This window comes from Roseateles sp. AC306, from assembly GCF_979253795.1.
The window spans coordinates 1-115,343 of record NZ_CEEDEB010000003.1 but is presented as its reverse complement, the minus strand read 5'-3'; the positions used below and the strand labels follow the sequence as shown (position 1 = coordinate 115,343).

The 115,343-nt window shown below is 65.1% G+C and carries 98 protein-coding genes, 1 tRNA gene and 1 pseudogene (1 of these 100 running past the window's edge); 27 read left to right on the top strand and 73 right to left on the bottom strand.

Annotation, left to right across the window (positions count from 1 at the left end; genetic code table 11):
• On the top strand, positions 1-742 hold the end of the coding sequence (locus AC0IZJ_RS08625) for a sigma 54-interacting transcriptional regulator (protein WP_471848632.1). 983 nt of this gene lie to the left of the window's left edge; 742 of the gene's 1,725 nt are visible here — the last part of the coding sequence; its start codon lies beyond the left edge, outside the window; its stop codon occupies positions 740-742.
• A gap of 39 nt (positions 743-781) precedes the next feature.
• Here AC0IZJ_RS08625 and AC0IZJ_RS08620 read toward each other — a convergent pair whose 3' ends face one another.
• The 14 genes from AC0IZJ_RS08620 to AC0IZJ_RS08555 form a co-directional block, all read right to left on the bottom strand.
• Positions 782-4,018: a helicase-related protein gene (locus AC0IZJ_RS08620; RefSeq protein WP_471848630.1), complete on the bottom strand. Its 3,237-nt coding sequence runs from the start codon at positions 4,016-4,018 to the stop codon at positions 782-784.
• Entirely contained in the window at positions 4,015-5,796 is a 1,782-nt protein-coding gene (locus tag AC0IZJ_RS08615) for a phospholipase D family protein (protein WP_471848628.1), read from the bottom strand. The genes AC0IZJ_RS08620 and AC0IZJ_RS08615 overlap by 4 nt, the downstream gene beginning before the upstream one ends.
• Positions 5,793-7,019, bottom strand: coding sequence for a DUF6361 family protein (locus tag AC0IZJ_RS08610; RefSeq protein WP_471848626.1), 1,227 nt, complete (start codon positions 7,017-7,019; stop codon positions 5,793-5,795). Before AC0IZJ_RS08610 ends, AC0IZJ_RS08615 begins: the two co-directional genes overlap by 4 nt.
• Positions 7,020-7,432: 413 nt before the next feature.
• Positions 7,433-10,672 carry a UvrD-helicase domain-containing protein gene (locus AC0IZJ_RS08605; protein WP_471848624.1) on the bottom strand — a complete coding sequence of 1,080 codons (3,240 nt, stop codon included), beginning with the start codon at positions 10,670-10,672 and terminating at the stop codon, positions 7,433-7,435.
• Positions 10,669-13,320, bottom strand: a complete 2,652-nt coding sequence (locus AC0IZJ_RS08600) for a PD-(D/E)XK nuclease family protein (protein ID WP_471848622.1) — start codon at positions 13,318-13,320, stop codon at positions 10,669-10,671. The genes AC0IZJ_RS08605 and AC0IZJ_RS08600 overlap by 4 nt, the downstream gene beginning before the upstream one ends.
• 113 nt (positions 13,321-13,433) lie before the next feature.
• Complete coding sequence (locus tag AC0IZJ_RS08595; protein ID WP_471848620.1) at positions 13,434-13,907, bottom strand: GIY-YIG nuclease family protein; 474 nt, start codon at positions 13,905-13,907, stop codon at positions 13,434-13,436.
• 397 nt (positions 13,908-14,304) lie between these two features.
• Positions 14,305-15,201 carry a plasmid partitioning protein RepB C-terminal domain-containing protein gene (locus AC0IZJ_RS08590; RefSeq protein ID WP_471848619.1) on the bottom strand — a complete coding sequence of 299 codons (897 nt, stop codon included), beginning with the start codon at positions 15,199-15,201 and terminating at the stop codon, positions 14,305-14,307.
• Positions 15,201-16,100: a ParB/RepB/Spo0J family partition protein gene (locus tag AC0IZJ_RS08585; protein WP_471848617.1), complete on the bottom strand. Its 900-nt coding sequence runs from the start codon at positions 16,098-16,100 to the stop codon at positions 15,201-15,203. The genes AC0IZJ_RS08590 and AC0IZJ_RS08585 overlap by 1 nt, the downstream gene beginning before the upstream one ends.
• Positions 16,097-17,638, bottom strand: coding sequence for a recombinase family protein (locus AC0IZJ_RS08580; RefSeq protein WP_471849307.1), 1,542 nt, complete (start codon positions 17,636-17,638; stop codon positions 16,097-16,099). The genes AC0IZJ_RS08585 and AC0IZJ_RS08580 overlap by 4 nt, the downstream gene beginning before the upstream one ends.
• Positions 17,639-17,822: 184 nt before the next feature.
• Complete coding sequence (locus AC0IZJ_RS08575; RefSeq protein ID WP_471848615.1) at positions 17,823-18,197, bottom strand: antitoxin Xre-like helix-turn-helix domain-containing protein; 375 nt, start codon at positions 18,195-18,197, stop codon at positions 17,823-17,825.
• Between the two features lie 111 nt (positions 18,198-18,308).
• Entirely contained in the window at positions 18,309-18,485 is a 177-nt protein-coding gene (locus AC0IZJ_RS08570; RefSeq protein WP_471848613.1) for a hypothetical protein, read from the bottom strand.
• Positions 18,486-18,898: 413 nt separating this feature from the next.
• Positions 18,899-19,276 (bottom strand): BPSL0761 family protein, encoded by a 378-nt coding sequence (locus tag AC0IZJ_RS08565; protein ID WP_471848611.1) that lies wholly within the window; start codon positions 19,274-19,276, stop codon positions 18,899-18,901.
• 109 nt (positions 19,277-19,385) lie between these two features.
• On the bottom strand, positions 19,386-20,084 hold the full coding sequence (locus AC0IZJ_RS08560; protein WP_471848609.1) for a hypothetical protein: 699 nt from the start codon (positions 20,082-20,084) through the stop codon (positions 19,386-19,388).
• A 32-nt stretch (positions 20,085-20,116) separates the two neighbouring features.
• Positions 20,117-21,451, bottom strand: coding sequence for a hypothetical protein (locus AC0IZJ_RS08555; RefSeq protein WP_471848607.1), 1,335 nt, complete (start codon positions 21,449-21,451; stop codon positions 20,117-20,119).
• A gap of 128 nt (positions 21,452-21,579) precedes the next feature.
• On the opposite strand from AC0IZJ_RS08555, the gene AC0IZJ_RS08550 reads away from it, so the two are divergent.
• Positions 21,580-21,801, top strand: a complete 222-nt coding sequence (locus AC0IZJ_RS08550; protein ID WP_471848605.1) for a helix-turn-helix domain-containing protein — start codon at positions 21,580-21,582, stop codon at positions 21,799-21,801.
• 64 nt (positions 21,802-21,865) lie between these two features.
• On the opposite strand, the gene AC0IZJ_RS08545 is transcribed toward AC0IZJ_RS08550, so the two are convergent.
• The 4 genes from AC0IZJ_RS08545 to AC0IZJ_RS08530 all read right to left on the bottom strand — a co-directional run bounded on the left by AC0IZJ_RS08545 (position 21,866) and on the right by AC0IZJ_RS08530 (position 24,580).
• Complete coding sequence (locus AC0IZJ_RS08545) at positions 21,866-22,345, bottom strand: hypothetical protein (RefSeq protein ID WP_471848603.1); 480 nt, start codon at positions 22,343-22,345, stop codon at positions 21,866-21,868.
• Positions 22,335-22,811 (bottom strand): hypothetical protein, encoded by a 477-nt coding sequence (locus AC0IZJ_RS08540; RefSeq protein ID WP_471848601.1) that lies wholly within the window; start codon positions 22,809-22,811, stop codon positions 22,335-22,337. The genes AC0IZJ_RS08545 and AC0IZJ_RS08540 overlap by 11 nt, the downstream gene beginning before the upstream one ends.
• Before the next feature lie 181 nt (positions 22,812-22,992).
• Positions 22,993-24,300 carry an Arm DNA-binding domain-containing protein gene (locus AC0IZJ_RS08535; RefSeq protein ID WP_471848599.1) on the bottom strand — a complete coding sequence of 436 codons (1,308 nt, stop codon included), beginning with the start codon at positions 24,298-24,300 and terminating at the stop codon, positions 22,993-22,995.
• Positions 24,293-24,580 carry a hypothetical protein gene (locus tag AC0IZJ_RS08530; protein ID WP_471848598.1) on the bottom strand — a complete coding sequence of 96 codons (288 nt, stop codon included), beginning with the start codon at positions 24,578-24,580 and terminating at the stop codon, positions 24,293-24,295. Before AC0IZJ_RS08530 ends, AC0IZJ_RS08535 begins: the two co-directional genes overlap by 8 nt.
• Before the next feature lie 102 nt (positions 24,581-24,682).
• Between AC0IZJ_RS08530 and AC0IZJ_RS08525 the strand changes: the two genes are divergently transcribed.
• The 8 genes from AC0IZJ_RS08525 to AC0IZJ_RS08490 all read left to right on the top strand — a co-directional run bounded on the left by AC0IZJ_RS08525 (position 24,683) and on the right by AC0IZJ_RS08490 (position 37,356).
• Complete coding sequence (locus AC0IZJ_RS08525; protein ID WP_471848596.1) at positions 24,683-24,919, top strand: helix-turn-helix domain-containing protein; 237 nt, start codon at positions 24,683-24,685, stop codon at positions 24,917-24,919.
• Positions 24,920-24,955: 36 nt separating this feature from the next.
• On the top strand, positions 24,956-28,231 hold the full coding sequence (locus AC0IZJ_RS08520; RefSeq protein WP_471848594.1) for a helicase-related protein: 3,276 nt from the start codon (positions 24,956-24,958) through the stop codon (positions 28,229-28,231).
• Positions 28,228-28,902, top strand: a complete 675-nt coding sequence (locus tag AC0IZJ_RS08515; RefSeq protein WP_471848592.1) for a DUF4391 domain-containing protein — start codon at positions 28,228-28,230, stop codon at positions 28,900-28,902. Before AC0IZJ_RS08520 ends, AC0IZJ_RS08515 begins: the two co-directional genes overlap by 4 nt.
• 33 nt (positions 28,903-28,935) lie before the next feature.
• Positions 28,936-30,936, top strand: a complete 2,001-nt coding sequence (locus tag AC0IZJ_RS08510) for a site-specific DNA-methyltransferase (protein WP_471848590.1) — start codon at positions 28,936-28,938, stop codon at positions 30,934-30,936.
• 10 nt (positions 30,937-30,946) lie between these two features.
• The gene (locus tag AC0IZJ_RS08505; RefSeq protein WP_471848588.1) at positions 30,947-34,078 is read left to right on the top strand and encodes a type III restriction-modification system endonuclease; all 3,132 of its coding nucleotides are present in this window, start codon (positions 30,947-30,949) and stop codon (positions 34,076-34,078) included.
• An 82-nt stretch (positions 34,079-34,160) separates the two neighbouring features.
• Positions 34,161-35,261: a DUF262 domain-containing protein gene (locus AC0IZJ_RS08500; protein WP_471848586.1), complete on the top strand. Its 1,101-nt coding sequence runs from the start codon at positions 34,161-34,163 to the stop codon at positions 35,259-35,261.
• The gene (locus tag AC0IZJ_RS08495; protein WP_471848584.1) at positions 35,254-36,384 is read left to right on the top strand and encodes an AAA family ATPase; all 1,131 of its coding nucleotides are present in this window, start codon (positions 35,254-35,256) and stop codon (positions 36,382-36,384) included. Before AC0IZJ_RS08500 ends, AC0IZJ_RS08495 begins: the two co-directional genes overlap by 8 nt.
• A 234-nt stretch (positions 36,385-36,618) precedes the next feature.
• Positions 36,619-37,356 carry a hypothetical protein gene (locus AC0IZJ_RS08490; RefSeq protein ID WP_471848582.1) on the top strand — a complete coding sequence of 246 codons (738 nt, stop codon included), beginning with the start codon at positions 36,619-36,621 and terminating at the stop codon, positions 37,354-37,356.
• A gap of 190 nt (positions 37,357-37,546) precedes the next feature.
• Here AC0IZJ_RS08490 and AC0IZJ_RS08485 read toward each other — a convergent pair.
• Positions 37,547-37,623: transfer RNA gene (locus AC0IZJ_RS08485), tRNA-Met, on the bottom strand.
• Between the two features lie 151 nt (positions 37,624-37,774).
• Between AC0IZJ_RS08485 and AC0IZJ_RS08480 the strand changes: the two genes are divergently transcribed.
• From AC0IZJ_RS08480 to pdeM, 4 genes are read left to right on the top strand one after another with little or no spacing between them, the layout of a single operon-like run.
• The gene (locus AC0IZJ_RS08480) at positions 37,775-38,809 is read left to right on the top strand and encodes a ligase-associated DNA damage response exonuclease (protein ID WP_471848580.1); all 1,035 of its coding nucleotides are present in this window, start codon (positions 37,775-37,777) and stop codon (positions 38,807-38,809) included.
• A complete protein-coding gene (locus AC0IZJ_RS08475; RefSeq protein WP_471848578.1) occupies positions 38,806-40,476 on the top strand; it encodes an ATP-dependent DNA ligase in 1,671 nt (556 codons plus the stop codon). The genes AC0IZJ_RS08480 and AC0IZJ_RS08475 overlap by 4 nt, the downstream gene beginning before the upstream one ends.
• On the top strand, positions 40,451-42,958 hold the full coding sequence (locus AC0IZJ_RS08470; protein WP_471848576.1) for a ligase-associated DNA damage response DEXH box helicase: 2,508 nt from the start codon (positions 40,451-40,453) through the stop codon (positions 42,956-42,958). The genes AC0IZJ_RS08475 and AC0IZJ_RS08470 overlap by 26 nt, the downstream gene beginning before the upstream one ends.
• Positions 42,955-43,614: a ligase-associated DNA damage response endonuclease PdeM gene (pdeM, locus tag AC0IZJ_RS08465; protein WP_471848574.1), complete on the top strand. Its 660-nt coding sequence runs from the start codon at positions 42,955-42,957 to the stop codon at positions 43,612-43,614. Before AC0IZJ_RS08470 ends, pdeM begins: the two co-directional genes overlap by 4 nt.
• Before the next feature lie 34 nt (positions 43,615-43,648).
• Here the strand turns inward: pdeM and AC0IZJ_RS08460 are convergent, their stop codons facing one another.
• The 22 genes and pseudogenes from AC0IZJ_RS08460 to tssA form a co-directional block, all read right to left on the bottom strand.
• Positions 43,649-44,344 carry a DUF6861 domain-containing protein gene (locus AC0IZJ_RS08460; protein ID WP_471848572.1) on the bottom strand — a complete coding sequence of 232 codons (696 nt, stop codon included), beginning with the start codon at positions 44,342-44,344 and terminating at the stop codon, positions 43,649-43,651.
• 192 nt (positions 44,345-44,536) lie between these two features.
• Positions 44,537-44,815, bottom strand: a complete 279-nt coding sequence (locus AC0IZJ_RS08455; RefSeq protein ID WP_471849305.1) for a T6SS immunity protein Tdi1 domain-containing protein — start codon at positions 44,813-44,815, stop codon at positions 44,537-44,539.
• A 12-nt stretch (positions 44,816-44,827) separates the two neighbouring features.
• A pseudogene (locus tag AC0IZJ_RS08450) lies at positions 44,828-45,118 on the bottom strand (GAD-like domain-containing protein); the annotation flags it as partial.
• Positions 45,119-45,160: 42 nt separating this feature from the next.
• Positions 45,161-45,817 (bottom strand): GAD-like domain-containing protein, encoded by a 657-nt coding sequence (locus AC0IZJ_RS08445; protein WP_471848570.1) that lies wholly within the window; start codon positions 45,815-45,817, stop codon positions 45,161-45,163.
• A gap of 8 nt (positions 45,818-45,825) precedes the next feature.
• Complete coding sequence (locus AC0IZJ_RS08440; protein ID WP_471848568.1) at positions 45,826-47,202, bottom strand: polymorphic toxin type 15 domain-containing protein; 1,377 nt, start codon at positions 47,200-47,202, stop codon at positions 45,826-45,828.
• A gap of 43 nt (positions 47,203-47,245) precedes the next feature.
• Positions 47,246-47,647, bottom strand: a complete 402-nt coding sequence (locus AC0IZJ_RS08435; protein WP_471848566.1) for a hypothetical protein — start codon at positions 47,645-47,647, stop codon at positions 47,246-47,248.
• A gap of 48 nt (positions 47,648-47,695) precedes the next feature.
• On the bottom strand, positions 47,696-49,048 hold the full coding sequence (locus tag AC0IZJ_RS08430; RefSeq protein ID WP_471848564.1) for a TNT domain-containing protein: 1,353 nt from the start codon (positions 49,046-49,048) through the stop codon (positions 47,696-47,698).
• A gap of 22 nt (positions 49,049-49,070) precedes the next feature.
• Positions 49,071-51,107: a type VI secretion system Vgr family protein gene (locus AC0IZJ_RS08425; RefSeq protein WP_471848562.1), complete on the bottom strand. Its 2,037-nt coding sequence runs from the start codon at positions 51,105-51,107 to the stop codon at positions 49,071-49,073.
• Between the two features lie 115 nt (positions 51,108-51,222).
• Positions 51,223-52,596 carry a tetratricopeptide repeat protein gene (locus AC0IZJ_RS08420; RefSeq protein ID WP_471848560.1) on the bottom strand — a complete coding sequence of 458 codons (1,374 nt, stop codon included), beginning with the start codon at positions 52,594-52,596 and terminating at the stop codon, positions 51,223-51,225.
• Between the two features lie 55 nt (positions 52,597-52,651).
• Complete coding sequence (locus tag AC0IZJ_RS08415) at positions 52,652-53,809, bottom strand: lipase family protein (protein WP_471848558.1); 1,158 nt, start codon at positions 53,807-53,809, stop codon at positions 52,652-52,654.
• Between the two features lie 13 nt (positions 53,810-53,822).
• Complete coding sequence (locus AC0IZJ_RS08410) at positions 53,823-54,212, bottom strand: DUF6795 domain-containing protein (RefSeq protein ID WP_471848556.1); 390 nt, start codon at positions 54,210-54,212, stop codon at positions 53,823-53,825.
• A gap of 172 nt (positions 54,213-54,384) precedes the next feature.
• A complete protein-coding gene (locus AC0IZJ_RS08405; protein WP_471848554.1) occupies positions 54,385-55,506 on the bottom strand; it encodes a PI-PLC domain-containing protein in 1,122 nt (373 codons plus the stop codon).
• A gap of 80 nt (positions 55,507-55,586) precedes the next feature.
• Positions 55,587-58,304 carry a type VI secretion system ATPase TssH gene (gene tssH, locus AC0IZJ_RS08400; protein ID WP_471848552.1) on the bottom strand — a complete coding sequence of 906 codons (2,718 nt, stop codon included), beginning with the start codon at positions 58,302-58,304 and terminating at the stop codon, positions 55,587-55,589.
• Between the two features lie 32 nt (positions 58,305-58,336).
• The gene (gene tssG, locus AC0IZJ_RS08395) at positions 58,337-59,419 is read right to left on the bottom strand and encodes a type VI secretion system baseplate subunit TssG (protein WP_471848550.1); all 1,083 of its coding nucleotides are present in this window, start codon (positions 59,417-59,419) and stop codon (positions 58,337-58,339) included.
• A 163-nt stretch (positions 59,420-59,582) separates the two neighbouring features.
• Positions 59,583-61,466 carry a type VI secretion system baseplate subunit TssF gene (gene tssF, locus AC0IZJ_RS08390; protein WP_471848548.1) on the bottom strand — a complete coding sequence of 628 codons (1,884 nt, stop codon included), beginning with the start codon at positions 61,464-61,466 and terminating at the stop codon, positions 59,583-59,585.
• Between the two features lie 6 nt (positions 61,467-61,472).
• Positions 61,473-61,979, bottom strand: coding sequence for a type VI secretion system baseplate subunit TssE (gene tssE, locus AC0IZJ_RS08385; RefSeq protein ID WP_471848546.1), 507 nt, complete (start codon positions 61,977-61,979; stop codon positions 61,473-61,475).
• 34 nt (positions 61,980-62,013) lie between these two features.
• Positions 62,014-62,808, bottom strand: coding sequence for a type VI secretion system accessory protein TagJ (locus AC0IZJ_RS08380; protein WP_471848544.1), 795 nt, complete (start codon positions 62,806-62,808; stop codon positions 62,014-62,016).
• On the bottom strand, positions 62,805-63,290 hold the full coding sequence (locus AC0IZJ_RS08375) for an Hcp family type VI secretion system effector (RefSeq protein ID WP_471848542.1): 486 nt from the start codon (positions 63,288-63,290) through the stop codon (positions 62,805-62,807). The genes AC0IZJ_RS08380 and AC0IZJ_RS08375 overlap by 4 nt, the downstream gene beginning before the upstream one ends.
• Positions 63,291-63,535: 245 nt before the next feature.
• The gene (locus AC0IZJ_RS08370; protein ID WP_471848540.1) at positions 63,536-64,021 is read right to left on the bottom strand and encodes an Hcp family type VI secretion system effector; all 486 of its coding nucleotides are present in this window, start codon (positions 64,019-64,021) and stop codon (positions 63,536-63,538) included.
• 92 nt (positions 64,022-64,113) lie between these two features.
• The gene (gene tssC, locus AC0IZJ_RS08365) at positions 64,114-65,604 is read right to left on the bottom strand and encodes a type VI secretion system contractile sheath large subunit (RefSeq protein ID WP_471848538.1); all 1,491 of its coding nucleotides are present in this window, start codon (positions 65,602-65,604) and stop codon (positions 64,114-64,116) included.
• A 39-nt stretch (positions 65,605-65,643) separates the two neighbouring features.
• Positions 65,644-66,153: a type VI secretion system contractile sheath small subunit gene (gene tssB, locus AC0IZJ_RS08360; protein ID WP_457419461.1), complete on the bottom strand. Its 510-nt coding sequence runs from the start codon at positions 66,151-66,153 to the stop codon at positions 65,644-65,646.
• A 49-nt stretch (positions 66,154-66,202) separates the two neighbouring features.
• Positions 66,203-67,249, bottom strand: a complete 1,047-nt coding sequence (gene tssA / locus AC0IZJ_RS08355) for a type VI secretion system protein TssA (protein WP_471848536.1) — start codon at positions 67,247-67,249, stop codon at positions 66,203-66,205.
• 197 nt (positions 67,250-67,446) lie between these two features.
• Here tssA and AC0IZJ_RS08350 point away from each other — a divergent pair, with 197 nt between their 5' ends.
• The 8 genes from AC0IZJ_RS08350 (at position 67,447) to AC0IZJ_RS08315 (ending at position 89,885) form a co-directional block, all read left to right on the top strand.
• Positions 67,447-69,156, top strand: coding sequence for a ShlB/FhaC/HecB family hemolysin secretion/activation protein (locus AC0IZJ_RS08350; RefSeq protein ID WP_471848534.1), 1,710 nt, complete (start codon positions 67,447-67,449; stop codon positions 69,154-69,156).
• 66 nt (positions 69,157-69,222) lie between these two features.
• Entirely contained in the window at positions 69,223-83,091 is a 13,869-nt protein-coding gene (locus AC0IZJ_RS08345) for an autotransporter-associated beta strand repeat-containing protein (RefSeq protein WP_471848532.1), read from the top strand.
• Positions 83,092-83,114: 23 nt separating this feature from the next.
• Positions 83,115-84,506, top strand: a complete 1,392-nt coding sequence (locus AC0IZJ_RS08340; RefSeq protein ID WP_471848530.1) for a caspase family protein — start codon at positions 83,115-83,117, stop codon at positions 84,504-84,506.
• A gap of 77 nt (positions 84,507-84,583) precedes the next feature.
• The gene (locus tag AC0IZJ_RS08335; protein WP_471848528.1) at positions 84,584-86,272 is read left to right on the top strand and encodes a hypothetical protein; all 1,689 of its coding nucleotides are present in this window, start codon (positions 84,584-84,586) and stop codon (positions 86,270-86,272) included.
• Positions 86,272-87,051 carry a hypothetical protein gene (locus AC0IZJ_RS08330; RefSeq protein ID WP_471848526.1) on the top strand — a complete coding sequence of 260 codons (780 nt, stop codon included), beginning with the start codon at positions 86,272-86,274 and terminating at the stop codon, positions 87,049-87,051. The genes AC0IZJ_RS08335 and AC0IZJ_RS08330 overlap by 1 nt, the downstream gene beginning before the upstream one ends.
• Before the next feature lie 74 nt (positions 87,052-87,125).
• Complete coding sequence (gene tagH / locus AC0IZJ_RS08325; protein WP_471848524.1) at positions 87,126-88,718, top strand: type VI secretion system-associated FHA domain protein TagH; 1,593 nt, start codon at positions 87,126-87,128, stop codon at positions 88,716-88,718.
• A gap of 9 nt (positions 88,719-88,727) precedes the next feature.
• A complete protein-coding gene (locus tag AC0IZJ_RS08320; RefSeq protein ID WP_471848522.1) occupies positions 88,728-89,486 on the top strand; it encodes a PP2C family protein-serine/threonine phosphatase in 759 nt (252 codons plus the stop codon).
• A 78-nt stretch (positions 89,487-89,564) separates the two neighbouring features.
• Complete coding sequence (locus AC0IZJ_RS08315) at positions 89,565-89,885, top strand: DUF4280 domain-containing protein (protein WP_471849303.1); 321 nt, start codon at positions 89,565-89,567, stop codon at positions 89,883-89,885.
• A gap of 94 nt (positions 89,886-89,979) precedes the next feature.
• Here AC0IZJ_RS08315 and AC0IZJ_RS08310 read toward each other — a convergent pair whose 3' ends face one another.
• A complete protein-coding gene (locus tag AC0IZJ_RS08310) occupies positions 89,980-90,522 on the bottom strand; it encodes an OmpA family protein (protein ID WP_471848520.1) in 543 nt (180 codons plus the stop codon).
• Between the two features lie 267 nt (positions 90,523-90,789).
• Here AC0IZJ_RS08310 and tssK point away from each other — a divergent pair, with 267 nt between their 5' ends.
• Genes tssK through AC0IZJ_RS08285 form a run of 5 tightly spaced genes read left to right on the top strand, consistent with a single transcriptional unit; the run spans position 90,790 to position 99,672 of the window.
• On the top strand, positions 90,790-92,124 hold the full coding sequence (gene tssK / locus AC0IZJ_RS08305; protein WP_471848518.1) for a type VI secretion system baseplate subunit TssK: 1,335 nt from the start codon (positions 90,790-90,792) through the stop codon (positions 92,122-92,124).
• Positions 92,125-92,170: 46 nt separating this feature from the next.
• Complete coding sequence (gene tssL, locus AC0IZJ_RS08300) at positions 92,171-93,478, top strand: type VI secretion system protein TssL, long form (protein WP_471848516.1); 1,308 nt, start codon at positions 92,171-92,173, stop codon at positions 93,476-93,478.
• Positions 93,479-93,482: 4 nt separating this feature from the next.
• Positions 93,483-97,019: a type VI secretion system membrane subunit TssM gene (gene tssM, locus AC0IZJ_RS08295; RefSeq protein ID WP_471848514.1), complete on the top strand. Its 3,537-nt coding sequence runs from the start codon at positions 93,483-93,485 to the stop codon at positions 97,017-97,019.
• Positions 97,016-97,717 carry a type VI secretion system-associated protein TagF gene (tagF, locus tag AC0IZJ_RS08290; protein WP_471848512.1) on the top strand — a complete coding sequence of 234 codons (702 nt, stop codon included), beginning with the start codon at positions 97,016-97,018 and terminating at the stop codon, positions 97,715-97,717. Before tssM ends, tagF begins: the two co-directional genes overlap by 4 nt.
• Complete coding sequence (locus AC0IZJ_RS08285) at positions 97,714-99,672, top strand: protein kinase domain-containing protein (protein ID WP_471848510.1); 1,959 nt, start codon at positions 97,714-97,716, stop codon at positions 99,670-99,672. The genes tagF and AC0IZJ_RS08285 overlap by 4 nt, the downstream gene beginning before the upstream one ends.
• Positions 99,673-99,745: 73 nt before the next feature.
• Here the strand turns inward: AC0IZJ_RS08285 and rplQ are convergent, their stop codons facing one another.
• From rplQ to AC0IZJ_RS08130, 31 genes are all read right to left on the bottom strand, one after another.
• Positions 99,746-100,135 (bottom strand): 50S ribosomal protein L17, encoded by a 390-nt coding sequence (gene rplQ, locus AC0IZJ_RS08280; RefSeq protein ID WP_457419493.1) that lies wholly within the window; start codon positions 100,133-100,135, stop codon positions 99,746-99,748.
• 95 nt (positions 100,136-100,230) lie between these two features.
• On the bottom strand, positions 100,231-101,220 hold the full coding sequence (locus tag AC0IZJ_RS08275; RefSeq protein WP_457419495.1) for a DNA-directed RNA polymerase subunit alpha: 990 nt from the start codon (positions 101,218-101,220) through the stop codon (positions 100,231-100,233).
• 137 nt (positions 101,221-101,357) lie between these two features.
• On the bottom strand, positions 101,358-101,981 hold the full coding sequence (rpsD, locus tag AC0IZJ_RS08270) for a 30S ribosomal protein S4 (RefSeq protein ID WP_348010325.1): 624 nt from the start codon (positions 101,979-101,981) through the stop codon (positions 101,358-101,360).
• Positions 101,982-102,214: 233 nt separating this feature from the next.
• A complete protein-coding gene (gene rpsK / locus AC0IZJ_RS08265; RefSeq protein ID WP_348010324.1) occupies positions 102,215-102,619 on the bottom strand; it encodes a 30S ribosomal protein S11 in 405 nt (134 codons plus the stop codon).
• 26 nt (positions 102,620-102,645) lie between these two features.
• Entirely contained in the window at positions 102,646-103,011 is a 366-nt protein-coding gene (gene rpsM, locus AC0IZJ_RS08260) for a 30S ribosomal protein S13 (protein WP_348010323.1), read from the bottom strand.
• 34 nt (positions 103,012-103,045) lie between these two features.
• Positions 103,046-103,159 (bottom strand): 50S ribosomal protein L36, encoded by a 114-nt coding sequence (gene rpmJ, locus AC0IZJ_RS08255; protein WP_056194202.1) that lies wholly within the window; start codon positions 103,157-103,159, stop codon positions 103,046-103,048.
• 60 nt (positions 103,160-103,219) lie between these two features.
• Complete coding sequence (gene infA / locus AC0IZJ_RS08250) at positions 103,220-103,438, bottom strand: translation initiation factor IF-1 (protein WP_007869286.1); 219 nt, start codon at positions 103,436-103,438, stop codon at positions 103,220-103,222.
• Between the two features lie 62 nt (positions 103,439-103,500).
• Positions 103,501-104,808 (bottom strand): preprotein translocase subunit SecY, encoded by a 1,308-nt coding sequence (gene secY, locus AC0IZJ_RS08245; protein ID WP_471848507.1) that lies wholly within the window; start codon positions 104,806-104,808, stop codon positions 103,501-103,503.
• A gap of 19 nt (positions 104,809-104,827) precedes the next feature.
• The gene (gene rplO / locus AC0IZJ_RS08240; protein WP_471848505.1) at positions 104,828-105,259 is read right to left on the bottom strand and encodes a 50S ribosomal protein L15; all 432 of its coding nucleotides are present in this window, start codon (positions 105,257-105,259) and stop codon (positions 104,828-104,830) included.
• Between the two features lie 26 nt (positions 105,260-105,285).
• A complete protein-coding gene (rpmD, locus tag AC0IZJ_RS08235; protein ID WP_056194210.1) occupies positions 105,286-105,468 on the bottom strand; it encodes a 50S ribosomal protein L30 in 183 nt (60 codons plus the stop codon).
• A 14-nt stretch (positions 105,469-105,482) separates the two neighbouring features.
• Positions 105,483-106,004, bottom strand: coding sequence for a 30S ribosomal protein S5 (gene rpsE, locus AC0IZJ_RS08230; protein ID WP_348010320.1), 522 nt, complete (start codon positions 106,002-106,004; stop codon positions 105,483-105,485).
• 18 nt (positions 106,005-106,022) lie between these two features.
• Positions 106,023-106,382, bottom strand: a complete 360-nt coding sequence (gene rplR / locus AC0IZJ_RS08225) for a 50S ribosomal protein L18 (RefSeq protein ID WP_471848502.1) — start codon at positions 106,380-106,382, stop codon at positions 106,023-106,025.
• 11 nt (positions 106,383-106,393) lie between these two features.
• Positions 106,394-106,927 (bottom strand): 50S ribosomal protein L6, encoded by a 534-nt coding sequence (rplF, locus tag AC0IZJ_RS08220; RefSeq protein WP_471848500.1) that lies wholly within the window; start codon positions 106,925-106,927, stop codon positions 106,394-106,396.
• A gap of 17 nt (positions 106,928-106,944) precedes the next feature.
• On the bottom strand, positions 106,945-107,340 hold the full coding sequence (gene rpsH / locus AC0IZJ_RS08215) for a 30S ribosomal protein S8 (RefSeq protein WP_394484851.1): 396 nt from the start codon (positions 107,338-107,340) through the stop codon (positions 106,945-106,947).
• Between the two features lie 24 nt (positions 107,341-107,364).
• Positions 107,365-107,670 (bottom strand): 30S ribosomal protein S14, encoded by a 306-nt coding sequence (rpsN, locus tag AC0IZJ_RS08210; protein ID WP_348010316.1) that lies wholly within the window; start codon positions 107,668-107,670, stop codon positions 107,365-107,367.
• An 8-nt stretch (positions 107,671-107,678) separates the two neighbouring features.
• Positions 107,679-108,218: a 50S ribosomal protein L5 gene (gene rplE, locus AC0IZJ_RS08205; RefSeq protein WP_457419509.1), complete on the bottom strand. Its 540-nt coding sequence runs from the start codon at positions 108,216-108,218 to the stop codon at positions 107,679-107,681.
• A gap of 10 nt (positions 108,219-108,228) precedes the next feature.
• Complete coding sequence (rplX, locus tag AC0IZJ_RS08200; RefSeq protein WP_056264780.1) at positions 108,229-108,543, bottom strand: 50S ribosomal protein L24; 315 nt, start codon at positions 108,541-108,543, stop codon at positions 108,229-108,231.
• A 23-nt stretch (positions 108,544-108,566) separates the two neighbouring features.
• A complete protein-coding gene (rplN, locus tag AC0IZJ_RS08195) occupies positions 108,567-108,935 on the bottom strand; it encodes a 50S ribosomal protein L14 (RefSeq protein ID WP_056194233.1) in 369 nt (122 codons plus the stop codon).
• 240 nt (positions 108,936-109,175) lie between these two features.
• Positions 109,176-109,685 carry a redoxin family protein gene (locus AC0IZJ_RS08190; protein ID WP_471848497.1) on the bottom strand — a complete coding sequence of 170 codons (510 nt, stop codon included), beginning with the start codon at positions 109,683-109,685 and terminating at the stop codon, positions 109,176-109,178.
• A gap of 90 nt (positions 109,686-109,775) precedes the next feature.
• On the bottom strand, positions 109,776-110,054 hold the full coding sequence (gene rpsQ / locus AC0IZJ_RS08185) for a 30S ribosomal protein S17 (protein ID WP_457419515.1): 279 nt from the start codon (positions 110,052-110,054) through the stop codon (positions 109,776-109,778).
• Positions 110,051-110,254: a 50S ribosomal protein L29 gene (rpmC, locus tag AC0IZJ_RS08180; protein WP_457419517.1), complete on the bottom strand. Its 204-nt coding sequence runs from the start codon at positions 110,252-110,254 to the stop codon at positions 110,051-110,053. Before rpmC ends, rpsQ begins: the two co-directional genes overlap by 4 nt.
• Before the next feature lie 10 nt (positions 110,255-110,264).
• Positions 110,265-110,681, bottom strand: coding sequence for a 50S ribosomal protein L16 (gene rplP / locus AC0IZJ_RS08175; protein ID WP_394484839.1), 417 nt, complete (start codon positions 110,679-110,681; stop codon positions 110,265-110,267).
• A gap of 2 nt (positions 110,682-110,683) precedes the next feature.
• Positions 110,684-111,547: a 30S ribosomal protein S3 gene (rpsC, locus tag AC0IZJ_RS08170; RefSeq protein ID WP_348010309.1), complete on the bottom strand. Its 864-nt coding sequence runs from the start codon at positions 111,545-111,547 to the stop codon at positions 110,684-110,686.
• Positions 111,548-111,558: 11 nt separating this feature from the next.
• Complete coding sequence (gene rplV / locus AC0IZJ_RS08165) at positions 111,559-111,888, bottom strand: 50S ribosomal protein L22 (RefSeq protein ID WP_457419519.1); 330 nt, start codon at positions 111,886-111,888, stop codon at positions 111,559-111,561.
• Positions 111,889-111,899: 11 nt separating this feature from the next.
• Complete coding sequence (gene rpsS / locus AC0IZJ_RS08160) at positions 111,900-112,178, bottom strand: 30S ribosomal protein S19 (protein ID WP_056877737.1); 279 nt, start codon at positions 112,176-112,178, stop codon at positions 111,900-111,902.
• Between the two features lie 10 nt (positions 112,179-112,188).
• On the bottom strand, positions 112,189-113,013 hold the full coding sequence (gene rplB, locus AC0IZJ_RS08155) for a 50S ribosomal protein L2 (RefSeq protein ID WP_457419522.1): 825 nt from the start codon (positions 113,011-113,013) through the stop codon (positions 112,189-112,191).
• Positions 113,014-113,328: a 50S ribosomal protein L23 gene (rplW, locus tag AC0IZJ_RS08150; protein ID WP_457419524.1), complete on the bottom strand. Its 315-nt coding sequence runs from the start codon at positions 113,326-113,328 to the stop codon at positions 113,014-113,016. It lies immediately after the preceding gene.
• Complete coding sequence (rplD, locus tag AC0IZJ_RS08145) at positions 113,325-113,945, bottom strand: 50S ribosomal protein L4 (protein WP_471848493.1); 621 nt, start codon at positions 113,943-113,945, stop codon at positions 113,325-113,327. The genes rplW and rplD overlap by 4 nt, the downstream gene beginning before the upstream one ends.
• Entirely contained in the window at positions 113,945-114,616 is a 672-nt protein-coding gene (rplC, locus tag AC0IZJ_RS08140) for a 50S ribosomal protein L3 (RefSeq protein WP_394484919.1), read from the bottom strand. The genes rplD and rplC overlap by 1 nt, the downstream gene beginning before the upstream one ends.
• Before the next feature lie 274 nt (positions 114,617-114,890).
• Positions 114,891-115,202, bottom strand: coding sequence for a 30S ribosomal protein S10 (gene rpsJ / locus AC0IZJ_RS08135; protein WP_056194266.1), 312 nt, complete (start codon positions 115,200-115,202; stop codon positions 114,891-114,893).
• Positions 115,203-115,266: 64 nt separating this feature from the next.
• Positions 115,267-115,343 (bottom strand): EF-Tu C-terminal domain-related protein (locus AC0IZJ_RS08130; protein ID WP_445944904.1); only part of this gene is annotated, 77 nt, incomplete at its 5' end.

The following is a 115,343-nucleotide window of genomic DNA, read 5'->3' as shown; positions in this document are numbered from 1 at the left end:
GCGCAAAGGGAGCTTCCGCCAGATCGGCGGCAAGGACAGCATCAAGGCCAACTTCCGGCTGCTTGCCGCCACCAACAAGTCGCGTGGCGAGCTGAGGGAGACCTTGGCGCCCGACTTCCTGGACCGTATCTCGGAACTGATCATCGAGTTGCCGGACTTGCGAGACTGCCCCGCCGACCTGGAGGACATCTGGAAATGCGTCGTGCACCGTGCTTGCGATGAACTGGCGGAGATTTTTCCCGAGCGGGCGATCGGGCAGGACAGGGCGAAGATGTCGCTCGCCAGGGACTACGTCGAACAGTTCCGTCCGCACCAGCACCATATCGCGCGCGCACTCCGGTCCATGCGGCTCAACGGCAATTACCGGGATCTAGAACGGCTCGCGCGCCGGCTGTTGGTTGGCGGGTTGCAGACCGGGCGCTTGCTGTCCATAGGCCCAGAGCTGGTCAATGTGGAATTAGAAAACCTGAGAAGCGAAGAGCAGCTCTCGGAGGAACGTGGCCCCGCGTCACCGGCGTCGCTGGAGGACGAGCTGCCCACCATGTCCCGCTGCGTCAGCTACCTGCGCGAAGCGCGTGACAAGGATAAGAGCCTGTCAGGCCCGGACCTCGTAGAGATATGGGAGCGGCGGCTGCTCGCGGCTGCCCAGAAAGTCGCCGGCAGCGGTACCAAGGCAGCCGAGCTGCTGGGTATGAATGCCCGGACCTTTAATAACAAGGTGAAGGACATCCCGCAAGCCTGAGTGCGCGTAGGTAGGTCACCCGCCGCGAGCCTCGACGGATCAACAGTCATAGCGCGACTGCATCTGCAGGATCGGCGCCAGCTCAATAATCAGCGCGCGCTTGATTTCCCGTATATCGTCGACCGAATACTCGTGTTTCAGAAGCGAAGCCAGCAGTTCCTCTTGTCGTGGCTGACCGAAGCACAGCCGGTATAGCGACAGCACTCTAAGCAACTGGGGCAGCCTGGACTGCTCCGCGCCGAACCCGACTGATGGCACCACGCGCTCAAGCGTTGGGGAGTTGCAGTTCACGTGCCACAGCGGCTCCAAGTCTGTGCCTGACATTCGCCTAGCCGCTGCTTGAGAGAACAGTGTTCCCCAGAGGTCCACAGGATGAATCACTTGGGAAGGTGGTTCAACGAACTTGACCAGCCGCTGCCGGACCAGAAGGGATTTGTATCGGTTAACCCTTCCCTCTCGTTGCTCAATGTCAATGGGGTTTGCGGGGAGGCTCCAATGAACCACGCGCCTGCAGTACCAGTGGAAGTCCAGACCTTCCTGTCCGACGGACGTCGAGTTCAAAAGGAAGGGCCAGAACGGCGAGTTAAATGCCGCCCGAACGTTCACCACCCGGCTGACGCCCTTCTGGTCAGTGATGTTCTGGTTGCCCAGAGGCACCGCCACATGGCAGTGGAACGAACAATCAAACTTCTTGGTGTCGCCAGAGCGAGGAGGCAAATGGGTTTGAGCGACGACGGATGAGGCGCCCACGCTCAACGCCTGCGTGAAGGCTTCAACCAGCTCATCCTTGGAGTTTCCTTGTCCGCGAAGCAGGTGGAAGTACTCGTCGAAGGTTGCTTGCAAGTTGCCTTGCGCCGAGTACCTGGGCAACGCGATCCATGGCTTGAGCTTGCTACAGGAAACTTCGATGGCCCGCTGAGATTCCCAACGGTTCATCCGCGTTAGAAACGAGAACGCGCAGGCCGTCGCCATCTCGCCTTCCCTCTCCGACTGAGAGGGCGCAGGCGTCCGCAGCGCGCGAAGCGCACAGACTGCGGGGCCGGCAATAGCCAAGTCAACCAGATAGTCGACCAGGTCGTCCGGCGGAGGTCCTAGATCCAATTCTGAGTCGTCAAGCCACGAAGCAATCTGCCGCACGTCATACTGCCGCGCTGCGGCAATCTGCTTGCTCCCCTCAACTTGGTCAAACCAAGCCTGACGAGCCTCTGGAGCATCAAGCAAAAGCGGCGCCAACACGTACCAGCGGACGCCACGCTTCTTCTTCACGCTGCCATACGTGGTCACCAATTCCTTGAGCTCGCTATCGAGGCTCCGTCGTACTCGCGCCCTAAGCTCTGCCAAGCTCTCACCAAGCTTGAACTCAACCACTTCTGCGAGGCGCAAGCTCGGGTACACAAGCCCAAATGCCGCCGATATCGAGTTTGTGCCAAACGCGAGAGGTCCATGCCCCTGCGCCCGGTCCTCAAAATAGCGGCGGCGGGACTTGCGGGTTCTGGTGAGCAATCGACGCTCGCACTCGTACGAAACAAGGCTGCTTAGAGCGCGCGGGGCAATAACTAGGCCGGAGAACAGCAGCGTTTTGCTGAACTGCGAAGTTCGTGCAAAGGCTCCCTCAGGCTTGTAGTAGCTGACACTGGGTGGCACCCACAGCAGCTCCTCCACACCGGCAGGTAACGCCGCCTCAAGCAACTCACCGAACCTAGCGCTTGCGGGCTCATGAGTCAGGTCGAGAGCGTAGCCATTTAGCTTCTCGACCGGTATCCAGGCCCTTTCCGATGCCGCCAAAGCGGAAGCTACGGGCTCAACGCGGCGGTAGGTTTGCAGTAGCTCGCGAACCGCATATGGGCCGGAGAAAGACAGGGCGTACGGCGCGTTCTTGAAGAGTTGAAGCATGTCGATGCCAACCGGGTGCTCCGAGACTGCCTTTAGGGCCTCACCGATCCGATCAAGTACCGCGTGCTCGCGGATCTCACTGAGCGTTGGCAACAGCCTGGCATGGCTGGTGTCCTGCAGAGTGACCCGCTCTTCGGCAAGTAGCTGGTCGCGCTCAGTCCTGAAGACTACGCGTCGTAGAAGCGTCTGGAGCCGCCGCTTCGAGCTGCTATCCAAGCTGTTCGATTCGATGGGGCTCTGAGGAAGTTCAAGCAGCTGAGCAAGGAGCTTTTCTCGAAGAGCTTCGTATGCGCTGGCGAACTTGGCATCAGACCGCGTGAGGTATCCGAATAGCTTCTGCAGCTCCACAGCGTGGGCCGCGCCGGTCTCGTCCTCGCCCACATGCGTCAGCGCCTTGAAGGGTGTGGCAGACAGCAGCAGCGTGTGATGGTCACCATCACGGTGAAGGACTTCGCGGGCGATCGCCTGATCCTCACGCTGTCCAGCCTCTTCACTAGGGTCCGGATCGAGCAGCTCCTTGAATCGCTGAAACTCGTCCAAGATGAAAAGGTCCGCCTGTAGGTTGTCGACACACGCCTCAACGAACAGGGCACGCACCTTTGCCCGCATGAATGAAATCAGGTCGACGTGCGCCCGAGATGAAACGCCCCGCGCGTGCAGTTCGATAGCTGATGCAAGCAGCGTACGCCACGAGCGTAGATTCACCTCGGTCCCGAGCAAGGCTGCGCCGAGCCTCTTTGGCAGCATCGGAGTGCCTGAGATGCTCTGCCGAAATCGATCCAACGAGCCCTTTACGAGGTGGAGCGCCTTTCTCTCAACGTCATTTCCGACATCCGCCCAGCGTTTGACATCCTTGCTGAAGAACGCCTCCAGTGCATCGTCGTCCTTGACGTAGCCATCACGCTTCAAAGCCTGCCAGACGATGTAGCGCTCTAGAGCATCGCCATGGCCTTGATTCAGCGCGAGCGAGGTTCCCGGAGTGATCGCGCAGATTTCCAGCAGATGACCCGTGTCCCGGTGATCACCAGAGCGAGCTAGGCCTAGCTCGGCGAGCCTGTTGAACGACGGCAGTCGCATCCAGCGCTTTGCGTCCTCCGAATTGAAGACCGCCAGCTTTCGGACGTTCTCCAGCGCCAACGCCCGGTTGGAGCACACATACACCACCCGCAGCGGGCCCCCAGGGTTTGCCTTGAGCCGGTCGATCAGCAACCGAGCGATGACGCCTCGGGCCACGACAGTTTTACCTAGGCCGACTTCATCAGCAACGAGCAGCCTAGCCGCGGTCTGCTTGCGAAACTGGGCCACCACTGACTCGACTGTCGCTTCCTGGAAGTCTGTGAGGCCGGCCAACATCTGCGTGAGCTTCTCAACTGCTCCACTCACGCTTGCTGCTCCTGAATTGCCCGTTCAAAAGACCAAAGAAGTTCTCGAAGGCCCTCTGGCAGCTTCATGCCCTGGGCTTCGACGCGATCGGCTACTTGCACGGCACGGCTGATACGCGCAGGCGTTCGGGCAGACGCGCGCAACAGCTGCTCGTAGAGCCCGCCACTGCCGTCAAAACCAAACACACCGCCACCGTCATCATCTTCCCTCTTCTCGGCCCGACGCCACTTGCCCTTGGTAGCCCCAGGATCCACCAGCAGGGCCAAATAGCTGAGTAGCCGCTGCGGCGTGGAGATCACCTCGCGGAAAACCGCCTCCCGTCGCGCCTCCTGTATCGACGAGGTCAGATCCGTCTTGACCGCGAAAGCCTGCAGCAACGCCGATGGTTGAATGCGGCTGGATCGGATGTGAACCGAAATGAACGCGCTGAGCTCGCAGAGCCGAACGCCAGCCCACTCAATCTGAGCGCTGAGTGCTTGCTCGGACGCCCGGCAAAGTAGCGAAATGGTGACTTCCAGCCCCGCCGGAACGGGCGGCGCCGAAGGCGCCTCGATGCGAACGGTGTAAGCACCATCTGAACCTACCTCAGCAGTCATCCGCCAGGCGATCGCAGCCAGATCGTGGGCCAGCCTTCGAACCGCCGCTTCCTGCTCCGGGTCTAACGCCGATGGCTCGCAGAACTCGTGCACACGGATCAGACCCGCGTCAAACCATTGCCGCTCCAAAGCCTTAGCCCCAGCCGAGCGAGATGACACGTTCACCTTCAACATGAACTCGAAATTTCGCGGAGGCGCATTTCCTTTACCGAAGGCCGCGTTTGTCATGTTGGCGGAGCCGAGATGCCAACTGGCTGAGTGCCCCTGCGTGGCGACGATCATCTTCGCGTGAAGGTCGTGAAGCATGCTCTCGCCGTCTTCCAAACTGTCATCGCCGTCGATGATCGAGTCGGGGATGCTGTAGCAGTTCCAGCCCTCCAGTCGCTCTTTGCCGATTCGGTCGAGCGTATCGCCGCGGCTGACAAGCATTCTGTCCCGACGAGCGCGTGCTCCTAGCGCAAGCAGGAGGCCATCCGCGTCGGCGTCCACGAACGGGGAAACAACTAGAACATCGTCGAAGTCGGTATCCAGCTTCAACGGCACAGAAGCCGGCAAACCAGGCAGAAACGTCGGTGAATGAAAGCCCTCTGGTTCACTCCAGCGAACGCGTCCAAGAGCATCGCACCACTCCTCTAGGCACTCAGCAGCATCACCCGGCGCGGGAAGTTGACGTAGGAACCCGACCAGCGGCTCATTGAGAACTCGTGACCTGTTCTCCTGCACGCCGTCCAGTGACATTGCGACGTCCCAGCTGCGATCGAAGGTAAGGTTGCGCGAAAGCACCAAGATCCTGAACGAATCCTCACCACCTTTCAACGGCGTGAAGCGCAGCAGCCACAACTTTGGGTGAAAGGCGGAGAAGGCACTGCTGCCAGCAACCGGGATAAGGAGCGGCTCAAGCAATGCATAAAGCGTGCTGTACTTTGGTGGTACATGGACGCTCGACGCGTTATGAAACACCAGCAGCTTTGACCGCAAGCGATCAATGGACTCCAGCAAGGCTAGTTTCTCGGACCCGACGTCATCTTCGAACGTCTGCCCGAGGCTGAGCGCCAACGTTGCACACGCCAAAGTCTCAAGATCGAGCGAGTAGGTTGTTGCGAGCGCTGAATGCAGCTCATACCCAGCTGGCGGGTTGAGCTGCTCCCCGTAGTCGACCCGATTCTTCTCGGGATCCATCATTTCGAAGCACCTTGGATGTCTCGCATCATCGCTCGCGCCGTACCCCAGCGATAGTCCAGTGCCTCCATACCGAACCAATCGGCCTTTGATAGACCATGCCAACGCCGCAGCAGCGACCTTGGCCCCTTTGTATCCAGCGCGCGCTGCTCGATGATTCCGTCAACGTCCTTCTTAGCCGCTTTCCCACACATTGCCTGATTCCAAGTAGCGAGGAAGTTTTCGCACTTCAAGTGCACAGGACGGTCGATGAGCGTCAGCACGTCGGTCCATTCAGCAACCGCGGTGGCATGAAAGACGCGTTCGCTCTCGCATCTCTCGCGCCAATCCTTCCACTTGAGCGCCGTGGAGGTCTGCAAGGGGGCATGCTTAAGACGTGAAGCCATCAAACGGTTGAAGACAATGTGTGCACCTTCAACGGCCAGACTGAAGCGCCAAGCCTTCTCAATCAACCCCGCACACCGCGGATCCAGCCGGGAGTTCTTGCGTGCCCATGCAGCGAGGGCTTCGAAGGTCTCGCAAGGCAAAGCGCCCGCGACCTGTTTGGTTTGCAGCAGTTGGCCGACCACTGCCACTCCTCGCTGGCCTCCAGATTTGAAGCATCCAGCCAAGAAAGACGCTTCGTCGCTCGTCAAATCAAGGGTCAGCCCAACGGCCCAATCTCCAATTGAGTCCGGTGGCCGCATCACGGCGGTGTGCAGGTGGTCTTTGTCGTCTATCCCATCGTCGCTTGAGGCCCGGCGCGCCAGGTTGCTTTCAGGATTCCACTCCCGGCAGAACTCCGCGAGCGACTGCGTGCCCCGCACGAGGCCAAAAGTCCGCAAGCCATTCCAGTATGTAGACGAAGGTCGACGCTGCACGCCACCTTTGTCCACGACGGTATGCCCGATAACGTTCTCAGGCTTGCGGCCGAGCGACCTGTAGCTTTCGACCAAATGCCGGGTCAGCCTATCCTCTTGTTCATGGAGGTAGCTCACCAACGGCTTACGCCTACGCACCGCTGGCGTCTGATCGGCCCAATCCCTGAGTATTTTCGGTATCGCAAGAAAGTAGCGCGATCGCGTCTGGATGGTCGAGAACCCTGGGAAGAGCAGCTCTGAGTAGAGGTCACGAAGCTGGCCGATTCCGAGTTCGTCCAGCGTTCCCTTGTCCTGCACGGCGGCAAGGACGTTTCGCATCCGCGCTCTATCCTCCGACGAAAAGTCAACCCATCCCCAGCTACTCATCGGAGTGCATCCCGCCCGCTCGTCTCGAGGTGGTCAATGCAGGAAACCACAAGCACTTTGCCGGCAGTCCTCCGGTCCTCGGCGCTGCTTGCCGAAAGACTGCATTCAGCGAGTCCAATGCCCCGGTTTCGACGAGCCGTGCGCGTCGCAATCTCCTCGGCTAGTGTGGCGGCCGCGTCGTCCATCAAGGACATCTCCGCTTCCGCGACGACAGACGCGCATGGGCCGAGTTTGCCGTCAATCACTATCACGATGGCGCCCTTAGCTTCGGCTTGGTCATACGCCCCGGCCGCAAGATCTCCGTGCTTGCCACCGATTCTTTTCATTCGCTGCCCCCGATCGTTCATCCCGAATTGAAATGCGTGCGTATCACGCCCGTTCTGCTGAGACTTGGCTGACCGACGCATCAGTCTTCACGCATCGACGATTTGCACTGCCTTGGCCGAAACCGGCAGGAAGAGCCATCGCTCCAGCACCGGCCGTCCTGAGGTGGTCTGAACGGCTTGCGCGTACTCGGCGAGCTGGCCACCATGGGCTTTGGCCAAGCGGTCGAGCTCACCAACGCCACGAGGATCCGCCTTGTGGTCAAACAGGATGAAACCCTCCGGCGTATCCAGCAGCAGGTCAATCTGCCCTCGCGCAATCGACCCATCTGCCCTTCCAGCCTCAAACGGGACCTCAGCGGTCAAGGTGGCGCCAGGCCACCTGGCGTGGTGCCAAGCCGAGAACGCCTTCACCTGGCTCAGTGCCTCCTGGGCATCGAGCGCTGCAGCAACGCCCCATCGCTCCAAGATGTCGCGAACGTCATCCAGCCCGATGCCCTTGTCGGGATCTGCAACGGCGAAAGCGATGCAGCTGTGAAGTGCTGAGCCGACATACGCGAAGTTGGCACCAGCGACGACGTTGATGCGCGCGCCAATGTCGGCAACAGGCCCGTCCTTGAACTTGTCGGCATACACAGCACTTGGTGTCACCCAGAGCGGCGGGTGGTCCTGAGGAGCGCGCACCGGGTAGAACTGCAGTTCGCTCTTGCCCTTCACAGGAGGATCCGCCGACGCGTCGTCGACCGAGATGAACGACGCTTCGAATCCCACTGCGACACCGCCGACGTCCCGCTTACCCGTGGGCGCCCAGAGCTTGCCGGTCGCCCCGGCCTCCTGCAGCCAATCAAGCGGCGGCTCATCCGCCGCCTTTGAGGCCAAGATGAGCTGGTCGCGCGCTCGGGTCAAGGTCACGTACAGCAGGCGGATGTTCTCTTTGAGCGCGGCACCGTCCATGGCAGCGCCAATCTCCGTTTCCTGGGCAACCTGGGCCTGGGGCACCTTGTTCGCCTTAGAGGCGCCGTACGGATACGGCCAGTAGTGGATGAAGCGGTTGGCAAGCGGTGCGGCGGCGTCGAAGTCACCAACAGTACGAGCGCGCACGTTCCAGAGGTCTGTTCGGTGCTCGTGATCCAAGCCCATCACGACCACGACCGGCCACTCCAGGCCTTTCGCGCCGTGAATGGTCATCACCTCAACCGCGCCATGGCTTGCGGCGGCACGCCCATCGTCGCCATCAGCCTCCAGCTTGCGAAGCCACAGCAGCAACCCGTTCAGCGTAGCCGGCAGACCGGAACTGAGGCACTCCTCCTCGTACTGCCTTCCGAGTAGCAACAGCGCCTCGACGTTGGCCACCCGCACTTGCGCTGCCCGATCGTCGGTAGACCAGCTGTGGCAGCGGTGGACAACACCCGACTCTGCCTTGGCCATGCGCAGCACTTCGAAGGGCGTGAGCGAGATCAGCTTGGAACGCAAGCTGTCCAGGCGCTGCAGAAGCGGCAGAGCGCCGGCGCCCTTCACCTTCCAATAGCTCAGTGGAGGCTCCCACTTGCCATTGTCGTTGAGCTTCGCATCCGCCAAGAACTGAAGGCGGTCGTGCAGCCACTGCTCCGGCTCCAATGCCTCGGTCAAGCCGGTGATGACCGCAGTGGCCACGGTGTCACCCGGGTCGTGCAGGCGCCTCAGGCACGCAACAACCAGCTGCGCTTCGGCGGTCGACAGCAACCCCGGGCGCTCCGCTGCCACAGGAATTCCCCAGCGATTCAGTGCGCCCACGACCTCACCGATCGTGTTCCTGAACCTACAAAGTACCGCGACATCGCCAGGCTGCACGGCTCTGAGTTCTCTCGACTCCTTGTCGAACACCTTCATGCCGCTCGCGAGCAGCTTGGACAGGGCCGGACCGAGCGCCGGCACATGGAGGTGCTTCCTAGGAGGCGCCTCAAACGACCAGTTCAGGACATCGACATGGTCCGGGATCGGCTCGCGCTTGGTGGCAAGCTCGACATCAGCGGCCGGTGACGGCGCGAAGGCGGGAACGAAGACTTCGTTGGTGAGCTTCACCAACGCCGGGGTCGAGCGCCACGAGTCGGACAGCGGAGCGCCGAGCTTGCCGCCCCACTTCTCGACAGAGTCCAGAACCTGCTGGATGAGCGAAGAGTCGGTGCCTCGGAAGCCATAGATGGCCTGCTTCTGGTCGCCGACCCAGACCGACGCCTTGGCCAGCCTCGCGAGCTCGATGAAGATGGCAAGCTGCAGCGGGTTGGTGTCTTGGAACTCGTCGACGAGCACCAGGTCGAGCTCCTCGCGCAAGGCCTGTTGCACGACCTCGCTCTCGCGAAGACCCTGCAGAAGGCGAACTTCCTGGTCGGTGAAGTCCACTACGCCCATCTCTCGCTTGGCGGCCTCGAACGCCGCAAGGCCTCGGCTGGCGATGCCGAAGACCAGCTCGAGGTAGACGCGAACGTCCTCATGGAACAGGTCATGCGCCCCGTGTTGGTTCGCGACCTTCTGCAGGTCTTCGACGAGAGGACGTTGCTTGGCACCCGGCTTGATATCAGCGAGCGAATGCCAAGCGCCCCACGGAAGGCTGTCGTCTGCCAAAGGCTGGAGCGCGTCCTGGCATCGATTGATTGCCGTAGCCAGGACGTCCGTCTTGTTTCCTGCGGCTTGGACTTTCTGTAGCTGCACCAGCGCCGTGTTCAGCTCCTTCACCAAACCTGCGCTCAGCCCCGCCTGAGGCGCCGGCCACGCCTTGAGCATGTTCTCGGCATTGATAGTACCCATGGCCGCAAGCTCAGCCGGCGAGAGGTTGTTTTCCCGAGCTGCATTCATCAGCGAGCGGATGTTGTCGGAGATGGCCTTCTCACTACGCTGCTCCGGCCCCACCTTGCCTCCCCGTCCGGCCTGGCCGATACCCAAGCGCTGAGCAACAACCAGGAGGCGGCTCAGTTCATCTGAGCTCTGCACGCCCTCGACGGCAATCTTGGCGATCCTCGACGTCTCCTTCTCGTCGAGGACCTGCTGGTCAGGGGACACGCCAAGCTCGAAGCAAAACCGCTGGATAAGCTGCCCGCAAACGCTGTTGATGGTTCCGATACGGGCTTGCCCCACCGCTGCGGCCAGATCCAGTCGCCCCTTCTTCAGAAGCGTTGCCCGGGCTCGCTCTCGCAGCTCGGTTGCCGCCTTAACGGTGAAGGTCGTGGCAATGACGCCAGGAGCCCGCGCGTTGCCGTCCTCAAGGCGGCTGGCAAGCAGGCCCGTCAGATAGGTGGTCTTGCCGCTGCCGGCACCGGCACGAACAAACTCAACGTTCAAACCTGCGCCGCTCATTGCTCGCCCTCCCGCTGCCCGAACAGGCGCTCAAAGTCAGTGTTCCAGTCACCCAGCGAATGCAACGGCAAGCACCCCGCTGCAGGCTCAGTTGGCCCTGGGTCCAGATCGTCGGCAATAACCTCCACCACGCCTTCCTGCCATTGCTTGACGCGCCAGTCCCAAGAAGCCTTGGCCATCGTGACCAGCTGCGCAGGTGTTTCCCCGTTCTTAGGAACCACCACACGCGCATTCGCTCCGAAGACACCAGGCGTAAGAGTCGAAAGGTGCCCGTCCAGGAAGGTGAAATAACCCACGGCCTTAGGCGCGGCGCCGGTCTCTTCCTGAATCATGTGGGCGTAGAGCGCCAGCTGCAGGAACTCACCGCTTTCAAGCATGTCGCGGAAGCGCCCTGCACGAGACCACTTGAGGTCAAGGGCAGCCGTCCCGCCTGCCTTCAGATGCAGCAGCAGGTCCGTGTCGCCCAGCAGGCTCAGGTCTCCCTTGGTCCCCTTCAACTTGCGCTCAGGCTCCGCTTTGACCACGTCCGCTGCCCGTAGGAAGCACAGCAGAGACCAGATGCCATTTCGCGCAGCAGACTTGAACTGGGCGTGCTGGACGGCACTGCCAGGCGCCAACAGCGGCATGCCCTCGCCGACAAGCAACGCCTCCAGCATGGGTTCAAACCAATCGTCCAGCTGCTTCTGATCCCAACCAAGCGCGTCAGGGTTCTGCAGAAGGATCTGCACCAGTCGATGCGCAAGGGTTCCGAGCAGGCGCCCTTCATCGCCCGGAGACACCGTCTTGGCGCCACGCAAGGCAGCCGCATCTTTCAGGACACCCAGCGCCGGGTTGTTGAAGGCAGTGTCCAAAGACGAGTAAGACTGTGCTTCCCGCCGCGTCGGTGCCGGGAAGCTGGAGCGCCACGCCGCCGTTTCGTCGAACTTCCAGACGCCCCTCGCAGGCACCAGCTCCTTCGCGTTGACCGCCACCTTGCCTGCGGCGTTGAGCTCAAGGACGCCAACTTCGAGCTGTGGCGCCAAGACCTTGAGAAGCTGCCAGGCCGGATGGAGCTCCTCTCCTTCGGGCGGCAGGACCAGAACCAGGCGCTTGCGCGCAGCAAGTACCGGTCGGATCCAGAGGGACGTCATGGCCGCCATCTCAGCGGCCGAGTCAGCCAGTCGCACTCCGGCCGATGCCAAGGCGTCAAGCTCCGCCTGCAACCAAGGCAGCGGATTTGGCAGCACCGGCTTGCCCGGCATCCACCACACAACCTCGTCGGCCCGCTCGACGGCGCAAGCCGCAACAGAGGAGGCGCTCGCCACGCACCCCACCTGGGCCATGGCCAGGCTGTTGCCGGCGTCGGCCGTCGCCAGCGCAATCAGTTGCTCCAACAGCCTCGGCTTCACCTTGTCGGACGCTGAGGTCTTCAGCTCGGAAAGGCCATCCAGCACAGCAGAGCACTGGGCCACAGCCATCAGCAAGTCGGCCTTGCCACTCTGGTCCTCGCTCGCGGCTGAAGCCGCAAGGCGGCCTTGCAGGGCATCTCGAAGGCCGACGACGCGCGACATCACGCGCTCAAGCGGCGCACCGGCGGCCCGGTCGTACCGCGTCTCCTCAAGCCACTGCGTCACTTGATGGTCGACATCCGGCCCATCAGCATCTCGAATCTCCTGCCGCGCCTGTGTCCAGGCTGGGCCTCCGATGCCCGGCTGCTCGGAGAACGCGGTCCCAAGAAGACGCCGCACCCTCGTCGGCAGCGGCCCAACGGGATGCATCAGGAAGTCCAGCAGACGCACAGGCTCAATCGGATCCCAAAGTGTCTCGAGCGCCAGGGGCAGGGCCTGCACAGTGGGCCGCAAGGTGCTGGCCTCGCTAAAACCACAAGTTGGGAACCCGGAGCCTTGCAGCGTCTCGTCCAGAGCTGCTCCAGCCACCTCTTGATCGCAAACGACCATCCGTGAGATCGTCGGCTCGGCATGGCAGGTTTCGGCGAGCCAATGCGCGGCAATTTCACTGCTGAGCGGTCGCATCACCACCACCGACGCGTCGGCGACCAGCTCGTCGATAGGAACCAGGGCGCCGGCGGCTGCCGCCTCGATGCAGCGCGTCTGCAGCAGCCCCAGATTTCCTTCCGCCGCCGCTTCCAGGGGCGTAGCCACCTCGAAGGTCAGCAACTCGAGTACGTCACGCCAGCGGGCCGGGAAGGCCTCAATAGGCTCAAGGATGACTACCTTTCCGATTGGGACCCGACGCACGGCGAGCCGCTCGGCAATCGAAGCCAACCTCTCGCCCTCCCCCGGCGCCACGCGAGCGGCCACAGCCTCCACGGCCGCCATGTCCGCAAGCCGCTGAGGCCACTCATCGCCTGCTTTGCCGTCCCAGCCGGCGAGCCGCCACCCGTCGCGCCACTTGAGCAAGGCTGCCGCCGTGCCCATCTCGTCCGCGTCCAGGCTGCGGTGATAGAACCGCCTTTCGCCGTCGACGGCTCGCAGGGCAACCAGGTAAGCAGCAACACGGCGGGCGCCTACGACAGGCGGCCCGCTCAGCCCCAGGTGAACCTCGAGCAGGCTCAGGAACCCTGCTCGGCCAAGGACGGGCTCTCCAAGATGGGAACGAGAACCTGGCCCATTCCACGCCGCAGCGTGCAGACTGAAAGTTATTCTCATATCGACCTCTCCCTGGAATCAGTCTGACTGCGCGCCCGACCTGGGTCAATGCAGCGCGGGAAAACACTATCGAAGCGAACAACCAGCTGCTCTGGAATCAGGCTGCCGCGCAGCTACTTGCGCCCTTTGCGCCCAAACATTGGTTGCAGCTGCGTCCAAAGCGAATCCTCGAGCGCGCCGATGACGTCCGCATGGATATCACGCCGGTACTTGGCCACCAGAAGCTCAACCTCGACATCCGCAGGCGACGCCCAGTAGGCCAGCTGCATGGCGTAGACGCTTTTGCTCCCATAGCCAAGGTGCTGGACAACCCTGGTCCGCAGGCTCACCGAGCCGCCGACGTACAAGACGGGGCTCGGCTTGGAGAGGCGCGCATAGGCCCTCTCGCCGTTCTTGGCTTTCTTGGCAGCCTCGAAGGCACCGTGCATCGAGCTGACCACCTTCGGCGACGCCTCTGTGCGAAACACGTAGATGTGCTGACCATCGGCGGACCATTTCTCGAGTGCATCAACGACATCGGGCAGCTCCGCTCCGGGCGCAAGTGCTCCGGTCCTGAAGCGAAAGGCCTTGACGTCGTCTGGATCCACATCAGTCACCGAATCGGCCAGGTCCCCGACCCGCTTGCCCTGTACGGGATATCCAACGCGGCAGTCGCTCCAGGGTACGTGCATCCCTCGCAGTCGACATCGAAGTCCAACTAGGCTGCCAGCGCGGCCTATCAGCTTTCGATCTTCAACACCTTCAACTCTCGGGCAGGTTTGTCACGCACCGCGAGCGTTGACGCGTCCAGACGTCGAAGACCCCTATCGCCTTGGTCAGTGGCTACACCGCTGGGGCCGGTCCAAAAGGCGCGCTGCCGATGGGCGAAGCGCAAGCAGTCGCAGACAGATTGCGTTGCCAACGCTTGATGAGAGGTTCAGCGGATGGAGTGCGTCGTCCGCGTGAATCCTTCCTGCAAGGTATCCGATGGTGTCGGGTCGGGAGCTACTCGGAGGGCAGGCGTTTGAGTTCTGCAACCAGCTGAAGCTGCTGCAGGTAGTCGTTGTTAAACCGTGCCAACCAGCGGACGACGTGGACGTTGTCCAGCAATGACTTGATGTGGGATTTGATGATGGCCAACTGCAGCGCAAGGTCGCCGTAGCTGTCCTCGATCAACTTGGTGTCAGCCTGCATGGCGGCCAGCTCGCGCTGGAGGCGCTGCACTGTTTCGGTGGCACCCGAGCGTGGCACCACAACCTTCGTGTCAGGCGCCAACTGGTCGGGCGGCGTGTGCTGGAGCATGGCCTGGGCGAACTTCACGGAGTAGTTGCCAAGCCCCACCATCGTTCTGGCGACGTCGATTTGCCGGAAGTGGCTCATCTTGCGAAGCACACCAAACATCGTGCGGCCGGCAGGCTTGTCCGCCAGCAGGCGCACGACTTCGTCGCAGATGCCCTCCAGCATCCGGAAGCTGTCGGTGATGGATTGCTCTGAGACGTTGAGCGCAGCGGCAAGACGTGGCACCGACGCACCGCGTTCTGCCGCCCGGACGATCATCTTGTGTTCCTGAACCACCGACAGGCGACTCACGCGCTTGTTGTAGGTATAGCCCTCGTCGTCCGTTGAAACCAAACACAGCGCGCGGTCGACACCGAGTTCGCCCAAGGCAATGTGCCGGAGATGGCCATCGAGGATCTGGAACGCGCCCTGTTCTCCGGGATGGTGGATGACGACCAGCGGTTCAACCAGACCGATCTCTGCCAGCGATGACTTGACCTGCTTGTACTTGGTGCTGACCTTGAGCGTTGCGGGCATCACCCGACCGGGATGGATCAGGTGGAGCGGGACTTCCAGGCAGTCAAGCTCGAAGCCCAGGCGAATGGGTTTAACGGGCTTGTCCATCAAACGAGTCCCGACTTCTTTGCCACCTCTGCCAGCGGCTTCGGCATGCTGGTCAGACCTTCGGCCTTGAGCAGCTTGCGAAAGTCCACGTTAGCCAGCAGCTCCTTGAAGATTTGCTGAACGATGGTCAAGGTGGACTGGGCATGTTCGGCACGCTTCTGGATTCGCCGGTGCTCATCCGCATTGCGCTGGTAGAGCTTGGTCAGCTCCTCCGGCGTCATGCGTTTGTGCCCTGAGCCGCCCCGGCCGTAGATCTCGGGACTGTGCCGCTTGCCGCTGCGCGCACGGTTCTCGAGGATGCGCCGCATCACTGCCACCTTGCGGCCCTTCAGATCCCCCCGGTTGTAAGCCTCAAGCAGGAGTTCTTGAGCCTCACTGTCGGTGGCGCGTGCGATCTGGACGGCCACGTGTAGCGGAACATGGCCCGCCTCTGCCGCAGTAAGCAGCCGGCGCTCGCCGCGCTCGAGCAGCGTTCCGACGTTGTTCACCCATGACGCGGTACAGCCGATCTTCTTGCCGATCTCAGCATCGGAGTAGCCCTTGCCGCGGAGAGCGCCAACCTGCTCGAGCATCTCGCTCGCGCGCGGCGTGCGGCGGGCGATGTTCTCGACGAGGCTCATGACGTGCCCGGTTTCCTCGTCGGTATCGACAATGAGCGCAGCGATGTGGGACTGGCCGAGAGCCTTGCAGGATTCCAGCCGTCCCTGGCCGCAGATCAGCGCGAACTGGCCCGCTCCTTCGCCCTCGGTGATCCGCCTGACTGAGATGGGGCGCTTCAGCCCGATTTGGCCGATGTTGTCGGTGATCTCCTTGTGCAGTGTTGCGTTGCGGACCCGCGGATTGGCGACGATGATGGCCGCGATGGCGATCATCTCGACCCGGGATGATGTGTTCGTCATGCCGCCTCCGCGTAGGGTGTTCTGGCGCACAGCGCATAGAAGTCATCGAGCATGTCGACGCGATAGAAGTCGAGTGAGAAGCCGTTCGCTTCCCTGTCGGGGAGGTTGGACGCGGCGAAGTCCAGCGATGGCAGGACGTAGTAGTCAAACGGCGAGCGATTGGCCGGGTCCATCCGGGTGACGATGGTGACGTCAGGCTCGAGGCTGGCGTCCAATCGGATGAGCCAACGGCACTTGCCGCCCGGTGTGGGTTTGCATCGGGCAACGACCACCGATACGGTGAACTCTTCGTTGACCGTCAGCAGATCAGTAACCGCGTCTGAACGAACGTACCCACCGGCTTCGCCTATTCCCTGAGCGACGCGCTGGACGACGGAGGGGTGATACCTGCGCAACGCGCGGTTGATTTCCAGGTATGCGCAGTCGCGCCGGGGCTGGAAGCCGACAAGGCTGTAGGCCCGGTACAGGCTACCGAAGCGGCTCCGATAGCTGGAGCTGGACGGCAGGCCGTCCTCCTCGTCAATCAGCATGCCGGACAGCCCGCCGTGGCGCTCAAGGACCTGGCGGAGCAGTGCCAACATCTCGTGGTCCTCCAGGTGGCGCGATCGCTGAGCAATGATGGCTTGAACCTGCCAGAACTGTCCTTGGGGAACGATGGCCTCGAAGGCGCCGTCCTTGCGAATCCACTCGTCCGGTGGATTCTGTTTGTGCTCGACCTTCAGCTTGAACGAGGTGCGGTTGTAGACGTTGTTGCCGATGTACTTCTCGTTTGTCAGCACCTGATGCACCGTACCTCGAGTCCAGGGCCGGCCAGCGTCGGTGACGAGGCCCTCCCGGTTGAGCTGCGAGGCGATCACGCGCTCGGGCTTCGCGTCCTCCAGGAACAGGCGATAGATGCGGTGCACCGTCGCGATTTCTGCCTGTGGGCCTGGAACGAGAAAGACCCGGTCAGTCTGGATGCTCTTTTTCTCTCCGCGCGAGAGCAGCCCCTTGATGTTGTGTTGCTCGTCGACCAGCTGTCGGCGCAGGCCGAATCCGGGCGCGCCGCCTTGTCGGTAGCCGCGCTGCACCAGATTGCGATGGCCGGCAAACACCTTGACGGACAGTTCCCGGCTGTACTCCGCCGCCATGCTCCGCTTGAGGCCCACCATGACAGTGGATGACAGCGATCCGTCGTTCTTGAACTGCTCGGCGCAGTAGATGATGCGAATGCCGCGGCGCTTGCAGGTCTGCTCGTAGACCGCCGCTTCGTCAGGGTCTGGGAAGCGCCCCCAGCGGCTGATGTCGTAGACCAGGACAGCCGAAAAACCCGGATGCGGTGTGCACACATCGTCGAGCAACTGCTGCAGGCCAGGCCTGCCACGCAGATTCAGACCGCTCTTGCCGGCATCCATGTAGGTGCGGACGACCCGCATCTTGTGGAGATCCGCGTAGGCCGCGATCACCTCGGACTGGTTGTCAGTGGAGTACTTTTGATGCTCCGTCGACATTCGCACGTACTGCGCCACGGGCAACAGGGTGTCCGGCGTTGCTTGCATGTCAGCCTCAACGTGCAGGCGCAGGTTAGAACCTTCAGTCATCGCAGCCCTCCCGGGCAGACGGTCATCGGAAGTTCATCGTTGCCGCTCGATGTGACAGTTAGATGAACTCGCGAAGTCAGTCGGACTGCCAACTAGGGGGTGTGAGTCTGACGACCACTGACCAGGAGCGCTTCCATCCTGCTCAAGAGAAGTCGCCGCTGAGGAACGGCGCCAGATGGTCCGCCACATCGCGCAGATTGCTGACGCCGCCGCGCACCATATGGCTGAGCGCAGATCCACCCGCAAAGATCGGCGCTGCGTTGGGCTCGTGGACCCACGCATCGGCCCGTTCAGGAATGGGCAACAGCACCTGTAGCCCAGCGTCGATTCTCAGAAGGTAGCCGAGCCGCTCCAACGTCTCGTCAGATAGTACTGTCGCACCAGTTGCGCCGGCCATGTGATCAAGCTCGGCAGGAGCTACGCCAAGCAGGAGTGCTTGCTCGCGCCGATCGAGCCGCCAGCGGCGTGCGATCCCGAAGAAGGCCATGAGGGCTTCGCGGTTTGTTGGTTCCATCATCAGCTGGGAACGGCCCGGTGAGCTTTTTGGCGATTGAGGCTGGTCCGCGCACTCGTGCCATGCGGCTTGAGGCCACGAAGGGTTCGGAAAGCCGGTCGACCGACCATGACTTCAATCCGCCTCGCGGCCCTTTTGCTTCACATGCCCTGACCGTTGCAACTTTCGCTCGAGCTTGCGTCGCAGGGCCGCCAGCAGTTCATCGGAGGCTTGCGCGGCGACCACCGCCACAACGCCTGAGGGCGTGACGAACTTGATCGCCGTCTTGCCTTTGGTGCGCAAGGTCTGCATTGAAGCTCCGTCTATCGCGAATCTGTCTGATGGAGAGCGACGGTTTGATCGGCGCTGGGGCGACTCGACGGCGCTCAGTCGACACCCAGCCGATGCCCGGTCCGAATGGCATCCCGCAACCCCAATAGCTGTGCCCGACGGATCAGGCACGGAAGGGTCACGGCCAAGGCAAGCGGGATCAGGATGAGAAGAACGTGCATGTCGGCCTCCCAACGTCAGCGCGGCGATGTCGCCCCGAACGATGCCTCGCAAAACCAGGTCCGCGTAGGCGTACCTGAGATCAAGCATGCGCCAAGGGCTTCAATGGCACAGCATATCTAAGAGCAGGGCCGACTGCTTGGCCGCGGGACCGGATCGGAGCACCTGAAATCACGTAGTGGATCAACCTCCTGCGGCAGGCCATTCCCGAAGCTCTACGTGTCCCATTCAGCGAACATCTCGCTCAGAGGTACGGCCTGCAGGCGGCTTGCGCTATGCCAGCCGTCCCGAGCCGTGGGGTAGTGCCGCAGGACTGTCTGCAAAAGCAGGCGCGTCTCGACATCGACGATATCCCGCCACTTGAGCCGAGCCAAGAAGACGCCGGCATCGAAGATGGCTTCTGCGTGGCTCGGCGAGAGCGTTGCCCCTGGAGTCGTGCGACCGGCGAGGAGCTCCTGCTGATTCGGGAAACATCCTGCCAGCCGATGCGCTTCCTGCCGACCGATGTCTGGCGTCCGCGGATCGCTTGCGATGCGGCGCAGCAGTTCTTCAGCGAAATGAAACGACCGCAATCGTTCAGTAGGCATGGTCATCGGGACCCCCTCTGATCATTAACCGCTGTTCTCCGAGCGCGGGCAAGCTGTGCTGGAGCGCGCCGGCTCGGCCCGGCCGGGTAACAGGTCCCGCCAGCCTCGGGCCGCCTCACATGGTGCGCAGCTCGAAGTCAGCGAACTCGCTGTTGCGAATCCGGTTCTCGACGTGGCGCGCATTCGCCGGCCCGAAGAGCAGCAGGGACTGGCGGTACAACATCTCGCCCAGCGACACGCTCGACTGAAAGGCATGGAGAAGCAAACTCACGACACGGCCTTGAGGGGACCACTCGATGAACGCCAGGTCGCTCGCGAACCATTCGGCCGTCCGCTGTCCATGCACCACCGGCTGATTGAACAGCCCGTTGAGCTTGCCCGCGAACTCCGGCTTGTAGACCTTCACGGTGTTGCCGCGGCCCTTGCACACGGCAGCGTATACCGCCGCCACAGGGTCAGCATCGGCGTCCGGCACGTAGCTGCGCATCAGCGAACTGGAGGTTTCGAGAGGCTTGTCGGTGTCCATCCGCCTGGAGAAGGCCAGCATTTCCACCGTCATGCTGTTGAAGCGGTAGCCCGCCTGCGCCAGAGCCGGCACCAGGGCTTCCTTCTTTCCGTCGTCGAGCATCACGTAGAACGCGTCGATCAGCGCCTTGTCGGGGATCGCCTCATAGCGCTTCTTGCGGTTCTCCGCCGCCTTCTCAGCGATCCAGTCGAGGAACGCGTATGCCGGGCTGGCCGACAGCAGGGCTGCGGGCACCGCCGCCAGTTTCAACAAGCGTCGGCGTTGCGCGATGAGCTGGGTCTGTTTCATAGGGGTAGCCTCCTCATGGTCCGGTTGTTGGTTCAGCGGTCAAAAAACATGACGACGGCTTGGCCCCCGTCGTTTGCAGCGACGACAAGCCTGCCGTCGGGCATTCGCAGCAGGCCCGCACAGGTGGCGTCGTTGGTGCCGGCGATCAGTCGCCGACCCTGGTAGCCGACGGAGGTGTCAGGTTTTCCGTTGGCGGTGATGTCCACGAGGGACACCGACTGGCCCAGCAACAGGCTCTTCAGCACATGACCGCAGCCGATGTAGCCGCCGCGTCCGTTGGGCATCCACCGGGCCGTGGCGTCGGAACTGCTGTAGCCCCAGTCCCAGGTCATGGAGCCTCCCGTACCGAACTCCGTTCTGAGCTGGCCGGTTTGGGGGTCGATAGCCGCGACGGTGCTGTCGTTGGAGTTGAAGTCCGAGCTCGCCACCGAGGAGCCGCTCGCCACGCTTGCAATCACCCGGTCACCGTCGATCAGCAGGGAGTCCGTGTTCCCGGTGCCAAGGCTCAAGCTGGGATAGCGCTGCACGCCGCCAGTCCCGAACGCCGTCACTGGCAGGCCGATGCTGTTCAGCTTCAAGATGGCCGGCTGGTAAGCCACCGCGACACCAGTAGCTCCGGAAATCAAGATGTCGCCACTGCGTGTGACGGCCAACAACGCCACCGAAAAGCCATCCGCGTTGGGGTTGGTCGCCAGGCCATTCGTGCCGAACTGACTATCCCAGGCACCATTGCTCGTGAGTCGGCGCAAGAGCACCTGGCCAGGGATGGCCGCTGCGACCAACACGCCGTCGCGGCCATCGCGCTCCAGCGCGATGTGCGTCACCGTGACCAGTCCCGGGGTCGGGATGCCAACCACTCCCTGATCACCAAAGCTAGCGTCCACCGCGCACGTCGCTTCATCGAAGCGCGCCACGTACATGGTGCCGGGCCCGATGAAGGCCGCGTAGAAGCGCCCCCCTTGCACCGTGGTCAAGGACACCGGGCCCTGGCGCCGCTCGAAGCGGGTATAGATCTCCGACAGAAAGCGTTGCCCGTCGGCGCCACACGCGTTGGCGCCACCAATCTTGCGAAGGAAGGGCCGACCATACAGGCCGCTCTCCGCCCCCAGCGCCCAGACGCCGCCGTCGCTGGATTGGGTGATGCCTGCCAGGCCGATGCGATCCAAACCGCCCCCTTGCCAGCGCACGGTGCTGCTCGGCGTGACCGAGGTTTCGCGGGGGTCTGTCGGCGTCGCCGGAGTGGCCGTGCTCGTCGCCCCCTGCTCCGCTCCTCCACCGCCACAAGCCGACAGGCCCAAGAGGGCGGCAAGGCCGAAGCAGGCCAAAGCGAGCCGATAGTGGCTGCGCTTGCGCGAGTTCTTCAACATGAATCTTCCCTAGACCGCACTGCGCGGCGCCGAATCCAGGCGCCAGATGTGCGAATTAGTGTGTGTACGAATGAGTGTACGGACGGGACAGTCCCGCCGTGCGAGCGAGCGTTCAGTTCAAGTTTGGGATGCGAGTCCGTCAGCTCAGGCTGGCGGCCGGCCTGACGCAGGAGGACCTTGCCCACCGCTGCGGCCTGTTCCGCACCTACATGAGCCGAATCGAGACCGGCCGCGCCAATCCGACGTTGACGATGGTGGATGCATTGGCCACCAGCCTGAAGGTGCCGATCGCCTCGCTGTTCGAGGCAGACATGTCGCCACCGAACAAGCCCAAGCCTGACTCAGCCTAGCGGCGGCGTTCATCTCTTGCCCCGCCTCACTGCGCGTCCAGTGACGAATGGCCGCCCAGCACGTTCATGCGAACAGCTCCCCGTTCGGATCGGCGAGAAATCCCCCGAGGATCTCGGCGTACTGCTCGGCGCGGATGCGTCCCATGCGATAGAGCAGGCTGACGCTCATGGTCGCCAGGTCCCAGCGGTCGATGCGGAGCACCTTGGCGGTCACGGGCCGCATGACGTGCGAGCCGGTGAAGCTCGTCACCGAGATCTGCGTCGCAGCCGTGGCGAGCAGGCACCAGTCGGCCAGGTCGACTTGGTCGGCGATCGTCAATTCAAGATCAACGGCTTCGATGTACAGGTGCCGCTGTGCGCCACCTCCGATGCGCAAACCCAGATCGGCTAGGTGGTCCTCCAGGTTGCGCTGCATCTGGACCTGGTCGCGCTCGGGAAAGCCGGGCGGCAGACGCAGGCCCAGCCAGAAGCCCTGTGCTTGTTGGGTCTGGCATGCGTCAGTGTGGTCGGTGGACGGGTGCGTGCGGCGCTGGTTAGCGGGCATGCTGGGCCTCCTGTTGGGTGGCATGGGCATCGGTCTCCTGTGAGAGGTCTTCATCGGGGCCATGCTGGTCATCAGCCCAGACCGGCGGTACGTGGTCGGCCGCGCGGCTCGGCGCGCAGGCCACGACGAGGGAGCGGGTCTGCGGCAGGCGCCGGTGGACGTGGACGAAATGCACCTCAGGCCGCGAGCACAGCCAGCCAATCACGGCGCCGCGGTCTTCAGCGGTGATGGTTGCGTTTGTCGGCGCGATGCACGTCGTGCCGGACGAGAAGTGCGCCTGCAGGCCACACTCGGCGGCGAAGGCCGTCAAGGCCACGCGGAAGCGCTGGCGATCGGCGTCGCAGATGGCGCTCGTCATGATGCTGAGCGTCCAGGTGCCCGAGTCGGCCAGCATTTGCGCGAAGGTGGGAGGGGATTTGGGGAGCAGCGCATGGCCGGCGCTGATCACATGGGATTTGTGTTGCATGACCGTTCTCCTTGATGCGGGGTGAAAGCGGGAGGTCGTAGGGAAGCAAGCGCATCGGGGCAAGGCCAGCCGCGCCTGCGTTGGGGCAGCGCTCCGCCGGCCCGGGCGCTTCATGAAGTCAGACCGGGTGGAGCACGGAGGGATCAAGCCGTGGGCCTGGCGCCCGTTGGGGCTCAGGGCCTCAGGCCGCTTGGCGCTGCGTCACGGGCGGCGGCTGGGCTTTGGCGCCGTCGTCGTTGGCGGAGTCGCCGCGTGCGGGCGAGGAAGCATTGCCCGTCGCGAAGCGGCTGGCGAGTAGTCGGTCCATCGCTGAGCCGTCTTGACGCGTCAGGTTGGGCACGTAGCGGCTGTAGACCTGGAACAGCATCTGCGTGTTGGCGTGGCCCAGCTGACGGGCAATCCACTCAGGCGCTTCACCAGATGCGAGCCATAGCGTCGCGGCTGTGTGGCGCATCTGGTAAGGCCGCCGGCGCTCCAGGCCCAGGTGCCGCAGCAGCGGGTAGTACACCCGGTCGCTGAAGTTCTTGTTGTCGATGGGCAGCCCCTCACGATTACAGAAGACGTAGTCACGCTTGCCGGTGCTTTCCTGCTGGCGTTTTAGGGCTTCGTAGACGGGCTGCGACATCTGGATGTCGCGCTGCGAGCTGTCGGTTTTGGTGTACTCGTCCTCGCCAAGCACGAAGGTCTCGCGGATCAGGATGATCCGCCGGTCGAAGTCGACGTACTTCCATTTGAGGCCATGAGCCTCCCCTGTGCGCATGCCGGTTAAGAAGCGCACGAGGAAGTAGTCCCGCCAGTCAGCACGGACCACCGCCAGCATGCGTTGCACTTCGTCCAGCGTGAACGGCTGAACGTCGGACTTGCGGATCTTGAGCGCCTTGACGTTGGCGCAGGGCGAGATGAACTCGTAGCGGTCCGCCGCCTCGGCCATGATCTGGCGCAGCACGCCGAGGATATTGTTGATGCGCTTGTTGCTGAGCTTGGCGCCGGTGCGCCCGGGTTTGTCGGCTAGCTTGGCGCGGAAGGTGAGCACATCGGCCTTGGTGATGCTGGCCACGGGCCGGTTGCCGAACTCTGGAAGCAGATGGCCGTCCAGAGTAGAGTCGAGCACCCGAATGTGGGAGCGGCGCCATTCGACTTGGTGCTCTGACAGCCAAATAGCGGTGAAGTCCTCGAATGACGGGGTGCGGCTGGCAGCTGCGGGTGCTGGCGTTGCGTCAGCGCAAACCGACAGCACAGCAAGACCAGGCACCGCCGCGGGGGTGGGATTAGGCTCCAGAGCGGAGATGTTTCTGCTGCTTGGGAACGTTCCTTCGTAGTCAAATTTGCCGGCTGCGATGTCGGCCTCGATCTTGGCCAACGCCTTTTCGAGCCGCTTTCGATTGGCTGGCGTGTCCGCCAGCGTCGTCTGTTCCCGGCAGCGATGGCCCCGGTAGCGGAAGTCGAAGAACAGCTGGCCCGTCTCTGATCGGGCGCGGATGCTACCCATGCATCACCCCGCCGTTGGCCATCGGGATCGCGATGCGATCAACGCCTGCCGCGACGTGCATATCGCGCTCGATCGCCTCCCAGACGAAAAGGATCTTTCGGCCTCCGAACGGGCGGACGTAGTGCGTGCCTTCAAGCAGCACGCTGTCCTTCAGCCTTTCGCGGATGGTTCGTACGTCGTACTTGATGCGGGCCGACAACTCGTCGGTTGTGAGGTAGGTAGTTTCAGACACCTTGCGCTCCTTGCTAAGCCTGTGACAATGACAGCGACAAATTTCCATTCCACTGGGTCTTTTGTCGTCCTGAATGACATTCTTCCCCTCAGAAAGTCGACTGTCAAGGCTTTTTGTCGTTCTGGATGACTTTTATTTATTGGGAACGACATGATCAAGTGCCACCTGTCCCGACTGATGGGGGAGCGCAAGCTGAAGATCGCGGACGTCGCCCGCGAGACCGGGCTGCACCGCAACACGATCACCTTGCTCTATGACGAGACAGCATCTCGCGTCGACCTTGACGCCATCGACCGGCTGTGCCGGCTGTTCGGGATCGGCGTCGGCGAACTGTTCGAGCTCCAAGACGCGGAACGCGTCCCCCACCCCGGTAACGCGAGCCCGTAGTTCGATAGACCAAATCTTGTAGACCTAGGGGGCCTGATGGAACTGATCGACAACATCACCCGATTGCTGGGTGACGACCTCAAGGCGACGCTGAAGCCCAAGGCACGGCTCAAGATCGCCGCGTCGTGCTTCTCGATGTACGCGTTCGAGGCCTTGAAGGCCGAGCTGGAGAAGATCGACGAACTCAGCTTCATCTTCACCTCGCCCACCTTCACGGCAAGCGAGGTCACCGACAAGATTCGCAAAGAGCGCAAGGAATTCCACATCCCCAAGCTCGACCGCGAACGTAGCCTGTACGGCAGCGAATTCGAGATTCAGCTGCGCAACAAGCTCACCCAGCGCGCCATCGCCAAAGAATGTGCCGACTGGATGCGCCGCAAGGCCCGGTTCAAGAGCAACCGCACCAAGGCACCCATGCAGCCCTTCGCGTGCGTGCAGGCTAACGGCACGGACACCGCCTACATGCCGCTCCACGGCTTCACGGCGGTAGACCTGGGCTACCAGCAAGGCAACGCGGTGTCCAACCTCGTCAACAAGATGGACGAGCCGGCCTTTGCCGCCACCTACCTCAGCCTGTTCGACCAGATCTGGAACGACCCCGACAAGCTGGAGGACGTGACCGCGCAGATTTGCGAACACATCTCCTCGGCCTACCAAGAGAACTCGCCGGAGAGCATCTACTTCTTGATGCTCTACAACATCTTCAACGAGTTCCTGGACGAGATCGACGAAGACGTACTCCCCAACGACCGCACCGGCTACCAGGACACACTGATCTGGAAGAAGCTCTTCAACTACCAGCGAGATGCAGCCACCGGCATCATCAACAAGCTGGAAACCTACAGCGGTTGCATCCTGGCCGACAGCGTGGGCCTGGGAAAGACCTTCACCGCGCTTGCCGTGGTCAAGTACTACGAGCTGCGGAACAAGTCGGTCCTGGTGCTGTGCCCCAAGAAGCTGGCTGACAACTGGCTCAACTACAACCGCAACCTCAAGACCAATATTTTCGCCAAGGACCGTTTCAACTACGACGTCCTTTGCCACACCGACCTCAGCCGCACCAGCGGCGAATCCTTCGGCACGCCGCTGAACCGGATCAACTGGGGCAACTATGACCTCGTGGTCATCGACGAGTCCCACAACTTCCGCAACAACGACGCCTTCAAGGACAAGGAGACGCGCTACCAGAAGCTGATGAACAAGGTCATCAAGGAAGGCGTGAAGACCAAGGTACTGATGCTCTCAGCCACTCCGGTCAACAACCGCTTTGCCGACCTACGCAATCAGCTGGCGCTGGCCTATGAGGGCGACTCCGAAATCCTCAGCAAGAAGCTCAAGACGGGCAAGAGCGTCGAGGAAATCTTCCGTGGCGCGCAGACCGCATTCAACAACTGGGCCAAGCTTCCCCCAGAAGAACGCACCGCGCGCGCCATCCTTGACTCCCTGGACTTCGACTTCTTCGAGCTGCTGGACAGCGTGACCATCGCGCGCTCGCGCAAGCACATCCAGACCTTTTACGACACGAAAGACATCGGTCAATTCCCTGAGCGCCGCAAACCGCTTACGTATCACTGCCCGCTGACCACGCGCGGTGACGTGATGGGCTTCAATGACATCTTTGCCCAACTATCGCAGCTGAAGCTAGCGGTGTACGCACCGATCAGCTACATCCTCCCTAGCCGTCTCAAGAAGTACGAAGACGTCTACGACACCAAGGTCGCCAACAAGCAGACTTTCAAACAAGCTGACCGGGAGTCAGGCCTTCAAGCCCTGATGACCGTGAACCTGCTGAAGCGATTGGAGAGTTCGGTCGAGTCGTTCCGACTGACTCTGAACGCCTTGCGTCGCAATCACCAGGGCACCTTGACGAAGATCGCCGCCTTCAACCAGTCGGGCATGTCAGCCAGCGTTGGTGACCTGACCGAAATTCTGGCGAGCCTCGAAGGCGAAGACGACGAACTGCCGATCCTCGATGACGAGACCAGCGAGATCGGCGGCAAGGTCAAGATCAGCCTAGGCGACATGGACCTGCCCTCGTGGGAGCACGACCTGAAGGGTGACCTTGAACTGATCGACACCCTGCTGGCGTCGATGAACAAGATCACGCCTGTGGACGACGCCAAGCTCCAACACCTCAAGGCGCACCTACTGGAGAAGATCGCCAACCCGATCAACCCAGGCAACAAGAAGGTGCTGATCTTCACCGCCTTTGCGGACACCGCCGACTACCTCTACGCCAACCTCGCTCCCGTGCTGCAAGAAGCCCATGGCTTGCACACCGCCAAGGTGACTGGCAAGGGCGCTCCAAAGTCCACGCTGAAAAAGGGCTACGACTTCCAGGAGCTGCTGACACTGTTTTCGCCGCGCTCCAAGGAAAAAGCCGTGGTGCTGCCGAGCGAGCCCGCCGAGTTGGACTTGCTCATCGGCACGGACTGCATATCAGAAGGTCAAAACCTTCAGGACTGCGACTACGTCATCAACTACGACATCCACTGGAACCCCGTCCGCATCATCCAGCGATTTGGCCGGGTGGACCGTATCGGCTCGCCCAACAGCAGCATCCAGCTTGTCAACTACTGGCCTGACATCAGTCTGGACGAGTACATCAACCTCAAGGACCGGGTGGAGAGCCGCATGATGATTGCGGACGTGACGGCAACGGGCGATGACAACGTGCTGTCCGCCCAGGCCAACGACGTGTCGTACCGCAAGGAGCAGCTGCGCCGCCTGCAAGAGGAAGTCATCGAGCTGGAAGACTTGAAGACCGGCGTGTCCATAACCGATCTCGGCCTCAACGACTTCCGCATGGACTTGCTCAACTACGTCAAGGAACATGGCGAGCTGAGCAACGCGCCCAGAGGGATGCACGCCGTGGTGCCCGCCAAGCCTGCCATGGGCTTACACCCTGGCGTCATCTTCACGTTGCGCAACCTCAATGCACGCGTGAACGTCAACCAGCACAACCGGCTGCACCCGTACTACCTCGTCTATATCGACCGGGCTGGCCATGTGGTGCACGACTACACCGAGGTCAAGCACCTGCTGGACTTAGCCCGCACCTGCTGCAAGGGCCAAGACAAACCGATCCCGCTCGCGACCCAGCTCTTCAACGAAGAGACGGCCGAAGGCCGACAGATGCAGGTGTACTCCGACCTGCTGGGCAAGGCCATTCGTTCGATGATCGATGTGAAGGAAGGGAAAGACCTGGACAGCCTTTTCACCGGCGGCAAGACCACGGCGCTGACCAACACCATCTCCGGCCTGGACGACTTCGAACTCATCACCTTCCTGGTGATCCAGGAGGCTGGATGAGCGCCTTATTCGCCTACCCAAAGCAAGCGGAGTTCGGCCGCGTACTGCCCAAGAACAAGATATACGAGCACAGCGGCGCAAATACCCGCTTGAAGGACTTGTTCGTGGAGCAGGTGGAGCAGATCGTCTGGCGCTACAAGCTGGCACCAGAGACGATCAACTTGGCCGCCAAGCCCGGCGTGCCGGAGATTCAAGTCTTCGCAATTCAACTGAAGACGCCCGAGCTGCACCGCGACGTGCTGCGGTGCATCGACGTCGCAGTGCAGTTCCCTATCATCTTTGAACTGACTCAAGGCCAAGGAGCGGGGGCCAATACACAAGTAGTCGCTGCGTACAAGCGGCCCAGCGAAGCCGAGGCGTCAAGCTGGGTTTGCTCCGAGTACTTCGAGTCAGGATGGATGCCCTCTACCGCCGAGCGTGCGCTGCTGCCGCTCGCCCTCGACCTTGCTGGACTCTATGAGCAGTTGCTGCACCGACTGGTGCCGATAGACCCGAGAACTCAAGAGCCTTTGCGCGACTTGATTGCGCGGACAGAAGCAGCGATGACAAAGGCCAAAGAGGTGGCAAAGACCGAGGCCAGTCTTGCCAAAGAAAAGCAATTCAATCGCAAGGTGGAGATCAATTCCATCCTGCGCCAACTTAGAGCTGAACTTGAACAGCTGAGCCGCTGAAGCAGCGTGAACACAGCGACCGGAGGAAAGAATATGGAAAAACTAAAGATGCGCTCGCCAAATCTGACTCAAGACAACATCAGCCGCTTGCGCCAAATGTTTCCCGGCTGCGTGACGGAGGCTAAGAGCGAAGCAGGGCATGTCCGACTTGCGGTGGATTTCGACCAACTCCGGCAAGAACTTTCGGAGTCGATTGTTGAAGGACCACAAGAGCGGTATCACCTCAATTGGCCAGGCAAGCGTGAGGCGCTGCTGGCGTCCAACGCGCCTATTGCTAAGACACTGCGACCCTACCGAAATGAGAGCGTGGACTTCGATGGCACGAAAAACCTATTCATTGAGGGCGACAACCTCGATGCTTTAAAGCTGCTGCAAGAGACGTATCTCGGCAAGGTCAAGCTGATTTACATGGATCCGCCGTATAACCGCAAGAAGGGGAACAACCTAGTCTACCGGGATGACTTCATTGGGAATACGTTCGAATATCTGACTCAAAGTAATCAGACAGACGAGCAAGGCAACAGACTTGTCGCCAACACCGAGTCCAATGGTCGCTTCCACTCCGACTGGCTGGGGATGATGTATCAACGCCTTCGCGTAGCGCGAAATCTACTGGCCCCGGCTGGAGTCATTGCGATCTCTATTGACGACGCAGAATCCGCCAATGTATTGCATCTGTGCTACGAGGTCTTTGGCGAAGCTAACTATCTCGGCACACTGATCTGGAAAAACGCCACTGACAACAACCCGAGCAATATCGCTGTCGAACACGAAAGTATTCACGTCTTCGCAAGAAGCAAGACAGACTTAGAGGGGGTCTGGAAGAGTTCGGTCTCAGACGTCAAGGAAGTTCTCGTCAAGGTTGGCAATGAACTCATTGCCAAGCATCCAGATGATGCCGAGCAACTGCAGGCGGCGTATTCCGAATGGTTTCGTGAAAATAAAGATCAGCTTGGCCCCTTGGCGGATTACAAGTTCATCGACGGGCAAGGCGTTTATGCCGGCAGCCGCAGCGTCCACAACCCTGGCAAGGAAGGGTATCGGTATGACGTGATGCACCCGACAACCATGAAGCCATGCAAACAGCCGCTCATGGGTTATCGGTTTCCCGAGAAAACCATGAAGCGCCTGCTCAATGAGCAGAAGATTTTGTTTGGGGATGATGAAAGCAAGCTAATTGAATTAAAGGTGTACGCCTTCGAGTTCGAGGACAAGATGTCAAGCGTTTTCGATCTTGACGGGAGATCTGGTGCATACGACCTGAAGACCCTTTTCCCGGAAGGAAAGAAGGTCTTCTCGAATCCCAAGCCGGTTCTTTTGATGGAGCGTCTTGTATCGTTTATGACGCAGCCGAAAGATATCTGCCTAGATCTTTTTGCAGGCTCTTCCACTTTGGCTCATGCAACGATGGAAATCAGCCGACGCGACGGCAGCCATCGCCGGTTCATTGGCGTGCAATTTCCTGAGGAAATCGGGCAGGATAGCAAGGATGCAAAAGAAGCATTTCAGTTTTGCATACAGGTCGGACTGAAGCCTCTCATTTCGGAGATATCGAAGGAACGCATCCGGCGGGCAGGTGCGTCAATTCTCAACAAAGAAGGTGCGCATACCTGGAATCGTGACGTTGGTTTTCGTGTCCTCAAGATTGACACGTCGAACATGGCCGACATTCACTACGCCCCCGACGCGCTTGAAAAGACGAACCTAGACCTGTTCGTAGACAACATCAAGCCCGACCGAACTCCTGAAGACCTGCTGTTTCAAGTGATGCTCGATTGGGGCGTTGACCTGGCGCTGCCCATCGCCAAGCAGACCATTCAAGGCAAGGACGTGTTCCTGGTGGACGGCAACGCACTGGCTGCCTGCTTTGATGGTCACGGCGGCGTCGATGAGGACTTCGTGAAAGAGCTGGCAAAGGTGCAGCCGCTCCGCGTCGTGTTCCGCGACGCGGGCTTCAAAGACAGCTCGGTCAAGATCAACGTGGAGCAAATCTTCAAGCTGCTGTCGCCTGCCACCGAAGTGAAGTGCATTTGAAGGGCTGGCGATGAAACTCAAGTTCAAGACCCAGGCCTACCAGTCTGCTGCGGTGCATGCCGTGGTCGACTGCTTCAAAAGCCAGCCGCCCGCGTCAGCGGAGGCCATCAGCTATCGCATCGACCCTGGCCAAAGCAAGAAGGGCACGGAGGACTTGTTTTCCGACTCCGGCTTTAAGAATGCAGATCTGGCGCTGACCGAACTGCAGCTGCTGGAAAACATCCAGCAAGTGCAACGCGGCCAGAACCTGCCTATGTCGGGCACGTTGGAGGACTTCTTCACACTCAATGGCAATCGTGAGCGCGTGCCTGCAACGAAGCAGTACAAGGACATCGCGAAGGCCATCTCCAAGGTCCATCTCGATATCGAGATGGAAACGGGCACCGGCAAGACCTACTGCTACATCAAGACGATCTTCGAGCTGAACCGCCGTTTTGGCTGGAGCAAGTTCATCATCGTGGTGCCCAGCATCGCCATCCGTGAGGGCGTGGCCAAGTCGCTGGAGATCACTGCCGAGCACTTCCTGGAGACCTACCAGAGGAAGGCTCGCTCCTTCATCTACAACTCCAAGCAGCTGCACCACCTGGAGAGCTTTTCGTCGGACGCGGGCATCAACGTCATGGTCATCAACGTGCAGGCCTTTGCCGCGCGTGGCGCCGACAACCGCCGCATCTACGAGGTGTTGGACGACTTCCAGTCTCGCCGTCCGATTGATGTCATCAGCGCGAACCGGCCCATCCTGATCTTGGACGAGCCGCAGAAAATGGAAGGCGCGCAGACCTTGAAGTCCCTGGAGGAGTTCAAGGCCTTGATGGTGCTGCGCTACTCGGCCACGCACAGGACGACGCACAACAAGATTCACCGCCTGGATGCGCTAGACGCCTACAACCAGAAGCTAGTGAAAAAGATTGCCGTGCGCGGCATCGCGGTGAAGGGCCTGGCCGGCGCCGCCGGCTACCTGTACCTGCAATCCATCGAGATTTCGAGTAAGAAGCCGCCCGAGGCCCGCGTCGAGTTCGAGCAAAAGCTGGCAGGCGGCAACATCAAGCGCGTGGTCAGGAAGCTGTCCAAGGGCGACAACCTCTTTTCAGACGGCTTTTCGAACGGGCTGGATCAGTACCGCGACGGCTTCGTGGTGTCGGATATCAATGCCAACACCGACACCCTGAGCTTCACGAACGGGCTGCAGTTGACGGTGGGAGATGCCACTGGCGACGTGACCGAGGCTGCGCTGCGCCGCATCCAGATTCGCGAGGCGATCAAGGCACACTTCGACAAGGAGCAAGGCCTGTTCCAGCAGGGCGTAAAGGTGCTGACGCTGTACTTCATCGACGAGGTGGCCAAGTACCGCGACTACTCGCAGCCTGACGAGAAAGGCGAGTACGCGCACATCTTCGAAGAGGAATACAACCTGTACCTCAACGAGATGCTGGACCTGGACGAGACGCCTTACGTCAAGTACCTCAAAGGTATCCCCGCCGAGAAGACGCACAGCGGCTACTTCTCCATCGACAAGAAGACCAAGCGCGACGTTGATCCGAGCGTTGCAAAGACGGGCGAGAACAAGGGGCTGTCTGACGACGTCGATGCCTACGACCTGATCCTGAAAAAGAAGGAGCAGTTGCTCAGCCTTGAGGAGCCTGTTCGTTTCATCTTCTCGCACTCGGCACTGCGCGAAGGATGGGACAACCCGAATGTCTTCGTAATCTGCTTCCTGAAGCATCCCGACTACAACAACGAGGTCACTCGCCGCCAAGAGGTCGGCCGCGGACTGCGCCTATCAGTGAACAAGCTCGGCGACCGCATGGACCACCCGTCCATCGTCCACGACGTGAACGTGCTCACCGTGGTAGCCAGCGAGAGCTACAAGGACTTCGTCGCGGCGCTGCAGAAGGACATCAGCGAATCGCTGTCTGCCCGCCCGAAAGTGGCCGACAAGGCCTACTTCGCTGGCAAGATCGTGACCACCTCGGCCGGCCCGATCACGGTCACCGACGACCAGGCGATTGACATTGAGTTCTACTTGATCCAGAACGGTTACGTTGACAAGAAGCGCAACGTCACTGAGAAGTACCATCAGGACAAGAAGAACGGAACCCTGACGGCTTTGCCCGACGAGCTAATCCCACTCGGCGAGCAAGTCTTCAAACTTGTAGATGGTGTCTTTAGCGAGGCGCAGCTCCCCGAGATCGGCGACGACAGGCGCCCCAAGAAGAATCCGCTCAACGCCAACTTCGACAAGCAGGAGTTCAAGGCCCTCTGGAACCGCATCAACCGCAAGGCGGCGTACAGCGTCAGCTTTGAAGAGACTGAGCTGGTCCAGAAAGCCATGACCGTGCTGAACGACAAGGACGCGGGCCTTCGCGTCACGCCGTTGCAGTACACGATCCAGCACGGCGAGCAGGCCGAGGTTGCAACCTACGACGGGATGAAGTCGGGCGAAGCGTTCAAGCTCAAGGCCACGGAAACCGAGGTCAACCTGCTGTCAGTGCACTCGGCCGTCAAGTACGACCTGATCGGCAAGCTGGCCGAAGGCACGCAGCTCACCCGCCGCACGATTGCTGAAATCCTGAAGGGCATGAACGTCGCGGTCTTCGCCCAGTTCAAGACCAACCCCGAGAGCTTCATCGCTGAGGCCGTCCGCTTGATAAACGAGCAGAAGGCCACGGTCATCATTGAGCACTTGGCCTATGACTCGGTTGAGGACAAATTCGACCTCGACATCTTCACGGCGGGCCTGACCAAGCAGGACTTCAGCAAGTCTGGGGACAAGCTGCAACGCCACATCTACGACTACGTGCTGACAGACTCCAACGTCGAACGCGATTTCGTGAAAGAGCTGGACACCAGCAGCGAGGTCGTGGTCTACGCAAAGCTCCCGCGCGGCTTTCTGATCCCCACGCCGGTGGGTGACTACAACCCCGACTGGGCCATTTCATTTAAGGAAGGCGCGGTGAAACACGTCTACTTCGTGGCCGAGACCAAGGGCTCGATGTCCAGCATGGAGCTGCGCGAGATCGAAAGAACCAAGATCAAGTGCGCCCGTAAGTTTTTCGACGACATCAACCAGCGATTCGCCCCCGAGGCCGTCAAGTACGACGTGGTGGATAGCTTTGGCAAGCTGATGGAGTTGGTGAAATAAGCAATCGAGCCGCAACACCCAAAGAGCGCTACGTGCGGCGCTTGAGGAAGCCGGCCCCAGTTACAAAGCAACGAGACCAAGCATGACTGAATCAACTGCGACACCTGAGCCGCCGTCCGAACCCCTGGAAGGCTATGAAGACTCCAAGCCGGGCGGCTGGGAGGACTACCCTCTCGACGAGCTTGCGATTCGGGAAGAGCGCCGAGCGGCGGTAGATGTGGTGCGGAGGCTTACGGCCGGACGCTTCCGGCTCGACCCTGACTTCCAGCGAGACTTCGTATGGGAGAAGGACAAGCAGAGTCGGCTGGTTGAGTCCATTCTCATGCGGATCCCACTCCCTGTCTTTTACGTTGCGGAGGACGACGAGGGGCTACTCATCGTCGTGGACGGCAGGCAACGTTTGACAACCCTTGAGCGTTTCCTGAACGGCGATCTGGCTTTGGAACTGCCGGAGAGACCAGAACTCCACAAGAAGCGTTTCCTCGACCTGGAGCCTCGGCTGCAGAACCGAGTTGAGGACTGCCAACTGCATTTCTACATCATAGACCGCACAGTCCCAGAACGAGCTCGGCTTGACATCTTCGAGCGTGTCAATGGTGGCGAGGTGCTGACGCGCCAGCAGATGCGGAATGCGATTTACAACGGGGTTGCGACGAAGTTCCTGAAAGCCGAGGCGGAGTCTGACTTGTTCAGAGATGCAACCGGTGGCAGCTTGAACATCAAGAAGATGCAGGATCGCGAGTTCGTGAACCGATTTTGTTCATTCAACCTACTGCCGTTCGACACCTACAAAGGTGACATGGACGACTGGCTGGCTCGTGGATTAGTTCGGCTAATGAAGCTGCCAGAAGACGAGCTCGACGGGCTCAGCCGGAGGTTCAGGCGCGGTCTCTCCAACAACTATTTAGTGTTCAAGCGGCACTCATTCAGAAAACACCGCCAGACCGGGCAGGCACGCAGCATCCTTAACGCATCGCTCTTCGACGTGATGATGTACGAGATGTGCCGTCTCGAGGAGGAACAGGTTACAGCGAAAGCGGATTTGCTACGCCAAGCCTTCTATGCCCGAATGGACGATCCGGTCTTCACCAAGGCCATCACATACGGTCCCAACAGCCCGAAGGAAGTCCGAGCGAGGTTCCGCATCGGCAGGGAAATGTTCCAGGAGGTGTTCGATGCTTGACACGCTACACCTCACAAGCTTCAAGTGCTTTGAGACCCTGGACCTGCCTCTTGGCAAGCTCACGGTGCTATCTGGCATCAACGGCGGGGGGAAGTCTTCGGTCATCCAGTCCCTTGTTCTGCTTGCGCAAACACTTGACGAGCGCGAATGGTCGAAGTCACTGTTGCTCAATGGCCCGAGTCTGACCCTTGGCGGTGCTTCGGACGTCATCAACCAAACCACTGGCCGGCGCCAGCTTGGCCTTGGTGCATCTGCGGGCGACCGAAAGGTTGTCTGGACGTTCAGTGCTCAAGACCGGCGCGCAATGGCACTGGATCTCTCAGCGGTCGAAGTCAACGACGTCGCTCTTGATGTTTCGGGGCCGGTCCGCTGGCTGTTGCCCGAAGTGGAGGCCGGCGGCTGCGCCATCGTCGCGCATCTGAAGTGCATCAGTTGGCTTTCTGCGGAGCGAACAGGCCCGCGAGAACTGCTTCCGCTATTGGATGCGCAGCATCATCGTCAAGTAGGTATGCGTGGCGAGCTGGCGGCAGGCCTGATGTACTGGCGAGAGTCTGACCCACTGACCGCCCGCCTGTTGGTCGAGGGAGAGCCACCAACTCTGTTTCATCAAGTGCGAGCACGCATGAGGCAGTTCTTTCCGGGCTGCGACCTGCAAGTGCTGCCGATCGAAGGGGCCAGCGCCGTCAGTCTGCGCCTCCGGTCGAACGCCAAATCGGACTTCCAGCGGCCACAGAACGTTGGCTTCGGCCTGACTCAGCTGTTCCCGGTCCTGGTCGAGTTGCTGGCCGCGAGGCCAGGTGACATCGTGATCGTGGAGAACCCAGAGGTCCATCTGCACCCCAGGGCACAGCAGGATATCGGTGAGCTTCTTGCTCTTGTGGCGAGCTGCGGCGTGCAAGTTCTTGTCGAGACGCACTCCGACCATGTGCTGAACGGCGTTCGTCTCGCCGTGAAGGGCCGTACTTCCGTTGCACCAAGTGAGGTTGAGATCCACTTCTTCTCGCGCGACTCGGACGGTGCTTCGAAGCGCTTGTCTCCAAAAATAGATGCAGATGGCAGGCTCGATACTTGGCCCGAGGGATTCTTCGATCAGTTCGACCAAGCGCTCTCTGCGTTGCTGTGAATGGCCAGTCTCATGGAGCCTGTACTGGACGAAACCAGCCTGGTGCGTTGCCCCGAGAGGGAGCCCGCGGTCCGAATCACTGCCCTCTCGACCGTGCTCAAGGAGTTCGATCGTCTTGGCCTACCTCGCGTACTTCGTTCAGTGTCCGACGCTGCTGACCGCGACATTTCTCAGGGTCGAGGCCTCCGCAGCTGGTGCTTTGACCGCGGCCTGAATCGTGACGCCGGGCTTCTCGTGGCATCCCGTCTCGCGCGACAGCCGTTCATCGACGGGCCTGACGGCCTCATGGCGCGCGCGGAGGGAAACCGAATCCTGGAAACGCAGGCGAACGGCAATCTTGTATATGGGCTGGGCATTGGCGCCCTAGAAGGCCGTCCGGTGGCATTGCTTTCGAGCGTCACTGTGCCGGTTGGCCGCCATGTTGAGGTGCAGATCCTGGATGCGAGTACGGATCCGATCACCGTCACGCAGGCCTCGGTGTTTACCTACTCGTGCGGTGATGAGGTAGCGGCAGACGCCAACCGCCTCCATGGCTTGGTGGATGCATCCATATCCAGCGGCGAGGTTTTGCTCAACAGAGCTTTAGAGGCATTCCCCCGCGTGCGTATCGGCCCGAGGGCAGCTGAGGCATTTGCTGCGCTGTCAGGTGCGGAACCTGTTTTCCAACAACTCGTAAGGCACTTGCGAGCCTTGAATTCCGCTGCAGAGGCATGGGCTGCGGGGATGCCGTATCAGCCACAGGGGATCACCTACAGCCCGGAGTCGGACCAAACCTTGTCACACAGCAGGTTCGGTCCAATGCGCGACTTCCCGTCGCCGGAGGGCTTTGGACAGGAACGCTGGAGTTTCCACACCAAGCTAACTGGCGGTGCTGGCGCGCGCATGTACTTCCGCGCCGTTCACGCTGCTCAGGGCGTGACTGTCCTGATTGGGTACTTCGGACACCACTTGCCATGCGTGCGATACCCGTAGGGCGCGAGAGTCGAGCTCCGAAACCGTCGGCGCCCGGGCACAAAGCCCGAAGGTCATTTTTCTGCGGCGCCCAGAACGGCTGGGCACAGCACGGGCACCAATTGGGCACAGGATGGGCACAAAGCAAAAAGCCACCCTAGTGGGTGGCTTTGATTTGGCAGCTAAATCGTTGATCTAGCTGGAAATTTCTTGGTTGCGGGGGCAGGATTTGAACCTACGACCTTTGGGTTATGAGCCCAACGAGCTACCAGACTGCTCCACCCCGCGACTGAAGCTAGCAGTATACACGCGAATTACGGCTGCGCGCAAATACGCCGTGCGGCCCGCGTAGGCATAGAACGCACGCGGCTGTCGGCGGCAATCCTGACGCGGTCCAAACACGAGCCGGGCTGCTGCCGGCTTGGGCACACTCGGCCCCATGACAGATCTGGTGACGCGGCGCCCGCAGGGGCTTTATTGCGAGCCCGGTGATTTCTACATCGACCCCTGGTTGCCGGTGGAACGCGCCGTCATCACGCACGCACATGCCGACCACTGCCGGCCCGGCCACGGTGCCTATCTGGCACACCGCGACGCCCTTGGGCTGATGCGGGCGCGGCTGGGCGACGAAGCGGCGCTGGAAGGCCTGGCCTATGGCGAAGTGCGGCGCATCGGCGATGTGAGCCTGAGCCTGCATCCCGCCGGCCATGTGCTGGGCTCGGCGCAGGTGCGCATCGAGCATGAGGGCGAAGTCTGGGTGGTCGCCGGTGACTACTTCGTCAGCGGTGCGGGTGACTGCAACACGACCTGCGCGCCGTTCGAGCCGGTGCGCTGCGACGTGTTCGTCACGGAGAGCACCTTCGGCCTGCCCATATATCGGTGGGCGCCGCAGACAGAAGTTCTCGGCGAGATGCGCGCGTGGTGGACCGACTGCGCCGCCCAGGGCAAGCACGCGCTGCTGATGGGCTACAGCCTCGGCAAGGCGCAGCGGCTGATCGCCGGGCTGGCGACGGCCGATGCGCCGGGGCCGGTGCTCGTGCATGGCGCCGTGGCGCGATTGAACACCGCCTACCGCGAAGCCGGCATCGCGTTGGCCGAAGTGGACACGGTGACGCCGGAGACGAACTTCAAGTCGCTGCGCGGCGCCCTCGTCATCGCGCCGCCGGCCGTGCAAGACAGCCGCTGGGCCAAGGCCCTGGGGCCACACAGCGACGCCTTCGCCAGCGGCTGGATGCGGCTGCGCGGTGCGCGGCGGCGGCGCAGCGTGGACCGCGGCTTCGTGTTCAGCGATCACGCGGACTGGCCAGGCCTGCTGTCGGCCATCTCTGCCACGGGCGCGCAGCGCGTCATCGTCACGCATGGCGACGAAGGCGCGTTGGTGCGCTATCTGAGCGAGCTGGGGCTTCAGGCCGAGGCCTTCGCAACCGAATATGGCGACGAGACCCATGGCGCAGGCGTGGAGGCAGAGGCATGAAGCGTTTCGTCGCGCTGTACCTGGCCATCGACGCGAGCACATCGACACTGGCCAAAGTGGCCGCGCTGAAGCGCTACCTGGCCGATGCGCCTGCGCGTGACGCGGCCTGGGCCGTCTATCTGCTGGCCGGCGGCACGCCGCGCCGCGCGGTGCCAACGAGCGAGCTGCGCGCTCTCGCCTGCGAGGCCGCTGCCCTGCCCGAATGGCTCTTCGAGGCCGGCTACGCGGCGACCGGCGACCTGGCCGAGGCGATTGCCTATGTGCTGCCCGACCCCGAGGACAAGCTCGACGAGCCGCTGGCCGACTGGATGGAGCAGCGCATCCTGCCGCTGCGCGCGCTGGACGCTGCGGCGCGGCGCGAGGCTGTGCTGACGGCGTGGCGGGGGCTGTCGGCCGACGAGCGCTTCATGTTCGTCAAGCTCGTCGGCGGCGGGTTCCGGGTCGGCGTCAGCAAGCTGCTGGTGCAGCGGGCGCTGGCCGAATGGTCGGGGCGCGATGCGGCCGGCGTGGCGCAACGCATGATGGGCTACACCCAGATCGACACGCCGCCGACAGTCGAGCGCTTCCAGGCATTGCTGACCGACGATGTGAGTGGCGCGCGCGGTGGCCGGCCCTACCCCTTCTTCCTGGCGCACGCCCTGCCGGGCGAACCGGCGGCGTCGCTGGGGGAGCGCCACGGCTGGCTGGCGGAATGGAAGTACGACGGCATCCGCGCACAGGTCGTCAAGCGCGACGGACAGGTGTGGATCTGGTCGCGCGGCGAGGAGCTGGTGACGGAGCGATTCCCCGAAGTTGAAGCGGCGGCGAGCGTGTGGCCAGATGGCACGGTGGTCGATGGCGAACTGCTGGCCTGGCTGCCGGGCGAGGCCGAGCCGGCGCCGTTCGCGCTGCTGCAAAAGCGCATCGGCCGCACCAAGCTGTCCAAGGCCATCCTTGCCGAAGCGCCCGTGCGGCTGCTGGCCTACGACCTGCTGGAGAGCGAAGGCGAGGACCGTCGCCAGGAGCCCATGCACATCCGCCGTGCCCGGCTGGAGCAACTCGGCATTGCGACGTCGCCGTTGCTGGATGCGCAGGACTGGGCCGGCCTCGCCGCTGCTCGAATGCAATCGCGCGAGCGCCGCGTGGAAGGCCTGATGCTCAAGCACCGCGAGTCGGCCTATGGCATTGGCCGTACCGGCAGCGCCTGGTGGAAGTGGAAGGTGGCACCGCTGAGTGTGGACGCGGTGCTGATCTACGCGCAGGCCGGCCACGGGCGCCGCGCCAACCTCTACACCGACTACAGCTTTGCCGTGTGGAACCGCGCGCCGCGCGACGCCGCGGAGGCGGAGGCGGCGCTCGATGCGCCGGGCGGCGACCTGACGCTGGTGCCGTTCGCCAAGGCCTATTCAGGGCTGACCGACGAGGAGATCAAGGGCGTCGACCGGGTGATCCGCAAGACCACGGTGGAAAAGTTCGGCCCGGTGCGGCGCGTGCGGCCCAGCCTGGTGTTTGAACTTGGGTTCGAGGGCATCCAGGCGAGCACGCGTCACAAGAGCGGCATCGCCGTGCGCTTCCCGCGCATGCTGAGGATTCGCGACGACAAGCCGCTGCATGAGGCGGACACACTGGACAGCTTGCGTGCGTTGATGGAGATGGCACCGAATGGCGTCGAAGTCGCCGACGACTGAGTGGCTGGCCGGGCGCGGCTGGAGGGCCTTCCCCTTTCAGCGCAATGTCTGGAAAGAGATGGCCGCCGGCCGTTCGGGGCTGCTGCACGCGACCACCGGCTCGGGCAAGACGCTGGCCGTCTGGCTGGGCGCGCTGCAGGCCTTGGGCGATGCCGAGGCGCCGCTGACCGTGCTGTGGGTCACGCCGATGCGCGCACTCAGCCACGACACGCTGCTGGCCTTGAAGGACGCCGCCAGCGCCCTCGCGCCGAAGTGGACGCTGGCGGCACGCACCGGTGACACCTCGACCGGCGAGCGCGCTTCGCAGCAACGCCGCTGGCCGACAGGCCTGGTGACGACGCCGGAGTCGCTGAGCCTGATGCTGTCCCGCGCCGACGCGCCGGACGTGCTCAAGCGGGTGCGCCTCGTCGTCGTGGACGAATGGCACGAGCTGCTCGGCACCAAGCGCGGCGTGCAACTGCAACTCGCCCTCGCCAGGCTGCGCCGCTGGAACCCGGCGCTGATGACCTGGGGCCTGTCCGCCACGCTGGCGAATCTCGAAGAAGCCTGCGACACCCTGGCGCCTGACGCGGTGCTGGTGCGTGGCGCGCAGGACAAGAAGATCCTCATCGACACGCTGCTGCCCGAGCGCATCGAGCGCTTCGCCTGGGCCGGCCACATGGGCCTGGCGATGCTGCCGGCGGTCATCGAGCAGGTCGAGGCTGCCGCCAACTCGCTGGTGTTCACCAACACGAGGTCGCAGTGCGAGCGCTGGTTCCAGGCCCTGCTGGAGGCGCGGCCGGACTGGGCCGGGCTGATCGCGCTGCACCACGGCTCGGTGGACGCGGACATGCGCCGCTGGGTGGAGGCGGCGATGAAGGCGGGTCAGCTCAAATGCGTCGTTTGCACCGCGAGCCTGGACCTGGGCGTGGACTTCCTGCCCGTGGACCAGGTGCTGCAGATCGGCTCGGCCAAGGGCGTGGCGCGGCTGCTGCAGCGCGCCGGCCGCAGCGGCCATGCGCCGGGCCGGCGCTCCCGCGTGACGATGGTGCCGACGCACAGCCTGGAGATCGTCGAGGCCTCGGCCTTGCGCGCCGCCGTGCAGGCCGGCCGCATCGAGCCGCGCCGCCCGCCCGATGCGCCGCTGGACGTGCTGGTGCAGCACCTCGTCAGCATCGCGCTGGGCGGTGGCTTTCGGCCGGAGGATCTGCTGCCCGAGGTGCGCAGCGCGCCGAGCTACCGGGGCCTGAGCGACGAGGCCTGGGCCTGGGCGCTGGCCTTCGTGCGGCATGGCGGCGAGACGCTGCGCGCCTACCCGGACTTCCAGCGCGTCGTGCCGGACGAAGAAGGCGTCTGGCGCGTGCCCGATGTGCGGCTGGCGCGGCGGCACCGCAGCAACATCGGCACCATCGTGTCGGACGCGTCGGTGAACGTGCAGTTCCTCAGCGGTGGCCGCATCGCGACGGTGGAGGAAAGCTTCATCTCGCGGCTGCGCACGGGCGATGTCTTCCTGCTTGGCGGGCGCGCACTGGAGCTGGTGCGTGTCGAGGGGCTGACGGCCTACGTGCGCATCGCCAAGCCGGGCAAGGCGCAGTTGCCGCGCTGGGATGGCGGGCAGTTCCCGATCTCGGACACGCTGTCCGACGCGATGCTGGAACGCTTCGACGAGGCCGCGCAGGGCCGCTACACCGACCGCGAGATGCGCTTCGTCGCGCCGCTGCTGAAGCTGCAGGTCGAGTGGTCGGCGCTGCCGGGGCCGCAGCGGCTGCTGGCCGAGGTGATGACCTCGGCGGACGGCCACCACCTCTTTCTCTATCCGTTTGCCGGCCGCGTCGTGCACCTGGGGCTGGCGTCGCTGCTCGCCTGGCGCGTGGGGCGCGACACGCCGGCCACGTTCACGATGGCCATCAACGACTACGGGCTGGAACTGCTCAGCGCCACCCAGATCGACTGGGCCGCACAACTGCCCGCGCTGCTGGTGCCGGTGGACCGTGAGACGCTGCGCGACGAGGTGCTCGCCAGCTTGAACGCGACGGAGATGGCGCGGCGGCGCTTCCGGCAGATCGCGCGCATCGCCGGGCTGATCTTCCAGAGCCACCCGGGTGAGGCGCGCAGCCAGCGGCAGTTGCAGGCGTCGGCGTCGCTGTACTTCGACGTGTTCCGCCAGCACGACCCCGAGAACCGGCTGCTGCGCCAGGCCGAGGCCGAGCTGCTGTCGGCGGAGCTGGACGTAGACGCGCTGGGCCGCATGCTCGCCCGCATGGCCGCGCAGCAGCTGGACGTGCGCCATCTGGCGCGGCCGACGCCGCTGGCGTTTCCGCTGCTGGTGGAGCGGCTGCGGGAGCGGGCGTCGACGGAGTCGCTGGCGCAACGCCTTGGGCGCATGCTGGCCGAGCTGGAAGCGGCGGCGGGAGGGAAAGCTGTCGAGGACGTCGGCTCGCGGCTCGCGTTTGGCAAGGCGCCCGAGAAGGCCGGGCCGCGCACGCGCAGGAGGCGGCGATGAGCCTGCGGGTGGACGCCGCTGGCGAGGTGCTGTGGCTGCTGGCCGATGGCGCCGTTTGGTGGCCCGCCGGGCAGACTGTGTTCGTGGCCGATCTGCATCTGGGCAAGGGCGCGGCCTTTCGGGCGCAGGGCCAGGCCGTGCCTGCCGGTAGCAGCGCGCGGACGCTGGCGAGGCTGCACGACCTCGTCCAGGCCCATGACGCGGCGCGGCTCGTGGTCCTTGGGGATTTCTGGCACGGCGCCGAAGGCTTGACGCCGCTGTTGCTGGACGCCGTCGCCGCATTTGCCGAGCGCATCCCGACCGTGCTCGTGCTCGGCAACCACGACCGGCGCATTCATCCGCCGGGCCTGCCGCTGCAGGCGGTCAGCGGAATTTTGCCGTTAGGCCCGCTGACTGCAGCCCACGAACCGCCGCCACCCGGCACGCCGGGCTTCACGCTCGCCGGCCACTGGCATCCAGCCATCGCCATGAGAAGCCGCTCGGGCGACCGCTTGCGGCGGCCCTGCTTCGTGCGCTACCCGCATGCGCTGGTGCTGCCGGCGTTTGGTGGGTTGACGGGGTCGGTGACGTTGCGTCGCAGCGAACTGGCCCGGGACCGCGCCGAAGTCGCCGTGATGGGCGATGGCGAACTCCACTGGTTGCCGCCGGCTCGCTGAGTTGTTCAGCTTTTGACGGCCTGCTCCAAGTGGCCTAAGAGCCGCCGTTCCATGACCTGCGCCACAAAGTCCAGACGCTCACGGTCAGTTTTGCGTGGTTTTGAACTTCGCGCACCGGCGCTTCACTCTGCGTCGCCTTCGGCTTTGGCCTCAGCCGCGGGTTGCTCAGCAAGGCCTCCTGATTCTTCGCCACCCACGCCGCAAAGCCCTCGCCCAACTTGCTCTTGCGCAGCAACGCCAGCGTCTCCTGCGTGGATGCTTTTGCCTGCCCCATGGTGAGCCGCGCCACGATGGCCATCAGGATGAGTTTGAAGAGCAGCGCAATGGAATTGGCGTACTCGTCGCCAGCGGCCTCGATCTCGGCGCGGGTGCGGGGGCTGTCGGGTGCGTTCCAGGCCCGCGTGGTGGCGTGGCTCAGGTGGCCGATCAGCTCGCCAAAGCCTTCGGCGATGCCGACGATCAGGAAGCCCAGGCCCAGCCAGGTGAGGATGGTGACGCCTGCCGAGACGCCCAGATCCGCGCCGATGACGGCGCCGGGCGCGGCTCCGGCGCCTCTGGCAAAGAAGCCGATCACCGCACCGATGACGCCACCGATCACCGTCGTGGCGACCAGCACCACCATCATCATCAACAGCCCAGGAATCAGGCCCTTGACGAGTTCCTCCAGCGCATGGCCGGTCTCGCGCAGGATGGCCGCGCCGGCGCTGCTGGCCGATGCGCACGGCCTCATATACGGCCTCGACACGCTCGTAGTTCTCAACAAGCTTCCCACCAGGCAACTCGTGTCGCCAAGCATTCGGCCGTTATCAGGCGGAAGTGCGAGGCGAATTGGCGCTTCGGCAAATTGACCGGAAGCGCCTACTCAATCAACTCTTGAGAGCCCGCGCAACATCCGCCATCACTTGCAATTCGGTGACCTGAGTCAGGATATCCAGGTGCACATGCGCATCAGTTTCTGAAGTCGGTCCAACCGGGCTTCCACGCCCAACGCCAATGCCGGAACGAAGCCATACAGGGTGTCGTGGTCGAGTGCACCGAGTTTTTCGAGAGCACGCTCGAAGAACGGCTTCCTATCCACGCCTTTCAAGTCGTAGCTTGAACGCGAGGTACTGCCAAGAAACAACTGCAGTTCCTTGTCAGGTCCGACTTCCTTGAATTGCTCCTCATTAAAGGCCGGAAAGATGCCGCCATATGCGGGCACGACTCTCAGGTACTGACCTGTATTCGTACCCCACAACACCAACTCGCCAAAGGCCGAACGAGCGATGACGTAGAAACTGTCGCGCTCCATGAACGGCGTATCGCCGATCCAAGCTTCAAGCTCCTGCTCCCACTCATCCGGGTCGACGGTTCAGAACAAGCCCTTGGCGTAGCCAGACCATCCGAATTCGCGCCAATAGTCCAGCAGCTTGTCTGGAAGCTTTCCTTTGAACTTTTCCAGCTTCTCGGGCGGCACATCTTTGCGGGCAGTCGGCGGGCCGAATCCCTCTTCATTGAGGAACATATCGAAAAATCGATCCATGCCTAGTCGAAGCAGGTCATCAGCTCAGCCCTTGGCTGCCTGGGCAACATCTGCCATGACTTGCAACTCCGTCACTTGCGACAGTATGTCCAGGTGAACGTGTGCATCGAGTTTCTGAAGTCGTTCGAGTCGCACATCTCCACCCAACGCCAGAGCCGGCACGAATCCGTACATCGTGGTGTGACTCAATGGGCCCAACTGAGCAAGCGCGCGCTCAAATAAAGGAAGCCCCTCTTCATCCGTCATATCGTGGGCCTCCTTGTTGCGAGAAGAGAAGAACAGCTGGAGTGTCAAATCCGGCCCGTCCTCGTCGAACTCTTTCTGATCAAACGCCGGAAATACCGTGCCCCACGCCGTCACGATCTTCAAAGACTGCCCTGTTTTCTCGCCCCACAGAATCAATTCACCGAAGGCCGTCCGCGCAATGACGTGGAAGGCGTCCCGCTCCATGAATGGCGTCTCGCCGATCCATCCATCTAGTTCCTCCTCCCACTCCTCTGGATCAACGATCCAGAGCAACCCCTTGGCGAAAGCACACCAGCCGAACTGTTGCCAGTACTCAAGGAGCTTGTCGGGAAGCTTGCCCCGGTACTTCTCAATGGACGCCTGAGGGACGTCAAGCCTCTCGGTTGCCGGCCCGAACTTCTTGAACTCAAGAAAATTCTGCATGAACTTGTCCATACCACTCCTTACTTGCATCGGCTGAGTGCCGAATTCATCTTGGTACTGCTCCGCGCGCTTTCGGGGACTTCTCTTGCCGCGTTATCCAGATCAGCCACGCGCGTCTTCCACTGCGAGCCGATTGAAGAATTCACGCCCTTGTCCCCCAAGGCCGTCACCACGTCCTTGCCGCCGGCAATCATGTCAGGGTTGTGCAGCGCAGCCAGCGTCTCCATGCGCTCTGCCGTCATGGAAGCAGCTTGCTGGACGGCGTCATCGCCAAGCACACCCTTCTTGGCTAATTGCTTCTCAAATTGCTCTTGCAGTTCGGCGGCGTATTTTTCCCGGGCCGCAGACTGGGCCTTACCCGTGCCTTTTCGTCCGATTTCAGAATAGCGTTGTCGCCCGTCGATATATTCCTTCACCGAGAGGTCGTTCAGGCCTTTCTGCTGGTCCGCGAGTTGACGGTCATACTCAGCTGAATCGCCCTTCTTGTTCTTCTTGAAGCACTTCACCTTCTTCTGCTTCATGGTTGGCGTGGCAGCTTCTTCCGCCGCCTCAGCCTTTTGTGCCTGCTTCTTGGCCTGACTCGGCGTCTGGGCCTTCTCCACCGGCGCCTCGCTCTGCTTGGCCTTCGGCTTGGACCGCAGCCGCGGGTTGCTGAGCAGCGATTCCTCGTTCTTGGCTACCCACGCGGCAAACCCTTTTCCCAACTTGCTCTTGGCCAGGTCGTCGAGCAAGTCCTTCGAGGAGGCCCGCGTCTGGCGCAGCATGAGGCGCGCCACGATGGCCATCAGGATGATTTTGAAGAGCAGCGCAATCGCGTTGGCGTACTCCTCGCCCGCAGCGTGGATCTCGGCCTGCGGGCGGGCGTGGTCCGGCGCGTCCCAGGCCCGCGTCGTTGCGTGGGCGACGGCACCGACGAGTTCGCCGAAGCCTTCAGCGATGCCGACGGCCAGGAAGGCCAGGCCCAGCCAGCCAAGGATGGCTGTGCCTGCCGACACGCCGAGTTCGGCACCAATCGCCGCACCCGGCACCGCGCCGACGCCGCCGAAGAAGAAGCCGATGACCGCGCCGATTACGCCGCCTATTACCGTAGTGGCGACCAGCACCACCAGCATCATCAGCAGCCCCGGAATGAGGCCCTTGATGAGTTCCTCGATGGCGTGGCCGGTCTCGCGCAGGATGGCGGCTCCGGCGCGCAACTCGCCGATGGCGATGGCTTGGCGCACTGCTTGCACGCGCTCGTAGTTCTTGACGACCATGTCCCAGGCGCTCGTGTTGCCGGGCGTCGGGCCGTTGATGAAGCCAGGCGTGACGCCGGCCATGCGCTGGCCCGTGCCGTCCCGCACGTTGTGGTTGCCTCGGCTGGCGTCGAGCGGACCCGGGATGCGGTAGTTGGCCAATGGACCCTCAGTCGTGGCGTGCGCTCATGCCGCGAAAAGGTCGTCAGCCCCAGAAACGCTGCTGCGTTTCGAGAAGCTGTCTGACGATGGCTTCGACCATGGCGCGGTGGTTGGGGAAGGTCTGCTTGTCGAACGGCTCCGAGTTGCGCTCCGGGTCCAGCGGGCGCCAGGCCTGCCAATCCCCTTGAGGGCTGCGGCCAGCATAAAACATAACGTCCCAGTCACCCGCAACGCGAGGCTGCGCCTGATCGAGGGGCTTGACGATGCGTGGGTCCCACCCATGGGCAAGCACATGATCGACCACCTCGGCTGCGGACACGATGAACACGCTGGCGAAGGGAATGTCGTAGGCGTCGATACCAGGGCCGAGGTTGCGGTCGATCCAGTGGTCAATGCCGATCAGATGCGCAGCCAGTAGCGCATTGATCTGTTCGTCGGCCGGCACCGCTATGGGTCGAAGGGAATTTGCAGGCAATGTCGGGTTCCTTCTTCGTCAGGGTGGCAAGCCGCCGGGCGGGGTGACGCGCGTGAGGTAGTTGCCTTGCTCCACCAGCCATGCGACACCGCCAGACCCCGTGGTGCCCTGATAGCCGCGGATGGCAGACACCGTCGTGTTGTTCGCCTGGGCCACGGACTGCCAGTCGACGACATGCTGGATGCCGCCACCGGGCTGATCAAACGCTGGCGCTATCTTGCCCGTTTCAACCGGCAATGGGCGGGTCACTTCGTACTTGAAATAAGGCTCTTTGAGCGATGAGGGCGCCAGCGCACGCTGCTCGAAGGGGGTGTTGGACGGTGAGAGGAACGAGCCTCCCTCGCCGCCGAATCTGTCGATCTCCGCGCCCTTCGCCAAACGGCCAGGCGTGCGCGCGCCATCAAATCCGTCGTTGGGCGGCCAGTCCCAGTCGCCATTGGCCTTTTTGTAGGCGCTGTCCGGGCGGTACTTCGCTTTGCTGGTGTCCGGCCGCGTCACCTTGGGCGGGGCGGTCGGCTTGGCCTCCTGCTGAGCCTTGCCGCGCTTGGCCTGCGACGGCGTGGTCGCCTGCTCGACAGGCTTTTCAGACATCCTGGCCTTCGGCTTTGGCCGCAGCCGCGGGTTGCTGAGCAAGGCTTCCTGGTTCTTCGCCACCCAGGCGGCAAAGCCCTCGCCCAATTTGCTCTTGCGCAGCAAGGCCAGCGTCTCCTGCGTCGATGCTTTTGCCTGCCCCATGGTGAACCGAGCCACGATCGCCATCAGGATGAGCTTGAACAGCAGCGCGACCGCATGGGCGTATTCGTCGCCGGCGGCCTCGACCTCGGCGCGAGTGCGCGGGCTGTCGGGCGCGCTCCAGGCCCGCGTGGTCGCGTGGCTCAAGGCGCCAATCAGCTCGCCAAAGCCTTCGGCGATACCGACGATCAGAAAGCCCAGGCCCAGCCAAGTGAGGATGGCGACGCCTGCCGATATGCCAAGATCCGCGCCGATGACCGCACCGGGCGCGGCACCGGCGCCACCGGCAAAGAAGCCGATCACGGCGCCGATGACACCGCCGATCACCGTTGTGGCAACCAGCACGACCATCATCATCAGCAGCCCTGGGATCAGGCCCTTGACGAGCTCCTCCAGCGCGTGACCGGTCTCGCGCAGGATGGCCGCGCCGGCGCGCTGCTGACCGATGCGCACGGCCTCGTAGATGGCTTGGACGCGCTCGTAGTTCTTTGCGAGCATGTCCCAGGCGCTGGTGTTGCCGGGCGTCGGGCCGTTGATGAAGCCGGGCGTGACGCCGGCCATGCGCTGGCCCGTGCCGTCGCGCAAGTTGTGATTGCCTCGACTCGCGTCGAGCGGGCCCGGGATGCGGTAGTTGGCCAAGGCGGTCTCGCTCCTGGCCGCGTCAGCGCTTCTTGCCCAGGTCCTCGTCGACCTTCTTCTTGAACTTGGGCAGCGCCTCGGGCTTTTTGGCCTTCTCGGGCTTGCCCGGCTTCTGGGGGCTGGCGCTGCCGCCGCCGCCGCCGCCGCCCGAATTGATCTTCACGATGACGCCGGCGATGCTGACCGGGCCGCTGCCCTCGATGTTGATCATGGCGCCCTTGAGCGTGATCGTGCCACCGGCTTCGATCACCACGTTGGCGCCGGCTTTGATGTGGAGGTTGGCGCCGACCTTGATGTCCGTACCCGCACCGGAATTGACGGAGATGGAAGCGCCGCTGGCGTAGCTGGCGTCGGACGAGACGTTGACGCCGTGCTTGCCGCCTATGTCGGCGCTGGAATCCTTGCCGACGCTGACATGGAAATTTTCGGCAACGGTATCGGTGTAGTTCTTGCCAATGGTTCGGGCCACGTCCTCGCCGATTTCTTCGGTAAGGTTCTTGGTGACCATGCGGAACTGGTCGTTGCCCACTTCCATGTGCGCGTCGTTCTTGACCAGTTCCAGCAGGTCTTTCTCGGCATGCAGGCGGATGTACTCCTCGCCCTTCTTGTCCTCGAAGGCCAGCTCGTTGAAGTTGGCGGCCACGCCGCCCTTGCTGGAGCGCGAGCGGAAGGTGGCGACCGTGGCGTGGTCGGGCAGCAGATAGGGCGGGATCTGCTCGGCGTTGTAGACGCTGCCCAGGATGATGGGCCGGTCGGGGTCGCCATCAACGAACTGCACGACGACCTCCTGGCCGATGCGCGGCAGCGCGATCATGCCCCAGGCCTTGCCTGCTAACGGTGTGGCCACGCGCAGCCAGCAGGAGCTGTTCTCGTCCTTCTTGCCCAGGCGATCCCAGTGGAACTGCACCTTGATGCGACCGTGCTCGTCGGTGTAGATCTCCTCGCCCTTGGGGCCGACGACGACGGCCGACTGCGTGCCGCCGATGTAGGGCTTGGGGGTGATGCGCTGGCTGCGGTAGACGTCCTTGGCGCGCAGGGCCGTGAAGCTGCAGCCGAAATGGGAGTCGCCCTTGCCGGCCTCGTAGCCGCTGTAGACGATGTCGATGCGCGTGCCGACGATGAGGTACTTGGCGTTCTCGGCGTCGCGCGGGTGGTCGGTCAGCTCGAACGTGGCGCCGACGGCGACGCCGCGCAGGTTGGTCTTGGCGCTGGCGGAGGCGTAGCGTGCGTCTGACTCCTCCATGCGCAGCTTGACATAGCGCTGGCCCTCGGCGGCGGTCAGGTATTCGCCGGGCGGGTCATAGACCTCCAGCGCGGCCAACGGGCTGCTGTGCATGGACGCGCTGTCCTTGAGCAGCGCGGTGCCGGGGGTGAGGTAGTTGTAGTCGTTGATCGTCGTCTTCGCGGATTGCAGCTCGAAGTGGTGGCGCCACTCGCTGACCACACCCACATGCTGGCCCTGGCCCAGGCCCTGGCGGAACTGGAACTTCTCGTGCTTGGGATAGGGCTCGTGGGAGCTCATCTTGTCGACGACGACGAGGGTGTGCTTGCTGTCGGTGTGCTTGAAGAAGTAGTACAGGCCTTCCTGCTCCATCAGCCGGCTGACGAAGTTGAAGTCCGACTCGCGGTACTGCACGCAGTACTCGTAGGTGGGGTAGCTGCCCTGGAGCTTGAACTCGATGTCGCCGCCGTAGGGCTGCAGCACCTTCTTGATCAGGTCGTCGATCTTGATGTTCTGGAAGATGCGCGTGTCGGCACGCAGCGTGGCCAGCCAGAGCCAGGGCCGCAGCGTGAGGCGGTAGGCCGCGAAGCCACCGCTGGCGCCGTCCAGGCCGGCGCTGGCAACGATGCCGTGCAGATGGCGCTGGGTGCTGTCATCGAGTTGCACGCTGACGTGGGCCGGCTTGCCCAGCAGGCTTTCAAGGTCGACGGTCGCCTTGGCTTCGGCCAGCGCCAGCACGTTGAACTCGAAGAGCCGGCCGAGTTCCTCGGTCGCGCTGAGGGACTGGAACAGCAGCTTCTGGTCGGGCAGCGTATGGAGGGTGAATGGCGCGGTCATGGGCTCTCCTGGCGAGCTCGATTGAAGCGGATCGACAAAGGCTGCTCAGCAGTGCGTCGGCATAGTCTCGCAGCATGAGGCATGCCGCAATCCCCCGCCCCCAGGCGAGGGCCGTTCATGGTGCGGCCCGCTGCGCGGCCACCAGCCAGCCGGTGACGGGCTCGCCCATCTCGCGGCGCAGCACGACAGATTCGAGCGCCGATGTCTGCAGCCCCGCCTCGGCGAGGCAGGCCTCGACATAGCTTCTCTCATGGGCGTAGCGGCCGTTGGCCAGCAGGCGGTAGCCCGCAGCCTCAAGCGGCTCGCCCGACAGCGCCTCGACGGTGAAGATGAGCCTGCCGCCTGGGCGCAGCGCCTGGGCTGCAGCGGCCAGTGCGGCGTCGATGCGGCCGAAGTAGCAAAGCGTGTCGGCGCTGACGACCACGTCGAATCGGGCCGGCTGCGCCAGCAGATAGGCCACCAGCTCAGCCTTCACGAGCTCCTGATAGCCACCGCGCTCGCGCGCCTTGTCGAGCATGCCGGCAGACAGGTCGACGCCGATCAGTTCGCGTGCATACGGCGCCAGCAGCGGCGCGCACAGGCCGGTGCCGCAACCGGCGTCCAGCACGGCGAGGTCGGCACGGGCCTCGGGCACCAGGCGCCGCAGCAGTTCGCCCACCAGACCGGGCGCGCGGTATTCGAGGAAGGCCAGGCGCTCGTCGAAGCTGACCGAGAAGGCGTCGAACAGGCTGCTGACGTAGTCGTCCGGGGCCCGGTCGGGGGCGTTCCTGCCGGTCACGGCGGCCAGGTGATGCCGCGGCTGCGGGTTGTCGGGCTCGGCGGCAATCCAGCGCTCGAAAGCTTGTGCGGCCTTTTCGGGCTGGCCGCTTTGCGCAAAGATGAGGCCCATCATGCGACTGGCCTTGGGATCGTCCGGCCGCAGTTCCAGCGAGGTGCCGAAGTGCCGCATGCCTTCCTGCACGCGCTCGGTGGACACCAGCAGGTTGGCGAAGTTGATGTGCGCGTCGGCGAAGCCCGGCTCGCGCGCGAGCAGCTCGCGGAACAACGACTCGGCCGTGGCGACATCGCCCAGCGCACCCAGCAGGCAGGCCAGGTTGTTGGCCACGGCGGGGTTGCCAGGCTCCAGCTCGCGGCAGCGCTCGTAGGCGGCGCGGGCTTCGTCGGCGCGCTGCAACAACAGCAGCACATTGCCACGGTTGTTATGCCAGGAGGCGACGCCGGAATCCATCGCGATGGACTGGTCGATCAGCGCCAGCGCCTCCTCGCTCTTGCCATCCTGATGCAGCAGCACGCCCAGGAAGTGCAAAGGGTTGGGGTCGTTCGGACGCAGTTCGCTGAGCTTGCGGTAGAGCTTCTCGGCCGCAAGCACGCGCCGGTCCTGGTGCATGGTCAGGGCCAGCTGCAAGGCCTCGTCGTAGTCGAGCTCGGCGCGCTTGGGCGCCGGCAGGCTGGCCTGGCCGGGGCGGCGGCGGGGTTTGGTCTTGGCCATCAGAAGTTGCGGCGCGGCAGGCACAGCCGCGCCGGGCAGTTGAGTTTGCGAGTGCTCAATTCAGGAAGCTGACGGCACGTTCAGCCATCAGGCGCACGGACGAGAACAGCAGGTCAAGCGTCCAGCGCAGGAAGGCGACGGTGAAGTCGGTCACGCCCTGCATCACGCGGCCCAGGAAGCCGAAGATGGCCTTCATCAAGCCCTTGACATGACCCGCGACCTCTTTGGATGCCGCCGCGCCCTTGGCGAGCAGCCAGGCCAGCTGATCGAGAACGGTGGCCGACAAGGTGAGCGTGACACCGATGGCGCCGACGAGCAGGTTCTTCAGGCGCGACAGCAGCCAGCGCAAGGCCTTGCCGATCATCGTCAGCGCACTGGCGGAGCCCATCATGATGGCGCCCTTGCCTTCGGACGCCTGCTCAAGCCAGGACTTCACGTTCTGCTCATCGTCGGCGCGGCCCGCGTCCGCGAGACTCTGCCAGGTGTGATCGCGGACGCCCGGGATGTAGCTGCGCTTCATGTTGTGCGCAGCAACGTTGATCAGCCCCGAGCTCTTGATGACGCTGCCGGCGCCGTCGAAAGGCATGTGGCAGAACGGGAACAGCGGAATCATCGGCACGGGGTCGGACGTCGCGGAGACGCGATGGATGTGGTCGGCGCCGAGGCGCTTGCTCATGGCCCGCGAGAAGAACACGTCGCCCGTGCGCGGCGCGCCGAAGGTGTACAGGCTCACCGGCGCCACACCCTGCCCGCTCAAGGCATCGGCATTGAGCATGGCCAGCGCGCCACCGAGGCTGTGACCCACGCAATGGATGCGGCTGGGGTTGCGATTGCGCAGGAAGTCGAAGATGTCCTGCCTGAAGCTCTTCCACACCTCATGAAAGCCGGCGTGCACGAGATGGCTGCTCGGGCCCAGCTGCATGCCGATGTTGAGGTTGCTGAGCCAGTCGCCCGTCTGCGCGGTGCCGCGCGTGGCGATCAGGACTTCACCGGCATAGGCGCCTTCGCCCGCAGCCACGTAGCCAAAGCCGCTGATCCTCTTGAACGGGCCGCCACCGCTCTTGCCGGTAAAGCGGCCGTTGTCTGCCACCGAGAACATGCCTTCGCAACCCAGCGGAGCCTGGATTTCGCGCAGTTCGGCCACGCTCGATTCGCGCAGCAGATAGACACCGGACGCAATTGCCGCTGCCTGTGAGGGATTCAGAACACTCATTCAGTCTTGCTCCTCAGGAAAGCTCACAGATGCCGAAGACTTCACCGCGGCGTTGAGGCTCGGTGCCCAGCTTGCAGGTCATGACGATGGGCTTGCCGTCCAGCTCGCCGTTCTCGTCGTAGTCCCGCTTGAAGAGCACCCAGGCCTTGTGGCTCTTGCCGCCGTGGGTGATCGTGATCGTCTGCTTGATCAGGGGCTCGTGCGGCAGCACCGAGCCCAGGAAGGAACTGCGCACGATGACGGGCATGGAGAAGGAGCCGGCACTGTCGCTCGTCGTGCTGTCCCGGCCCTTCTCGCTCTTCCAGGCCCAGTCGAACTCGCGTTCGACTGTCGCGCCGGCGACCGGTTTGCCATCCTGCAGAACGGTTCCGCGTACGGCGGAGAACAACACCATCTTTCCCATCGCATGTCCTTCAGAACAGGCGCTCACGCCAAGCGTGACGATGAGCGCCATCATTGCCTTGCGCCAGTGGCGGCCACTTGAAGCGGCTTGCACCTGACACCCTTCAATCAAGGCCGATACCCAGCCGATGGCCGCCGCGAGGGGCCAGCACCGCCGCCAGGAGCCGCCGCATTCAAAGTCCTTCGATGGCATGGCCCGACTGCTGCATCAAGGTCTCGAGCATCTCGTTCATCACGCGGTTCAGGTTGTAGACCGTCACGCACTTCTGGTAGTCGGCGAAGTCGATCATGACGATGTTCGGGGTGAAGCTCGTCCAGCTGTTCTTGTTGGCCACGTAGAGCCGGCTGTTCTTGCGGTAAAGGTCGTTGAAACTCAGCGCGCCCAGCTGGTTCATCATGGCCTTCTTGTAGCCGCTCTCCCATACGTCGCGCAGCGCCTGCACGTTCACGCCCGACCACATCTTGTCGTTGCGGTCCTTGATGTTGGCCAGCATGCCGGTGGTGGTCCAGTACATCATGCCCATGGCGTTGCGGTCGCAGCTGGTGCCGTTGCCCATCTGCGCCTTCTGCTTCTTGGTGTTCTTCGTGATGTCGTCGGTGCTGCTGAACTTGCCGAAGTACTGCAACCCGTGGAACTGGTTCTGGTAGGCGCGGGAGCCGCCGGTGTCCTTGTCGAACAGCTCGCCGAAGGACAGGCAGCCGCTGTAGATCTGGCCCTGGATGACGGAGCCGATTTTTTCCAGCTCCTTGGGGTCGAAAAGCGTGATGACCTTCCCCCCCAGGCTGCTGACCAGGCGCGTGTTGAGGTTGATCTGCACACTGCCGGAAACGTTGTGGTTGAACTGCACGTCTCCCAGCACCCGCACACAGCTGTCGACCACGTCCTTCAGGTTGTAGCACTTCGAAAACTTCAGGATCAGGAACTCTGAAGGGTTCGCCCCCACATAGGCCTTGGCCTGCGTGAGCATGTCCGTCAGGGTGTCCCTGCCCCATCCACCGAGGTGACCCACGTTCTGGTGCGACTGCGCCTCGCCGGGCTTGGCACCCTTGTGCTTGTTGTCGATGACGCCCTTGGCCAGGTGGTAGGACTTCTGGTCGAAGGACCCATCGCTGCGCTTGACGGTGGCGATGCGCATGTCGAAGAAACGCACTCCGGCATTGGCCTGGCCCGCGATGTCCAGGCTCTGGGTGATGACGTTGCCCTTGCCGTCGCCGTAGATGCCGGCGTCATGCGACCCTGGAAAGACGATCTGGTTCAGCTGCTTGTTGGCGAATTGCTTGAGGAATGCAGTCACGATGCATGGCTCCAGTGAAGATGTGCGAGATCGGGCGCCACCGCGCCCGGCCCGTTGACAAGGACGCGGCCGGCAGCCGCTTAGAACTGATAGGTGAAGCCGCCGTCCGCCACGCCCACGCTCACGCCTGTGATCGGCTCGCCGCGCATCATGCGGTTCAGGAACTCGCGGCTGATGTCGGGCAGCATGGTGTTGGTCAGGATGGCGTCGATCATGCGGCCGCCCGACTCGCTCTCGGTGCAGCGCGACACCACCAGCTTGACGACGTCGTCGCCGAAGTTGAACGGGATCTGGTAGCGCGCCTCGACGCGCTTCTTGATGCGGCCCAGCTGCAGCTTGACGATGCGGCCCAGCATCTCGTCGGACAGCGGGTAGTAGGGAATGGCAACCAGGCGGCCGAGCAGCGCGGGCGGGAAGATCTTCAGCAGCGGCTCGCGCAGCGCCTTGGCCATGCCCTCGGGGTCGGGCATCAGCTCGGGGTCCTTGCACAGGCCGGCAATGAGATCGGTGCCGGCGTTGGTCGTCAGCAGGATCAGCGTGTTCTTGAAGTCGATGAAGCGGCCTTCGCCGTCTTCCATGAAGCCCTTGTCGAAGACCTGGAAGAACATCTCGTGCACGTCCGGGTGGGCCTTCTCAACCTCGTCCAGCAGCACGACGCTGTAGGGCTTGCGACGCACGGCCTCGGTCAGCACGCCGCCTTCGCCATAGCCCACGTAGCCGGGAGGCGCACCCTTGAGCGTGGAGACCGTGTGCGCCTCCTGGTACTCGCTCATGTTGATGGTGATGAGGTTCTGCTCACCGCCGTACAGCGCCTCGGCCAGGGCCAGCGCCGTCTCGGTCTTGCCGACGCCGGAAGTGCCGGCCAGCATGAAGACACCGATGGGCTTGCTGGGGTTGTCCAGGCCGGCGCGCGAGGTCTGGATGCGCTTGGCGATCATCTCCATCGCATGGTCCTGGCCGATGACGCGCTGGCCCAGGTGATCGGCGATCTTCAAGATGGTCTCGATCTCGTTGCGCGCCATGCGGCCGACGGGGATGCCCGTCCAGTCGCCCACCACGGCGGCCACGGCTTGATAGTCCACCGTCGGCAGGATCAGCGGCGACTCGCCCTGCAGCTCGGCGAGCTTGTCCTGCGCGGCCTTGAGCTGCTCCAGCCAGCCAGCGCGATCCTCGGCCGATGGCGCATCGGCCGGTGCCGCTGCATCGGTCTTGGCCTCGGCCTCCAGCGCGCTGCCCGTGCCTTCCACCGGCTGCGCGGCCGCGCGCAGCTTGGCGCGCAGGCCCAGGACTTCGTCAACCAGCGTGCGCTCGGCGGCCCAGCGGGCGTCCAGCGTTTCGAGCCTGGCCTTCTCGGCATCCAGATGCTCGCGGGCGACGGCCTCGCGCTTGCCGACGTCGATGCCCACGGCGGACTCGCGACCGATGATGCCCAGCTCCACCTCCAGCGACTCGATGCGCTTGCGGGAATCGTCCACCTCGGCCGGCGTTGCGTGCAGGCTGATGGCGACGCGCGCGCAGGCCGTGTCAAGCAGGCTGACGCTCTTGTCGGGCAGCTGGCGCGCCGGGATGTAGCGGTGGCTGAGCTTGACGGCGGCTTCCAGCGCCTCGTCAAGGATCTGCACCTTGTGGTGCTTTTCCATCGTGGCGGCCACGCCGCGCATCATCAGCACGGCGCGCACTTCGTCGGGCTCGTCGACCTGCACGGTCTGGAAGCGGCGCGTGAGCGCCGGGTCTTTCTCGATGTGCTTCTTGTACTCGGCAAAGGTGGTGGCGCCGACCGTGCGCAGCGTGCCACGTGCCAGGGCCGGCTTGAGCAGGTTGGCCGCATCGCCCGTGCCGGCCGCGCCACCGGCGCCGACCAGCGTGTGGGTCTCGTCGATGAACAGGATGACCGGCTTGGCACTGGCCTGCACCTCGTCGATGACGCTGCGCAGGCGCTGCTCGAACTCGCCCTTCATGCTGGCGCCGGCCTGAAGCAGGCCCACGTCCAGCGCGCGCAGTTCGACGTCCTTCAGGCTGGGCGGCACGTCGCCGCGCGCGATGCGCTGCGCGAAGCCTTCCACCACCGCCGTCTTGCCCACGCCCGCCTCGCCCACCAGGATGGGGTTGTTCTGGCGCCGGCGCATGAGGATGTCGACGACTTGGCGGATCTCGTCGTCGCGGCCGACGATGGGGTCCATCTTGCCGCTGCGGGCCTGTTCGGTCAGGTCGACGGTGAACTTCTTCAGCGCCTCCTGCTTGCCCATGGCGGCCGGGGCAATGGCGCCGCTGGCTTCGCCGGGCGCGGCGGCGCCGGAGCCGTCGGTGGCGGTCTGGCCGTCTTCCGGCGAGCCGGTGACGATCTTGGCCATGTTGTCGGCCAGGTCATCGGGCTTGACGCGCTCGAACTGCCGCGAGATGGCGAACAGCGCATTGCGCAGATAGGTCGTCTTGACCATGCCGAGCAGCACATAACCGCTGCGCACAGCGGTGTCGCCGTACATCAGCGAGCCATAGACCCAGCCGCGCTCGACGGCGTTGGTGATGTTGTCGGCGATGTCGGAGATGGCTGTGGCGCCGCGCGGCAGGCGGTCCAGCGCGGCGGTGATGTCCTTGGCCAGCACGGCGCTGTCGACGTCGAAATGACGCAGCACGCGGTGCCAGTCCGAGTCGGGGTTCTGGATGATCTGGGCGATCCAGTGCTCCAGCTCCACATACGGGTTGCCGCGCAGTTTGCAGAATACCGTCGCGCCCTCGACCGCCTTGTAGGTCAGGGTGTTGAGCTTGCCGAATACGGCGACTCGATTGATCTCAGCCATGGTTTCTCTCCTTCAGCTAATTCGCTAACTCGCTAATTCGGGTGCGCCGCCGCTTGCGGGCGGCGGGCCTTCAACAGACGCTGTACTGCGGGCCCAGGCGTCAGGACGATGTGGGCGTCGCGCGGGCGGTCCTTCTGGCCGAGCCAGCTCGTCCAGCCCAGGCGTCCCGCCATGCCCGGCCGGGTCGCGGGCACCTGGTCGCGCTTGAGCACCAGGCGCAGGTCCCAGTGCAGCTCTTCGCCGACGTAGTGCATGACCAGCGGGATGATGCGCGGCAGGTTGTCGCCATCGGGCAGCAAGGCCGAGAAGGCATTGGCGTCCAACGGGCCGACGTGGATGCGGAAACCGTGCTGGCGGTCCCAGACCGCGCGGCCCAGCACCGCGCCGCCGCCGACGCAGTTGCCGCTGTGGGCTCGCTCGCCCAGCGCATTGCGGCCGACGCGCGTGCGCTCGGACTCGGGCAGCGGCATCCAGGTGCCGACGAACTGCTCCACCTGCACCGGACGCTGCAGCACGCCGCTGAGCATCTTCGCCAGCCCCTCGGCGCTGCGCACGCCCGACGACAGGATGCCGGCGAAGTGCAGGCGGGCATGGTCATCGGCGCTGTCGCGGCCGCGCAGCGCCGGCGTGCCAATGCCCACCAGCGAGCCGATGAAGGCGGAGATGCGGTCATCACCCTCACGGTCCAGGCTGACGGTGGGCTGGGCCTGCGCCCAGGCGCGGTAGAACAGCAGCAGCAGCCGGTGATGGAAGAGGTCGGCGAAGCGCGTGAAGCCGGCGTCGCCCGCATGCAGCAACCGCTCGCGCGCGTACTCGGTGAGGTGCAGGGGCAGCGGGCCGTTCGGGCCGAACAGGCCGAAGAAGCGCACGTCGATGCGACCCGCCGAGTTGCCGGTGGGCTGTGTGGCCGCATGCAGCGCGGCCGGCGCGAACGACAACTCGGGCGACTGGCCCAGCCGCAGCGCTTCGTCCTGCGGCCGCCGAGCGGTGCCGAGGCGCGGACGTTCGGGATGCAGATTCTCCAGCCGCCGCAGCGCCTGGAAGAAGTCGTGGTCCCACGGCTTCTCACGCAGCTGCCGCCAGAACTCCGCGATGGCGGCTGGCGATGTGCTCATTGCTGCACCCTTCGCGCTGCGCGCTTGCCAGGCCGACGGATCGGCCAGGCCTTCGCCAGGTTCGCCAGGTTCGTCAGGCGAGAGATGCCCATTGGGCATCTCAAGTCCGGCTTCACTCCCGTCAGGCGGGAGCGAGCTTGCTTGGGGCGGCCCGGCGCAGCGCTCATAGCAACGGCCTGGACCCGTCCTGCGGCTTGCCCGCAAAGATGACGCCGCGCGATGGCGCGCTCATCTGCAGCTCGGTGAAGCCGTTCATCGACACATGCCGGCCGAAGAAGCGCTCCAGCACGCAGCCGAGCAGGAAGGCCGAGCCGCCCTGGAAGGCGAGTTCGTCGACGGTCAGCGCGATTTGCACGCCGCGCCCGAAGGCGATGGGGCCCGGCTTGCGCAGGCGCCGCACCACCGATTCGGTCCTCACCGAACGCAGCCCTTCGATCTGCCGCTGCGCCGCCTCGTCGCCCTCGCGGGCGTACAGGCGCAGCATCTCGCGCAGCGCCGCGGCGCCCTGGTGCTCGTCGGTGTCAGACAGGCTCAGGTGGTTGAGCGACAGCTGGTTGATGAAGCGCCAGGTCAGGTTGGCTTCGCGCAGCGCCGATTGCGGACGCGACGGCCCCTTGACGACGCGGATGCCCTTGATCGGCGCGCTGCCCTCCAGGCTGAGGTCGTCGTCGGTGCCGGTGCTCATCAGCAGCGGCAGGTCGCGGTTGGAGCACAGCGCGCGCACGCTGAGCTGCTGCAGATCGGCACTGAAGGGCGCTTCCTTGGCGTCGACGATGGAGAGGAAGATCTCGCTGCCGATGTAGCTGGAGCGCGGGCCGGCGCCGCGCAGGTCCTTCTGGCGCGCCGACAGCAGGCGCGGCTCGCGCTGCATCGTGTAGTAGGCGCCGCGCTCTTCGTCGTCGTGATGGAAGGCCGCGTACAGCGGCGAGAAGCGGCGCTCGCGGGCCAAGTCGTTGCCGTGGCCGGTCACCTCAAGCAGGTCGATGATCTCGAAGTCCATCGGCCGCGCGCGGTCCACGACGACGTGATAGTCATGCCCCTGGGGGCCGACCTGCACGCGATCGCAGCGCTGCTCGAACAGGTTGATGGCCGGCACGCAGTTCAGTGCCAGCGAGCTGGCATCGACCGATTGCGACAGCACGCCGTTGGCGCGCGAGAACAGCAGGATGATCTCGACCTCCTGCCCACCGACGCGACGCAATGCATCGCCGATGCCGGCCAGGTCGAAGAACATGAAGCGGCTGGGGAAGGCGAAGTACTCCTGCAGCAAACGGTAGCCGCCGAAGCCGCGCGGGCTGACCGGCAGCAAGGCCTGGTCTTCCTCGAAACCCACGGTGCGCACGCAGCCGGGCTGCAGCGTTTCGTGCCGGGCGCTGGCGCCCTGCCCGCCGCTGACGATGACGCCCAGCGTGTGGCCGCACACCAATTCGTGCAGCGCATAGCCCAGCTCGCCGCTGGCCGCGCAGTGCAGGCGCAAGTCCTGCAGGCTCAGCTGGCTGAAGTTGGCCCCGCCGGTCGTCCTCAGCTTGATGCGCAGCCCGGACGAGAATTTGCGCCAGCCTTCCTGCCCGGCCAGCGGCAGGTTGGACGCATGGCTGAAGTATTCGGCGGAGGCCAGTTCCAGCGGCCACAGGCGCAGCTCGTGCGCGGTGCGGAAGCGGCAGTCCGTCAGCCCGGCCCGCGCCGACTGGCCGCGCAGCATGCTGGCCCGCGGCAGCACCACGCCGTTCAGCAGGCCGGCGTCGCCCGGGTCCGGCTGGACCTGCGCGATCAGCATGCTCGGCAGCGGCGCGAGGAACTGCGGGTAGAGGATCTCGATGAGGTGCTGGGTGAAGCGCGGGAACTCGGCATCCAGCTTGAGCTGAACGCGCGCCGCCAGGAAGGCGAAACCCTCCAGCAGCCGCTCGACGTAGGGGTCGGCGACCTCGACATCCTTGCCCAGGCGCAGGCGCGCGGCCTGCTTTGGGAATTGCTCGGCAAACTCCTTCCCCATGTCCTGGAGATGCTGGAGTTCCTGTTCGTAATAGCCGATGAGGCGCGGGTCCATGGCAGCCTAGCGGGCGAGTTCCCGGATCTGCACGCGCCCGGTCTCGAGGTCGAAGTCGGTGTGCAGCAGCAGCTCCAGCGGCACGGGCTGCGCCCACATCTGGCCGCTGATGCGGATGCTGATCTGGTTGCGGTGGCCGATCTGCAAATCGGACACCAGCGCATCCACGCGCAGCGTGTCGGCCAGGATGCGCGGCTCGTGGTCGAGGATGGCGCGACGCACCTGGGCTTCGAGCCAGGGCGGGTCGATGGACGAGGCCGTGGTGCCCGACAGCGCAGGCAGGCCGAAGCCGAGCACCGAGCGCGCGGCGCGCGGGAAGGCATCCAGGCCTTCCACACTGGCGGGCGCGGTGGCGTTGAACAGCCATTCGAGATCGCGCAGCACGGCCTCGCGCAGGCGCTGGCGGCTCATCACGCGCACGTCGGCGGACTCGACACGCTGATCCGGGTGGTCGTCCCGCAACCGGTCGAGCAGCGCGGGCTGCAGCCGGTCGATGACCTTGTTGGCCGTCATGCGTGCGTCGCTGCCATCAAGGCTTGGGCGCGGGTCATGCCTCGCCGCTGAACGTGATCTCGCGCAGGTCGAGCAGCGCGAGGTCCCCCGCCTCGGTCGCCAGCAGGCGCTGGCCCTGGCCGGTGAAGAAGCCGGGGCGCGGCTCCAGCCACTCGGTGCGGCGCGCCAGGGCAAGGTCGGCCACGCTCAGGTCGGTGTCGGCATAGCGGCTGGGCACGAGGGCGACGGTCTCGCCGCCATTCCTGAAGTGCAGTTCTGCCGGCAGCCAGACCTTGTCGCGCAGATCGCTCGGTGCCTCCAGCTTCAGCACGCTCAGGTGGGACAGCGGCACCCAGTAGTAGCGACCGTTGATGACGGCCTCCAGCAGCGGGCCCAGGCGCATGTCGGCGTCGGCAATCCACTCGAAGGGCTGGCCATCCGCCGTGCCCGGGCAGGCCGGCGCCTGCTCGAAAGCCTGGGTGCGCAGCGCCTGCGCGGCCTCGGCCTCGCCGCGGCCCTCGCGCAGCAGGGCTTCGAGCAGCAGTGCCGTCCACGGCTCGGGCTCGCCGAACAACATGGGCAGCTTGCCACCCGTGAACACCTGGGCACGCAGGCGCTCGCATTGCAGCGCCTCACGGTAGGTCTGCACCATGGCCAGCGTGGACGCATCGAGCTCGCCAGCCACATTCAGCTGCGTCAGCGCCCGGTCCCAGCGGCCCAGCACGCAGAGCAGCTGGAACAGGAAGACGCGCAGCTTGGCGTCGGCGGGCTTGGCGCGGATCTGGTCCTGCAGCAGGCGCAGCGCGAGTTCGGGGTCGCCGTCCCGGAGTGCTTGTTCGGCTTGGCTCATCCCGCGGTCACCTCGTCCTGGAAGGTCGATGCGCCTTTGAGCCCGCCCGTGGCGCTCTGGCTCTTGTACTGCACTTCGATCTTGTTGAACGTCAGGGACAGTCTCTCCGTCAACATGGGGCTGTCGCCCTCCGAGCTGACGTCCAGCGAGGTGATGCGACCGCCCTGGATCGTGATGGAGAAATAGTCCTCCTGCTTGCCACCGGCCTTGCGCACGGTCAGCACCGCCTTCTTGATTTCGTCATTGGTCTTCATGACGGACATGAGACCGGTGGACGCACTGTCCACGAATTTGGTGATGCGCAACTCCAGCTGCGCCGGCTTGCTCTCCTTGCCGGAAAAGCCCGTGCTCACGACGCTCGTCATGCCCCAGCTGAAGTCTTGCACGACGATTTCAGCAGGGTGGGACGGATCCTCGCTCTCGCCCTTGACGGCACCGCCGCGCTTGCTGTCGAGCTTCAGGAACATGTCTTTCTTCGACATCTCAACCTCACCGGTTTGCGCCCGCGACGGGATCCGCGACGGCTACGTGCAGCAGTCAGCAACGAGCCGCCAGCAATGCATGGGCATTGAAACGAGACGGCCACCGCAAACGGTGGCCGCCAATCGCCTGCCAAGGCTCGCCTCCCGCGCAGCCAACCCGAAAGGTCGGCGACCGCGCAGGCCGCAGCCCGGGCGAAGCGTCAGTTGGCAGCACCCGGATGAGCGGAAGCTGCCACGAGCAACGCTCAGACCACCGTGTTCTTCGCGATGTCGAACTTGGAGAACACCTGGCCGCCTTCAGCGCCGCCGGTCTTGGCCTGCTGCTGGTAGGCCACTTCGTAGGCACCGAAGTTGATGGTCACGTTCTCCGTCAGGCGGTCTTCACCGCCGCTGCCGCCGGTCTGGACGCTGGAGATCAGCAGATCCTTCAGCGTGATGACCAGGTACTCGAGGGGCTTGTCACCTGCCTTGCGCACGGTCAGCACCGCCTTGGGAATGTGCTTGCCGGTCGCGCAGTGCGTCATCAGCACGGTCGACGACTTGTCGATGTGCTTGGTCAGGCTCAGGTCCTGAACGTTGACCTTGCCGGCGCCACCGCCCGTGGACTGGTGGGTCGTGCCGGACTGGCTCATGCCCCAGCTCCAGGCCAGCACGTCAATCGACTTGGCGTGCTTGGCATCGACCGACTCGCCGTCGATACCGTCGAACTTGATGAACATGTCTACAGCCATGATCCCTTCTCCTTCATTTCTATGAATTACCGAACAAAAAACACCGCTTCACGTCGTGCGCCGGTCGGAGCATGCCGTAGCGGCAACGCCGCTCAGCCTGCTTTCCCGGAAGGGAGCTTGGACACGAGACGCAGCGAAACCGTCAGCCCTTCGAGCTGATAGTGAGGCCTCAGATAGAACTTCGACGAGTAGTAGCCGGGGTTGCCTTCGATCTCTTCAACCACGACTTCAGCAGCCGCCAGGGGCTTGGTGGCCTTGGTGGACTCGCTGGAGTGCGCCGGGTCGCCGTCGACGTACTGCATGATCCAGTCCTGCAGCCAGCGGTTCATCTCGTCGCGCTCCTTGAACGAGCCGACCTTGTCGCGCACGATGCACTTCAGGTAGTGCGCGAAACGGCAGGTGGCGAACAGGTAGGGCAGGCGAGCGGCCAGATTGGCGTTGGCGGTTGCGTCCGGATCGTCGTACTCGGCCGGCTGCTGCAGCGACTGCGCACCGATGAAGGCCGCGAAGTCGCTGTTCTTGCGGTGGACCAGGGGCATGAAACCGGCCTTGGCCAGTTCAGCCTCGCGGCGGTCCGAGATGGCGATCTCGGTCGGGCACTTCATGTCCACGCCGCCGTCGTCGGTCGGGAAGCTGTGCGTCGGCAGGCCTTCGACGGCGCCGCCGGATTCAATGCCACGGATGCGCGAGCACCAGCCGTATTCCTTGAAGGAGCGGTTGATGTTGACGGCCATCGCATAGGCCGCATTGGCCCAGGTGTACTTGCCGTGGTCGGCCGCGCCGGTTTCTTCCTCGAAGTTGAACTCCTCGACCGGTGCGCTGCGGGCGCCATAGGGCTGGCGCGCCAGGAAACGCGGCATGGCCAGACCGAGATAACGCGCGTCGTCGGATTCGCGCAGCGAGCGCCAGGCAGCGTACTCGGGCGTCGTGAAGATCTTGGTCAGGTCGCGCGGGTTGGCCAGTTCCTGCCAGGAGTCCATCTGCATCACGGTCGGCGACACGCCGGTGATGAAGGGCGCGTGCGCCGAGGCAGCCACCTTGGCCATTTCGCCCAGCAGCTCGACGTCGGGAGCGCTCTGGTCGAAGTGGTAGTCACCCACCAGGCAGCCGAAGGGCTCGCCGCCGAACTGGCCGTATTCCTCTTCGTAGATCTTCTTGAACAGCGGGCTCTGGTCCCAGTTCGTGCCCTTGTAGCGCTTCAGCGTCTTGCCCAGCTCCGCCTTGGAGATGTTCATGACGCGGATCTTGAGCTGCTCATCGGTCTCGGTGTTGTTCACCAAGTGATGTAACCCGCGCCAGGCGCCTTCGAGCTTCTGGAAGTCGCCGTGGTGCAGGATCTGGTTGATCTGGTCCGACAGCTTGCGGTCAATGGCCGCAATCATGCTTTCGATGGTCTTGACCGTGTCGTTGCCGATGAGCTGGGTCTGCGCCAGCGCCTGCTGCGCCAGCGTCTGAACGGCCAGTTCGACGGCGCTGCGCGCCTCTTCGGTCTTGGGTTTGAATTCGCGGTTCAGCAGCGACGCCAGGTCGCTGCCTTCAAAGTTGACCGACGCCAGTGGCGATGAGGTCTGCAGTTCAGCCATTCAAAATCTCCTTGGCGTGGGGGGCGCCTTGCGCGTCAATCATTCGGCCGGGGTGTCGGTCGGCTTGGCGGAGGTGGCGAGCGAACCCAGCAGCGCCGGGTCGGCCAGCACCTTGGACACCAGTTCCTCGGCGCCGGTCTTGCCATCCATGTAGGTGACCAGGTTCTGCAACTGGTTGCGCGCTTCAAGCAGCTTGCTGAGTGAATCGACCTTGCGGGCAATCGCACCCGGAGAGAAGTCGTCCATGCTGTCGAAGGTGATGTCGACGCTGAGGTTGCCTTCGCCGGTCAGCGTGTTGGGCACCTGGAAGGCCACGCGCGGCTTCATCGCCTTCATGCGCGAGTCGAAATTGTCGACATCGACCTCAAGGAACTTGCGATCTGCGACGGGCGCGAGCGGATCCACGGGTTTGCCCGAGAGATCCGACATCACGCCCATGACGAAGGGCAGTTGGACCTTCTTCTGTGCGCCGTAGAGCTCGACGTCGTACTCGATCTGAACGCGAGGCGCGCGGTTGCGGGCGATGAATTTTTGGCTGCTGGTGGCCATCATGATCTCCGTGGAGGAATAGGAGTGGAATGCGGATTACGCGGTGGTGTCAATCACTCGAATGGACTTCTACCGTCGACGGATCGACGCCCATGATGCGCGCGACCTCGCTTAGCGCGTCGGGCGCGAGTTCCTTCATCAACTGGAGGAAATTGTGGCCGAGCAGGCGCCCGGCGCGACGAAGGAGCAATTGCGCTGGGTTGGTCGGTTCGGCACGTTCGAGATAGTCGCACACCATTTCGATGGCGCGCTGGGCTTCGGCTCGGGAATTGATGCGGCCACTCAAGGCCTGACCCCCGCCGCCACCGCCCGTCGAAGGCGAGTCCGCCCCGCCCTGAGCATCGCCACCCGCCTCGGCTGCAGCTGCCTGGGGCATCAGCCCGGCAACGGCGCTCAAGGTCTGGCGCAGCGGCTTCAGGTCGGGTGCCTGGGAGTGGTCCATGCGTTCGCCAAGCAGCGCAACGAGCGCCGCCAGCTCGCTCTGGGCGTCGGCAATTTCGGCGGGCAGGCTGGAGCCCTGCTGGACCGCGTCAGCGAAGAGCTGCTCGACCTGCGCCCGGCTCCAGTTACTCTCGTCGTCACGCGCCGCGATGGTGCCCATGGCGATCTCGACCGCGCGGACCTTGACCTCGCCCACGCCGCGCAGGCTTACCAGGTTGGCCTCGCGCAAGTCGGCCAGCACGGTGTCGGCATCCACGAGCAGCGCGAGCACATTGGCGCGCGCATACAGATCGCCGTCGTCCGGATCGGGCTGGGGATGCAGGCCCTCCCAAAAATTGCTCATCAACCCGGTCAAAAGACGAAGGCTGGGCGCCAGGCTGCGGACGCCCTCCATCCTGAGCAGGGCACGCGTCCAGAGCACCGCGACGCGCAGGTCGCGGCTGACGTCGAACAGCTTCTCGCAGCGCCGGCGCACGTCGCGCCAGTCAGCCGGCACGGCCGATTCGAACTGCGACTCGGGTTTGCCCTGGGCGGCCTGGGTCAGCTCAAGGAAGGCGTTGTCGTACTCCAAGTCGGGCCCACAAGGCGCAGATTCATCCGCCAAAGGTTGCAGCCAACCCTCGACCTGCGCGGCTAACTCAGACGAAACACTCAAACTGGAACTCCCGGGAACAAGGTGGTCATGTCCGCAGCCGGAGCTGCGCCGACCAATACGATAGCTTCAAAGCATGACGCGCCGCCTGGGGTCAACGCTAGGACGCATCAGGATTGATGAGCGCCCCGTGTTGAGCCCATGGTGGCGGTCATGCGGATCAGATAGCCTCACGGCCCAATACAAAGAGGGTGAAAACAATGAAGTCGGCTCAGGGGACTTGGAAGGCGACGCTCGTCATCGGGCTGCTGGCGCCCCTCACGGTGGCAGTGGCACAGACCACGCCGCCCTCCGGCACCGTGCCGACACCGCAAGAACTGGCCCCCAAGCCCGAGCAGGCCCGCAGCGTCGATGTACCCCGCCCCGCCCCGCCGCGCGAACTGGGCAAGCCTGCCGACGATCTGCGCATCGACATCCAGGCCTTCAGCGTTGCCGAAGACGCCCCCCCCGAACTGAGGGCCGCACTGGCCCACCTGACGGCGCCCTTCGTCGGCAAGGCGCGCAGCTTCGAGGACCTGGCCAACGCGGCCGCAGAAGTCACGCGCTTCCTGCAGAGCGAGCTGGGCTACTACCTCGGCTACGCCTACATCCCCGAACAGCAGACGAGCGGCGGCGTCGTGCGCATCGCCGTGCTGGAAGGCCGGCTGGACGAGGTGCGGCTGAACTGGAGCGAAGGCCTGCCGGTGCGGCGGGAAGTCGTTCAGGCCTACCTGGACGAACTGAAGCCCGGCAGCATCCTGAAAGTACGCGACGTGGAGCGCGTCGTCTTCCTCGTCAATGACCTGCGCGGCATCAGCGCCCAGGTGGAAGTGCAGGCCGGCAGCAAGCCGGGCACCGCCAGCCTGGTCGTGACGCCGCGCGCCGACGCCACCTGGACGGCCCGCGCCGACCTGGACGCCAACGGCTCGCGTTTCCTCGGCCGCTTCCGGCTGACCGGCCTCGTCACCATGAACAGCCCGTTTGGGCGTGGCGACGGGCTGACGGGCAACCTGCTCGCGTCTACGACCGGCGGCCTCTTCTTCGGCCTGGTGAACTACACGACCCCCGTCGGCAGCAGCGGCTTCAAGCTCGGCGCGTCGATATCGGCCGTGCGCTACCAGCTCGACAAGGATGAGTTCCCGCTCGACCTCACCGGCGACGCGATCACCGTGACCGGCTTCGGGCTCTATCCCGTCATCCGCTCGCGCAACCTGAACTTCTTCTCGCTGCTGTCGGTGGAGCACAAGCAGTTCTCCGACAAGAGCGCCGCGACGCTGCCGGTGAAGAAGAGTTCAGACACACTGGCCATCGGCGGCAACGGCGACTTCCGCGACAGTTTTGCGGGCGGCGGGGTCAACACCTACGAGTTCTCGGCCATCGGCGGCCGGCTGAAGTTCGACGTGGAGCAGATCGGCCAGGACCCGGCGAACTTCAGCAAGCTGACCGGCGGCTTCACCCGGCTGCAAAACATCGTCACCAACCGCCTGCTGGCCTATGTCGCCGTGCGCGGCCAGGTCGGCATGCAGAACCTCGACACCACCGAGCAGTTCCGCCTCGGCGGCCCTGACGGCGTGCGCGCCTTTGCGCCGGGCGAGGGCACCGGCGACAGTGGTGTCATCGGCAGCTTCGAGCTGCGCTTCCTGCCGCCCGAATCCATCTTCGGACGCATCGGCCGCGAGTCCGTCGTCAGCCTGTTCTACGACGTAGGACGCATCAAATATCGCAAGGATCCGTCCGCCCAGATCCTGCTGGACGAGACCTTCGTGAATACCGCGACCATGGGCGGCGCCGGCGTGGCGGCCACCTGGGTGCGCCCGGGCGAGTTCGCGCTGCGGCTCAGCGTGGCCAGCCGCACCAACGGCACGCCAAAGAGCGACACCAAGGGCAACAGCACCCGCGCCTACGCCCAGCTCACCTACTTCATCAAGTAGCCGCACACGCCCATTGCCAGCTGGTGGCCTAGGCCGCCCCGCACACACAGATCCCGGGAGTTCCACATGTCCTTTGACCGCAGCTCGACGCCGAGCGTCCACGACCGGCACCTGCGCATCCATCCGCTCACCTGGGCCATCGCCGTGGCACTCGCCCCCATCGCTGCAGGCGCGCTGCCGCAGGATGGCGTCGTCAAGCAGGGCCAGGCCACCATCCAGACCCCGCAGACCGGGCTGATGGAGATCAAGCAGGGCAGCCAGACGGCGGCGGTCGACTGGCGCAGCTTCTCGGTCGACAAGGGCGAGACCGTCCGCATCATCCAGCCCAATTCGCAGGCGCTGCTGATCAACCGCGTCATCGGCTACGACCCCACGCGCATCCTCGGCCAGATCAACGCCAACGGCCGCGTCGTGCTCAGCAACCCGCGCGGCGTCTATTTCGCGGCGGGCTCCCAGGTCGACACTGGCAGCCTCGTCGCCACCACGCTCAGTCTCAGCGATGCCGACCTGCAGAGCGGCCGGCTGCGCTTCGGCACGTCGACGGAAGGCGCCGGTGAACTGCGCGCCGAAGGCAGCATCCGCGCGGCGGACGCCGTTGCCCTCATCGCCCCGCAGCTCAGCGTCAACGGCAGCATCGACGCCCGCCGTGTCGGCCTGGCGGCTGCCAGCAACGTCACGGTCGACGTCGAAGGCGACGGCCTCGTGCTTTTCAATGTGCGCAACGACGACGGCCTGGAAACACGCCTGAACCAGCTCGGCAGCATCAACGCCGCGCAAAGCGCCGAACTTCGCGCCGTGGCCCGGGCGGGCTTTGCCGACACGGTGCTCAACCTCGATGGCGTCGTGCGCGCCCGCTCGCTGGAAGGCGTCGCCGGCCGAGTCGTCGTCGACGGCGGCAGCCAGGGCGTGACTTTGGTGAACAGCCAGATCGACGCCAGTGGCGGCGGCAGCCAGACCGGTGGCGACGTGCTGGTGCAGGGCCAGCGCATCATGCTGGCCAGCGGTGCGCAACTGGATGCATCGGGTGGCACGGGCGGCGGGCGGATTCGCGTGGGCGGCGACTTTCACGGAGCGAATGCCGAGCTCACGAATGCCGAGATGCTCATCGTGCGACCCGGCGCGCGGCTGAATGCCGATGCGGGCACCAGTGGCAACGGCGGACAGGTGGTGCTGTGGTCCGAGCTGAACACCGTTTTCCTCGGCAGTCTCAGCGCACGTGGCGGCTCGCTGGGCGGCAATGGCGGCCAGGCCGAGGTGTCGGGTCGCCATGGGCTGAGCTTCGATGGGAGTTCGAACCTAAGCGCACCACTAGGGCGCGTCGGAACGCTGCTGCTAGACCCAGACAACATCATCATTGCCAACGGCGGCGGCGCGATTGCGGGCGCGAACAACATCGATTTCGACAGCGCCTCCTTTCCCGGCAATGTCACCATCAGGGCATCATCTGGCGCTGGCAACCTGCAAACGCTTCTTGCCTCGAATGACGTTGTTCTCAAAGCGAAGGACACCATCACCGTCAACGATCCCGTCACCGCATCCAGCCGCGCACTGACCCTGGAAGCCGGTGGCGACATCACGGTCAATGCGGCGCTGGCAACCGTCGGCTTGACGCTTTCCGCCGGCAGCACCGATGCAGATGCGAACACATCCGCGACGGGACGCGTCGTTACCACAGCAAACATCAGCGCGGGCACCGGCGTGCTAACGCTGAACAACAACGGCAGCACGGGCGTGCACTCGATAGGCGGCAACCTGACGGGCGCCACCCTCAGCGTCACCGGCGACCTGGCCACCACGGCTGCGGTCCAGATTTCGACCACGGGAACCTCCACGGTGGCCGGTGCGATCGACCTCGGCAACAACCTGACCGCCTCCGGAGCAGGCAATCTGACGTTGACCGGTGCCATCAGCGAGTCATCGGCCAGTGCGCTGATCAAGAACGGCTCCGGCACGCTGACGCTGGCCGGCGCGAACAGCTACACCGGCGGCACCACCATCAGCAATGGCACGTTGAACGTCGGCAATGGCGGCACCACCGGCAGCCTCGGCGCCGGATCCGTCACAAACAACGCCGCGCTGGTCATCAACCGCAGCAACGCCCTCACGATCGCCAACGCCATCGGCGGCACCGGCACGCTGGAGAAGCAGGGCAGCGGCACCCTCACGCTGACCGGCAGCAGCAATTACAGCGGCGGCACCACCATCACCGCCGGCACGCTGCAAATCGGCAACGGCAGCACCACCGGCAACATCAGCCTCAGCAACGTGACCGGCTCCGGCACGCTCGCTTTCAACCGCAGCGACAACGTCAACGTCAGCACGGTTCTCGGCAGCAACCTCAACCTCGCCCAAATCGGCCCCAGCACGCTCACGCTGACCGCCGCCAATACTTACAGCGGCACGACCACCATCGCCGCCGGCGCCACGCTGGCCGTTGGCAATGCCGGCACCACTGGCACGCTCGGTGCCGGCGCTGTGACCAACGACGGCACGCTCGTCATCAATCGCAGCAACGCCATCACGGTCGCCAATGACATCGGCGGCACCGGCGCGCTGGACAAGCAGGGCGCCAACACGCTGACGCTGACCGGCACCAACACCTACACCGGCACCACTGCCATCGCTGCGGGCGGAAGCGTCAACGTCGGCGATGGTGCCGCGAGCGGCACGCTAGGCTCGGGCACCATCACCAACGATGGCACGCTCATCCTCGACCGCAGCAACGCCCTGACGGTCGCCGCCGTCATCGCCGGCAACGGCAACCTCGTGAAGCAGGCAGCGGGCACCACCACGCTGACCGCCGACAACACCTATGTCGGCACCACCGTCATCAACGCCGGCACGCTCCAGCTCGGCATTGGCGGCACCACGGGCGCCATCGACATCAGCAACGTCAGCGGCACCGGCACGCTCGCTTTCAACCGCAGCGACGACCTCACCGTCAGCACCGCCATCGGCAGCAGCCTCAACCTGGCGCAGCTCGGCAGCAGCACCCTCACGCTGACCGGTGCCAACACCTACAGCGGCACGACGACCATCGCCTCCGGCGCCACGCTGACCGTGGGCGACGCCGCCGCCGCCGGCACGCTCGGCGCTGGCGCCGTCACCAACGACGGCACGCTGGTGATCGCCCGCAACAACGCCATCACTGTCGCCAACGCCATCGGCGGCACCGGCGCGTTGGACAAGCAAGGCACCAACACGTTGACGCTGACCGGCGGCAACACCTACAGCGGCACCACCACCATTGCGGCGGGCGGCACGCTCAGCATCGGCAATGGCGGCACGACGGGCACGCTCGGCACCGGCGCCGTCACCAACGACGGCACGCTCGTCGTCAACCGCAGCGACGCGATCACGGTCGCCAACGCCATCGGTGGCGCGGGCGCGCTGGACAAGCAGGGCACCAACACGCTCACCTTGACCGGTACCAACACCTACGGTGGCACCACCGCCATCGCGGCAGGCGGCACGCTCAACGTCGGCAGTGGCGGCACCACCGGCACGCTGGGCGCGGGCACGATCACCAACGACGGCACGCTCGTCCTGGACCGCAGCAATGCGCTCACCGTCGCTCCCGTCATCGCCGGCAGCGGCAATCTTGTGAAGCAAGCAGCCGGCACCACGTCGCTGACCGGCACCAACACCTACAGCGGCACCACCGCCATCGACGGTGGCACCCTCAGCGTGGGCAACGGCGGCACCACCGGGTCGCTCGGCTCCGGCGCCATCAGTGGCACCGGCACACTGGCCTTCAACCGCAGCAATGCGCTGACCGTCGCCACCGCCATCGGCAGCAGCCTCAACCTGGCGCAGCTCGGCAGCAGCACCCTCACGCTGACCGGTGCCAACACCTACAGCGGCACGACCGCCATCGCCTCCGGCGCGACGCTGGCCGTGGGCAACGGCGGCACCACCGGCACGCTCGGCGCAGGTGCCGTCACCAACGACGGCGTCCTGGCCATCAACCGCAGCGATGCCGTCACGATTGCCAACGCCATCGGCGGCACGGGTGTGCTGGACAAGCAGGGCGGCAACACCCTCACGCTCACCGGCGCCAACACTTACGGCGGCACCACGGTCATCTCGCCGGGCGGCACGCTCAGCGTGGGCAACGGCGGCACCACCGGCACGCTCGGCAGCGGCGCCGTCACCAACGACGGCACCCTGGTCATCAACCGCAGCGACGCGATCACGCTCGCCAACGCCATCGGTGGCGCGGGCGCGCTGGACAAGCAGGGCAGCAACACCCTCACGCTGACCGGCAGCAACACCTACGGCGGCACCACGGCCATCGCGGCGGGCGGCACGGTCAACGTCGGCAATGGCGGCACCACCGGCACGCTGGGCGGGGGCACCATCACCAACGACGGCACGCTCGTCCTGGACCGCAGCAATGCGCTCACCGTCGCTCCCGTCATCGCCGGCAGCGGCAATCTTGTGAAGCAGGCGGCCGGCACCACCTCGCTGACCGGCACCAACACCTACAGCGGCACCACGACCATCAACGCCGGCACGCTCAGCGTCGGCAACGGCGGCACCACCGGCTCCCTGGGCTCTGGCGCCATCAGCGGCACCGGCACACTTGCCTTCAACCGCAGCAATGCGCTGACCGTCACCGCCGCCATCGGCAGTGACCTCAACCTGGCACATCTGGGCAGCAGCACCCTCACGCTGACCGGCGCCAACACCTACAGCGGCACGACCGCCATCGCGTCTGGCGCCACGCTGGCCGTGGGCAATGGCGGCACCACCGGCACGCTTGGCGCCGGCGCCGTCACCAACGACGGCGTCCTGGCCATCAATCGCAGCGATGCCCTCACGATTGCCAACGCCATCGGCGGCACGGGCGCGCTGGACAAGCAGGGCGTCAACACCCTCACGCTGACCGGCGCCAACACCTACGCCGGCACGACCACCATCGCCGCCGGCGGCAGCGTCAACGTCGGCAACGGCGGCACGACCGGCGCGCTGGGCACCGGCACCATCACCAACGACGGCACGCTGATCCTCGACCGCAGCAACGCATTGACCGTCGCCGCCGTCATCGCCGGCAGTGGCAATCTGGTCAAGCAGGCCGCAGGCACCTCGACGCTGACCGGCAACAACACCTACAGCGGCACCACGGCCATCAACGCCGGCACGCTGCAACTCGGCAACGGCGGCACCACGGGCTCTGTGAGCCTGGGCAACGTCAGCGGCTCCGGCACGCTGGCGTTCAACCGAAGCGACAACCTCACCATCGGCGCCGCGCTCGGCGGCAGCCTCAACCTGGCCCAGGTCGGCCCCAGCACCGTCACGCTGGTGGGCGCGAATACCTACAGCGGCACGACCACCATCGCCTCCGGCGCCACACTGGCCGTGGGCAACGGCAGCACCACCGGCATGCTGGGCGCTGGCGCCATCACGAACGACGGCACGCTCGCCATCAACCGCAGCGATGCCATCACGGTCGCCAACGCCATCGGCGGCACCGGCGCGCTGGACAAGCAGGGCATCAACACGCTGACGCTGACCGGCAGCAACACTTACGGCGGCACAACAACCATTGCGGCGGGGGGCACCCTCAACGTCGGCAACGGCGGCACGACTGGCACGCTGGGTGCGGGTGCCGTCACGAACAATGGCACGCTCGCCATCAACCGCAGCAATGCCATCACGCTCGCCAATGCCATCGGCGGTACCGGTGCGCTGGACAAGCAGGGCAACAACACCCTCACGCTGACCGGCAGCAACACCTACGGCGGCACCACGGCCATCGCGGCGGGCGGCACGGTCAACGTCGGCAATGGCGGCGCCACCGGCACGCTGGGCTCCGGGGCCATCACCAACGACGGCACGCTCGTCCTTGACCGCAGCAATGCGCTGACCGTGGCCGCGGCCATCGGCGGCAGCGGCAATCTCGTCAAGCAGGCCGCGGGCACCACGTCGCTGACCGGCACCAACACCTACACCGGCACCACCGCCATCAACGGTGGCACCCTCAGCGCCGGCAACGGCGGCACCACCGGGCAGCTCGGCAGCGGCGCCATCAGCGGCACCGGCACGCTGGCCTTCAACCGCAGCAACGCGCTGACCGTCAGCGGCGCCATCGGCAGCGACCTCAGCCTGGCTCAGCTCGGCTCAGGCGCGCTCACGCTGACCGGCGCCAATACTTACAGCGGCAACACCACTATCGCCAGCGGCTCGACGCTCAACGTGGGCAACGGCGGCAGCACCGGCGCCCTGGGCCTCAGCCAGATCAACAACGACGGCACGCTGGTGTTCAACCTCAGCACGCCGCTGACGCTGTCGCTCAGCAGCACCGGCAGCGGCGCCCTGGTCCAGCAAGGCAGCGGTGCCCTCACCCTCACCGGCACGCATGGCTACACCGGCACGACGAGCATCGCGGCGGGCAGCACCCTGAGCGTGGGCGACGGCTCGGCCTTCGGCACGCTCGGCTCGGGGGCCGTGGTGAACGACGGCACCCTGGTCATCGACAAGAACAATTCGCTGATCCTGTCGAACGACATCGGCGGCACGGGTGCGCTGGTCAAGCTCGGCAGCAACCAGGTCTACCTCAGTGGCAACAACACCTACGGCGGCACCACGACGCTCGCCGGCGAGTTGTTCATCGGCAATGGCGGCACGACGGGCAGCCTGGGCACCGGCGCCGTCACCAACAACGGCACGCTGTGGATCAACCGCAGCGATTCGCTGACGCTGGCCAACGACATCGCCGGCAGCGGCGGCCTGAAGAAGCTGTTCACCCCCACCACGCTGACCCTCACCGGCAGCAACAGCTACACCGGCACCACCGACATCATCGGCACGCTGCAGATCGGCAACGGCGGCACCACGGGCACGTTGGGCACCGGCGCCGTCGCCAACACCGGCACGCTGATCCTCAACCGCAGCAATGCCCTGACCGTCGCCGCTGCCATTGGCGGCGCCGGCAATCTCGTCAAGCAGGGGGCAGGCACGGCCACGCTGACGGGCAGCAACGGCTACACAGGCACCACCACCATCAGCGCCGGCACGCTGCAGGTCGGCAACGGCGGTGCCAGCGGCACGCTGGGCTCAGGCGCGGTCACCAACAACGCCACGCTCGCCGTCAACCGCAGCGATGCCATCACCATCGCCAACGCCATCGGCGGCACTGGCGCGCTGGACAAGCAGAGCAGCAACACCCTCACGCTGACCGGCAACAACGGCTACAGCGGCACGACGACCATCAACGGCGGCACGTTGCAGGTCGGCAATGGCGGCACAACCGGCACGCTGGGCTCGGGCGCGCTCAGCGGCACAGGCACCCTCGCCTTCAACCGCAGTGATGCCCTCACACTGAGCACCGCCCTGGGAGGCAACCTCAGCTTCGCGCAGCTCGGCCCCAACACGCTGACGCTGACCGGCACCAACACCTACAGCGGCACCACCGCCATCGCTTCAGGCGCGACGCTGGCCATCGGCAACGGCGGTACCACCGGCAGCATCGGCGCCGGCACGGTGGCCAACAACGGCACCCTCGCCGTCAACCGCAGCAACGACCTGACCCTGGCAAATGCCATCAGCGGCACGGGCACGCTGGTCAAGCAGGCCGGCAACACGCTCACGCTGACTGGCGGCAACAGCTATGGCGCCACACAGATTGCAGCGGGCGTGCTCGACATCGGCGGCGGCGGAACCACGGGCACCACCGGCACCGGTCCCATCACCAACAACGCGACGCTGCGCATCAACCGCAACAACGCGGTGCTCTTCAGCAACAACGTCAGCGGCTCCGGCACATTCGTGAAGACCGGCGCGGGCACGCTGACCGTCGACATTCCCAACACCGTCTCCAATCCCAGCATTCAAGTGCTGGCCGGCCAACTGGCACAGGTCGGGCCCAACACCTTCACCGGCAACGCTGCGCTGCTGGTCGACGGCGCCACCGCGAAGTTCAATCCAAGCACCGCGCCGGCCAACTTCGGCAGCGTGACCGTCAGCAATGGCGGCGAAGTGATGGGCAGCGGCACCGTGACCGCCGCCAGCTATGCGCTGGAGAACGCCAACATCAGCGGCAAGCTGGGCGCGGGCAGCCTGACCGTGACCGGCGCCACGACGCTGTCCGGCGAAAGCGCGGCCAACGTCATCAACGTCGACACCGGCGGCGCACTGACCCTCAGCGGCGCCGCAGCGCATCTGACCGGCAGCGCGGCACTCACCATCGCCTCGGGAGCCAGCATGACGCTGGCTGGCAACGAGTCCGCGCAGAGCCTGTCCCTGACCGGCACGCTGAACGCGGCGTCGGCAGGCCAGACGCTCACTGCCGCCACCTACGGCTTGCACAACGGCGCCGTCGTCAACGCCAACCTCGGCACCGGCACGCTGACCAGCGACGGCATTGCTGTCGCGCTGAATGCGCCGGCCGCCGCCACCACGGTCAACGTGGTCTTCGGCCGCCTGACGCTGGGCGCCGCCAACCTGCTGGCCGACGGCGCGACCGTGACCGTCAGCTCCCCCGGCGTGCTCAAGCTCGGCGGTAGCGACACCATCACCCAGCTCAACCTGGCCGGCCAACTCGAAGCCACCGTCAGTTCCACGCTGACCGCCACCGCCACCACGGGCTATGCGCTCAACGGCGGCATTACGCGGGTCAATGCGAACCTGGGCGCCGGCAAGCTGTCGGCGAACGGCACCAGCGAGATCAACGGCACGACGGCCGCCAACGACCTGAACATCGCAGCCGGCGCCACGCTGACCCTCGGCGCGCCTGCCGACCGGCTCGTTGGCAGCCCGGCGATCACCGTCGGTGCCGGCGGCACGCTGAATGTGCTGGCCAACAACGCCGCCACCTCGGTCAGCCTCGGTGCGGGCGCCCAGGTCAATGGGCCCGGCGTGCTGACCGCCACCGACTACGTGCTCGACAACGCGACCTACGACGGCGACCTCGGCGGCGGCACCTTGACCAGCCGCAACAACAGCCGGCTGAACGGGCACTCGGCGGCGGCGCTGCTGCTGGTCGAAACCGGTTTGCTGACCCTGGGCTCGGCAGACCGGCTCATTCCCTTGCTCGGCGCACCGCTCGTCAATGTCGTCATCAACGCCGGCGCCAGCCTGGCGCTCGGCGGCCATGAACAGTTCGGCTCCCTCGCCGGCGCCGGCACCCTGGTCATGGGCAGCCATGCGCTCCAGACCGGCTCCACGCAATCCACGGTCTTCTCCGGCGTCGTCAGCGGCGACGCCCTGTCGACGCTGACCAAGGAAGGCGCGGCCACCACCTTCACGCTCAGCGGCGCCAGCACCAGCAGCGGCCTTTTCCAGGTGCAGCAGGGCACGCTGCTGCTGACCGGCAACGACCGTCTCGCCGCCGCCAGCAGCGTCGGCGTCAACAGCGGCGCGGTCCTCAAGCTCGACGGCAACCAGGCGCTCACGACGGCCACGGTGGCCGGTACGGTCGACAAGACCGGCGCCAACGACACGCTCACCGCCACCAACTACGCGCTGAACAGCGGCGCGGTCATCAACGCCAACCTCGGCAGCGGCGCCGTGGCCAGCAATGGCAGCGCCACGCTGAACGGCACGGCAACGGCCACCACCGTCAACGTCGCCACCGGAACGCTCACCCTGGGCTCGGCCGATCGCCTGGGCGACACCACCGCGGTGGACATCGCCAGCGGCGCCACGCTGCTGCTCAATGGCAACGACAGCGTCGGCAGCCTCACCTCGGCCGGCACGCTGGCCAGGACCGGCGCCAACGACACGCTCACCGCCACCACTTATGCGCTCAACGGCGGCACCGTCATCAACGCCAACCTCGGCGGCGGCGCGCTGACCAGCAACGGCAACGTCGCCCTCAACGGCACGGCGGCGGCCACCACGGTCAACGTCGCCGGTGGCACGCTCACGCTGGGCTCTGCCAACCGCCTGGCCGACACCGCCGCCGTGGGCATCGCCAGCGGCGCCACGCTGCTGCTGAACGGCAACGACAGCGTCGGCTCGCTGACGGCAGGCGGCACGCTGGCCAAGACCGGCGCGAACGACACGCTCACCGCCACCACCTATGACCTCGCCAACGGCGCAGTCATCGCCGCCAACCTGGGCGCCGGCTCGCTGACCAGCAATGGCAACGCCGCGCTCAACGGCACCGCCGCAGCCACCACTGTCGACGTCGCCACCGGCACGCTGAGCCTGGGCTCGGCCGACCGCCTGGCCGACACGGCCGCCCTGTCCATCGCCAGCGGCGCCACGCTGCTGCTGAGCGGCAACGAAACCGTAGCCAGCCTGACCGCCGCAGGCACGCTGGCCGGCGCCCACACGCTCACCGCCACCACCTACGCGCTGAACGCCGGCGCCGCCATCACCGCCAGCCTCGGCGCCGGCACCCTCACCAGCAACGGCAACGCCACCCTCAACGGCACGGCCGCCGCCAGCATCGTCAACATCGCCGCCGGCACGCTCACGCTCGGCTCCGCCGACCGCCTGGCCGACAGCGCCGCCCTGTCCATCGCCAATGGCGCTGCCCTCCAGCTCAACGGCAACGACACGGTCGGCACGCTGACCTCCGCCGGCACCCTCGGCAAGACCGGCGCCGCCGACACCCTCGCCGCCGCCAGCTACGCGCTGAACAGCGGTGCCGTCGTCGACGCCAACCTCGGCGCCGGCGCGCTGACCAGCAACGGCGCCGCCGCACTCAATGGCACCGCTGCCGCCGCCACCGTCAACATCGCCTCCGGCACGCTCACGCTGGGTGCTGCCGACCGCCTGGCCGACACCGCAGCGCTGGGCATCGCCAGCGGCGCCACGCTCAAGCTCAATGGCAACGACACGGTCGGCACGCTGACCTCTGCCGGCACCCTCGGCAGGACCGGTGCCGCCGACACGCTCAGCGCCGCCAGCTACGCGCTGAACAGCGGCGCCGTCGTCGACGCCAATCTCGGCGCCGGCACGCTGACCAGCAACGGCGCCGTTGCTCTCAACGGCACGGCCGCCGCCACCACCGTCAACATCGCCACCGGCACGATGACGCTGGGCGCCGCCGACCGCCTGGCCGACACCGCTGCGGTCGACATCGCGAGCGGCGCCACGCTCAAGCTGGGTGGCAACGACACGGTTGGCGGCCTCACCGCTGCCGGCACGCTGGCCCGGACCGGCGCCAACGACACCCTCACCGCCACAAGCTACGCGCTGAACAACGGCGCGGTCAGCGACGCCAATCTCGGTGCCGGCACGCTGACCAGCAACGGCGCCGTCGCCCTCAACGGCATGGCCAGCGCCACCACCGTCAACATCGCCACCGGCACGCTGAGCCTCGGTTCGGCCGACCGCCTGGCCGACGGCACCGCCGTCACCCTCGCCAGCGGCGCCACGCTGAAGCTCAATGGCAACGACACCGTCGGCAGCCTCACGGCCGCGGGCACGCTGGCGAAAACCGGCACGGACGACACCCTCAGCGCCTCGACTTTCGCGCTCAACGACGGCGCGGTCGTCAACGCCAACCTCGGCACCGGTGCGCTGACCAGCAACGGCAACGTCGCCGTCAACGGGACGTCGGCGGCCGCCGTCACCGTCGCCACCGGGACGCTGAGCCTCGGCGCAGCGGATCGCCTGGCCGACAGCGCCGCAGTGACCATCGCCAGCGGCGCCACGCTCAAGCTCGGCGGCAACGACACGGTCGGCAGCCTCACCGCCGCCGGCACACTGGCCAAGACCGGCGCCACCGACACGCTGACCGCCGCCACCTACGCGTTGAACGATGGCGCGGTCGTCAACGCCAACCTCGGCGCCGGCACGCTCACCAGCAACGGCAGCGTCGCCCTCAACGGCACGGCTGACACCACCAGCGTCAGCGTCGCCACCGGCGCGCTCACGCTCGGTGCCGCCGAGCGCTTGGCGGACGGTGCCGCCGTGAGCGTCGTCACCGGCGCGACGTTCAGGCTGAACGGCAACGAGACCATCGGCAGCCTCACGATCGCCGGGACGCTTGCCAGGACCGGTACCGGCGACACACTCACCGCCGCCACGACCACAGCCAGCCAGGGCGCCCAGTTCGTGGCCAACCTGGGCGGCGGCACGCTGAACACCAGCGGCGGCGTCCTCGTTTCCGGCAATGCCGGCGTCCAGACGCTGAACGTCAACGGCGGCACGCTGCAGGTCGACGGCAGCAACCAGTTCAGCGCCGCTCCAGTGACAACGCTCGCGTCCGGCGCCACGCTGGCCCTGAGCGGCAGTCAGGCTTTGGGCAGCCTCAGCGGCGCCGGCGCCATCACCGCCACGGGCGGCACGCTGGCTATCGGCAGCCGCGGCGGCAGCCAGTACGACGGCGTCTACAGCGGCAACGGCGCGCTGCGCAAGGAAGGCGCAGGGACGCTGACCCTGACCGGCAACAACAGCTACACCGGCGGCACGCAGATCACCGAAGGCACGCTGCAGGTCGGCGTAGGCGGCAGCAGCGGCACGCTTGGCAACGGCGCCGTCAGCAACACCGGCTCGCTGGTCTTCAACCGCAGCGACAACCTCAGCCTGACGCAGACCATCACCGGCACAGGCAACGTCGAGCAGGCCGGCACCGGCACGCTGACGCTGGACACTGCCCTGCAGACCACGGGCATCACCAAGGTCAGCAAGGGCAGCCTGGTCACCCCGGGCGACGAGCGCATCGCCAATAGCGGCAGCGTCGTCGTGGATGCCGGCGCCGCGCTCAGGCTTGGTGGCAACGAGACCCTGGCCGCGCTGACCAGTGCCGGCAGCGTCGAACTCAAGGGCAACCTGATCAGCAGCGGCGACGTGAAGATCAGCGGCGTGCTCAGCCTGACCGGTGCTGGCGCACAGAGCCTGAGCGCCGCCCACCTGGAGGCCAACAACAGCGCCAACACACTCGGCAGCCAGCCGCTGTCGCTGGCGGCACAGTCCGTCCAGCTCAAGACCGGCGACGCCGCCGCGCTCAAGCTCGGCACGGTCAACCTCTCGGCCGACTCCAGCATCTCGGCCGGCACGATCTCGCTGACCGCAGACGTGACGCTGACCGGCGGCACCACCACCCTGGTGGCTGCCGCAGTGCCCACCGTCTACACACCCGAGACCGGCAAGCAGGCGGCCAACGCCCAGCAGATCGCCATCGCCGACGCCACCATCGCCCAGACCGGCGGCCTCATCCGCGCCACCACCGGCTCGCTGGCCCTGCAGGCCAAGGGCGGTGGCTCCATCACGCTGATCGACGGCGCCGCCAACGACCTCAGCGGCGGCATCTCGGCCGTCAGCGGCACCGCCGGAGCGCCGTGGAATGCCAACTCGGCGGGCAATGTGACCACCCAGCAAAGCCGCATCAGCCTCAGCGCCGACACGATGCGCGTCAACGGTGCTGGCGTCGAGGGCGACCTCATCGTCATCGACGCCGCCAAGCTGAGCAGCGCTGCCGCCACCAGCGTCATCCGCGCCCGCCTGCCCTACAACCCGGGACTGGGCTTCGCCGTGCAGATGCCCGGCCTTGCGCTCAAGCTGCGCCCGGCGGCCTTCACGCAATCGCTCAGCTTCGGCTCTGGCAGCGACATGATCGCCATCGATGTCGGCAGCAGCCTTGCTGCCGGACCGGCCGGCTTCATCACCATCCTGCCCAAGAAGCCCACGGGTCTGGGCGCCACCGCCGTCTACGCCAGCGGCCCGGCGATCGGCACCAACGGCTACCGGCTCTTCTACGACGGCGCCAGTCGCAGCAGCGAAGTGCCGGTGGTGTACAACGGTGCCACACCGGCCACCCCTGAAGCCCAGGGCTCCATCTCCGCCACCGTCGCAGTGTCGGAAGGCGCCCGCAAGGATCGCTTCGAGGAAGCGGTGCGGACCGAGAACGTCGCCATCCGGCTGCGCTCCGGCGTGATTGCGGAAGTCGGCGCCGGCCGTCCGGCCACGATCGGCAAGGAAGGCATCCGCCCGCCCGAGCAATGCACGCCGACCGGCGAACTCGGCTGCGAGAAATGAGCCTTCAACGGAAGTACCCGACCATGACCGCCAACCGCTCCGGCAAACTCCGCCGCCGTACCCTGCTTGAAACGCTGCCCGCGCTGCTGGCGGGCGCGCCGGCCTTGACGTCGATTCAGGCTTCCGCGCAGGCGCCGGGTGACACCGGCGTCCTGCCCGGGCGCCTGGCCCTGCTGGTCGGCAACCGCGATTACCCCGAGCCCGACGACCTGCCGCCCACCCACAAGAACGTGCACGACCTGCGCAGTGCGCTTGAGCAGCGCGGCTTCAGCGTCACCGATGCCCTGGACGCCGATTCCACCAAGACCCGCCTGGCCATCGAGGGCTTCGCCGCCTCGGTGAAGGCCGGCCCGCCGGATACCGTCGCCTTCTTCTACTTCACCGGCCACGGCCTGCAGCTGGATGCCCAAAGCCTGCTCGTCGGCGCCGGCACCAGCCCCAAGGCCAAGGCCGAGGTGCTCGGGCGCAGCAGCGTCAACGTCATCAAGGATGTCGTCGACCGCATGCCCGCACGCCCGGACGCGCTGACCATCTGCGTCATCGACGCCTGCCGCACCAACATCCGCGCCGCCGTGCAGGCCAGCGACGGCCTGAACCAGATCGAAGTGCCGCCCGGCTTCCTGGTCGCCTTCTCCACGGGCGCCGGCAAGCCCGCCATCGCGCCCAACTCCGACAAGTTCAGCACTTTCTACACGGCCTCCCTGGTCAAGATGCTGAACTCGGCCGACGACGAGGCCACCTGGTCGGACTTCTTCTCGGTCGTGCGGCTGGACGTGCTCAACGTCATGCGCAACCACCCGGTTGAGGCCGTGCGCGCGCTGGCCCAGGATTCCTTCATCGCCAAGGATGTGCGCCGCAGCGTGACTCTCGCCCGCCCCAGGCCCAAGGACGTTGCACCACCGGCCCCGCCGCCGCGCGCGCCGGACGACCTGGAGGACTGGGCCGCCGTCGAGAAGAGCGCCTGGCCGCAGGAAGTGTCGCAACTGGCCGACGGCTATCTGCAACGACACCCCAAGGGCCGCCGCGCCCTGGCGGCGCTGGCCGCGCGGGAAGGTGCCAAGGAAGCCAGCCAGGTGCTGCGCCGCTCCGATGTGCGCCTGTACCGCACCGCCTTCAATGCCGCGGAAGGCTCGCCCGAAGAGTTGCAGTCCGACATCCACAAGTCGGCCCGCGGCGACAAGGACGCCGCCGCCCGCGTGGCTCGCCGCTACCGCGACGGTGGCGCCCCGGGCGCGACCGGCCGCTACGAAGGCTGGCTGCAATATGCGGCCGGCCTGGGCAACGGCATCGCGGCTTACGAACTGGCCCTGTACTACCGCCGCAGCGCCCAGCCCCTGTATGCCGCGCAATTTGAATCGCGGGCGCGGGAGCTCGGCTACACGCCGCCGCCGACCCTGGACAACGTTCGCAAGTGACCGGCCCCGGTTGATCGGCAAAACCGATTGACCCAGGCCTCGCCTACATTGGCACCCCCACTGCTGCGCCGCGCGCAATGACCGACCCCCGCCCTGGCAACCTCGACCCCTCGCTGATCGCCGTCATCGAAGCCGGCTGGCCCGACATGCTGGTCAGGCTGGGCGACCGCCGCGAGGCGTTTGCGGCACGTGCCGGCGAGCAGGCGCGCCAGCAGGGCCTGCTCGACGCCAACAGCGCCGCGCGCTACCTGAACCTGTGCTTCGCGTTCGGCCCGGCTTTCGAGACGCGGCCCGAGAACGAATGGGCGCTGGCCCTGCTGGTGGACGAGCGCCTGGACAACTGGGTCAAGCTGCACCAGCTCGTGCAGGCCGGCGCCGAAGAGCTGGCCCGCCGGGGCGGCGAGGCGCAGGCCCTGCTGAACAGCGACGCGCGGCTGGTCGATGCGCTCGACAGGCTCTCTCCCGAAGACGCCAGCCCGCTGCCCCGCAAGGCCTGCGACATCGAGGCCATCGAGTTCCGCGCGCTGGACATGGACTGGCGCCGCGAATACCGCCTCGAAGGCGGCGCCTGGCAGCACCTGCCCGGGCCGCCTGCGCCACCGTCGCTGCGCGTTGACGCCAGCACGCAGCCAGCCGTGGCCCGCCTGTGCCTGCTGAGCCAGGCCGCCAGCGAAGGCCCGCAGACGCGTCTGCAGATCCGCCAGGCTGGCCACGGCCACTGCGCGCTGCCGGCACCGCACCCGCAGCTGCGCTGGCTCGGTGGCCACGGTCTGATGGCCGCCCATGGCCATGCCGCGCAAACCACCAGCCTGACGCTGGGCGCCCTGCCTCCGCCCGCCGCGCCGCCCGGCTGGGGCGCGCTGCTGCTGCAGGAGCCCTCGCCCGAGCTGACGCTGCTGGAGCTGAACACCTGCGGCCTGCGCGACCGTGGCGTGCCGCTGGCGTCCCAGCATCTGCAGCTCATGACCTGGCCGGCCCAGCAGTGGCTGCTGACCTGGCAGCGTGACCGCGTGCTTGAACGGACGTGGCCACCGCAGACCTCGGCGCCGCCGCTGCCGCCTGCTTCCCAGGGCCTGCGCCTGCGGCTCACGCGTGACGGCGCCCCACGCGCCGCGCCGAAGTGGGCGGAAGGTTTCGGGCCTGGCATCGAAGCCGCGCTGCTGGCGGGCGCCGAGAAGCTGTTCACTGCCTGGTCCGCCAGTTCGCAGTCGCCGCGCATGAGCCTGCGCGCGGGGCTGTTCAACGGCCATGCCGCCATGACCTGGGGCCTGCGCGAGCGCCCCGAAGGCCTGGTGGCCGAGCCGCTGCTGCGCGTGGCCACCGACCTCAAGCTCGGCATGACGCTGGACCTGGTGCTGAGCGGCGAGGTCGAGCAGGCCGGCGCACGCACCCAGCTCAGCCTGCGCATCTCGCTGGCCACCGAGCTGGCCCTGCAGTTCGCCCGCGAGACCGCCGAGCCGCCGCTGGCGGAGGCGCTGGCGCCGGTGCAGCAAGCCATCCGCTGCCCGGTGGCGCTGGAGTTCACGCCCATTGCCGGCGAGACCGGCCTTCTCTGGAGCGAGTTCGGACCGGCCACCGGCGCGCTGGTCGGCGCCTTCGGGCTGCGGCCCCGCCCCGAGGGCGGCGGCGCCTGGCAGTGGTTCCTGCAGCTGGCGCTGGAGCCCGTGGTCGCACCCATGGCCGTGCAGGACCCGTTGCTCGGGCGCAGCAGCCAGCACGTCGCCCTGCTCGGCTCGCTGCCACTGCTCGATTGGAGCCTGGGCTGATGGAACGCCTGCTCATCCTTCGCCTAGAGGCCCGCGGCGTGTCCGCGCAGGCTCGGCTCAACGGCTTTCCGCTGGCCGAGCTGGGCGCGGCCGGCGGCGTGCAGGCGCTGGCGGTGCATGAGTACACGTTGGCCGGCGCCAATCGCCTGGAGCTCGTCGTCGAGCCGGCCATCAACGCCGAGCCGCGCCTGGCGGAAGGGCCTCGTTTCGCCCGCGCCCAGCTGCTGCTGCCGCGCGTCGGCCAGGCCGCCAGCGACGAGCAGGCCCGCTGCCTCGCCACGCTGGACTGGGCCGTGGCGGACGGCGAGCTGTACCGGACGAACACCGTCGTGCCGCAGGCGGTAGACATCCCGGTGAAGTTCCCGCGCTGGCGCTGGCAGGACGCGCCCGCCCTGCCCGACCTGAACACCCTCGCCGCGCCTGTGCTCGCCTTTGCGCAGGAGCAGGCGGTGGCGCTGGCCCAGGGCGATCCGGAGCCCTGGATCGTCGCCGCGCGGCTGCGCTTCGAGGAGCTGGCCCTGGCCTACCAGCGCAATCCCGCGGACGACCTGGCCCGCTGGCGCGCCCGCGTGCAGCTGCTGCACGCGCAAAAGGCGCTGCGCGGCCCGCTGCCCACGGCGGCCACGCTGATGCTGCGCCCCACGGCCGACGGTCGCCTGGTCGACTGCCTCACCAAAGACGGCGCGCCGCTGCTGCAGTTCAACCGGCCCGATGGCGGCCGCGTCGCCCTGCCGATGCGCATCGCCGTGGTGGAAGGCCGGCTCTACGTGCTGCGCTGAAGCGTGGCGCTGCGAGGCTGTCGTATGCTCTTCAGCGCTCACCGTGAGCACCAGGAAACCAGGGGACCCCGCGAATGATCGTGCTGTGCGTGAGCAGCTACAACGGCGCATCGACCGAGCCGCGCGAAGCCAGCTTCGACGAACTGGGCGGCACCATCGGCCGCGCCGCCACCAACCAGCTGGTGCTGCCCGACCCTGACCGCACCATCTCGCGCGTGCATGCCCAGGTCGTGCTGCGCAACGGCGCCTTCGTCGTCATCGACCGCGGCAGCAACGCGATCAGCATCAATGGCATGCCGCTCGGCAATGGCCGCGAGGCGCCGCTCAAGCCGGGCGACAAGCTCGATATCGGCGGCTATGTGATCCAGGTGCAGAAGGGTCATCAGACCGTGGCGGTCGATCCCTTCGGCGACCTCTTCGGCAGCGCATCGCCCCGCACGCCCGCGCCTATCGCTGCACGCGCTCCAGCGCCGCCCGCCTTCATGGCGCCCCCGCCGCCGGTGCAGATGCCTGCCCCCGCAGCATCCAGCGCCATCCCCGCCGACTGGGACCCCTTCGCCCCTGAGGTGCACACCAGCGCCCCGGGGCTGGACCTGATGGTCTCCACGCCCAGCGACCCCTTCGGCCTGGGCTCGGCGCAGTCGCCGATGTCCGCCGGGCCGTCGCTGGACGACATGTTCGGGCTCGGCCCCATCGGCTCCGCACCGGCCGACCCGCTCGGCATCCTCAGCGCCGCGCCGCCGGCGAACACCGCCTCGGACGGCGACCCGATGCGCGCACTGATGCAGCCTGGCCGCGCCGCCCCGCAGATGTTGCCGGACGACACCGTCTCCGACCTCCATCTGCCCTGGCAGGCCGCCTCGATGACACCGCCGTCCGTGCCGGCACCGCCCGCGCCCTCCGGTGCGGTGCTGTCGTGGGACGACTCGATGCGCGACAACAAGGTCATCACCTTGCCGGACGTGCGTCATCTCGACGGCGAGGCCTTCGCCGCCGCTCCACCCGCGCGGCTCCCCCAGACGCCGCGGCCGGCCAGCGCTCCTGCCGGCGACACCACGGCCCTTCTGGACGCGCTGATGACCGGCCTGGGTCTGCCGACGACGCCGCTGCAAAGCCTCACGCCGGCGACGATGCAGCTCGTCGGCGAGCTGCTCCGCGAGTCCACGCGCGGCGCCGTCGAACTGCTGCGCGCGCGCGCCGCGCTCAAGCAGGAAGTGCGCGCCGAGGTGACGATGATCGTCACGCAGGGCAACAACCCGCTCAAGTTCTCGCCCAACGTCGATACGGCCCTCAACCATCTGCTCGGGCCGACTGCGCCCGGTTTCATGACGCCGGCCCGCGCGATGCGCGACGCCTTCGACGACCTGCGCGCCCATGAAATCGGCGTCATGGCCGGCATGCGCGCGGCGCTGGACGGCGTGCTGGCCCGCTTCGACCCGCAGACGCTGGACAACACCATCACCAAGCGCGGCGCACTCGCCTCGCTGCTGCCCGGCTCGCGCAAGGCGCAGCTCTGGGAGCAGTTTCAGCAGCTCTATACCCAGCTCTCGCGCGAGGCGGCGGACGACTTCCACACCCTGTTCGGCAAGGCTTTCCTGAAAGCCTACGAAGCCCAGCTGATCGCGCTGGACGCCGAGCCGGGCCCCGCGCCCTCACCCCGTCGCTGAGGCCTCACGATGCTGGCCATGGAAGTCGCCATCCTGTCCGAACCCGGCGGGCGCAAGTACAACGAGGACGCCTGCGGCCACTGGCATTCCGCCCGCCACCTCTGCTGCGTGCTGGCCGACGGCGCCGGCGGCCATGGCGGCGGCGATGTCGCGTCGCGGTTGGCGGTGCAGAACCTGCTCGCAGCCGTGCAGGCCCACCCGAACGACTGCGGCAGCCAGCTCCCCGAGCTCGTTCGCCAGACCAACCAGACCATCCTGGATCGCCGCGAGCCCGGCACCCGGCTGGCCGACATGCACAGCACCGTGGTCTGCCTGGTGGTGGACTTCATGGAGCACCGGGCCTACTGGTCCCATGCCGGCGACTCGCGCCTGTACTGGTTCCGCAACCGCCGGCTGCACAGCCGCACGCTGGACCACAGCCTGGTGCAGGGGCTGGTGGAAGTGGGCCTGCTGGAAGCGGGCGAGCTACGCCACCACCCCAAGCGCAGCGAACTGCGCTCGGCTCTGGGCGCCCGGCCTGATGAACTCGACGTCAGCACCCTCCCCAACCCTGCCGAAGTGGCGGCGGGCGACTGCTTCCTGCTGTGCAGCGATGGCTTGTGGGAGAACCTCGACGACCGCGACCTCGATGCCACACTGGCCAGCGCCCCCACGCCGCGCGCCTGGCTGGATGAACTGCGCCGGCGGGTCACGGTGGCCACGCAAGGCAAACCCGGCTACGACAACTTCAGCGCGATGGCGCTGTGGCTGAGTCAACCCAATTTCTGAGCGGAGGCTGCGATGCCACTTCAATGCTGCATGGGCGCAATGATGACTTGCAGCATGGGCGCTGCACCGAGTTCGTTGATCCCCACGCCCAAGCCGATCATGACCAACAACATGGTGGCGGCGAACATCATGGATCACATCCCGATGGCCAACATCCCGCCCTTCGGCGTGTGCAAGAGCCCGGCCAACCCGACGGTGGCCGCGGCAACCGCTGCCGCCATGGGCGTGCTGACACCCATGCCCTGCGTCCCCGCCACGCCGGCGCCGTGGGTCACTGGAACGCCCAATGTGCTGGTGGCCAACTTTCCGGCGCTGGACAACACCCACAAGCTGATCTGCATCTGGGGCGGCGTCATCCAATTCAGCAACGCCGGCCAGACCAACCATCTGATCCCCTGAAATACAAGCTTTGCTCGAGAGGCTTGGGTTGTCCAACTAGCGGAAACGACAACGCCGCCCGAAGGCGGCGTTGCAGCAGGCCGGCTGGCCAGGATCAGGGAGGTGCCTGGCGGCCGATCTCGACGCGGCGGTTCTCGGCGGCGAAGGGGTCGCCCTTGACCTTGGGCGCCGTCGCGCCAAGACCGACGGCCGTCAGCATGCCGTCTTCGGCGCCCTTGGCCACCAGATAGCGCTTGACCTCTTCAGCGCGCTTTTGCGACAGGGCCTGGTTGCCTTCGTTGGCACCCGAGGCGTCGGCATGGCCTTCGATGCGCACCGTCTTGCCGCTGCCGCGCTTGCTGGCGAGGGCTTCGGCAAACACGTCGAGCTGCTTGCGCAGGCCGTCGGGGATGTCGGACGAGCCGACCTTGAAGGCCAGCGCAGGCAGCGAGAAACGCACAGCGGGCTTGAAACCCATGCACTTGAAGCCTGCGGCGACGAGCTGCTCGCAGGCGTCTTCGGGGAACAGGCCTTCCTTGACGGCACCGACGCTCGGCAGGCCATTGCCGACTTCAACGGTCTCTTGCGCCTGGAGGGCAGCACCGGACAGAAGACCAGCGGCCAGGATGAACAGAGGCAGGGGACGGCGAACAAACATGGCGAACTCCCGATCAAACACGGCCGGCTACCACAGAATCGGGCAACCCAACCACAGCGCAGCCGCAATGGATAGCGACGCGCGTGCACAAATCATAGCCCTCGCCGCGTTCCGGCGACACCCTCAAATGTGCGTATCCGGGATCGGCCCTCTGTCGCGACGACACGGGCGCCGTGTATCGTTCGCGCCAAACGCCTACCGTCACGGTGAGCTGCATTCATTGAACCGCCCGCCAGTTTCCGAGCGCCAGCCTTTGCATTCAACAACATGACCCGGCATAACAGAGTGATGTGGACGGAGGGCATGTTCCTGCAGCCCCAGCATTTCCAGCAGCAGGAACGTTACTTTTCACGTCAACTGGATGCCCGGCTGGCCAACACAAGCCTGCATCCCGAGGGCTTCGCGACGCTGCTGATCGACCAGCCGGCCTTGCTCCAGGGTCAATTGGCTCTGACGAGCGCTACCGGGGTCATGCGCGACGGTCTCGCGTTTGCGATGCCGGATGACGAGCCCGCCCCCCCAGCGCTGGACATACCCGCCGATACTCGCGACGAGCTCGTTCTGCTGGCCATCGCCCGGTCCGAGCCGGGCGTCGTCGAAAGCGATGTCGAAGGCGAGCAGGCCGGCATGCCGCCGCGCTACCGGGCGCTGGAGCTGCCGGTGGCCGATGGCCACGCCCGCAAGCTGAGCGAGGCGCCGATCCAGATCGGCCGGCTCAACCTGCGGCTGGTGCTGGAAAGCCGCGCCGGCAACGGTTTCGTGGGCCTGGGCGTGGCGCGCATCGTCGAGCGCCGCGCGGATGGCCGCGTCGTGCTGGACACGCGCTACATCCCGCCGATGCTGCAGGTCAGCGAGCAGGTCGTGCTGGAGGGCTGGCTGCGCGAGGTGCTGGGCATGCTGCACCAGCGCGGCGAGGCACTGGCCGCGCGGCTGGCCCAGCCGGGCCGGGCGGGCGTCGGCGAGATCGCCGACTTCCTGCTGCTGCAGACCGTCAACCGCCACGAGCCGCTGTTCGACCATGCCCGCCAGTTGCGCCCGCTGCACCCGGAACGGCTGTATGCGATGTGCCTGACGCTGGCCGGCGAGCTGGCCTGCTTTCGCGACAAGCGCCGCCCGCCGAGCTTCCCGGCCTATGCCCACCACGACCTGGCGAGCTGCTTCGAGCCGCTGCTGGCCGACATCCGCCAGTCGCTGTCCATGGTCATGGAGCAGTCGGCCATCCCCATCGAGCTGCAGGACCGCAAGTACGGCGTGCGCGTCGCCATCATTGCCGACGCGGAGCTGCGCCGCAGTGCCAGCTTCGTGCTGGCGGTCAATGCGCAGATGCCGGGTGACGCGGTGCGCGCGCGCTTCCCGACGCAGGTCAAGATCGGCCCGGCCGAGAAGATCCGCGATCTGGTGAACCTGCAGCTGCCGGGCGTCACGCTGCGGCCGATGCCGGTGGCGCCGCGGCAGATCCCTTACCACGCCGGTTTCAACTACTTCGAGCTGGAGACCCGCGGCAACGAGATGTGGAAGCAGCTCGAAAACTCCGGCGGCCTGGCGATGCACATCGCCGGCGAGTTTCCCGGGCTCGAACTCGAGCTCTGGGCGATCCGTTGATCCGTCGCCCTGACCAACCCTCTGCTGCCTTGAAGGCCACCGGCAAATGAACGAGAACGACCCCTTCTCGGCGTTCGAGCAGGACCGCACCATCATCAAGCCCGGCGCCGGGCGTGCAGCGCCGCCGACGACGACGCAGACCCAGGCTCCCACGCCGGCCGCTGCAGCGGTAGCAGCGCTGCCCGATGATCTGCCGCTGCCCCAAGGCCTGAACCCACTGCTACAGCTCGCCGGCCCGCTACTGTCGACCGCCAGCCAGTTGCGCGCCATGCCGCAGCATCCCAACCCCTCGGGGCTGCGCGCGGCGCTGATCGAGTCGGTGAAGCGCTTCGAGCGTCAGGCGCAGGCCCGCGGGCTGCCACAGGAGCATGTGATGGCCTCGCGCTACATCCTGTGCAGCTTCATCGATGAATGTGCCTCCAGCACGCCCTGGGGCGGCTCGGGCGCTTGGTCGAGCCAGAGCCTGCTGGTGCATTTTCACAACGAGAGCTGGGGCGGCGAGAAGGTCTTCCAGCTGCTCGGCAAGCTGGCCGAGAACGTCGCCGCCCAGCGCCCGCTGCTGGAGCTGCTGCAGGTGGTGCTGGCCCTGGGCTTCGAGGGCCGCTACCGCGTGCTCGACAACGGCAAGGCGCAGCTCGACAGCGTCAGTGAGCGCCTGGCCAGCCTGCTGCGCGAGCAGGCCGGGCCGCCGCTGCGCGAGCTGTCGCCGCAGTGGCGCGGTGTCGCCCTGCGCCAGGCCAAGCTCGCCGACGGTCTGCCGCTGTGGGTGCTGGCCGCGCTGGCGGGCGGCCTGCTGCTGCTGGTGTTCATCGCGCTGCGGCTGTCGCTGCATGCCCGCACCGATGCCACCTTCGACGCGCTGCAGGCCATGGATGTGCGTGCCGCCACGCAGCTCACGCCACCTCCCCCGCCACCCGCAGCCGCACCGCGCCTGGCCGCGCTGCTTCAGGCGGCAATCGCACGCGGCGCCCTGCAGGTGCAGGACCTGGCTGACAAGTCCATCGTCACCATCGCCGGCGACGGCTTCTTCGAGCCCGGCAGCGCCGAGGTTGCCAGTGCGGTGAAGCCGCTGCTGGCCGAGATCGCGGCGGCGCTGGTGCAACTGCCGGGGCCGGTCACGGTCACGGGGCACACAGACAACCAGCCGATCCGCTCGCTGCGCTTCCCGTCCAACTTCGACCTGTCGCGCGAGCGCGCCGAGGCCGTGCGGCAGCTGTTGCTGCCCACGCTGACCGGGCAGCGCCTGCGCGCCGAGGGTGTGGCGGACAGCCGCCCCGTCGCCGACAACGCCACGCCGGCCGGTCGCGCACGCAACCGCCGCGTCGAAATCACGCTGGCCGTCCAAGGCAATTGACGTCATGAATCGAATCGTCTCCAAGCTGCTCAGCCCCGTGGTGCTGGGCACGTTGGCCGTGCTGGTGTTGTCGGCCCTGGTGTGGTGGGTCGGCCCGCTGATCGGCATCGGCGACAGCCGCCCGCTGGACTCGACCTGGGTGCGCGTGCTGGTGCTGGCGCTGCTGTGGCTGGGCTGGATCGCGCGCCTCATCTGGAAGGCGTGGCGGCGCAAGCGCACGAACGCCGCGCTGATCCAGGGCATGAGCGGCGGCGCGGCGGCGGGCGACCGTGAAGCCCAGGTGCTGGCCGAGCGCTTCGCCGAAGCGATGACGCGGCTGAAGGGTGCGTCGGGCCGCTCGCTGCTGCAGCCCGGCGCCTACCTCTACGAGCTGCCCTGGTACATGTTCATCGGTGCGCCGGGCTCGGGCAAGACGACGGCGCTGATGAACGCCGGCCTGCAGTTCCTGCTCGGCGACGGCAAGCAGGGCGCAGAGCTGCGCGGCGTCGGCGGCACGCGCAACTGCGACTGGTGGTTCACGAGCGAGGCGGTGCTGATCGACACCGCCGGTCGCTACACGCTGCAGGAGTCCGACGAGAAGGTCGACGCCCAGGCCTGGGACAGCTTCCTCGGCCTGCTGAAGAAGACACGCCCGCGCCAGCCCATCAACGGCGTGCTGCTGACCGTCAACGTGCAGGACCTGCTGCAACAGGGCGCGCCCGAACGCGCCCAGCACGCCGCCAAGCTGCGCGAGCGCCTGCACGAGCTGCAGACCAAGTTGGGCGTGCGCGCGCCGGTCTATGTGCTGGTCACCAAGGTCGACCTGATCGCCGGCTTCAACGAGAACTTCGCCGACCTGCCCAAGGAAGAACGCGACCAGGTCTGGGGCTTCACGCTGCCTTGGCAGGACGGCGCCACGGCCGATGTGACCGCCGCCTTCGACACCGGCTATGCGGGGCTGGAGCAGCGCCTGGGCGAGCGCATGCCCGAACGCATGCTCGCCACACGTGACCCGCAGCGGCGCGCGGCGGCCTTCGGCTTCCACCAGGAATTCGCCGCGCTGCGCGGCCCACTGCGCGAGTTCCTGGCCACCGTGTTCGCCTCGGGCGGAAGCCTGCAGGCCACGCCGCCGGTGCGCGGCGTCTACTTCACCAGCGGCACGCAGGAAGGCACGCCCATCGACCGCGTGATGGGCGCGCTCGGCCGCAGCTTCGGCCTGACGCGCCGCGCATCCGCCAGCCTGGCCGGCCAGGGGCGCAGCTATTTCCTGCTGCAGCTGCTGCACGACCTCGTCTTCGTCGAGCGCGGCCTGGGTGTCTGGAACGCCGGCGCCGAGCGCCGCCGCCAGCTGCTGTACTGGTCGGGTGCCGGCGCGCTGGCCGCGCTGTCGGTGGCGCTGCTGGTCGGCTGGTCCGTCAGCTACACGCGCAACCAGCACTACGCCGACGATGTCGCCACCAACCTGCCCAAGGTCCAGCAGGCGCTGGCCGCCGTGCCACCGGCACCGCAGGGCGATGTGACGGTGGCGCTGGCCGCCCTCACCCAGGCCCGCGCCGCCGCAGCGCCTGATGGATTTGAGGTGGCACAGCCGCCCGCGCTGGCGACCTTCGGCCTCTACCAGGGCAACAAGCTCGACGCCGGTGCCCGCCTGGGCTACGAACGCGCCCTGCCGCATGCGATGGCACCGCGCATCGCCGCGCGCCTGCACGAGCGCCTGCGCGCCGCCAGCAAGGACAACCTCGAGAACGCCTACGAGGCGCTCAAGTCCTACCTGATGCTGTACTCGCCGAATCACTTCGACGCCGACGGCCTGCGCGCCTGGATCGGCAGCGATTGGGACCAGCAGTACGCGCGCAGCCTGACCGCCGAGCAGCGCCAGCAACTGGATGCCCACCTCGACGCGCTGTTGGCGCTCGGCGCGCCGCCGGCCATTGCACCGATGGACCAGACGCTGGTCGGCAGCGTGCGCGAGATGTTGGTGGCCTACCCGCTCGAGTACCGCGTGTTCAGCCGCCTGAAGCGCCAGAGCCGTGGCGGCGATGCACCCGAGTTCTCGGTGGCCTCTGCCGCCGGGCCCGATGCGGCCAAGGTCTTCACCCGCGCCAGCGGCGAGCCGCTGACGCGCGGCATCCCGGGCCTGTACACGCGTGACGGCTACCGGCGCAGCTTCCAGTCCTCGCTCGCCCTGGTGGCCGGCAAGCTGGCCAGCGAGGAGAGCTGGGTCCTGGGCGTGCCGGCCGACCCGCTGCGCCAGAAGGATGCGCTGCTGGGCGACCAGCTCAACAACCGCGTGCGCCGTCTCTTTCTGGAGGAGTACATCAAGGTCTGGGACAAGTACCTCGCCGACGTCAAGCTGGTGCCGCTGGGCGGGCTGGCGGGCAGCATCGAGGCCTCGCGCCTGCTCGCCTCGCCCGACTCGCCGCTGACCAAGCTGACCCGGCGCGTGGCCGAGGAAACCACGCTGGTGCCGGCCCCGGCGGCCACCACCGGCCTGGCAGGCGCGGCCGCAGCGCTCAACGACAAGGTGAACCAGGCCAAGGCCGACGCGGCGCGGCTGTCCGATGGCGGCGCAGCACCCGCTGCTGCAGGCGGCGTGGCGGTGGAGCAGATGGTGGACGACCACTTCGCCAACTACCGACGCCTCGTCACCGGCTCGCCCGCTCCCATCGACGACACGCGCAAGCTCTTCGAGGAGCTGAACCTGCAGCTCGTGGCCATTGACGCTGCGCAGAAAAGCAAGGCGCCTCCTCCGGCCGGTGGTGGCGGCGGCGCCAAGCTCAAGGCGGCCGCGGGCCAGCAGCCCGAGCTGATCCGCGGCGTGCTGGAGACGCTGGCCGATGCCGGTGAACGCCAGGGCCGCAACGCAGAGCGCGACCTGCTGACAGCCGAGCTGCGGCCCATCACCGAGTTCTGCCAGCGCGCCATTGCCAACCGCTACCCCTTCGCGCCCAACTCGCGCGCGGACGTGCTGCCCGAGGACTTCGGCCAGCTGTTCGGCAACGGCGGCATGCTGGACGAGTTCTTCCAGCGCCGCCTGCAGCCGCTGGTGGACACCGGTACGGCGACCTGGAGCTACAAGCCGCTGCCCGACGGCACGCGTCCGCCAGCGTCTGCTGCGCTGGTCGAGTTTCAGCGCGCGGCGCGCATCCGCGAGGTGTTCTTCCGCAGCGGCGGCAAGGCGGCGGGCTTCCGCGTCGACATCCGCCCCGGTGAGCTTGCAGACGGCCTCAAGGACTTGAGCCTGGACATCGACGGCCAGCACACGGTCTTCACGCCCGGCGGCGCGGGCACCACGGTCACCTGGCCGAGCACGCGCGTGGCTTCGCAGATCAAGCTGAACACGACGCCCGCACTGGCCGCGCCGCTGGTGTTCGAAGGCCCGTGGGCCCTGTTCCGCCTGTTCGAGCGCTTCGAGGTGCAGCCCGGCGCCCAGCCCGAGAAATTCAGCGTGCTGCTCAACCTGGAGGGCCGCCGCGCCCGCCTGGACGTGACGGCGGCGAGCGTCTTCAACCCCTTCCGGCTGCGCGAGATCTCGCAGTTCCGCTGCCCGGGGGCGATGTGAGCGGCGTCATCCCCGGTTGGCACGGCAAGCTGCCCAGCCTGGGCGACTTTGCCGCCCGCCGGCTGGAGCCCGACTTCATCGCCCTCTGGGACGGCTGGCTGGCTGCCGGCCTGGCCGGCCTGCAGCAGCAGGCGCCCGACAGCTGGCTGCAGCACTACCTGGCATGCCCGACCTGGCGCTTCGTGCTGATGCCAGGGCTGCTGCCCGCGCCGTTCGGCCACCAGGCCTATGCCGGCGTGCTGATGCCCTCGGTGGACCGCATCGGCCGCTACTTTCCACTCACGCTGATCGCGCCGCTGGTCGAGGCGCCGCGCACGTATATCGAGCTGCGCACCTTGCTGAGCTGGCTGCACGACCTCGATGACCTCGCCGCCGACGCATTGCAGGACGACTGGCCCATCGACCGGCTTGAGGCCGAGCTGGCGCAATGCCCCCGCCCGGGCTGGGATGTGCCGAGCGCCCTGACCCAACTTCTGCCCACCGCCATGGCGATGTCCACCCATGCGGCGGCCGGCGCCGAAGCCGTCGTCGCCTTGATCGCCGACGGGCAGGCCCAGGCCTGGCGCAACGCCGCGGCCGGGCATGCTTTCTGGTGGGCCGATGGCGAGTCCGGCGAACGACGCCTGCTGACCACCCGCGGCCTGCCTCCAACCGACGACCTGCGGCTGCTGTTCGGCGCCGCGCCCGCCCGCTCATGACCGCCTCCGACGACGATCTGCCGACGCAGATCCAGCCCAGCCCCGCGCCCTTCGAGAAGACGCAGCGAGCCGCCGCACCAGCGCCCGCACCCGTCCCCGTGCCCGCCGCCAGCAGCGCCGCGGCCCTGGGCGACGGCAACTCCCTGCCCATCGGCACCCGGCTGGCGGAGTTCGAGCTGACCCGCATGCTGGGCGAAGGCGGTTTCGGCATCGTCTACCTTGCCATGGACCACTCCCTGCAGCGCAAGGTCGCGCTGAAGGAGTACATGCCGTCGCAGCTGGCCTCGCGCGGCACGGGTACCAACGTCAGCGTCAAGGCCGAGCGCTACCGCGACACCTTCGAGGCGGGTCTGAAGAGCTTCATCAACGAAGCCCGCCTGCTGGCCCAGTTCGACCACCCGGCCCTGGTCAAGGTCTACCGCTTCTGGGAGGCCAACGGCACGGCCTACATGGTCATGCCGTTCTACGAGGGTCTCACCCTCAAGGACACGCTGAAGACCCTGCCCGGCCCGCCCGACGAGGCCTGGCTGCGCGGCCTGCTGAGCCCGCTGTCCGAAGCGCTGAAGGTCATCCACACGGAGCAGTGCTTCCACCGCGACATCGCGCCCGACAACATCATCCTGCTCGGCGGGCACACGCGGCCGCTGTTGCTGGACTTCGGCGCCGCCCGCCGCGTCATCAGCGACATGACGCAGGCGCTGACAGTCATCCTCAAGCCCGGCTATGCGCCGCTGGAGCAGTACGCCGAAGTACCGCACATGAAGCAGGGGCCGTGGACCGACATCTACGCGCTTGCGGCCGTCGTCTACTTCGCCATCACACGCCGCACGCCGCCGCCGTCGGTGGGCCGCATGATGGGCGACACCTATGTGCCGCTGCGGCAGGTGGCAGCGGGGAAGTACAGCGAAAGTTTCCTGCACGCCATCGACCGTGCGCTGTCGGTCAGGCCAGAAGACCGGCCGCAGAGCGTCGCGCAGCTGATTGCGGAGCTGGATCAGCCGCTCCCAGCCACGGCGCCCATGCTGCCGGATGACTTCGGGCTGGACGACGACAGGACCATCATCCGGCCGGTCCGCGCCGGCACCCCGGCGCTACCGCCGTCGCCCGCGTTTGCGCCGGCATTCCCGCCTGCTGCGCCGCCAGCGCTCGCGCCCAGTGTTGTACCGAGCGTTGCGGCCAGCGCTGCGCCCGCATCCATTTCCGCGACAGCCCCGGCACGCGCCTCGTCCCGCACGCCGCTGTTCGTTGGCGCCGGGGCGCTGGGCCTTGTGGCGCTGGGCGTGGTGGCCTATCTGTCACTGACGTCAACACCGCCCAAGCGAAGCGTGCCCGAGGCGACTCCGCCTGTGGTCGCCTCGCCGCCAGCGCCGGCACCCACCGCTGCTGAAACCACTCTCACGACGCCCGCGCCGACATCACCTGCACCAGCAGCGACCAGCATCGACCCTGGCGCAGATTTCGAGCGCATCCTGGCTGGCCAGAGCGCCGGCTTCAAGGTCGATGTCGCCGCGAAGAAGACGCGGCTGCGCATCGGCCACGACCGACTGTCGTTCACCGTCCGCTCCGAACGCGACGGCTACTACCACGTCCTCGCCCTGGGCCCGGACGGCACGCTGGTCCAGCTGATGCCCAACGCCATGCTGAAGCAGCACCGCATCAAGGCCGGCGAGACCGTGACGCTGCCCGGCCCGGCCATGCCGATGGACGTCAGCGAACCTGCCGGCGCCGAGCAGTTGCTGGTGATCGTGTCCGCGACGCCACGCAGCCTGGCCGGGTTGACCATTGGCATCGACAGCGGCCTGACCGAACTGGCAGTCGGTGCCAAAGCTGCCGGCATGCTCGGTGACCAGGCCGGTCGGCAGCCCGCGTATCTGGGCAAACCTGTCTGCCCAGCCAGCGGCGACTGCGGTCAGGACTACGGTGCGGCCAAGCTGGTCTTCGACATCGTGCCTTGAGCACTTCGTCAGCAAGGCACGGACGCGAAAAAGCCCGCTTGAAGCGGGCTTTGCAGATCAGCGCAAGCTGAACTTATTCGACGGCTTCGCCGGCGGTCTCGCCTTCGGCGCGGTCCACCAGTTCGACAAAGGCCATCGGCGCGTTGTCGCCAACACGGAAGCCCATCTTCAGGATGCGGGTGTAGCCGCCCGGACGAGCGGCGAAGCGCGGGCCCAGTTCGTTGAAGAGCTTGCTGACGATGTCGCGGTCACGCAGGCGGTCAAAGGCCAGGCGGCGATTGGCCAGCGTGGGAACTTTGGCGAGCGTGATGAGGGGCTCAACAACGCGGCGCAGTTCCTTGGCCTTGGGGACCGTGGTCTTGATGGCTTCGTGCTGCAGCAGCGAGACGCACATATTGCGCAACATCGCCTGGCGATGCGAGCTGGTGCGGTTGAGTTTACGGAGGCCGTTACGGTGACGCATGGTGCTATTCCTTTCAGTTCATTAATGCCGCCAGCCGGATCAGGTACTGGCGGGTGCACCGGGTGGCGTTGGTCAACGCGCCACCCATCTAAAAATTAACGCTTGTCGAGACCTTGGGGAGGCCAGTTCTCGAGACGTGCGCCCAAGGTCAGGCCGCGCGAAGCGAGGACTTCCTTGATTTCGTTGAGCGACTTGCGACCCAGATTCGGGGTCTTCAGCAGCTCGGTCTCGGTGCGCTGGATCAGGTCGCCGATGTAGTAGATGTTTTCGGCCTTCAGGCAATTGGCCGAACGCACCGTCAGTTCGAGCTCGTCGACCGGGCGCAGCAGGATCGGATCGAAACTGCTGGAACGCTGGGCCGGCGCGTCGAAGGCATCGACGAGGTCGGTGCCTTGCAGTTGCGCGAACACGGCGAGCTGCTCAACCAGGATCTTGGCCGAAGCACGGATGGCTTCCTCGGGCGAGATGGCGCCGTTGGTCTGGATCTCCATCACGAGCTTGTCGAGGTCGGTGCGCTGTTCGACGCGGGCGTTTTCGACTGCGTAGCTGACGCGGCTGACCGGCGAGAACGACGCGTCGAGGACGATGCGGCCAATGCTCTTGGTCGGCTCGTCGCCGAAGCGGCGCATCGTGCCAGGCACGTAGCCACGGCCCTTCTCGACCTTGATCTGCATGTCCAGCTTGCCGCCCTGCGACAGGTGGGCGATGACGTGCTCGGGATTGATGATTTCGACGTCGTGCGGCGTCTGGATGTCGGCCGCCGTGACGGGGCCTTCGCCTTCCTTGCGCAGGACGAGGGTCACTTCTTCACGGTTGTGCAGACGGAAGACGACGCCCTTGAGGTTCAGCATGATGTGAACCACGTCCTCTTGCACGCCGTCGATGGCCGAGTACTCGTGGAGCACGCCGGCAATCGTCACTTCAGTCGGCGCATAACCCACCATCGACGAGAGCAGCACACGGCGCAGGGCATTGCCCAGGGTGTGGCCGTAGCCGCGTTCGAACGGCTCCAGCGTGACCTTGGCGCGATGACCGCCCAGGGGCTCCACGTTGATGGATTTGGGTTTGAGCAAGTTGGTTTGCATGAGGTCTTTCTTTCAATACCCTCGGTTCGTTACACCGATAAGGCTGAGGACCAGCCGGGCAGAGCCTTCGAAGGGCAAATGCCCGGACGAGGAAACGCCGGCCGCGCTCTTGCGAGCGTGGCCGGCGGGGGAAAACATTAACGCGAGTACAACTCGACGATCAGCGATTCGTTGATCTCGGCGCCGAACTCGTCGCGGTCAGGCGCCTTCTTGAAGACACCTTCCAGCTTGGTGCCGTCGACGGTCACCCAGGCCGGCAGGCCGATGGAGTCGGCGAGCTTGAATGACTCGGTGACACGCAGCTGCTTCTTGGCCTTGTCGCGCACGGCGACGGCGTCACCAGCCTTGACCATGTAGGAGGCGATGTTGACGACTTCGCCGTTCACCGTGACACCCTTGTGCGAAACCAGCTGACGGGCTTCTGCGCGGGTCGAGCCGAAGCCCATGCGGTAGACGACGTTGTCCAGGCGCGATTCCAGCAGTTGCAGCAGGTTCACGCCGGTCGAGCCCTTGCGGCGCTCGGCTTCGGCGAAGTAGCGGCGGAACTGACGCTCCAGCACGCCGTACATCCGCTTGACCTTCTGCTTCTCGCGCAGCTGCAGACCGAAGTCGGACGTGCGCTGGCCAGAAGTGCGGCCGTGCTGGCCGGGCTTGCTGTCGAACTTGACCTTGTCGCTGATGGCGCGACGGGCGCTTTTCAGGTAGAGGTCGGTGCCTTCACGGCGGGAAAGTTTGCCCTTGGGGCCGAGGTAACGTGCCACTTTGCGTGTCCTTGTTCAATCTGACGTCGGGGCTCGAAACCGAGTTGCCTGACGCGAGTCCAGCCGGTGTTTTTATGGGCTTGGACGGTGGGCTTGGGAGCCGCCCCGAAATGAGGCCGACTCAAAACTGAAGCCGGCGCGGCACTGAAGTGCCCGCCGGCTCCGGGAAAACGCGCGATTATCGCACCGTCATTCGAATCTGCAATATCCCTGTCACCGAAGGGTGAAGGAGATCAGATCCGACGACGCTTCTGCGGACGGCAGCCGTTGTGCGGCACCGGCGTCACGTCAGAGATCGAGTTGATGCGGATGCCGAGCGCAGCCAGGGCGCGCACCGACGATTCGCGACCCGGGCCAGGGCCCTTGATCTTGACGTCCAGGTTCTTGATGCCCTGCTCTTGAGCAGCGCGACCCGCGACTTCAGCCGCCACCTGGGCTGCGAAAGGCGTCGACTTGCGCGAGCCCTTGAAGCCTTGGCCACCCGACGAAGCCCAGGACAGGGCGCCGCCTTGACGGTCGGTGATGGTGATGATCGTGTTGTTGAACGACGCGTGGACGTGCGCAATGCCGTCAGCAACGTTCTTGCGGACCTTCTTGCGAACCCGCTGAGCCGCCGCGTTGTTAGGAGCCTTTGCCATATTGACCTTCTTTCAGTTCGGGCAGCTTACTTCTTGCCGGTCGCAGCCGACTTGCGCGGACCCTTGCGGGTGCGTGCATTCGTACGGGTGCGTTGACCGCGCATCGGCAGGCCACGGCGATGACGGAAACCGCGGTAGCAACCGAGGTCCATCAGACGCTTGATGTTGATGGACTGCTCACGGCGCAGATCACCTTCGATGGTCAACTTGTTGACCTCGTCACGGATCTTTTCGAGATCGCCGTCGTTCAGGTCCTTGACCTTCTTGTCGAACGGGATGCCGCAGTTGTTGCAGATCTGCTGAGCGGTCGTACGGCCAATGCCGTAGATCGAGGTCAGACCGATCTCAGTGTGCTTTTGCGGCGGAATGTTGATACCAGCAATACGTGCCATGGTTGTCCTCTAGTCCTGTCGTGCGAGCCGGGGCTCAGCCTTGGCGCTGCTTGTGGCGCGGGTCGGTGCAGATCACACGCACCACACCCTTGCGGCGGATGATCTTGCAATTGCGGCACATCTGCTTTACGGATGCCGAAACTTTCATGGTGTGCTCCTTGGCCTAACGTCTTTTGCGCTCACACGCTTTCCCGGGGGTTCAAACAGCTCACTTCGCCCGGAACACGATGCGAGCACGACTCAAATCGTAGGGCGTCAATTCCACAGTCACTTTGTCGCCGGGGAGGATACGGATGTAGTGCATCCGCATCTTGCCGGAGATGTGCCCGAGGACGACATGCCCGTTCTCTAACTTCACACGAAACGTTGCGTTGGGCAAGTTCTCAACGACCTCACCCTGCATCTGAATGACGTCGTCTTTCGACATGCCAAAACTTCGTGTGGGTTAAAACAAATCTTTCCTTAAGTACAGCTCGCGCCCTGATCAGATCAAGACTTGAAGCTGGCCTTCTTCAGCAGCGATTCGTACTGCTGACTCATGATGTAGCTCTGCACCTGGGCCCAGAAGTCCATCGTCACGACGACGATGATCAACAGAGACGTGCCACCGAAATAGAACGGCACGTTGTACTTCAGGGTCAAAAATTCAGGCAACAGACAGACCAGCGTGATGTAGATCGCACCAGCCAATGTCAGTCGCGACAGGATCTTGTCGATGTGCTTGGCAGTTTGCTCACCCGGACGAATGCCCGGAATGAACGCGCCACTCTTCTTCAGGTTGTCTGCCGTCTCACGGCTGTTGAACACCAGAGCCGTGTAGAAGAAGCAGAAGAACACGATCGCGGCGGCATAGAGCAGCACATAGATCGGCTGGCCCGGCGCAACCATGCTCGCCAGATCCTTCAACCAACGCAGGCCATCACCCGTCGCAAACCAGCTCACCACCGTCGTCGGCAGCAGGATGATGGACGACGCGAAGATCGGCGGAATCACGCCCGACATGTTCAGCTTCAAGGGCAGGTGCGACGACTGGCCGCCATAGACCTTGTTGCCGACCTGGCGCTTGGCATAGTTCACCAGGATCTTGCGCTGACCGCGCTCGACGAACACCACGACATAGGTCACGGCGATGATCAGAGCGACGATGAAGAGCGCGGTGCCGTAGCCCATCGCACCGGTACGCACCAGTTCGAACAGACCACCAATGGCACCGGGCAAGCCCGCTGCGATACCGGCAAAGATCAGGATCGAGATGCCGTTACCCAGACCGCGCTCGGTGATCTGCTCACCCAGCCACATCAGGAACATCGTGCCGGCCACCAGGCTGGACACTGCCGTCAGGCGGAAACCGAAACCTGGGCTCAGCACCAAGCCAGCAGAACCTTCCAGTGCCAAGGCAATGGAGAGACTCTGGAACAGCGCCAGACCGAGCGTGGCGTAGCGGGTGTACTGGGTGATCTTGCGACGACCCGCCTCGCCTTCCTTCTTCAGCTGTTCCAGCGTCGGGACCACATAGGTCATCAGCTGCAGCACGATGGAAGCCGAGATGTACGGCGTGATGCCCAACGCGAACACGGTGAAGCGCGACAGCGCGCCGCCCGAGAACATGTTGAACAGGCTCAGGATGCCACCGGCTTGGCCCTTGAAGAACTGCTGCAGCTGGACAGGATCGATACCGGGCACGGGGATATGCGCCCCGATGCGGTAGACGACCATGGCCAGCAGCAGGAAGACAAGCCGACGACGCAGGTCGCCGAACTTGCCGCTCTTGGCCAGCTGATTCGCGTTGGTTGCCACGCTGGATCAGTTCCCTTGATTAGGCGACCGAGCCGCCCGCTGCCTCGATGGCCGCCTTGGCGCCCTTCGTGGCATTCACGCCCTTCAGCGTGACCTTGCGCTCGATGGCGCCGGACAGGATGACCTTGACCGACTTGGCCAGTTGGGGCACCAGGCCGACAGCTTTCAGCGTCGACACGTCGATCTCTTCGCCCGTCAGACCTTGCAGGTCGGACAGGTTGATCTCGACGCTGTACTTCAGCGTCAGCGACTTGAAGCCACGCTTGGGCAGGCGACGTTGCAGCGGCATCTGGCCGCCTTCGAAGCCGACCTTGTGGTAGCCGCCAGCGCGGGACTTCTGTCCCTTGTGGCCGCGACCTGCGGTCTTGCCCAGGCCGGAGCCGATGCCACGGCCGACACGGCGCTTGGCATGCTTGGCGCCCTCTGCGGGCTTGATCGTGTTGAGTTCCATCGTCTTGTCCTCAGTGTGCTTGGTGCTTAGAGCACCTGCACCAGATAGGCGATCTTGTTGATCATGCCGCGCACGGCGGGCGTGTCTTCCAGGGTGCTTTGGCTGTTCAGCCGACGCAGACCAAGGCCGACCACGGTGGCACGGTGCGAGGCGCGGCAGCCGATGGGGCTACGCACCAGCTTGACCGTCACGGTTTTCTTGTCAGACATGTTGTGCTCCGCGATCAGTTGAAGATTTCTTCAACCGTCTTGCCGCGCTTGGCTGCGACAGAGGCCGGCGTGGTGGAACGCTTGAGAGCGTCCAACGTGGCGCGGACCATGTTGTAAGGGTTGGTCGAACCGTGACTCTTGGTCACGATGTCGGTCACGCCCATCACTTCGAAGACAGCACGCATCGGGCCGCCGGCGATGACGCCGGTACCGGCAGGCGCCGGAGCCATGATGACGTGCGCTGCGCCGTGCTCACCCACCACGTTGTGGTGGATGGTGCCATTCTTCAGGCTGACCTTGACCATGTTGCGGCGAGCCGACTCCATGGCCTTCTGCACCGCAACCGGCACTTCCTTGGCCTTGCCCTTGCCCATGCCGATGCGGCCATCGCCGTCGCCGACCACGGTCAAAGCGGCGAAGGACAGCGTACGGCCACCCTTGACGACCTTGGTGACGCGGTTGACCGCGATCATCTTTTCCTTGAGGCCGTCGTCGTTGGCTTCAGCCTGCGCGCCGCGGGGTTGAAACTTTGCCATTTCGTATTCCTTGATGCGTCAGAACTGCAGACCGGCTTCGCGGGCTGCTTCGGCCAGGGCCTTGACACGGCCGTGATAGGCGAAACCCGAGCGGTCGAAAGCGACCTTCTCGACGCCGGCAGCCTTGGCCTTTTCGGCGATCAGCTTGCCCACGAGCGTGGCAGCGGCGACGTTGCCGCCGTTGCTGCTCAGTTGCTCGCGAACCGACTTCTCGGCCGTCGAAGCTGCAGCCAGCACCTGGCCGCCATCGTCGGAGACGACTTGGGCGTAGATGTGCAGGTTGGAGCGAAACACCGTCAGACGGGCCACGCGCTGGATCGCAATGCGAGCGCGGGTCTGGCGCGAACGACGCAGGCGTTGTTCTTTCTTGGTCATCATGGCGCTGCTCCTTACTTCTTCTTGGTCTCTTTGATGGTGACCTTCTCATCCGAATAACGGATGCCCTTGCCTTTGTAAGGCTCGGGGGGACGGAAGGCACGCACCTCAGCGGCGATCTGGCCGACGACCTGACGGTCAGCGCCCTTGATGATGATTTCGGTCTGCGTCGGGCACTCGACCTTGATACCAGCCGGCATGTCCTTCACCACGGGGTGAGAGAAACCGATCTGCAGGTTGAGCTTCTGACCCTGGGCTTGGGCGCGAAAACCCACGCCGACCAGGTTCAGCTTCTTCTCGAAGCCCTTGCTGACGCCGTTGACCATATTGGCCACCAGCGCTCTGAACGTGCCGCTCATCGCGTCGGCTTCCGACGACTCATTGGCGGGCACAAAGCTCAGCTTGCCGGCGTCATTCGTGACGTTGACCAGCTTGTTGGCCTTGCGCACCAGCGTGCCGAGCGCACCCTTGACGCTGATCGACTCAGCCGACACGGTCACATCCACGCCTTGTGGAATGGTGACCGGCATTTTTCCTACGCGGGACATTTTTGTCTCTCCTTCGCTTAGGCGACGTAGCAGAGCACTTCGCCACCGATACCGGCAGCGCGCGCCTTGCGGTCCGTCATCACGCCTTGCGGGGTGGTGACGATCGCGACGCCCAGGCCATTCATGACCTGAGGGATGTCGTGGCGGCCCTTGTAGATGCGCAGGCCGGGACGGCTCACACGCTCGATACGTTCGATGACCGGACGGCCAGCGTAGTACTTCAGCGAAATTTCCAGCTCGGGGCGGGCTGCCTCGCCGCGGACGGCGAATTCATCGATATAGCCTTCGTCCTTCAGGACCTTGGCGATAGCGACCTTCAGCTTCGACGACGGCATGACGACACTGGGCTTCTCAACGATCTGTGCGTTGCGAATCCGGGTCAGCATATCGGCGATAGGATCACTCATGCTCATTGCGATTTCTCCTAATCGAGCCGATTACCAGCTGGCCTTGACGACACCAGGGATGTCGCCCTTGAACGCCAGCTCACGGATCTTGTTGCGGCCCAGGCCGAACTTGCGGAAGGTGCCACGCGGGCGACCGGTCAGTTCGCAACGATTGCGCAGACGGGTCGGGTAAGCGTTGCGGGGGAACTTCTGCAGCTCCAGGCGAGCGGCATAACGCTCTTCATCCGACTTCTTGCTGTCGTCGATGATGGCCTTCAGCTCTGCGTACTTCTTCGCGAACTTGGCGACGAGTGCTTCGCGCTTCAGTTCACGTTGCTTGATGGAAGTTTTAGCCACAGATCACCTCAGTTCTTGAACGGGAACTTGAACGCAGCAAGGAGAGCCTTGGCTTCGTCGTCCGTCTTGGCAGTCGTCGTGATGCTGATGTTCAGACCACGCAGAGCATCCACCTTGTCGTATTCGATTTCGGGGAAGATGATCTGTTCTTTGACGCCGATGTTGTAGTTGCCACGACCGTCGAACGAGCGACCGGAGATACCCCGGAAGTCGCGAACTCGCGGCAGTGCGATCGTCACGAAGCGGTCCAGGAATTCATACATCTGGACGCCGCGCAGGGTCACCATCGCGCCGATGGGCACTGCATCACGGATCTTGAAGCCGGCGATGGCCTTCTTCGACTTCGTGACGACAGGCTTCTGGCCGGCGATCTTGGTCAGGTCACCCACGGCGTGGTCCATGACCTTCTTGTCGGCGACGGCCTCGCTCACACCCATGTTGAGCGTGATCTTGGTGATGCGGGGCACCTCCATGACCGACTTGTAGCCGAACTTTTCGACCAGGCCGGGCACGATGGTGTCGCGGTAATGCGTTTGAAGACGAGCCATGAGGGACCTCTTAAGCCTTGATCTCTTCGCCGGTCGACTTGAACACGCGCACCCGCTTGCCGTCGACGAGCTTGACGCCCACTCGATCAGCCTTGCCGGAAGCAGCGTTGAAGATCGCCACGTTGGATTGATGGATGGGCATGGTCTTGTCGACAACGCCGCCGGTGGTGCCCTTCATGGGATTGGGCTTGACGTGCTTCTTGACGACATTGATGCCGTCAACCACAACGTGGTCGACATCGGTGCGGGCGGACACGGTGCCGCGCTTACCCTTGTCGCGGCCGGTCAGCACAATGACCTGGTCGCCGGTACGAATCTTGTTCATGGCTTACCTCAGACAGTGGGGGCTCAAAGCACCTCGGGCGCCAGCGACACGATCTTCATGAAGCGCTCGGTACGCAGTTCACGCGTGACCGGGCCGAAGATGCGGGTGCCGATCGGCTCCAGCTTGGCGTTGAGCAGCACGGCGGCATTGCCGTCGAACTTGACGAGCGAGCCGTCCTGGCGGCGCACGCCCTTGGCGGTACGAACCACCACGGCGCTGTAGACCTCGCCCTTTTTCACGCGACCACGCGGGGCAGCTTCTTTGATGCTGACCTTGATGATGTCGCCAATGTGCGCATAGCGGCGCTTGGAGCCGCCCAGCACCTTGATGCACTGAACGGACTTCGCACCAGTGTTGTCCGCGACATCAAGCCGCGATTGCATTTGGATCATGTCTGTCCCCAACTTGCCCCGAGTTGCCGGCTTTGCAGCACAGCGCGTCGGTCAGTCTTGGGCCCGTAAGTCAAACAGCTGAGGCGTTGCGCCTTGGCTGCCCAACGGTTGTGGGCGGATCCGAAGCCAGCTTTGGGCAGTTGCGTAGCAAGTGCGCTGGCGTTCGGCGAAGCTAAGCATTATGCAACGAGTAGGTCGCTGCCGTCAATGCTTCTCGCGCAAGATTTTCTGTGTACGGGTTCAGGCTGCCGTGGCCTGGGCCAGCATCGTCGCCGCATCGCTGACCTCGAACTTGCCTGGACCTTCGACGTTCAACGTCTTGACGACGCCGTCCTTGACCAGCATCGAATAGCGCTGCGAGCGCACGCCCATGCCTTTGGAGGTGAGGTCAAGCGTCAAGCCGGTGGCCTGGGCGAACAGGGCACTGCCGTCGGCCATCATGCGCACCTTGCCGGCAGTCTTCTGGTCACGGCCCCACGCGCCCATGACGAAGGCGTCGTTGACCGACACGCACCAGATCTCGTCAACACCAGCAGCCTTCAGCGCCTCGGCGGACTCGACATAGCCGGGCACATGCTTGGCCGAGCAGGTGGGCGTGTAGGCACCCGGCAGCGCGAAGATGGCGATGGTCTTGCCGGCCGTGGCCTTCTCGATGTCGAAGCTGTTGGGGCCGAGCGTGCAGCCCTCGCCCTCGACTTCGATGAACTCTTGCAGGCTGCCCGCAGGCAGCTTGTCGCCAATCTTGATCATGTGTCAGTCCTCTGTGGGTTCCGGAAACGAAAAACCGGCGCGCCAGTTACCCAGCGCGCCGGTTGTGCAGCGGTCATGCGACCGGTGTCTTTAGACGATCTCGGCCTTCTCGACCAGGCGGGTCACGACCCAGCTCTTGGTCTTGGAGATCGGACGGCCTTCGCTGATCTCGACCACGTCGCCATTCTTGTACTCGCCCTTTTCGTCGTGGGCGTGGTACTTGCGGGAACGGGCCACGATCTTGCCGTAGAGCTCATGCTTGGCGCGACGCTCGACCAGGACGGTGACCGTCTTGGAGCGCTTGTCGCTGACCACGCGACCGACGAGGGTGCGTGTGTTCTTCGTCACTTCGACTTGGGCCTCAGTCATTTCGTGGCCTCCTTCTTCTTCTGCGCCAGGATGGTCTTGGCACGCGCGATGTCGCGGCGGGTGTTGCCCAGTTCGCTGTGGTTGGTCAGCTGCTGGGTGGCCTTTCGCATGCGCAGGCCGAAGTGGGCCTTCAGCAGATCGGTCACTTCCTTTTCGAGGGCAGTGACGTCCTTGGCGCGGAGTTCAGTTGCTTTCGTCATGGTGTCTTCCTCAGGTACCGACCTGGCGGGCCACGAAGGTGCAACGCAGCGGCAGCTTGGCAGCGGCCAGCGTGAACGCCTCGCGAGCCAGCACTTCAGGCACGCCGTTGATCTCGTAGAGCACCTTGCCGGGCTGAATTTCAGCCACGTAGTACTCCGGGTTGCCCTTGCCGTTGCCCATGCGGACTTCGGCAGGCTTCTGCGAGATGGGCTTGTCCGGGAAGATGCGGATGAAGATCCGACCGCCACGCTTGATGTGACGCGAGATCGCGCGGCGAGCCGCTTCGATCTGGCGCGCCGTCAAGCGGCCGCGTTCGGTGGCCTTCAGGCCGAAATCACCGAAAGACACCGCGGCGCCGCGAGTCGCAACACCCGTGTTGCGGCCCTTCTGCTCCTTGCGGTACTTACGACGAGAGGGTTGCAGCATATTTATTCTCCTTTGGCCTCACCACCGGCTGCGGGGACCTTGCGGACCACGCGCTTGGCAGCGGGCTTGGCTGCGTCACCCGTGGGGGCGGCGGCAGCGGGCTGATCTGCTCCGTCACGCGGGCCACGGTCGCTACCCGGGCGGCCACGGCCACCAGGAGCGCCCGGACGGGCGTTACGGCGCGGGCGGCGATCGTCTTCGGCGCCTGCGGGGGTGTTGATGACCGGTGCATCGCCATTGGCTAGACGGTCACCGCGATAGACCCACACCTTGACGCCAATGACGCCGTAGGTGGTCTTGGCTTCAGAGAAGCCGTAGTCGATGTCGGCCTTCAGGGTGTGCAGGGGCACACGACCTTCGCGATACCACTCGGTACGTGCGATTTCGATGCCGTTCAGACGGCCAGCGCTCATGATCTTGATGCCCTGGGCACCCAGACGCATCGCGTTCTGCATCGCGCGCTTCATGGCGCGGCGGAACATGATGCGCTTCTCGAGCTGCTGGGTGATCGAGTCGGCGATCAGCTGAGCATCGACTTCAGGCTTGCGCACTTCTTCGATGTTGACGGCGACGGGCACGCCCAGACGCTTGGTCAGTTCAGCCTTCAGCGCTTCGATGTCCTCGCCCTTCTTGCCGATCACGACGCCCGGACGAGCCGAGTAGATCGTGATGCGTGCGTTCTTGGCGGGGCGCTCGATGAGGATGCGCGAGACGGCAGCATTCTTGAGCTTGGCCTTCAGGTACTCACGAACGCGCAGATCTTCGGCCAGCATCGTGGCGAAGTTCTGGTTGTTCGCATACCAGCGCGAAGCCCAGTTACGGGTGACAGGAAGGCGGAAGCCAACCGGATGGATTTTTTGTCCCATGTCTTTGCGCCTTAGTTGCCGACAGCCACAAAGATGTGGCAGGTGGGCTTGCTGATGCGGTTGCCGCGGCCCTTGGCGCGAGCCGAGAAGCGCTTCAGCGTGGCACCCTGCTCGACGTAGATCGAGGTGACCTTGAGCTCATCAATGTCAGCGCCGTCATTGTGTTCGGCGTTGGCGATGGCGCTTTCCAGCGCCTTCTTGATGATCAGGGCCGCCTTCTTCTGGGTGAATTCCAGGATGTTGAGCGCGTGGTCCACCTTCTTGCCGCGGATCAGGTCAGCCACGAGGCGACCCTTGTCACAGGAGAGGCGAACGCCACGAACGATTGCTTTGGTTTCCATCGTTGGCATCCTTACTTCTTCCCGGCCTTCTTGTCGGCCGGGTGGCCCTTGAAGGTGCGGGTCAGTGCGAATTCACCCAGCTTGTGGCCGACCATCTGGTCAGACACATAAACCGGCACGTGTTGCTTGCCGTTGTGCACGGCGATCGTCAGACCGATGAATTCGGGCAGGATCGTCGAGCGGCGCGACCAGGTCTTGATGGGCTTCTTGTCTTTGATGGCAACCGCCTTGTCGACCTTGGCCAGCAAGTGGTGGTCAACAAAGGGGCCCTTCTTCAGTGAGCGAGTCATGGCCTAGCCCTTACTTCTTGCGACGCGAGACGATGAACGTCTGCGTGCGCTTGTTGTTGCGAGTGCGGTAGCCCTTCGTCAGGGTGTTCCACGGCGACACAGGGACCTGGCCCTCGCCAGTGCGGCCTTCGCCACCACCGTGCGGGTGATCCACCGGGTTCATCGCCACACCGCGAACGGTCGGACGGATACCCTTCCAGCGGATCGCGCCGGCCTTGCCGTACTGGCGCAGGCTGTGCTCTTCGTTGCTCACTTCACCGATGGTGGCGCGGCATTCGACATGCACGCGGCGAACTTCGCCAGAGCGCAGACGGATCTGAGCGTAGACGCCTTCACGAGCCATCAGGACGGCAGAGGTACCGGCCGAACGGATCATCTGGGCACCCTTGCCAGGCTGCAGCTCGATGCAATGAATCGTCGAGCCCACGGGGATGTTGCGGATCGGCAGCGTGTTGCCAGCCTTGATCGGCGCTTCCGAGCCGCTCAGGATGGTCGCGCCCACTTCCAGACCTCGCGGAGCGATCACGTAGCGGCGCTCGCCGTCGGCGTAGCACACCAGCGCGATGTGGGCGGTGCGGTTCGGGTCGTACTCGATGGTCTCGACCTTGGCCGGAATGCCGTCCTTGTTGCGCACGAAGTCGACGACACGGTAGTGGTGCTTGTGACCACCGCCCTTGTGGCGAATCGTGATGTGACCGTTGTTGTTGCGGCCAGCGTTCTGGATTTGCGGCTCAAGCAAAGCTGCATGGGGCGCGCCCTTGTGCAGATGCTTGTGCACCACCTTGACAACGCCACGGCGACCGGGCGAGGTAGGTTTGACTTTGACGATGGCCATTTACGCGGCCTCCCCGGAGAAATTGAGCTCTTGACCCGCCTTCAAGGAGACGTAGGCCTTCTTGATGTGGTCACGACGGCCGGCACGGCCACCGAAGCGCTTCGTCTTGCCCTTGACTTGGACGACGTTGACCGCCTCGACCTCGACCTTGAACATCAGTTCAACAGCGGCCTTGATCTCGGGCTTGGTGGCGTCGCGCAGGACCTTGAACAGGACCTGGTTGTGCTTCTCGGCAACTTGCGTGGCCTTTTCGGACACGATGGGCGCGAGCAGCACGGAGGCCAGACGGCCTTCGGAATACTTGGTGACGCTCATGCCAGCATCTCCTTGAGTTGCTCGACCGCAGCCTTGGTCACCAGCACCTTCTTGTAGAAGACGAGGGACAGGGGGTCGGCGTAGCGCGGCTCGACAACCAGCACATTGGCCAGGTTGCGCGAAGCCAGCAGCAGGTTGTCATCGACGACGTCGGAGATGACCAGCACCGAGTCCAGGCCCATGGCCTTGAACTTGGCGGCCAGCAGCTTGGTCTTGGGGGCTTCGATCGAGATCGAATCCACCACGGCCAGGCGGCCTTCACGGGCCAGCTGCGACAGGATCGCGGCCATGCCGGCGCGGTACATCTTCTTGTTCAGCTTGTGCGAGAAGTTCTCGTCAGGCATGTTCGGGAAGATGCGACCGCCGCCACGCCACAGTGGCGACGAGGTCATACCGGCGCGAGCGCGGCCGGTGCCCTTTTGACGGAAAGGCTTCTTGGTCGAGTGATGGACCTGTTCACGGTCCTTCTGGGCACGGGTGCCTTGGCGAGCGTTGGCCTGGAAGGCCACGACCACCTGGTGTACCAGGGCTTCGTTGTAGTCGCGAGCGAAGATGGTGTCAGGCGCGTCCACCTTGGAGGTGGCCTGACCCTGCTCGTTGAGGAGCTCGAGCTGCATCAGTTGGCTCCCTTCTTGACTTTGACCTTGACGGCCGGGCGAACGACGACGTGGCCGTTCTTGGAACCCGGGACCGCACCGCGGACCAGCAGCAGTTGACGGGCCTCGTCAACGCGCACGATGTCCAGGTTCTGGGTGGTGACGGTTTCGTCGCCCATGTGGCCGGTCATCTTCTTGCCCGGGAACACGCGGCCCGGGTCTTGCGCCATCGAGATCGAGCCCGGCACGTTGTGCGAACGGCTGTTGCCGTGCGACGCGCGCTGCGAGCTGAAGTTGTGGCGCTTGATGGTGCCCGCGAAGCCCTTGCCGATGGACGTGCCTTGCACGTCGACCAGCTGGCCCGTCGCGAACAGCGTCACCGGCACGGTGCCACCAGCTTGGTACTGGGCAGCAACGTCGGCTTCGACGCGGAATTCCTTGAGGATTTCACCGGCTTCGACACCCGCCTTGGCGAGGTGGCCAGCTTCAGGCTTGGTGACGCGCGATGCTTTGCGCGTACCGAACGCCACTTGAATGGCGCTGTAACCGTCGGTCTGTTCGGTCTTGATCTGGGTCACGCGGTTGTTGGACACGTCCAGCACCGTCACAGGAATGGCATCGCCATCGTCCGTGAAGATGCGCATCATGCCCACCTTGCGGCCCAGCAATCCGAGACGATTGCTAAGACTCATGTTTTTTCTCCAGCCCCCGCCGCACGAACTCGCGCCCACGCCTTGGAAGCTATTGCGAACACCCGACATCGATTGGCCGGGCTGACTTGTGTGGCGACGCTTGCGAATCACCACGCGAACCTCCTGGGCAGGCATGGCCCATCCAGGAAAGCTGGCGAGTATAGCCTGCGGGACGATGCTGACGCAAGTGCCAGGCCGCCCAACCCAAAGGACAAGGCCCCGGCCTGTCGAGACAGGGCCGGGGCCTTGGAACACCAGCCCGAAGGCCGATGAATTACTGCAACTTGATTTCCACGTCGACGCCGGCGGGCAGGTCGAGCTTCATCAGCGCGTCGACCGTCTTGTCGGTCGGGTCGACGATGTCCATCAGGCGCTGGTGCGTGCGGATCTCGAACTGGTCGCGCGACGTCTTGTTGACGTGCGGCGAACGCAGGATGTCGAAACGCTCCATGCGCGTCGGCAGGGGCACGGGGCCCTTGACGATGGCACCGGTGCGCTTGGCGGTCTCGACGATTTCAAGGGCCGACTGGTCGATCAGCTTGTAATCAAACGCCTTCAGGCGGATGCGGATCTTTTGCTTTTGCATGACGATTCCTTAAAGAGCAGGCTGGCAGCCGCACGCCGGGCGCGCGGTGCGAAGCAAAAGTTGATTACGCGAGGATCGTTGCAACGACGCCCGAGCCGACGGTACGACCGCCTTCACGGATGGCGAAGCGCAGGCCGGTTT

What these genes read in the sequence shown, in the direction of transcription:
- AC0IZJ_RS08615 (WP_471848628.1), bottom strand. Translation starts at nt 5,796, where the DNA reads ATGATGGATCCCGAGAAGAATCGGGTCGACTACGGGGAGCAGCTCAAC.
- AC0IZJ_RS08610 (WP_471848626.1), bottom strand. Translation starts at nt 7,019, where the DNA reads ATGAGTAGCTGGGGATGGGTTGACTTTTCGTCGGAGGATAGAGCGCGG.
- AC0IZJ_RS08605 (WP_471848624.1), bottom strand. Translation starts at nt 10,672, where the DNA reads ATGAGCGGCGCAGGTTTGAACGTTGAGTTTGTTCGTGCCGGTGCCGGC.
- AC0IZJ_RS08600 (WP_471848622.1), bottom strand. Translation starts at nt 13,320, where the DNA reads ATGAGAATAACTTTCAGTCTGCACGCTGCGGCGTGGAATGGGCCAGGT.
- AC0IZJ_RS08590 (WP_471848619.1), bottom strand. Translation starts at nt 15,201, where the DNA reads ATGGACAAGCCCGTTAAACCCATTCGCCTGGGCTTCGAGCTTGACTGC.
- AC0IZJ_RS08585 (WP_471848617.1), bottom strand. Translation starts at nt 16,100, where the DNA reads ATGACGAACACATCATCCCGGGTCGAGATGATCGCCATCGCGGCCATC.
- AC0IZJ_RS08580 (WP_471849307.1), bottom strand. Translation starts at nt 17,638, where the DNA reads ATGCAAGCAACGCCGGACACCCTGTTGCCCGTGGCGCAGTACGTGCGA.
- AC0IZJ_RS08575 (WP_471848615.1), bottom strand. Translation starts at nt 18,197, where the DNA reads ATGATGGAACCAACAAACCGCGAAGCCCTCATGGCCTTCTTCGGGATC.
- AC0IZJ_RS08570 (WP_471848613.1), bottom strand. Translation starts at nt 18,485, where the DNA reads ATGCAGACCTTGCGCACCAAAGGCAAGACGGCGATCAAGTTCGTCACG.
- AC0IZJ_RS08565 (WP_471848611.1), bottom strand. Translation starts at nt 19,276, where the DNA reads ATGACCATGCCTACTGAACGATTGCGGTCGTTTCATTTCGCTGAAGAA.
- AC0IZJ_RS08560 (WP_471848609.1), bottom strand. Translation starts at nt 20,084, where the DNA reads ATGAAACAGACCCAGCTCATCGCGCAACGCCGACGCTTGTTGAAACTG.
- AC0IZJ_RS08555 (WP_471848607.1), bottom strand. Translation starts at nt 21,451, where the DNA reads ATGTTGAAGAACTCGCGCAAGCGCAGCCACTATCGGCTCGCTTTGGCC.
- AC0IZJ_RS08550 (WP_471848605.1), top strand. Translation starts at nt 21,580, where the DNA reads ATGCGAGTCCGTCAGCTCAGGCTGGCGGCCGGCCTGACGCAGGAGGAC.
- AC0IZJ_RS08545 (WP_471848603.1), bottom strand. Translation starts at nt 22,345, where the DNA reads ATGCCCGCTAACCAGCGCCGCACGCACCCGTCCACCGACCACACTGAC.
- AC0IZJ_RS08540 (WP_471848601.1), bottom strand. Translation starts at nt 22,811, where the DNA reads ATGCAACACAAATCCCATGTGATCAGCGCCGGCCATGCGCTGCTCCCC.
- AC0IZJ_RS08535 (WP_471848599.1), bottom strand. Translation starts at nt 24,300, where the DNA reads ATGGGTAGCATCCGCGCCCGATCAGAGACGGGCCAGCTGTTCTTCGAC.
- AC0IZJ_RS08530 (WP_471848598.1), bottom strand. Translation starts at nt 24,580, where the DNA reads ATGGAAATTTGTCGCTGTCATTGTCACAGGCTTAGCAAGGAGCGCAAG.
- AC0IZJ_RS08525 (WP_471848596.1), top strand. Translation starts at nt 24,683, where the DNA reads ATGATCAAGTGCCACCTGTCCCGACTGATGGGGGAGCGCAAGCTGAAG.
- AC0IZJ_RS08520 (WP_471848594.1), top strand. Translation starts at nt 24,956, where the DNA reads ATGGAACTGATCGACAACATCACCCGATTGCTGGGTGACGACCTCAAG.
- AC0IZJ_RS08515 (WP_471848592.1), top strand. Translation starts at nt 28,228, where the DNA reads ATGAGCGCCTTATTCGCCTACCCAAAGCAAGCGGAGTTCGGCCGCGTA.
- AC0IZJ_RS08510 (WP_471848590.1), top strand. Translation starts at nt 28,936, where the DNA reads ATGGAAAAACTAAAGATGCGCTCGCCAAATCTGACTCAAGACAACATC.
- AC0IZJ_RS08505 (WP_471848588.1), top strand. Translation starts at nt 30,947, where the DNA reads ATGAAACTCAAGTTCAAGACCCAGGCCTACCAGTCTGCTGCGGTGCAT.
- AC0IZJ_RS08500 (WP_471848586.1), top strand. Translation starts at nt 34,161, where the DNA reads ATGACTGAATCAACTGCGACACCTGAGCCGCCGTCCGAACCCCTGGAA.
- AC0IZJ_RS08495 (WP_471848584.1), top strand. Translation starts at nt 35,254, where the DNA reads ATGCTTGACACGCTACACCTCACAAGCTTCAAGTGCTTTGAGACCCTG.
- AC0IZJ_RS08480 (WP_471848580.1), top strand. Translation starts at nt 37,775, where the DNA reads ATGACAGATCTGGTGACGCGGCGCCCGCAGGGGCTTTATTGCGAGCCC.
- AC0IZJ_RS08475 (WP_471848578.1), top strand. Translation starts at nt 38,806, where the DNA reads ATGAAGCGTTTCGTCGCGCTGTACCTGGCCATCGACGCGAGCACATCG.
- AC0IZJ_RS08470 (WP_471848576.1), top strand. Translation starts at nt 40,451, where the DNA reads ATGGCGTCGAAGTCGCCGACGACTGAGTGGCTGGCCGGGCGCGGCTGG.
- pdeM (WP_471848574.1), top strand. Translation starts at nt 42,955, where the DNA reads ATGAGCCTGCGGGTGGACGCCGCTGGCGAGGTGCTGTGGCTGCTGGCC.
- AC0IZJ_RS08460 (WP_471848572.1), bottom strand. Translation starts at nt 44,344, where the DNA reads ATGAGGCCGTGCGCATCGGCCAGCAGCGCCGGCGCGGCCATCCTGCGC.
- AC0IZJ_RS08445 (WP_471848570.1), bottom strand. Translation starts at nt 45,817, where the DNA reads ATGGACAAGTTCATGCAGAATTTTCTTGAGTTCAAGAAGTTCGGGCCG.
- AC0IZJ_RS08425 (WP_471848562.1), bottom strand. Translation starts at nt 51,107, where the DNA reads ATGACCGCGCCATTCACCCTCCATACGCTGCCCGACCAGAAGCTGCTG.
- AC0IZJ_RS08420 (WP_471848560.1), bottom strand. Translation starts at nt 52,596, where the DNA reads ATGGCCAAGACCAAACCCCGCCGCCGCCCCGGCCAGGCCAGCCTGCCG.
- AC0IZJ_RS08415 (WP_471848558.1), bottom strand. Translation starts at nt 53,809, where the DNA reads ATGAGTGTTCTGAATCCCTCACAGGCAGCGGCAATTGCGTCCGGTGTC.
- AC0IZJ_RS08410 (WP_471848556.1), bottom strand. Translation starts at nt 54,212, where the DNA reads ATGGGAAAGATGGTGTTGTTCTCCGCCGTACGCGGAACCGTTCTGCAG.
- tssH (WP_471848552.1), bottom strand. Translation starts at nt 58,304, where the DNA reads ATGGCTGAGATCAATCGAGTCGCCGTATTCGGCAAGCTCAACACCCTG.
- tssG (WP_471848550.1), bottom strand. Translation starts at nt 59,419, where the DNA reads ATGAGCACATCGCCAGCCGCCATCGCGGAGTTCTGGCGGCAGCTGCGT.
- tssF (WP_471848548.1), bottom strand. Translation starts at nt 61,466, where the DNA reads ATGGACCCGCGCCTCATCGGCTATTACGAACAGGAACTCCAGCATCTC.
- tssE (WP_471848546.1), bottom strand. Translation starts at nt 61,979, where the DNA reads ATGACGGCCAACAAGGTCATCGACCGGCTGCAGCCCGCGCTGCTCGAC.
- AC0IZJ_RS08380 (WP_471848544.1), bottom strand. Translation starts at nt 62,808, where the DNA reads ATGAGCCAAGCCGAACAAGCACTCCGGGACGGCGACCCCGAACTCGCG.
- AC0IZJ_RS08375 (WP_471848542.1), bottom strand. Translation starts at nt 63,290, where the DNA reads ATGTCGAAGAAAGACATGTTCCTGAAGCTCGACAGCAAGCGCGGCGGT.
- AC0IZJ_RS08370 (WP_471848540.1), bottom strand. Translation starts at nt 64,021, where the DNA reads ATGGCTGTAGACATGTTCATCAAGTTCGACGGTATCGACGGCGAGTCG.
- tssC (WP_471848538.1), bottom strand. Translation starts at nt 65,604, where the DNA reads ATGGCTGAACTGCAGACCTCATCGCCACTGGCGTCGGTCAACTTTGAA.
- tssB (WP_457419461.1), bottom strand. Translation starts at nt 66,153, where the DNA reads ATGGCCACCAGCAGCCAAAAATTCATCGCCCGCAACCGCGCGCCTCGC.
- AC0IZJ_RS08350 (WP_471848534.1), top strand. Translation starts at nt 67,447, where the DNA reads ATGAAGTCGGCTCAGGGGACTTGGAAGGCGACGCTCGTCATCGGGCTG.
- AC0IZJ_RS08345 (WP_471848532.1), top strand. Translation starts at nt 69,223, where the DNA reads ATGTCCTTTGACCGCAGCTCGACGCCGAGCGTCCACGACCGGCACCTG.
- AC0IZJ_RS08340 (WP_471848530.1), top strand. Translation starts at nt 83,115, where the DNA reads ATGACCGCCAACCGCTCCGGCAAACTCCGCCGCCGTACCCTGCTTGAA.
- AC0IZJ_RS08335 (WP_471848528.1), top strand. Translation starts at nt 84,584, where the DNA reads ATGACCGACCCCCGCCCTGGCAACCTCGACCCCTCGCTGATCGCCGTC.
- AC0IZJ_RS08330 (WP_471848526.1), top strand. Translation starts at nt 86,272, where the DNA reads ATGGAACGCCTGCTCATCCTTCGCCTAGAGGCCCGCGGCGTGTCCGCG.
- tagH (WP_471848524.1), top strand. Translation starts at nt 87,126, where the DNA reads ATGATCGTGCTGTGCGTGAGCAGCTACAACGGCGCATCGACCGAGCCG.
- AC0IZJ_RS08320 (WP_471848522.1), top strand. Translation starts at nt 88,728, where the DNA reads ATGCTGGCCATGGAAGTCGCCATCCTGTCCGAACCCGGCGGGCGCAAG.
- AC0IZJ_RS08310 (WP_471848520.1), bottom strand. Translation starts at nt 90,522, where the DNA reads ATGTTTGTTCGCCGTCCCCTGCCTCTGTTCATCCTGGCCGCTGGTCTT.
- tssK (WP_471848518.1), top strand. Translation starts at nt 90,790, where the DNA reads ATGACCCGGCATAACAGAGTGATGTGGACGGAGGGCATGTTCCTGCAG.
- tssL (WP_471848516.1), top strand. Translation starts at nt 92,171, where the DNA reads ATGAACGAGAACGACCCCTTCTCGGCGTTCGAGCAGGACCGCACCATC.
- tssM (WP_471848514.1), top strand. Translation starts at nt 93,483, where the DNA reads ATGAATCGAATCGTCTCCAAGCTGCTCAGCCCCGTGGTGCTGGGCACG.
- AC0IZJ_RS08285 (WP_471848510.1), top strand. Translation starts at nt 97,714, where the DNA reads ATGACCGCCTCCGACGACGATCTGCCGACGCAGATCCAGCCCAGCCCC.
- rplQ (WP_457419493.1), bottom strand. Translation starts at nt 100,135, where the DNA reads ATGCGTCACCGTAACGGCCTCCGTAAACTCAACCGCACCAGCTCGCAT.
- AC0IZJ_RS08275 (WP_457419495.1), bottom strand. Translation starts at nt 101,220, where the DNA reads ATGCAAACCAACTTGCTCAAACCCAAATCCATCAACGTGGAGCCCCTG.
- rpsK (WP_348010324.1), bottom strand. Translation starts at nt 102,619, where the DNA reads ATGGCAAAGGCTCCTAACAACGCGGCGGCTCAGCGGGTTCGCAAGAAG.
- rpsM (WP_348010323.1), bottom strand. Translation starts at nt 103,011, where the DNA reads ATGGCACGTATTGCTGGTATCAACATTCCGCCGCAAAAGCACACTGAG.
- rpmJ (WP_056194202.1), bottom strand. Translation starts at nt 103,159, where the DNA reads ATGAAAGTTTCGGCATCCGTAAAGCAGATGTGCCGCAATTGCAAGATC.
- infA (WP_007869286.1), bottom strand. Translation starts at nt 103,438, where the DNA reads ATGTCGAAAGACGACGTCATTCAGATGCAGGGTGAGGTCGTTGAGAAC.
- rplO (WP_471848505.1), bottom strand. Translation starts at nt 105,259, where the DNA reads ATGGAACTCAACACGATCAAGCCCGCAGAGGGCGCCAAGCATGCCAAG.
- rpmD (WP_056194210.1), bottom strand. Translation starts at nt 105,468, where the DNA reads ATGTCTGACAAGAAAACCGTGACGGTCAAGCTGGTGCGTAGCCCCATC.
- rpsE (WP_348010320.1), bottom strand. Translation starts at nt 106,004, where the DNA reads ATGGCAAAGTTTCAACCCCGCGGCGCGCAGGCTGAAGCCAACGACGAC.
- rplR (WP_471848502.1), bottom strand. Translation starts at nt 106,382, where the DNA reads ATGATGACCAAGAAAGAACAACGCCTGCGTCGTTCGCGCCAGACCCGC.
- rplF (WP_471848500.1), bottom strand. Translation starts at nt 106,927, where the DNA reads ATGTCCCGCGTAGGAAAAATGCCGGTCACCATTCCACAAGGCGTGGAT.
- rpsH (WP_394484851.1), bottom strand. Translation starts at nt 107,340, where the DNA reads ATGAGCATGAGTGATCCTATCGCCGATATGCTGACCCGGATTCGCAAC.
- rplE (WP_457419509.1), bottom strand. Translation starts at nt 108,218, where the DNA reads ATGGCTCGTCTTCAAACGCATTACCGCGACACCATCGTGCCCGGCCTG.
- rplX (WP_056264780.1), bottom strand. Translation starts at nt 108,543, where the DNA reads ATGAACAAGATTCGTACCGGCGACCAGGTCATTGTGCTGACCGGCCGC.
- rplN (WP_056194233.1), bottom strand. Translation starts at nt 108,935, where the DNA reads ATGATCCAAATGCAATCGCGGCTTGATGTCGCGGACAACACTGGTGCG.
- AC0IZJ_RS08190 (WP_471848497.1), bottom strand. Translation starts at nt 109,685, where the DNA reads ATGATCAAGATTGGCGACAAGCTGCCTGCGGGCAGCCTGCAAGAGTTC.
- rpsQ (WP_457419515.1), bottom strand. Translation starts at nt 110,054, where the DNA reads ATGACTGAGGCCCAAGTCGAAGTGACGAAGAACACACGCACCCTCGTC.
- rpmC (WP_457419517.1), bottom strand. Translation starts at nt 110,254, where the DNA reads ATGACGAAAGCAACTGAACTCCGCGCCAAGGACGTCACTGCCCTCGAA.
- rplP (WP_394484839.1), bottom strand. Translation starts at nt 110,681, where the DNA reads ATGCTGCAACCCTCTCGTCGTAAGTACCGCAAGGAGCAGAAGGGCCGC.
- rpsC (WP_348010309.1), bottom strand. Translation starts at nt 111,547, where the DNA reads ATGGGACAAAAAATCCATCCGGTTGGCTTCCGCCTTCCTGTCACCCGT.
- rplV (WP_457419519.1), bottom strand. Translation starts at nt 111,888, where the DNA reads ATGGAAACCAAAGCAATCGTTCGTGGCGTTCGCCTCTCCTGTGACAAG.
- rpsS (WP_056877737.1), bottom strand. Translation starts at nt 112,178, where the DNA reads ATGACTCGCTCACTGAAGAAGGGCCCCTTTGTTGACCACCACTTGCTG.
- rplB (WP_457419522.1), bottom strand. Translation starts at nt 113,013, where the DNA reads ATGGCCATCGTCAAAGTCAAACCTACCTCGCCCGGTCGCCGTGGCGTT.
- rplW (WP_457419524.1), bottom strand. Translation starts at nt 113,328, where the DNA reads ATGAGCGTCACCAAGTATTCCGAAGGCCGTCTGGCCTCCGTGCTGCTC.
- rplD (WP_471848493.1), bottom strand. Translation starts at nt 113,945, where the DNA reads ATGCAGCTCGAGCTCCTCAACGAGCAGGGTCAGGCCACCTCCAAGGTG.
- rplC (WP_394484919.1), bottom strand. Translation starts at nt 114,616, where the DNA reads ATGAGTCTTAGCAATCGTCTCGGATTGCTGGGCCGCAAGGTGGGCATG.
- rpsJ (WP_056194266.1), bottom strand. Translation starts at nt 115,202, where the DNA reads ATGCAAAAGCAAAAGATCCGCATCCGCCTGAAGGCGTTTGATTACAAG.